This window comes from Alkalihalobacillus bogoriensis ATCC BAA-922 (assembly GCF_000621445.1).
Classification (GTDB): Bacteria; Bacillota; Bacilli; order Bacillales; family Bacillaceae_F; genus Bacillus_AO; species Bacillus_AO bogoriense.
In genome coordinates this window covers 1-115,343 of sequence record NZ_JHYI01000014.1, presented here as the reverse complement: position 1 = coordinate 115,343, position 115,343 = coordinate 1, and the positions used below count along the sequence as shown (strand labels likewise).

Annotated in this window: 97 protein-coding genes, 1 tRNA gene, 1 pseudogene and 1 riboswitch; of the genes and pseudogenes, 31 read left to right on the top strand and 68 right to left on the bottom strand. The window is 36.7% G+C overall.

The window, feature by feature from the left end; genetic code table 11:
• Window positions 1–11: 11 nt before the first annotated feature.
• Both T323_RS0107240 and T323_RS0107235 read right to left on the bottom strand, forming a co-directional pair.
• Window positions 12–1,472 carry an alanine/glycine:cation symporter family protein gene (locus tag T323_RS0107240; RefSeq protein ID WP_026672674.1) on the bottom strand — a complete coding sequence of 487 codons (1,461 nt, stop codon included), beginning with the start codon at window positions 1,470–1,472 and terminating at the stop codon, window positions 12–14.
• A 420-nt stretch (window positions 1,473–1,892) separates the two neighbouring features.
• Window positions 1,893–2,333, bottom strand: a complete 441-nt coding sequence (locus T323_RS0107235; RefSeq protein ID WP_035178024.1) for a MarR family winged helix-turn-helix transcriptional regulator — start codon at window positions 2,331–2,333, stop codon at window positions 1,893–1,895.
• A 167-nt stretch (window positions 2,334–2,500) separates the two neighbouring features.
• Between T323_RS0107235 and T323_RS0107230 the strand changes: the two genes are divergently transcribed.
• The 3 genes from T323_RS0107230 to T323_RS0107220 all read left to right on the top strand — a co-directional run bounded on the left by T323_RS0107230 (window position 2,501) and on the right by T323_RS0107220 (window position 7,366).
• Window positions 2,501–3,529 (top strand): HD-GYP domain-containing protein, encoded by a 1,029-nt coding sequence (locus tag T323_RS0107230; protein ID WP_026672672.1) that lies wholly within the window; start codon window positions 2,501–2,503, stop codon window positions 3,527–3,529.
• A gap of 499 nt (window positions 3,530–4,028) precedes the next feature.
• The gene (locus T323_RS0107225) at window positions 4,029–5,036 is read left to right on the top strand and encodes a 2-oxoacid:acceptor oxidoreductase family protein (RefSeq protein ID WP_026672671.1); all 1,008 of its coding nucleotides are present in this window, start codon (window positions 4,029–4,031) and stop codon (window positions 5,034–5,036) included.
• Between the two features lie 17 nt (window positions 5,037–5,053).
• Window positions 5,054–7,366: a thiamine pyrophosphate-dependent enzyme gene (locus T323_RS0107220; protein ID WP_026672670.1), complete on the top strand. Its 2,313-nt coding sequence runs from the start codon at window positions 5,054–5,056 to the stop codon at window positions 7,364–7,366.
• 285 nt (window positions 7,367–7,651) lie between these two features.
• Here T323_RS0107220 and T323_RS0107215 read toward each other — a convergent pair whose 3' ends face one another.
• On the bottom strand, window positions 7,652–8,548 hold the full coding sequence (locus tag T323_RS0107215) for a glycerophosphodiester phosphodiesterase (protein ID WP_026672669.1): 897 nt from the start codon (window positions 8,546–8,548) through the stop codon (window positions 7,652–7,654).
• 467 nt (window positions 8,549–9,015) lie between these two features.
• On the opposite strand from T323_RS0107215, the gene T323_RS0107210 reads away from it, so the two are divergent.
• Genes T323_RS0107210 through isdG form a run of 4 tightly spaced genes read left to right on the top strand, consistent with a single transcriptional unit; the run spans window position 9,016 to window position 12,087 of the window.
• A complete protein-coding gene (locus T323_RS0107210) occupies window positions 9,016–9,969 on the top strand; it encodes an ABC transporter substrate-binding protein (RefSeq protein WP_026672668.1) in 954 nt (317 codons plus the stop codon).
• A 5-nt stretch (window positions 9,970–9,974) separates the two neighbouring features.
• Window positions 9,975–10,970: a FecCD family ABC transporter permease gene (locus T323_RS0107205; protein ID WP_026672667.1), complete on the top strand. Its 996-nt coding sequence runs from the start codon at window positions 9,975–9,977 to the stop codon at window positions 10,968–10,970.
• The gene (locus T323_RS0107200; protein ID WP_026672666.1) at window positions 10,970–11,764 is read left to right on the top strand and encodes an ABC transporter ATP-binding protein; all 795 of its coding nucleotides are present in this window, start codon (window positions 10,970–10,972) and stop codon (window positions 11,762–11,764) included. Before T323_RS0107205 ends, T323_RS0107200 begins: the two co-directional genes overlap by 1 nt.
• Window positions 11,764–12,087: a heme oxygenase gene (isdG, locus tag T323_RS0107195; RefSeq protein WP_026672665.1), complete on the top strand. Its 324-nt coding sequence runs from the start codon at window positions 11,764–11,766 to the stop codon at window positions 12,085–12,087. Before T323_RS0107200 ends, isdG begins: the two co-directional genes overlap by 1 nt.
• A gap of 71 nt (window positions 12,088–12,158) precedes the next feature.
• On the opposite strand, the gene T323_RS0107190 is transcribed toward isdG, so the two are convergent.
• The 7 genes from T323_RS0107190 to isdC form a co-directional block, all read right to left on the bottom strand.
• Window positions 12,159–12,767, bottom strand: a complete 609-nt coding sequence (locus T323_RS0107190; RefSeq protein ID WP_026672664.1) for a lysozyme inhibitor LprI family protein — start codon at window positions 12,765–12,767, stop codon at window positions 12,159–12,161.
• 579 nt (window positions 12,768–13,346) lie between these two features.
• Window positions 13,347–14,111 carry a class B sortase gene (gene srtB / locus T323_RS0107180; RefSeq protein WP_026672662.1) on the bottom strand — a complete coding sequence of 255 codons (765 nt, stop codon included), beginning with the start codon at window positions 14,109–14,111 and terminating at the stop codon, window positions 13,347–13,349.
• Window positions 14,112–14,139: 28 nt separating this feature from the next.
• Window positions 14,140–14,910, bottom strand: a complete 771-nt coding sequence (locus T323_RS0107175; RefSeq protein WP_026672661.1) for an ABC transporter ATP-binding protein — start codon at window positions 14,908–14,910, stop codon at window positions 14,140–14,142.
• Window positions 14,900–15,883, bottom strand: coding sequence for a FecCD family ABC transporter permease (locus tag T323_RS0107170; RefSeq protein ID WP_026672660.1), 984 nt, complete (start codon window positions 15,881–15,883; stop codon window positions 14,900–14,902). The genes T323_RS0107175 and T323_RS0107170 overlap by 11 nt, the downstream gene beginning before the upstream one ends.
• Before the next feature lie 24 nt (window positions 15,884–15,907).
• Window positions 15,908–16,789, bottom strand: a complete 882-nt coding sequence (gene isdE / locus T323_RS0107165) for a heme ABC transporter substrate-binding protein IsdE (protein ID WP_026672659.1) — start codon at window positions 16,787–16,789, stop codon at window positions 15,908–15,910.
• 78 nt (window positions 16,790–16,867) lie between these two features.
• Window positions 16,868–20,026 (bottom strand): NEAT domain-containing protein, encoded by a 3,159-nt coding sequence (locus tag T323_RS0107160; protein WP_245613699.1) that lies wholly within the window; start codon window positions 20,024–20,026, stop codon window positions 16,868–16,870.
• Window positions 20,027–20,028: 2 nt separating this feature from the next.
• Window positions 20,029–20,709, bottom strand: coding sequence for a heme uptake protein IsdC (isdC, locus tag T323_RS0107155; protein ID WP_026672657.1), 681 nt, complete (start codon window positions 20,707–20,709; stop codon window positions 20,029–20,031).
• A 454-nt stretch (window positions 20,710–21,163) separates the two neighbouring features.
• Between isdC and T323_RS0107150 the strand changes: the two genes are divergently transcribed.
• Window positions 21,164–21,631: a DUF2243 domain-containing protein gene (locus T323_RS0107150; RefSeq protein WP_035178019.1), complete on the top strand. Its 468-nt coding sequence runs from the start codon at window positions 21,164–21,166 to the stop codon at window positions 21,629–21,631.
• Window positions 21,632–21,644: 13 nt separating this feature from the next.
• Window positions 21,645–22,097, top strand: coding sequence for a hypothetical protein (locus T323_RS26245; RefSeq protein ID WP_051556431.1), 453 nt, complete (start codon window positions 21,645–21,647; stop codon window positions 22,095–22,097).
• Between the two features lie 228 nt (window positions 22,098–22,325).
• On the opposite strand, the gene T323_RS0107140 is transcribed toward T323_RS26245, so the two are convergent.
• From T323_RS0107140 to T323_RS0107090, 11 genes are all read right to left on the bottom strand, one after another.
• On the bottom strand, window positions 22,326–23,252 hold the full coding sequence (locus tag T323_RS0107140; protein WP_026672655.1) for an alpha/beta hydrolase: 927 nt from the start codon (window positions 23,250–23,252) through the stop codon (window positions 22,326–22,328).
• Window positions 23,253–23,544: 292 nt separating this feature from the next.
• The gene (locus tag T323_RS26240) at window positions 23,545–24,492 is read right to left on the bottom strand and encodes a metal-dependent hydrolase (protein WP_051556430.1); all 948 of its coding nucleotides are present in this window, start codon (window positions 24,490–24,492) and stop codon (window positions 23,545–23,547) included.
• A 528-nt stretch (window positions 24,493–25,020) separates the two neighbouring features.
• On the bottom strand, window positions 25,021–26,736 hold the full coding sequence (gene cydC, locus T323_RS0107130) for a thiol reductant ABC exporter subunit CydC (RefSeq protein WP_026672654.1): 1,716 nt from the start codon (window positions 26,734–26,736) through the stop codon (window positions 25,021–25,023).
• Window positions 26,733–28,457 carry a thiol reductant ABC exporter subunit CydD gene (gene cydD, locus T323_RS0107125; RefSeq protein ID WP_026672653.1) on the bottom strand — a complete coding sequence of 575 codons (1,725 nt, stop codon included), beginning with the start codon at window positions 28,455–28,457 and terminating at the stop codon, window positions 26,733–26,735. Before cydD ends, cydC begins: the two co-directional genes overlap by 4 nt.
• A gap of 3 nt (window positions 28,458–28,460) precedes the next feature.
• Entirely contained in the window at window positions 28,461–28,562 is a 102-nt protein-coding gene (gene cydS, locus T323_RS29725; RefSeq protein ID WP_373279329.1) for a cytochrome bd oxidase small subunit CydS family protein, read from the bottom strand.
• A 25-nt stretch (window positions 28,563–28,587) separates the two neighbouring features.
• Window positions 28,588–29,604, bottom strand: a complete 1,017-nt coding sequence (locus tag T323_RS0107115) for a cytochrome d ubiquinol oxidase subunit II (protein WP_026672652.1) — start codon at window positions 29,602–29,604, stop codon at window positions 28,588–28,590.
• Window positions 29,601–30,941 (bottom strand): cytochrome ubiquinol oxidase subunit I, encoded by a 1,341-nt coding sequence (locus T323_RS0107110; RefSeq protein ID WP_026672651.1) that lies wholly within the window; start codon window positions 30,939–30,941, stop codon window positions 29,601–29,603. Before T323_RS0107110 ends, T323_RS0107115 begins: the two co-directional genes overlap by 4 nt.
• A 330-nt stretch (window positions 30,942–31,271) precedes the next feature.
• Window positions 31,272–31,889 carry a methyltransferase domain-containing protein gene (locus tag T323_RS0107105; protein ID WP_051556429.1) on the bottom strand — a complete coding sequence of 206 codons (618 nt, stop codon included), beginning with the start codon at window positions 31,887–31,889 and terminating at the stop codon, window positions 31,272–31,274.
• A gap of 11 nt (window positions 31,890–31,900) precedes the next feature.
• Window positions 31,901–32,905, bottom strand: a complete 1,005-nt coding sequence (locus tag T323_RS0107100) for a DUF3231 family protein (RefSeq protein ID WP_169737879.1) — start codon at window positions 32,903–32,905, stop codon at window positions 31,901–31,903.
• 231 nt (window positions 32,906–33,136) lie between these two features.
• The gene (locus tag T323_RS0107095) at window positions 33,137–34,294 is read right to left on the bottom strand and encodes an ABC transporter permease (RefSeq protein WP_026672648.1); all 1,158 of its coding nucleotides are present in this window, start codon (window positions 34,292–34,294) and stop codon (window positions 33,137–33,139) included.
• A complete protein-coding gene (locus tag T323_RS0107090; RefSeq protein WP_026672647.1) occupies window positions 34,284–35,036 on the bottom strand; it encodes an ABC transporter ATP-binding protein in 753 nt (250 codons plus the stop codon). The genes T323_RS0107095 and T323_RS0107090 overlap by 11 nt, the downstream gene beginning before the upstream one ends.
• 211 nt (window positions 35,037–35,247) lie before the next feature.
• Here T323_RS0107090 and T323_RS26235 point away from each other — a divergent pair.
• The 3 genes and pseudogenes from T323_RS26235 (at window position 35,248) to T323_RS29535 (ending at window position 37,085) form a co-directional block, all read left to right on the top strand.
• Window positions 35,248–35,945, top strand: a pseudogene (locus tag T323_RS26235) (LytR/AlgR family response regulator transcription factor).
• Window positions 35,946–35,959: 14 nt separating this feature from the next.
• On the top strand, window positions 35,960–36,934 hold the full coding sequence (locus tag T323_RS0107080; protein WP_245613698.1) for a sensor histidine kinase: 975 nt from the start codon (window positions 35,960–35,962) through the stop codon (window positions 36,932–36,934).
• Between the two features lie 16 nt (window positions 36,935–36,950).
• The gene (locus T323_RS29535; protein ID WP_281175725.1) at window positions 36,951–37,085 is read left to right on the top strand and encodes a hypothetical protein; all 135 of its coding nucleotides are present in this window, start codon (window positions 36,951–36,953) and stop codon (window positions 37,083–37,085) included.
• A gap of 88 nt (window positions 37,086–37,173) precedes the next feature.
• Here the strand turns inward: T323_RS29535 and T323_RS0107070 are convergent, their stop codons facing one another.
• The 10 genes from T323_RS0107070 to T323_RS0107025 all read right to left on the bottom strand — a co-directional run bounded on the left by T323_RS0107070 (window position 37,174) and on the right by T323_RS0107025 (window position 48,221).
• Window positions 37,174–38,382 carry a SpoIIE family protein phosphatase gene (locus T323_RS0107070; protein WP_026672645.1) on the bottom strand — a complete coding sequence of 403 codons (1,209 nt, stop codon included), beginning with the start codon at window positions 38,380–38,382 and terminating at the stop codon, window positions 37,174–37,176.
• 12 nt (window positions 38,383–38,394) lie between these two features.
• Entirely contained in the window at window positions 38,395–39,207 is an 813-nt protein-coding gene (locus T323_RS0107065; RefSeq protein ID WP_026672644.1) for an alpha/beta fold hydrolase, read from the bottom strand.
• Between the two features lie 164 nt (window positions 39,208–39,371).
• The gene (locus tag T323_RS0107060; RefSeq protein WP_026672643.1) at window positions 39,372–39,821 is read right to left on the bottom strand and encodes a YrvL family regulatory protein; all 450 of its coding nucleotides are present in this window, start codon (window positions 39,819–39,821) and stop codon (window positions 39,372–39,374) included.
• A gap of 100 nt (window positions 39,822–39,921) precedes the next feature.
• On the bottom strand, window positions 39,922–41,679 hold the full coding sequence (locus T323_RS27870) for a tetratricopeptide repeat-containing diguanylate cyclase (protein ID WP_051556428.1): 1,758 nt from the start codon (window positions 41,677–41,679) through the stop codon (window positions 39,922–39,924).
• Window positions 41,680–41,761: 82 nt separating this feature from the next.
• The gene (locus tag T323_RS0107050) at window positions 41,762–44,002 is read right to left on the bottom strand and encodes a putative bifunctional diguanylate cyclase/phosphodiesterase (protein WP_051556427.1); all 2,241 of its coding nucleotides are present in this window, start codon (window positions 44,000–44,002) and stop codon (window positions 41,762–41,764) included.
• Window positions 44,003–44,106: 104 nt separating this feature from the next.
• A riboswitch (cyclic di-GMP riboswitch) is annotated at window positions 44,107–44,187 on the bottom strand.
• Window positions 44,188–44,357: 170 nt separating this feature from the next.
• Window positions 44,358–45,038: a zinc metallopeptidase gene (locus tag T323_RS0107045; RefSeq protein WP_026672641.1), complete on the bottom strand. Its 681-nt coding sequence runs from the start codon at window positions 45,036–45,038 to the stop codon at window positions 44,358–44,360.
• 17 nt (window positions 45,039–45,055) lie between these two features.
• Window positions 45,056–45,343 carry a hypothetical protein gene (locus tag T323_RS0107040; protein ID WP_026672640.1) on the bottom strand — a complete coding sequence of 96 codons (288 nt, stop codon included), beginning with the start codon at window positions 45,341–45,343 and terminating at the stop codon, window positions 45,056–45,058.
• On the bottom strand, window positions 45,336–46,082 hold the full coding sequence (truA, locus tag T323_RS0107035) for a tRNA pseudouridine(38-40) synthase TruA (protein WP_026672639.1): 747 nt from the start codon (window positions 46,080–46,082) through the stop codon (window positions 45,336–45,338). Before truA ends, T323_RS0107040 begins: the two co-directional genes overlap by 8 nt.
• A 317-nt stretch (window positions 46,083–46,399) precedes the next feature.
• The gene (locus T323_RS0107030) at window positions 46,400–47,683 is read right to left on the bottom strand and encodes a DUF4179 domain-containing protein (RefSeq protein ID WP_026672638.1); all 1,284 of its coding nucleotides are present in this window, start codon (window positions 47,681–47,683) and stop codon (window positions 46,400–46,402) included.
• The gene (locus T323_RS0107025; protein WP_026672637.1) at window positions 47,676–48,221 is read right to left on the bottom strand and encodes an RNA polymerase sigma factor; all 546 of its coding nucleotides are present in this window, start codon (window positions 48,219–48,221) and stop codon (window positions 47,676–47,678) included. The genes T323_RS0107030 and T323_RS0107025 overlap by 8 nt, the downstream gene beginning before the upstream one ends.
• Window positions 48,222–48,420: 199 nt before the next feature.
• Here T323_RS0107025 and T323_RS0107020 point away from each other — a divergent pair, with 199 nt between their 5' ends.
• A complete protein-coding gene (locus tag T323_RS0107020; RefSeq protein WP_026672636.1) occupies window positions 48,421–49,521 on the top strand; it encodes an aminopeptidase in 1,101 nt (366 codons plus the stop codon).
• Window positions 49,522–49,781: 260 nt separating this feature from the next.
• Here T323_RS0107020 and T323_RS0107015 read toward each other — a convergent pair whose 3' ends face one another.
• From T323_RS0107015 to T323_RS0106995, 5 genes are all read right to left on the bottom strand, one after another.
• On the bottom strand, window positions 49,782–52,460 hold the full coding sequence (locus T323_RS0107015; RefSeq protein WP_026672635.1) for a YhgE/Pip domain-containing protein: 2,679 nt from the start codon (window positions 52,458–52,460) through the stop codon (window positions 49,782–49,784).
• 115 nt (window positions 52,461–52,575) lie between these two features.
• On the bottom strand, window positions 52,576–53,148 hold the full coding sequence (locus T323_RS0107010; RefSeq protein WP_026672634.1) for a TetR/AcrR family transcriptional regulator: 573 nt from the start codon (window positions 53,146–53,148) through the stop codon (window positions 52,576–52,578).
• Between the two features lie 206 nt (window positions 53,149–53,354).
• On the bottom strand, window positions 53,355–54,830 hold the full coding sequence (locus T323_RS0107005) for a protein adenylyltransferase SelO (RefSeq protein WP_026672633.1): 1,476 nt from the start codon (window positions 54,828–54,830) through the stop codon (window positions 53,355–53,357).
• A gap of 197 nt (window positions 54,831–55,027) precedes the next feature.
• The gene (locus T323_RS0107000; RefSeq protein WP_026672632.1) at window positions 55,028–56,725 is read right to left on the bottom strand and encodes a GMC family oxidoreductase N-terminal domain-containing protein; all 1,698 of its coding nucleotides are present in this window, start codon (window positions 56,723–56,725) and stop codon (window positions 55,028–55,030) included.
• Complete coding sequence (locus tag T323_RS0106995) at window positions 56,709–57,350, bottom strand: hypothetical protein (RefSeq protein ID WP_026672631.1); 642 nt, start codon at window positions 57,348–57,350, stop codon at window positions 56,709–56,711. Before T323_RS0106995 ends, T323_RS0107000 begins: the two co-directional genes overlap by 17 nt.
• 45 nt (window positions 57,351–57,395) lie before the next feature.
• On the opposite strand from T323_RS0106995, the gene T323_RS28770 reads away from it, so the two are divergent.
• Window positions 57,396–57,545, top strand: a complete 150-nt coding sequence (locus tag T323_RS28770; RefSeq protein WP_156942414.1) for a hypothetical protein — start codon at window positions 57,396–57,398, stop codon at window positions 57,543–57,545.
• A 29-nt stretch (window positions 57,546–57,574) separates the two neighbouring features.
• Here T323_RS28770 and T323_RS0106985 read toward each other — a convergent pair whose 3' ends face one another.
• From T323_RS0106985 to T323_RS28765, 5 genes are all read right to left on the bottom strand, one after another.
• Window positions 57,575–59,248, bottom strand: a complete 1,674-nt coding sequence (locus T323_RS0106985; RefSeq protein WP_026672630.1) for a glutamine--tRNA ligase/YqeY domain fusion protein — start codon at window positions 59,246–59,248, stop codon at window positions 57,575–57,577.
• Window positions 59,249–59,637: 389 nt separating this feature from the next.
• Window positions 59,638–60,516, bottom strand: a complete 879-nt coding sequence (locus T323_RS0106980) for a radical SAM/SPASM domain-containing protein (protein WP_026672629.1) — start codon at window positions 60,514–60,516, stop codon at window positions 59,638–59,640.
• 166 nt (window positions 60,517–60,682) lie between these two features.
• Window positions 60,683–61,663 (bottom strand): alpha/beta fold hydrolase, encoded by a 981-nt coding sequence (locus tag T323_RS27865; RefSeq protein WP_051556425.1) that lies wholly within the window; start codon window positions 61,661–61,663, stop codon window positions 60,683–60,685.
• Between the two features lie 139 nt (window positions 61,664–61,802).
• The gene (locus T323_RS0106965; protein ID WP_026672628.1) at window positions 61,803–62,009 is read right to left on the bottom strand and encodes a zinc ribbon domain-containing protein; all 207 of its coding nucleotides are present in this window, start codon (window positions 62,007–62,009) and stop codon (window positions 61,803–61,805) included.
• Window positions 62,010–62,098: 89 nt separating this feature from the next.
• Window positions 62,099–62,239 (bottom strand): hypothetical protein, encoded by a 141-nt coding sequence (locus T323_RS28765; protein WP_156942413.1) that lies wholly within the window; start codon window positions 62,237–62,239, stop codon window positions 62,099–62,101.
• A 236-nt stretch (window positions 62,240–62,475) separates the two neighbouring features.
• Between T323_RS28765 and T323_RS0106955 the strand changes: the two genes are divergently transcribed.
• Complete coding sequence (locus tag T323_RS0106955; protein WP_026672627.1) at window positions 62,476–62,751, top strand: hypothetical protein; 276 nt, start codon at window positions 62,476–62,478, stop codon at window positions 62,749–62,751.
• Between the two features lie 45 nt (window positions 62,752–62,796).
• Here T323_RS0106955 and T323_RS0106950 read toward each other — a convergent pair whose 3' ends face one another.
• The gene (locus tag T323_RS0106950; protein ID WP_026672626.1) at window positions 62,797–63,279 is read right to left on the bottom strand and encodes a hypothetical protein; all 483 of its coding nucleotides are present in this window, start codon (window positions 63,277–63,279) and stop codon (window positions 62,797–62,799) included.
• A gap of 164 nt (window positions 63,280–63,443) precedes the next feature.
• Between T323_RS0106950 and T323_RS28760 the strand changes: the two genes are divergently transcribed.
• Window positions 63,444–63,977, top strand: coding sequence for a hypothetical protein (locus T323_RS28760; protein WP_156942412.1), 534 nt, complete (start codon window positions 63,444–63,446; stop codon window positions 63,975–63,977).
• Between the two features lie 63 nt (window positions 63,978–64,040).
• On the opposite strand, the gene T323_RS26220 is transcribed toward T323_RS28760, so the two are convergent.
• Genes T323_RS26220 through T323_RS26210 form a run of 5 tightly spaced genes read right to left on the bottom strand, consistent with a single transcriptional unit; the run spans window position 64,041 to window position 69,921 of the window.
• The gene (locus tag T323_RS26220; RefSeq protein ID WP_051556424.1) at window positions 64,041–64,799 is read right to left on the bottom strand and encodes a hypothetical protein; all 759 of its coding nucleotides are present in this window, start codon (window positions 64,797–64,799) and stop codon (window positions 64,041–64,043) included.
• Between the two features lies 1 nt (window position 64,800).
• Window positions 64,801–68,466, bottom strand: a complete 3,666-nt coding sequence (locus T323_RS0106935; RefSeq protein WP_026672624.1) for a multicopper oxidase domain-containing protein — start codon at window positions 68,464–68,466, stop codon at window positions 64,801–64,803.
• Between the two features lie 22 nt (window positions 68,467–68,488).
• Window positions 68,489–68,773, bottom strand: coding sequence for a hypothetical protein (locus T323_RS0106930; RefSeq protein ID WP_026672623.1), 285 nt, complete (start codon window positions 68,771–68,773; stop codon window positions 68,489–68,491).
• 22 nt (window positions 68,774–68,795) lie between these two features.
• The gene (locus T323_RS26215; protein ID WP_245613697.1) at window positions 68,796–69,143 is read right to left on the bottom strand and encodes a hypothetical protein; all 348 of its coding nucleotides are present in this window, start codon (window positions 69,141–69,143) and stop codon (window positions 68,796–68,798) included.
• Entirely contained in the window at window positions 69,136–69,921 is a 786-nt protein-coding gene (locus T323_RS26210; RefSeq protein ID WP_035178012.1) for a hypothetical protein, read from the bottom strand. The genes T323_RS26215 and T323_RS26210 overlap by 8 nt, the downstream gene beginning before the upstream one ends.
• A 167-nt stretch (window positions 69,922–70,088) precedes the next feature.
• Between T323_RS26210 and T323_RS0106915 the strand changes: the two genes are divergently transcribed.
• Window positions 70,089–70,505: a hypothetical protein gene (locus tag T323_RS0106915; RefSeq protein WP_035178009.1), complete on the top strand. Its 417-nt coding sequence runs from the start codon at window positions 70,089–70,091 to the stop codon at window positions 70,503–70,505.
• Window positions 70,506–70,552: 47 nt separating this feature from the next.
• Window positions 70,553–71,812 carry a copper resistance CopC/CopD family protein gene (locus T323_RS0106910; RefSeq protein ID WP_281175728.1) on the top strand — a complete coding sequence of 420 codons (1,260 nt, stop codon included), beginning with the start codon at window positions 70,553–70,555 and terminating at the stop codon, window positions 71,810–71,812.
• A gap of 101 nt (window positions 71,813–71,913) precedes the next feature.
• On the opposite strand, the gene T323_RS0106905 is transcribed toward T323_RS0106910, so the two are convergent.
• From T323_RS0106905 to T323_RS26205, 6 genes are all read right to left on the bottom strand, one after another.
• Window positions 71,914–72,207 (bottom strand): hypothetical protein, encoded by a 294-nt coding sequence (locus T323_RS0106905; RefSeq protein ID WP_026672619.1) that lies wholly within the window; start codon window positions 72,205–72,207, stop codon window positions 71,914–71,916.
• 150 nt (window positions 72,208–72,357) lie between these two features.
• Window positions 72,358–72,603 carry a hypothetical protein gene (locus T323_RS0106900; protein WP_026672618.1) on the bottom strand — a complete coding sequence of 82 codons (246 nt, stop codon included), beginning with the start codon at window positions 72,601–72,603 and terminating at the stop codon, window positions 72,358–72,360.
• An 84-nt stretch (window positions 72,604–72,687) separates the two neighbouring features.
• Window positions 72,688–72,954 carry a hypothetical protein gene (locus tag T323_RS0106895; protein WP_026672617.1) on the bottom strand — a complete coding sequence of 89 codons (267 nt, stop codon included), beginning with the start codon at window positions 72,952–72,954 and terminating at the stop codon, window positions 72,688–72,690.
• Window positions 72,955–73,118: 164 nt separating this feature from the next.
• On the bottom strand, window positions 73,119–74,594 hold the full coding sequence (locus tag T323_RS0106890) for a methyl-accepting chemotaxis protein (RefSeq protein ID WP_026672616.1): 1,476 nt from the start codon (window positions 74,592–74,594) through the stop codon (window positions 73,119–73,121).
• 92 nt (window positions 74,595–74,686) lie between these two features.
• Window positions 74,687–75,619 carry a DUF5692 family protein gene (locus tag T323_RS0106885; protein ID WP_026672615.1) on the bottom strand — a complete coding sequence of 311 codons (933 nt, stop codon included), beginning with the start codon at window positions 75,617–75,619 and terminating at the stop codon, window positions 74,687–74,689.
• Between the two features lie 344 nt (window positions 75,620–75,963).
• Window positions 75,964–76,947, bottom strand: a complete 984-nt coding sequence (locus T323_RS26205; protein WP_035178006.1) for a DUF5692 family protein — start codon at window positions 76,945–76,947, stop codon at window positions 75,964–75,966.
• 315 nt (window positions 76,948–77,262) lie between these two features.
• Here T323_RS26205 and T323_RS0106875 point away from each other — a divergent pair, with 315 nt between their 5' ends.
• The 3 genes from T323_RS0106875 to T323_RS0106865 all read left to right on the top strand — a co-directional run bounded on the left by T323_RS0106875 (window position 77,263) and on the right by T323_RS0106865 (window position 79,558).
• Entirely contained in the window at window positions 77,263–77,868 is a 606-nt protein-coding gene (locus tag T323_RS0106875) for a TetR/AcrR family transcriptional regulator (protein WP_026672614.1), read from the top strand.
• Window positions 77,869–78,164: 296 nt separating this feature from the next.
• Window positions 78,165–78,911 carry a MerR family transcriptional regulator gene (locus T323_RS0106870; protein ID WP_026672613.1) on the top strand — a complete coding sequence of 249 codons (747 nt, stop codon included), beginning with the start codon at window positions 78,165–78,167 and terminating at the stop codon, window positions 78,909–78,911.
• Window positions 78,908–79,558 (top strand): hypothetical protein, encoded by a 651-nt coding sequence (locus T323_RS0106865; protein ID WP_026672612.1) that lies wholly within the window; start codon window positions 78,908–78,910, stop codon window positions 79,556–79,558. The genes T323_RS0106870 and T323_RS0106865 overlap by 4 nt, the downstream gene beginning before the upstream one ends.
• Before the next feature lie 52 nt (window positions 79,559–79,610).
• Here T323_RS0106865 and T323_RS0106860 read toward each other — a convergent pair whose 3' ends face one another.
• Together T323_RS0106860 and T323_RS26200 are read right to left on the bottom strand one after the other, a co-directional pair.
• Window positions 79,611–81,107 (bottom strand): carboxylesterase/lipase family protein, encoded by a 1,497-nt coding sequence (locus T323_RS0106860; protein ID WP_026672611.1) that lies wholly within the window; start codon window positions 81,105–81,107, stop codon window positions 79,611–79,613.
• A gap of 187 nt (window positions 81,108–81,294) precedes the next feature.
• On the bottom strand, window positions 81,295–82,428 hold the full coding sequence (locus tag T323_RS26200) for a DUF2974 domain-containing protein (RefSeq protein ID WP_051556423.1): 1,134 nt from the start codon (window positions 82,426–82,428) through the stop codon (window positions 81,295–81,297).
• A 236-nt stretch (window positions 82,429–82,664) separates the two neighbouring features.
• On the opposite strand from T323_RS26200, the gene T323_RS0106850 reads away from it, so the two are divergent.
• Together T323_RS0106850 and wecB are read left to right on the top strand one after the other, a co-directional pair.
• A complete protein-coding gene (locus T323_RS0106850; protein ID WP_026672610.1) occupies window positions 82,665–84,167 on the top strand; it encodes a glycosyltransferase family 2 protein in 1,503 nt (500 codons plus the stop codon).
• Between the two features lie 44 nt (window positions 84,168–84,211).
• A complete protein-coding gene (gene wecB / locus T323_RS0106845; RefSeq protein ID WP_035178061.1) occupies window positions 84,212–85,312 on the top strand; it encodes a non-hydrolyzing UDP-N-acetylglucosamine 2-epimerase in 1,101 nt (366 codons plus the stop codon).
• 150 nt (window positions 85,313–85,462) lie between these two features.
• Here wecB and T323_RS27860 read toward each other — a convergent pair whose 3' ends face one another.
• Entirely contained in the window at window positions 85,463–85,924 is a 462-nt protein-coding gene (locus tag T323_RS27860) for a pentapeptide repeat-containing protein (RefSeq protein WP_051556421.1), read from the bottom strand.
• A gap of 236 nt (window positions 85,925–86,160) precedes the next feature.
• On the opposite strand from T323_RS27860, the gene T323_RS0106835 reads away from it, so the two are divergent.
• The gene (locus T323_RS0106835; RefSeq protein ID WP_026672608.1) at window positions 86,161–87,318 is read left to right on the top strand and encodes a serine hydrolase domain-containing protein; all 1,158 of its coding nucleotides are present in this window, start codon (window positions 86,161–86,163) and stop codon (window positions 87,316–87,318) included.
• A gap of 110 nt (window positions 87,319–87,428) precedes the next feature.
• On the opposite strand, the gene xylB is transcribed toward T323_RS0106835, so the two are convergent.
• Window positions 87,429–88,928, bottom strand: coding sequence for a xylulokinase (xylB, locus tag T323_RS0106830; RefSeq protein ID WP_026672607.1), 1,500 nt, complete (start codon window positions 88,926–88,928; stop codon window positions 87,429–87,431).
• Window positions 88,929–89,097: 169 nt separating this feature from the next.
• Here xylB and T323_RS0106825 point away from each other — a divergent pair, with 169 nt between their 5' ends.
• Window positions 89,098–89,706, top strand: a complete 609-nt coding sequence (locus T323_RS0106825) for a YesL family protein (protein ID WP_026672606.1) — start codon at window positions 89,098–89,100, stop codon at window positions 89,704–89,706.
• A gap of 36 nt (window positions 89,707–89,742) precedes the next feature.
• On the opposite strand, the gene T323_RS0106820 is transcribed toward T323_RS0106825, so the two are convergent.
• The 3 genes from T323_RS0106820 to T323_RS0106810 all read right to left on the bottom strand — a co-directional run bounded on the left by T323_RS0106820 (window position 89,743) and on the right by T323_RS0106810 (window position 92,912).
• A complete protein-coding gene (locus T323_RS0106820; RefSeq protein WP_026672605.1) occupies window positions 89,743–90,564 on the bottom strand; it encodes a carbohydrate ABC transporter permease in 822 nt (273 codons plus the stop codon).
• A 14-nt stretch (window positions 90,565–90,578) separates the two neighbouring features.
• Window positions 90,579–91,457 (bottom strand): carbohydrate ABC transporter permease, encoded by an 879-nt coding sequence (locus T323_RS0106815; protein ID WP_026672604.1) that lies wholly within the window; start codon window positions 91,455–91,457, stop codon window positions 90,579–90,581.
• Window positions 91,458–91,583: 126 nt separating this feature from the next.
• Window positions 91,584–92,912, bottom strand: a complete 1,329-nt coding sequence (locus T323_RS0106810; RefSeq protein ID WP_026672603.1) for an extracellular solute-binding protein — start codon at window positions 92,910–92,912, stop codon at window positions 91,584–91,586.
• Between the two features lie 249 nt (window positions 92,913–93,161).
• On the opposite strand from T323_RS0106810, the gene T323_RS0106805 reads away from it, so the two are divergent.
• On the top strand, window positions 93,162–94,349 hold the full coding sequence (locus T323_RS0106805; protein WP_026672602.1) for an ROK family protein: 1,188 nt from the start codon (window positions 93,162–93,164) through the stop codon (window positions 94,347–94,349).
• A gap of 81 nt (window positions 94,350–94,430) precedes the next feature.
• Window positions 94,431–96,038: a glycoside hydrolase family 43 protein gene (locus tag T323_RS0106800; RefSeq protein WP_026672601.1), complete on the top strand. Its 1,608-nt coding sequence runs from the start codon at window positions 94,431–94,433 to the stop codon at window positions 96,036–96,038.
• A gap of 313 nt (window positions 96,039–96,351) precedes the next feature.
• Here T323_RS0106800 and T323_RS0106795 read toward each other — a convergent pair whose 3' ends face one another.
• The 3 genes from T323_RS0106795 to xylA form a co-directional block, all read right to left on the bottom strand.
• Window positions 96,352–97,569: an endo-1,4-beta-xylanase gene (locus T323_RS0106795; RefSeq protein ID WP_026672600.1), complete on the bottom strand. Its 1,218-nt coding sequence runs from the start codon at window positions 97,567–97,569 to the stop codon at window positions 96,352–96,354.
• Window positions 97,570–98,600: 1,031 nt separating this feature from the next.
• Entirely contained in the window at window positions 98,601–100,607 is a 2,007-nt protein-coding gene (tkt, locus tag T323_RS0106790) for a transketolase (protein ID WP_026672599.1), read from the bottom strand.
• A gap of 105 nt (window positions 100,608–100,712) precedes the next feature.
• Window positions 100,713–102,038 carry a xylose isomerase gene (gene xylA / locus T323_RS0106785; protein ID WP_026672598.1) on the bottom strand — a complete coding sequence of 442 codons (1,326 nt, stop codon included), beginning with the start codon at window positions 102,036–102,038 and terminating at the stop codon, window positions 100,713–100,715.
• Window positions 102,039–102,260: 222 nt separating this feature from the next.
• Here xylA and T323_RS0106780 point away from each other — a divergent pair, with 222 nt between their 5' ends.
• Entirely contained in the window at window positions 102,261–103,769 is a 1,509-nt protein-coding gene (locus T323_RS0106780) for a methyl-accepting chemotaxis protein (protein ID WP_026672597.1), read from the top strand.
• Between the two features lie 622 nt (window positions 103,770–104,391).
• Here T323_RS0106780 and T323_RS0106775 read toward each other — a convergent pair.
• Entirely contained in the window at window positions 104,392–104,934 is a 543-nt protein-coding gene (locus T323_RS0106775; protein WP_026672596.1) for a DUF7010 family protein, read from the bottom strand.
• A gap of 260 nt (window positions 104,935–105,194) precedes the next feature.
• On the opposite strand from T323_RS0106775, the gene T323_RS0106770 reads away from it, so the two are divergent.
• Window positions 105,195–105,791 (top strand): MSMEG_1061 family FMN-dependent PPOX-type flavoprotein, encoded by a 597-nt coding sequence (locus T323_RS0106770; protein WP_026672595.1) that lies wholly within the window; start codon window positions 105,195–105,197, stop codon window positions 105,789–105,791.
• A gap of 59 nt (window positions 105,792–105,850) precedes the next feature.
• Here the strand turns inward: T323_RS0106770 and T323_RS26190 are convergent, their stop codons facing one another.
• Entirely contained in the window at window positions 105,851–106,411 is a 561-nt protein-coding gene (locus tag T323_RS26190) for a class I SAM-dependent methyltransferase (RefSeq protein ID WP_051556420.1), read from the bottom strand.
• 129 nt (window positions 106,412–106,540) lie between these two features.
• Here T323_RS26190 and T323_RS0106760 point away from each other — a divergent pair.
• Window positions 106,541–106,615, top strand: a tRNA-Asn gene (locus T323_RS0106760).
• 247 nt (window positions 106,616–106,862) lie between these two features.
• Window positions 106,863–109,643 (top strand): immunoglobulin-like domain-containing protein, encoded by a 2,781-nt coding sequence (locus T323_RS27855; protein ID WP_026672594.1) that lies wholly within the window; start codon window positions 106,863–106,865, stop codon window positions 109,641–109,643.
• A 221-nt stretch (window positions 109,644–109,864) separates the two neighbouring features.
• Here the strand turns inward: T323_RS27855 and T323_RS29530 are convergent, their stop codons facing one another.
• The 3 genes from T323_RS29530 to T323_RS0106735 form a co-directional block, all read right to left on the bottom strand.
• On the bottom strand, window positions 109,865–109,999 hold the full coding sequence (locus tag T323_RS29530; protein ID WP_281175729.1) for a hypothetical protein: 135 nt from the start codon (window positions 109,997–109,999) through the stop codon (window positions 109,865–109,867).
• 847 nt (window positions 110,000–110,846) lie between these two features.
• A complete protein-coding gene (locus T323_RS0106740; RefSeq protein ID WP_026672592.1) occupies window positions 110,847–111,584 on the bottom strand; it encodes an NAD(P)-dependent oxidoreductase in 738 nt (245 codons plus the stop codon).
• A 451-nt stretch (window positions 111,585–112,035) separates the two neighbouring features.
• Complete coding sequence (locus tag T323_RS0106735; RefSeq protein WP_026672591.1) at window positions 112,036–114,738, bottom strand: winged helix-turn-helix domain-containing protein; 2,703 nt, start codon at window positions 114,736–114,738, stop codon at window positions 112,036–112,038.
• Window positions 114,739–115,343 lie beyond the last annotated feature (605 nt).

Below are 115,343 nucleotides of genomic sequence, written 5' to 3'. Positions count from 1 at the left end.
ATTAATTTAGATTAAGCAGATTCATCTTTTTTCTTTTGTTCTTCTTCCCAGAACGTTGCATTTTTAATGCCTAGTTTAACTGGATCAAATGTAGGGTCTAACCCTTGCTTCTTCTGTTGCTCGTAATCTTTTAACACACGTAATGCTGGTTTTGCTAAGATTAAAATCGCAATTAAATTTAACCATACCATTAAACCTAAACCGACTTCCCCTAGTGCCCAAGCTAGATCAGCTTCACGAACAGCTCCTTGGAATACCGCAACAAGTAAAACAATTTTTAAGACAAACATTGCAATTTTGTTGAAGCTTGCATTTTTAAATAAATAAGCGACATTTGTTTCAGCCATATAATAATATGCCATAATTGTAGTGAAAGCAAAGAAGAATAAAGCAAGTGCAATAAATGCAGGACCGAATCCAGGGAATACTGTATCAATCGCTGCTTGTGTGTAGAGTGGACCTGCATCAACATTCGCTAAATATTGGTAAATGAATGTTCCTTCGCCAGAAGGGTCAACGACATTGTACATACCAGTTAATAAAATCATAAATGCTGTAGCTGTACAAACAAGTAATGTATCCACATAAACAGAAAACGATTGAACTAACCCTTGTTTGGCTGGATGAGAAACTTCTGCTGCTGCTGCTGCATGTGGCCCTGTTCCTTGCCCAGCCTCATTAGAGAATACCCCACGCATGACACCCCACTTAATCGCCATCCCGATGATACCACCTAAGGCAGCATGAACTCCAAACGCACTAGAAACAATTAAAGAAATAACAGCTGGAATTTGCCCAATGTTAACAGCAATAATAATAAGCGCGAAAATCATATAAGCAATCGCCATAAATGGAACAACGACTTGAGCTACGTTCGCAATCCATTTAATACCACCAAAAATAATGACACCAACAATGGAAATAATGATAAGTCCTGTTACCCATGTTGGCGCGTTAAAAGCACCTTCAACAGATGTTGCAATCGCATTAGACTGAATACCAGGCATTAATAAGCTTAATGCTAATACTGTCGCTACAGCAAAAATGACAGCAAACCATTTCCAGCCAATTCCTTTTTCAATATAATAAGCCGGTCCCCCACGATATTGACCATCTTGTTTTTCTTTATATACTTGACCAAGGGCTGACTCAACAAATGCACTTGCTGAACCGATAAAGGCAATGACCCACATCCAGAAGATAGCACCCGGTCCCCCTAGCGCAATCGCTGTCGCTACCCCAGCGATGTTACCAGTTCCTACACGGCCTGATAAAGCTAGTGATAACGCTTGAAATGATGAAATACCCGCTGACGAACTTTTCCCTTTGAAAATAAGCTTAATCATTTCTTTGAAGTGTCTAAGTTGAAGAAAACGCGTTAGAATAGAAAATAAAAGTCCTACGCCTAAACAAAAATAAATCATGACATCGCTCCACAGTAAACCGTTGAGCCAATTTGCGAATTCTAACATATTACCTTTCCCCCTTTTTAAATTTTTTGAATTTATTATATATTCAAATAGCATTATATGTGAAAATATGTAATACTACAAGATTGACTTTTTTTAACATACTCGAAGTAAGGTTATTTGTTCACAGAAACGACATATAAAACATTGGTACATCAACTCCATCAGGACTTATATACTATTTTTATTTAAGAAAGCGTTTTCAATCTGTTTGTTCTGCTTTTTTCCTTCCTATATATATACACCTACTATAGAATAGATATGTCATTGATTAAGAAATAATCCCCCCTTGAACACTTCAGCTGCTTTTTTCTAAGGTAGACGTCGCAAACCATAAACAAAATGAATGGCTCATATCCACTTCCCCGTATATATGCACAAAAAGAAAAAAAACAACAACGACGCTAAATACGCTAGTTGTTGTTATGTTAAATTTCCTTGTATTTTGGTTAACACCCGTAAAAAAGTAGCCAACTCATCTGGTGCAATTCCATCTGATATTTGTTCAACAGTTTTTTGCGCTTGTTGAATTAAACCAATTTGCATTTTTTTCCCTTTTTCCGTTAAATAAATGATTTTCGTTCTCCCATCAACTGGATGAGTTGTTCTTTTTACCAATTCTCTTTTTTCAAGATTGTTTATTAACCTCGATATACATGGGTTATCTTTATGTGTCAGTTCTGCAAGTCGATTTTGCGTTAATCCGTCTTCTTCCCATAAGCGAATCATAATTGCCCATTGTTCATGCGTAACTGGGTAATTTTCATTTTTAAAGTTTGTATTTAACCGGTTCGTAACCAATCGCCCAGTTCTAGCGATTTGATGACCAATAGATTTTTCTAATTTATAATCACGATAGTCCATACTCGTCAACTCTCATTCTTTTCTTCCATCGTACTCGATTCTTATATGACTATTCAAGTCGAATTTTATCATTCTATCATCCTAGTTAAAAAGAGGGATTTATTAAATTTTGTCGAAATATAATTATTATATAGATAATTGTACGCATATTGTAAGGGGGAATTTAGATGGAGCATAGTGAAATTTCATTTGATTTAGTCGGTAGCTCTTTAGGAGAAGATATTTTTTCAGACCAAGGAATTCTGTTGTTAAAAAAAGGAATTACCCTAAATGAAACACATGTTTTACTATTACAAAACTATCGCTTCGGTCAACAAGTTATTGTAGAAAAAAAGGGGTCATCCGTTAAACCAAAAGTCAAGTCTCCAACAAAAGAACCATATGAAAATTGCCTTTCTCTCGTTAAAGACACATTTTCTCATCTGGTACAAATGGACGACTCGAAAGTTCCCCAGTTAATCAAACAATTTAACCATCTTGTTGACATGTCGATGAATGATGTTTCAATTTTAGCTTTAGTACAAACTGAATTCCAAAAACAAGATTACTTATATCAACATAGTATGAATGTTGGTATTTTCGCTGCGATTATTGGGAAAAAACTTGGCTATACAAAAAAAGAGTGTAAATTATTAGCCACAATGGGACTTTTTCACGACATCGGAATGTTACAAGTCAATCCATCTATTTTAGAAAAAAACGAGCCATTATTAGATGAAGAATATACTGAGGTGAAAAAGCATACACAATACGGTCCAGATTTGCTCAGAATGGTAAAAGGGCTTGATGAACTCGTTATAAAAGCGGCAAAATCACATCATGAAAGAGTGGATGGTAGCGGTTACCCATTAGGCAATCATGATAAGAACCCATCCTATTTCATCCAAATTGTTGCCGTTGCAGATTGCTTCAATGCAATGAGTATGAAACAATATGGCCAAAGGAAAACACCTTTTGAAAGTGTATATGAGCTTGTCTCTATGGCTCAAGCAAATCAATTAAATCCTGCTGTTGTCATTCCATTCGTACAATATATTATGCGTCAGCATTTATTTGAAGAAGTGACGTTATCAAATGGACAAAAAGCTGAAATTATTTTCATCCATGATAACGAACCACACCAGCCTTTACTTAAGTTAGACAATGAAGAATATATTGATTTACGAAAAGAGTATTCATTAAAAATATCATATTAATATAACGATAATTCCAGTGTTCAAAACGGGTCATTCCGGTTTGAACACTTTTTTTATAGATTAGAGTATAAAAGTTTTCGTCTAGTAGTGAAGCTTTGAAAGCTCATTCTAGAAGAGCGAAGGCTGTCCACCTTCGTGTTTCACCCCAAGAAGAGCTTTTGGAGTTCACTGTCAAAAGCGGGCAGGGAACCACACTTCACTTGAAACGAAAAGACACTCTCGCGTTTTTCTCTATTTCATTTAAGCTATTTCAACAATACTAACAATAATATTGTCACATAACTTCACGCTGTTACAACACAAAAATAAACTGTACTATATCAATAAACCAGAGACTTTGTGAACAATAAATTCATAATTATATCTTTAAAATTACCATTTACACGCTTTGTTTATTTGTTATAATAACATTTAATAAAAAACTGTTGTATTCAATAAATTACCCTGTTACAATAAAAACACAAAATTTATTGAAAATTCAAAATTAAGGAGGCTTTACATGACAATATTACCTAAAGTAAATGAATTAGGCTTTTTTGAAATCCGTCTCGAGTCTATCGGTGGATTAGGCGCAAACTTAGCCGGTAAAATGCTATCGGAAGACGGAGTTGTTGGTAATGGTTTAAATGGTGTTGGCTTTTCATCTTATGGTTCTGAGAAAAAAGGTTCTCCCGTCAAAGCTCATATTCGCTTTTGTGATCCACATATTAACATTAGAGATAATACCCCGATTGAGCGACCTCATGTCGTTGGCATTTTTCACGATGCTTTATTTAAAACACTACATTGTACAAGTGGAATTTATCCAGACAGCACGGTTCTTGTTAATACACAAAAATCCCCGGACATCTTAAAAAACATTATGTCAATAGAAAGCGGAACGATTGCTGTCATTGATGCTACTGGAATTGCTCTTGAAGAAGGAACAAAGGTGAACACCGCGATGTTAGGCTCCCTATATCGCATATTGGATTTTTTAGATGCTGACTCCATGAGAAATACTATCCGTCGAACATTCGAACATAAATACCCACACCTTGTAGAACCAAATATCCGCACCTTTGATAGAGGCTTTCACGAAGTTCAATTCAAAACATTTGCACCCCAAGAAGCGGTTCAACCAATTCCATTTACACGAGAAGAGCCAAAGCTAGGATACCAAACTCAACCTATTGGCGGAACTGTCATTAACCCTGGTAATAGCATCTTAAAGGATCTAAGCATTTCGCGTGCTGGAATGCTTCCCCATTTTCATGATGATAAGTGTATAAACTGTGCCGCTTGTGATACCGTTTGTCCTGATTTTTGTTTTGTTTGGGAAGAAAAAGAAGATAAACGAGGCAGACCCCAAATGTTTTTAAAAGGCATCGATTATCAATATTGTAAAGGCTGTTTGAAGTGTGTCCACGCCTGTCCTGTGGAGGCGTTATCGAGTGAAAGAGAATATGATGACGGGTTTGCAGAATCAAATCGTGTCCCCCATTTGTTTGACCTCGTGACTAAATAAGGAAAGGTGGAAATACCATGTCCATTGAAATAAATAAAGAAACAATCGAAATTCCAAAAGGTACGGCAGAACAAAGCATTGTCTTTGAATCTGGAAATGAAATGGCGGCATATGCTGCCCATCAAATCAACTATCATGTCATGGGTTATTATCCAATCTCCCCTTCTACTGAAGTTGCCCAATTTTTAGATGGGATGAAAGCAAAAGGAAAACACGATATCGTGTTGATTCCAGCGGACGGAGAACATGGTTCAGCAGGGATTTGTTACGGTGCTTCCACTGGTGGGGGACGAGTGTTTAATGCAACAAGTGCAAATGGCTTTCTTTATATGCTTGAACAATTACCAGTTCAATCCGGTACACGCTTTCCAATGGTATTAAACTTAGTAAACCGTTCTGTTTCAGGCCCATTAAACATCCATGGTGATCACTCTGATTTATATTTTGCCTTAAACACAGGCTGGCCAATATTAATGGCTCGCGATCCACAAATGGTTTACGATATGAACATTATCGCGATTAAGCTTGCTGAAGATCATGATGTACGACTTCCTGTTATCGTATCTTTTGACGGTTATTTTACATCACACCAAAAAAGACGAGTTCAAGTTATTAAAAACAACCAAGATGTTCAAGATTATATCGGGAAACCACCTACTCAGTTTCCTCACGCATTAGACCGTGAAAACCCAGTGACAATTGGTCCGTATATGAATGAACCTGATTATATTAACAACTGTTATCAGCAATCTGAAGCGATGTATAATGCCGAAAGCGTATTTGAACGCCTTTCAGCTGAATACACAACATTAACAGGACGTGAATATCCAGTTGTCGATTTATACCGGATGGAAGATGCAGAAATTTGTGTGTTTATGTTAAATTCTGCTGCTGAAGTTTGTAAAGATGTTGCTGACAAACTCCGACAAAAAGGGATAAAAGCTGGTGTCATTTCACCAAATATGATTCGCCCATTTCCACAAAAGCAAATTGTGAAAGCACTTGAAAATGTAAAAGCCATTACAGTTGGAGACAGAGGCGATTCTTATGGTGCTCACGGTGGAAATATGGCACTTGAAATAAGAGCGGCATTACAAACAGCTGGAAACTCAACAACAAAAGTGATTAATCGCATTTACGGATTAGGAGGGAAAGACTTTTTTGCTGATGATGCAGAACATTTTTTCCAGCTCGCATTAGATGCAGTTGAACAAGACCAAGTCGATAAGCCATTTGATTATTTCGGCCATTCACCCGGAAAACCAGAACATGCACCACAGCGAGTAGTACACCCTATGAAAAAAGAAGACTTAAAGTCAGGTCTAATTAATGTGACAAAAGATGAAGCAACAGGTGAATTAAAAGTAAAAATTCCTCCATTGCGAAATTTAACAAAAAAGCCGAAGCGAATTGCTTCTGGGCATGGAGCTTGTCCTGGCTGTGGGATCTTCTCTGGATTAGAGTTGTTTTTTAAAGGAATTGAAGGCGATATTGTCGCTTTATTCCACACAGGCTGTGCAATGGTTGTTACAACTGGCTACCCGTATAGTGCTCATAAAGCAACATACATTCATAATTTGTTTCAAAATGGTTCTGCGACACTATCTGGTCTTGTTGAAATGTTCCATGAACGGAAACGCCGGGGTGAATTTGAAGAGCTTGGGTTAAGTGATGATTTCACGTTCGTCATGGTCACAGGTGATGGTGGAATGGATATTGGGATGGGACCTGCCATTGGAACTGCCCTCCGTAACCATAAGATGATTATTCTTGAATATGATAATGAAGGTTATATGAATACAGGAAGCCAACTTTCTTATTCTACACCTATGGGACATATGACGAGTACATCAAGTGTCGGTAACTTTCAACAAGGAAAACCGTTTCACCATAAAGATACTGCGCAAATCATGGCGGCAACACATATTCCTTATGTTTTTACAGGAACAGAAGCATTTGATCGAGATTTATTAAAGAAAGCAGCTAAAGCCCAATGGTATGCTCAGAATGAGGGATTAGTGTATGGAAAAATTCTAATTACTTGTCCATTAAACTGGAAATCAAAAGATGAACTCGGCCAGACCATTGTTGAAGCTGCTGTGAACACTTGCTTCTTCCCTCTCTATGAAGTTGAACACGGAATCACAACGATTACGTATGATCCAGAGGCAAAAAAGAAGCGTGTGGATATGAAAGAATGGTTACGTTTAATGGGGAAAACAAAACATATGCTAACAGAGGAAAATAAAGCGTTATTAGAAGTTTTCAATAAAGAAGTGGACCGCCGTTGGAACATGTTAAAAGCGAAACATGAAAGTCCATATTTGTAAACTTTTTTAAGATGATGCTAAAGCGGAACGAGTTATTTTTCGTAACGGTCAACCGTTCCGCTATTTCTTATTTTCATAGGCTTTTCTAATTTTTAATCTTACCGGACATCCGTTCCGTTATTTCATAGAAATCAGATCAAAAACATTGTATTTTCCAGATTTAACGGAATAGAAGTCCGACAGCATTTCGAAATCACTCTTTTTATCTAAAATAGCGGAAAAGATGTCCGCTAAGTTTACAAACACAAAAAAGCTTGTCCACAACTTCGCGGACAAGCTTTTTTGTTATTTTTTGCTTTTATATTCTTTAATCACTTGACGGAATACATCTGGATAATCAGTAAATACCCCTGTTACTCCCCACTCAAGCGCTCTTCTCATTTGCTCTTCGGAATTTAATGTGTATGGGTGAATCGACAAACCATGACTTCTTACTTTTTGAATATAACTTTCATTTGTTCTTGAAAAGTTTGGACCGACTCCGATTGCATATTTTTTAATTTGTTCTAATTCTCTATCTGCTCCAATTCCAGTAGTAGGGAAGCTTAGTAATTGTACTAACGGAATATTAGGGTTCTTTTCATGAATGATAAGTAAGCTTTCTGGGTGAAACGATTGAATAATGACATGGCTAGAACGCCCATTCACACCTGTTAATTTATATTCATCCATAAGTCGTAACAGCTCATCTTCCATTCCAGGATATAGTGTTGGAGACTTTGTTTCAATATAATATTTCGTGCTTTTTCCGAAGTGTTGAAAAATTTCCTCTAACGTCGGTACTTCAAGTCCAACATATTCTTCCTTTGCTTTCCCTGGATTCCTTTGATTAAACCATGATCCAGCATCCAATTTTTTAATTTCTGCTACTGTTTTATCTGCTACACGGCCTGTCCCATTTGTCGTTCGATTGACTGTTGTATCGTGCATGGCGATAAGAACACCATCTTTTGTCATTTGCAAGTCAATTTCAATATAATCTGCTTTCATTTCAATTCCTTTTTCATAAGCGATAATCGTATGCTCTGGTGCATGCCCAGATGCTCCACGGTGAGCGACATTTAAAATCTTTGCATCTGGAGCAGGTTTATTCGAATTTGCCATAACACTTGGAGCTGCAATTTGAGTCAGTAGACCAATACTTAAAAGGGCCACAGCGGTTCTTTTCATCCATTTTTTCATTTTCTTCATCTCCTTTTTGTTTTGTACAAGCTCTACTTTAACGGGAGAATATGAATGTTATTTAGGTTTAATGTAAAAAAACTTTTCAATTACCCAAATATATCTTTATACCTAATCAACCTGTCAACTACTCCTTCCCCTCTCTACTCTAGTACTATGTTATTTTCTTTTTTTGACAACGATTTCAATTCAATACATTTCTTTATAAAAATAAAGATAAAAACGCCTCAAATCCTATATGGAGTCTTTGTAAACTACTTTTCATTTTTAGTCATTGTTTTTACATTGTTTTTAAGCTTTCTGACAAAAAACGGCCTTTAATACCCATACTTGGTAGTATGTGTCGATTATGACTTTTGTATGTATGTTTATGAAAAAAGTGTGAATTATTTATTGACATTAAGAATGAGATTCATTATCATTAAGTTGACATTGATACTCATTATCATTTAGAGAAGGGGATTTTTATGAAAAAGTATCTATTTCTACTAGTTACTCTCTTATTAACAGCTTGTAGCGGCACAGCTGCTAATGTTTCAGATAAAACAGAAAATGATAATATCCAACAAAACTCGCATGAAATTACGATTACTGATTTTGCTGAAAGAACACTTTCCTTTTCTGCACCACCCGAGAGGATTATCGCCTTAAGTAATGGCGATATGGATATTATTTATGCATTAGAATCAGAGCTTGTTGGTCGACCAACTACACGTGGAGTCTTATCTGTTCCTGAAGCAGAATCTGTCGAACAAATCGGCTCTACTCATGAATTTGACTTAGAAAAAGTGACATATTTGCGTCCCGATGTTGTACTCGGCAATTACCCAATGAATCAAAAAGATATAGAAACGATTGCTAGTATTGGCTCACAACTTGTTCTAACCAATGCTAATTCTATCGATGATATTACAAAACAAATTACTTTATATGGGACACTGCTACAGAAACAAGAAAAAGCCGAACAATTAAAGGAAACCATTGAACAAAAGGTAACATCGATTCAAAACAAACCGCTTTCTAATGAAGTTCGGGTGTTATTAGTTTATGGCGCTCCAGGAACATATATGGTCGCTTTACCAAATTCCTTAAGTGGAAATATGTTAGAAACCGTCGGGGCAAAAAATATCGCAGCTGATTTTCCACAGCTGGATCATTATCCCCAATATGCACAATTAAATACAGAACGAATTATTGAAGCCAATCCGCAAGTCGTGTTGCTTATGGTTCATGGTAACCCTGAATCGGTAAAAGAAGGCTTTATTAAAGAAATGCAGCAAAATGCTGCATGGAATAATCTTGATGCGGTTGTTAATAATCAAATTGAAATATTACCAACACATTTATTCGGGACGAACCCTGGCACTCAAGTGACGGAAGCTCTTGATTATCTTTATGAAATTTTACTAGAAGTGGAGTAACCTTAATGAATATTGAAACAAGAAATAAACGAAGAAGGTGGGTACTTATTGTAACCCCTATACTTCTCCTTCTTGTCTGCTTTTATGGCTTAACATATGGTTCTATTCCGATTTCGTTACGAGAGATTTGGCAAGTATTGTTTGGTGAAAGCGACCAAGTCTATCAAACGATAATAATGGACTTACGTCTTCCACGGGTATTAATTGGGTTATTAGTAGGGGCTTGTTTAGCTGCTTCAGGTGCATTATTACAAGGTGTTATGAACAACCCATTAGCCGATCCAGGAATTATTGGAGTTACAGCTGGTGGTGGATTAGCCGCGATTATTACGATGATTTTATTCCCGCAATTCAGTTTGTTATTACCGATTACTGCTTTTTTAGGTGCTTTTCTAACTGCGATGATTATTTACGGTCTTGCTTGGGATAATGGAGCGTCTCCATTAAAAATCATTCTTGCTGGTGTCGCCATGAACTCGCTTTTAGGTGCTGTGACGAGTGGTGTCATGGTCATTTATAGTGACCGTGTTCAAGCTGTGCTTCCATGGTTAGCTGGGGGATTAAATGGGAGAAGCTGGTACCACCTTGAATTTATGGCTCCCTACGCCATCATTGGGTTAGGGTTAAGCTTTTTCACCATAAAATCTATCAACCTATTATTATTAGGAGATGATTCTGCCAAACTACTAGGTCAACGAGTAGAACTACACCGATTTCTGATTATTATTCTAGCTGCGTTTCTTGCAGGTACGGCTGTCAGTGTGGCTGGTTTAATTGGCTTCGTCGGTCTTGTTATTCCTCATGTTATCCGGTTATTAATCGGAGAGGATTATCGGTTTTTATTACCTTTATCAATATTGGCTGGGGCAACGATTGTTGTTTTTGCCGATACGATTGCCCGCTCATGGTTTGATCCAACTGAACTTCCTGTAGGGATTTTATTAGCATGTTTAGGTGCACCATTTTTCTTATATTTATTACGAAAACGGAGGGTCATGTAATGTCAGCCATTTATACAAAAGAAGTTACCACCCACGTTGGCAGGTTTTCTCTCCACGATATTTCTGTCTCATTTGAAGTAGGAAAAATCACTGGCATTATTGGTCCAAATGGTTCTGGAAAATCCACATTACTTAAAGTGCTTACCCGTTTGCTTTCTATTGATAAAGGAGAAGTTCGGCTCAATGAAAAGAAATTACATGAATATAAAGCAAAAGAGTTTGCGACAACATTAGCCATGCTTCCACAATCAAAAGGAGTTCTACCAAACCTTACCGTAAAAGAACTCATTACATACGGTCGCTCTCCACATCAACAGCTTTTTACTTACCGTCTTTCTACAGACGACAAAATCGCCATTGAATGGGCAATGGATGTAACCGGAACTTCAAAACATGCTAACCGTATGTTTCATACTTTATCGGGAGGTGAACAACAAAAAGCTAGAATTGCGATGGCCCTTGCTCAACAAACAAATTTATTATTATTGGATGAACCAACAACATACTTAGATATTTCTCATCAACTTGATGTAATGGAAATGCTTGACCATATTAATCAAAACTATCAAATGACGATAATTATGGTCCTTCATGATTTACAACAAGCCGCAAAGTATTGTCATCATCTCATCACAATGAAAAAAGGAGCCATTGTCACTACCGGTCAACCGAAAGAAATGATTACGGCTCAGTTTTTACAAGATGTCTATGGCATCGAAGCGAAAGTGCAATTTGAAGATGGTTATCCAATTATAATACCAATAAAAACAATAAAAAATGGGAGGAATTCATAATGGTAATTGTAACAAACACTGTAAAAATTCAACCGGGGTTTGCTGAAAAATTAATTGAACGTTTCAATAAGGTTGGAAAAGTAGAAGGAATGGAAGGCTTTTTAGGTCTAGAAGTATTATTAACAGAAAACACAAAAGACTATGATGAGGTCACTATTAGTACGCGTTGGGAAAATAAAGATGCTTTTCACGGTTGGACTCGAAGTGACGCTTTTAAAGAAGCTCATGCTCACCGTGGTGGTCAACCTGAATTTATTATTGAAAACAAAACAACATTTTATGATGTCATGGTTGTACGTCAACCATTAAAAGCCGCTCAATAACATGTTACTACCTGCCATAGTTGCCGTTACAGTTGTAACGGCAACTATGGCTCTATTAAGAAGAGTCAATATTATTGCATATATTTCGCTACTAATTCATAGCACCTTTCTCTTGTTAACGTTGCTTGCGTCGCAATATACTCTAATGTTTCCGTTGAGCCACCTTCGTATTTTAACGATGATTCTTTCGCCGTATTATCTCGGTAAATAATCCACTCTCGTTGCTCTTCCCTTAGCTTATCCATTTCTTCAGGCTTCAGTTGTTCTTTCAACACACCGTAAATTTTATTTAATTCTTCATCCCACTTTCGATATCTCTCTTCTTCTTGCTCTTCCAACTCTGCCATTGTTACGCCAGGTTCTAATTGTCGATCGGCTTCTTCCATTTCATTCAACTTCTTAAGATAGTCACCTTTCTTGTCTTCTTGAGATTCTTTGTCAGAATGAGAAGTAAGCTCTTGTTCAACCTCCTTCGTGTTATCCTGCTCTTGTGAAACGTCTTCTGCTTCTATTTCTGTTTCATCTCGCTCCAAAGTTTCATCTACTATTTTTTGCTCCAAATTACTATTTGCAACTTGAGTATTCGTGTTAGTAGATACATCATCAGAACTGTTACAAGCACATAATACTGTAGAAACTCCAATCAACATTGTCGTAAACACTCTCATCTTTTTTTGCATAATCTAACCTCATCTATTTATTTTTTACTAGATTACATTTCAACTAGCATAGTTAGTTTATCATAATTTCCAAAATTACCATAAGAAAAACGCGGGAGCGGTGTTTCGTTTCAAGCGAAGTGCGGATCCCTGCCCGTTTTGACAGTGAACCCCATGTGCTCTTCTTGAATAAGCTTTCTATGCTTCGCTGCTAGACCAAAATTATTATGCTCACTCATTTGTCTCATTTTTGCGGTCAGAGCAGCCGTTATTTGTGAACATGATACGGGTTTCCGTTTTTTAGCGGCCACAGGAGCACTTATTCACGCAAAAGCCACTCTATTCCTAGCGATATATTATGATTAACTGCTCCTGTGTCCGCCAACGTTCCAAAACGCTAGCCATGTTCACAGATAACGGTTTTCATGGCCGCTCACTTCCCATAAACACCAAGATCACTAACACGATTAATCCGACCCAAGTGTTGAATGATTCACTTGGGTCTTTTCTTGTTTGTCTTGTATAAGCTTTCAAAACTTCACTGCTATGCCAGAATTTTTATGCTCTTTTATATGTCAAAAAAAGAAAAGTCCAATTCCATTATTGAACTGAACTTCTTTCTTTTAATTTCCCATGTACCACTAATCTACCTGTATCGCGATCTAATGTATAATCACAAGTGGATAAAGTAATAATTTGGTCAGTTTCTTCAATCGTAACATCACTTTCAAACAAAGACTTTTCTTTTAGTCTTTCAATAAAAGTCTGATAATCGGCATCACTTTGAAAATCTGTTTCAATATAGTAAAAATCGGTTGTCGTTAAATACGCTGAAAAAACCTCGACATCATAACCTTTATATAACGTATCAAAATAAAAAATCGGGTGACTGTAAAAAAAGTCTTCCTCCAAATACTGGTTGAGCTGAGTAAACATCGAACCGTCCCGCATACGGTGACCGTATAAAATAATATTACGATTATTCATCTCTACGTTATTTCGGTAATCCATAAAAATACTTCCTGCTCTCGTTTCCTCATGTTTAAAGCTCCTGTTTAAATAGTATTCATTGTCTACAGCTCGAACAATCGGGTAATCAATGACCGTGCCATCAACTGTAATCCATCCTACAATATCTTTATTTATTTCAAGAAGAGGTCCAAACTGTGAACGAATGCCATCTGAATCTTCTTCAACAATGGTAGCTTCATAATAAACATCTTGAGCTTCTGCCATCACTTGTCTGTTTTTATAATAATCCCAAAATGTCATGCCAAGCTTATACGAAGAAAATAATAAAATCGATAAAAACAAAAGCGTGCCGAGCCGATGCATCGCTTTTGTTTTTTTCCTTTTTTCATCCATTCATGTTCCCCCCTTCTTCATTTTCTGTTTAAATGCCAATCGGAACAATGTATAATCCTGTTTCGTTTTCTTGTTTAACTAAAACGTCAACATTATATATATCCTTCATTGACGCTGTTGTAATCACTTCACTTGGCTTACCTTGAAGAATGATTTGTCCTTGTTTCATTGCGATAATATGATCACTATATTTAATCGCTTGATTAATATCATGTAGTACCATGACGAGCGTTAATTGGTATACTTGATTTAAGCTTTTCACTAACTCTAATATTTCATATTGATAATATAAATCTAAATACGTTGTTGGTTCATCTAAAAATAAAATTGGCGTTTGTTGCGCTAATGCCATGGCAATCCAGACCCGCTGACGCTCACCACCTGATAACTCTGTTATTTTAACATGTCGCTTAGATTGAAGCTTTGTGCAAATTAATGCCCACTCCACCGCTTTTTTATCTTCCTCGCTTTCTTGGGAAAACATTGATTTATAGGGAAGACGTCCATATGCGGTCAATTTTTCGACTGTCATATCTTCAGGGGCTTCATTTTGTTGGTGAACCACAGCTAATTTTTTCGCAAACTCTTTTGGTTTATATTGACTGATCGCTCGACCGTCAAGAATGACTTCTCCATTTTTCGGGCTATAGTTTCTTGACATTACACCTAATAACGTTGATTTACCAGAACCATTAGGACCAATAATTGTTGTTATTTTCCCTTCCTCAATTTGGCAATTCACATTTTCTAGTTGGTTCATCTTTTGCTCGTACGAGAATGTCACTTGTTTAACTTCCATGGATTTTATCACTCTTTCTAAGCATAAAAATTAAAAATGGTCCGCCAATAATTGCCATTATAATAGATGCTGGAATTTCATTTGGGGCAACAATTGTCCTCCCTAACGTATCTGCTGATAATATTAACAATGCTCCAAGTATTGCTGAAAAAGGAATAAGTCGTTTATGGTCGGTTCCTACAAACTGCCGTGATGTATGAGGTACTAATAAGCCAACAAACGCGATAACTCCCGCGATAGCAGTAGAAACCGCTGCTAACAAGACAGCAACTGCGGAAATAAAAAGTCGGGCTCTTGTTACATGTAATCCTAAGTTTTTTGCGGTTTTCTCTTGTAACGCTAACACATTGCATGCAGAGGCTAGAAATATAGCTAGAATGAGCCCGATCGAGACATACAAGACAATAATTTCAACATCACTCCATGTTTTCATCGTTAATGTCGATGTTGTCGTTTGACTTATACTCGTTACTGAATAACTCCCCCTAAAATTAAATGTTTCACTTAATCCTGAAAATGTCGCATTAATCGCAATTCCAACTAAAATAAGTCGAAGTGGACTTAGTCCTGATTTCCACGACAGGGAATATACTAAAAAGCAAGCTAACGCTCCACCTACAAACGCAAAAAGCGGCATCCAAAAAAATAGCGTTGGAAAAATACTAACAATAAGAATGGAGACAAACCCAGCACCAGATGAAATCCCAATAACACCCGCATCTGCAAGTGGATTTTTCATGACCGCTTGCAATAATACACCAGATACGGCTAGAGCCGCTCCTGTAAAGATGGCGATAATCACCCGTGGCAAACGTAAATCCTTAATTACTTCTACTTTCTCATTCGTTCCAGTTATCATTCCTTGAAAAAATTCAAACACTTTTACTTCAATACTACCCGTTGTAACCGAAAAAATCGTAACCGCTATAAGAAGAATGGTAACCCCCAAAAAGCTAAGTACAGTTTTGTTCATCGTAAACGTCCTTTTCTATATTCATTATTCTAGATATAACATCGTGTACAATTGTTCTAATGCTTCAACAGCAGCTAAATTTCCTGTCGTAGGAAAATAAAGTTCATCAAGATCATACACACGATTATGTTTGACGGCGTCAAAGTGTTTCCATATGTCATTTTTCTTAAACTCTTCATCAAACATTTCTACGACTTCTTCTGGCATTCCATGGGCCGCTCGTAAAATAATGTCAGGATTGGCTTGTTGTAAATATTCGGTATTCGAAGCCAAATATTCTACTTCTTCACCTGTCACGATATTTTCACCGCCGCATAATCTCACTAAATCTCCTATATACGAATGCTCAGTTGCGACTAGATAACTACCAGGCACCCCTAGTAAAATAAGGACGGACGGTTTTTCTTTCCCCTCAATCTCTTGTTGAATCTGCTCCACTTTTTCATCAAACTCTCCATTAATGGCTTTTGCCTGCTCTAACCTGTCATATTTTTCCCCTAATAGTAAAATCGATTGTTGCATATCATCTACACTTTCAAGGTTTAAAAAAGTCGCATCCATTCCTACTCCTGAAAACACGGGTTCTAAATCATATTGTAGCGTTGTCACGGATAACACATCGGTAGGGTGTAGCGATTTCACTCGTTCCATATCTGGACTCATTGGATTTCCGACTTCTGTTACACCTTCATATCTTTTTGGCATTTCTTTATAGCTTGTAGGAATCCCCACTAAATCAAGCTCTAGCGCATCCATAATTTCGGCGACCGCAACCGTCGTAGCAACAATACGAAACTCATCTTTTGTCTCCTCTTGTTCTTTTGCTTCAACTAAGACCTCATCTTCTGGAGAACAGCCTGTTAATATAACAAGAAAAGCAACAGCAGTAAGAAAATATTTTTTCATGATTCAACCCCCAAGAATACTTTCACTAGAATCATAGAGTAAGTCTAGATGCAACAATGCATCTAGACTCAATTGTTTTTATAGTTGACCTAGACGATATTTTCGAATTAAAAACACGGCAGAGCCTGTAAATAACAACAAGTATAAAATGACTTGTGTTAAAATATGGTCTGATGTTTTTGGATTCTTTGATTTTGAAGTTTCTTTTGTTGTCTCGTTATTCGTGTCATCTCCATCTCGATCAAAATCAATTTTATCATCATCATTTGTCGTTCCTGGGTTTGTTCCCTCATTTGATTCTGGGTTAGTCGGTTGAGTTCCTGGTGGTGTAGTTGGCTGTTCCACAACAGGATCATTTCCATCTAATTTTGTAATACTATCCTCATCAAATTGAAACTGAACATAATACTTTCCATCATAGCTGATTTCCGGTATAAGTACCTCTGTATACGCGTAGAACAACGCTGACAAATCTTCTACCGCAAATCGAACAACACGTGTATTTGTCGTGGCATCTGTTGAAACAACTTCGGCATCGACATAATTGTTTTTGTCTAAAACTTGAAATACTTTCACCCATTCACTTCTCAATAACGTTACATCGATTGTTTGTTTACCATTTTCTACTGTTAACACAGCAGGTTTCAACGTATAATCGTCCATAACTGATACTTCATTCGTGTTATTTTTTAACACTGTGTAATCAATTGTATAGCGTCCATCTGCTAACCCTTCTTCTTCACCTGGTCCCGGAGTAGGTGTAGGTTGAGTCGGAGGAGTTGGTGGTGTTGGTGTTGGTCCTGGCGTTGGAGACGGTGTTGGATTTGGTCTTTCCTCTTCTTCTCCGCCATTCACTAGCTCTACACTAGAAGCATCAAATTGAAACTGAACATCATATTTTCCTTCATATTCAATTGGGGACGTGACAGAAACTTCTGTATACGCACCTAATTTGGATTCTAAATCTTGAAGTCCGAAACGAACAACTCTAGTATTCTCTTCGGTATTATGACTTACGACTTCAGCGTCTTGTAGCGTACGATCAACATCTACTTTAAACACTTTAATCCAATCACTTTGTGTTAATGTTAGATCAATGTGCTTGTTGCCATTTTCAACAACTAGTAAAGCAGGTTTTGCTGTATATTGATCCATTACAGAACGTTCATTTGTCCCATCTTTCAATACTGTGAAATCAATCGTATATTGCCCATCTTGAAGTTCTTCATCAACAGGTTGTTCAACGACGGGCGGGTTTTCATTCTCTTGCTCCACTTCTTCAAACACACCATAACTACTAAAATGAGTAACTTCAGCTCGAACTTTGCCATCTTGTTCGTGAATATAAGTCGGCTCAATATACTCAGCTTTTTCTCCTTGTGTATTTACATACATGACTGAAAGTGCATCCCAATTGATTACTTTTTCTTTATTCACTGCGAATTCTAATGTAATCGGTGTTGCTTCAAACGAAGAAATAACCGTATCTCCGATTTTTATAGTGAAGTCATATAATGAGCTTCTTGCGTCATTGAATTGGTGAGCAGTTGAAACATCGACAATATCAAAAATTGCTGTTTCTCCAGAATCTTTCAATAATGAAACTGGAATTTCTGCTTTAATTTCTTTTCCTACTGGAATAGCAATTGTGGCAGCAGAATGTAATTGCGCTAATACTTCGTTTGAAAACTGGAAAGTCGTGTTAGCATGACTATTATTTACTGTATAAACATCATCTTTGAATTGGAAATGCTCTATACTATCCACAACAGCTGTTTTTTTGCCGTCAATTTCCTCTGTTTCTGGTTGTGTAACGGTAATAGATTCCGCATTTTCTGGGTAAAACTCAAAACGGAAATCACGTGTTGCACTGTAATTCCCAACAACCATCGAAACTTTCCCTCGTACTTTTTTTGTTAAATCTTCCACTTCAAACTGAACAACTCTAGTATTCAATTCTTTATTTTGACTTACAACGATCACATCTTTAAATTCGCCTTGGTATTCAACTTGAAGTCCTGTAATCGTTGAACTGCGGTTGATTTCGAATGAAACAATATTTGTACCATTTTCCACTCTCACCGTGGCCGGCTTTGTAAAGTAACTATCAGTTCCAGAAATGGCATCAGTTTCTGCATGAATTGCTTTAAAATCTAATGAATAGAAACCTTCCTCTAATTCTGGTTCTGTTGGCTGTGGCTCTGGCTCGCTTGGTTGTTCTGGTTGTGGATTAGGAAGTTTTTCAGCATCTTCCGGATAAAATTCAAAACGGAAGTCACGTGTTGCACTATAGCTTCCGACAACCATTGAAACTTTTCCTCTAGCTTTTTCCGTTACATCATCGACTTCAAACTGAACGACTCGTGTATTTTTTTCTTCATTTCGGCTCACGACTTGAGCATCTTTAAATTCACCTTGGTGTTCGACTTGTAGTGCTGTAATCGTTAAACTATCGTTAATTTCAAATGAAACGATGTGTTTCCCATTTTCAACATTTAACGTAGCTGGTTTTGTAAAATATCGGTCGGTTGCAGAAATCGCATCTGTTTCTGAATGTATCGCTTTAAACCCTAAAGAATATAAACCATCTTCTAATTCAATTGGATTTTGAGGATGCTCTGGTTCAGTTGGTTGTTCTGGCTCTTGTGGTGTTGGATCTGGTTGTTCTGGTTCACTCGGTTGTTCTGGTTCCTCAGGTGTTGGCTCTGGTTCAGTTGGTTGCTCCGGCTCCTCAGGTGTTGGATCTGGTTGTTCTGGTTCTTGTGGTGTTGGTACATTAATTTCTGTTAATGACGCTGGGTCAAACTTTATTTGAACTGTGTATTTACTGTCATAATTTAAAAAAGGTATAACAACATGTGTGAAAGCATCTAGCTTATTGCTGAGGTTTAGAACTTTAAACCGAACAACACGCTTATCCGCTGCTTCATCTACACTTACAACTTCAGCATCAACAAAGTGACCATTTCGATCTGTTTTAAACTCTTTAATCCAATCACTATTTTTTAATGTCAGATGAATAAAATATTGACCTTCTTCAACAAAAAGAGTTGCTGGTTTTTCAGTGTAACTATCCATCATGGATTTATCATCTGTTTTATCTTTCAAAACCGTAAAGCCTACTGTGTATTCCCCATCTGCCAATGGCTCAGATGATGCTCCTACAGTTGAAGGGACAAGAGTTGCAAAAACAATGAAAAAGATTAATAGACTCGATAACACTTTTTTATACTTCATTTTCACTCTGCCATTTCTCCTTTTTTCAATCTTCTCACTGAAAAGTAAACGACTGAACTAATAAGTAAAACGACATAAATCCAAATCGTTTCCTCTCCAGTTTGTGGGTTCGCAACTTGTTGTCCACTATTGTTTGTATTTGATGAGTCATTGTTTTTGTTAGATGAATTCTCGTTAGCAGAATTATTACCAGAAGTGTTGTTATCCGTATTTCCATTTGATTCTGCTAGACTAATAGTTTTCAATGAATTTGTATCAAATCGAAAACGAACGGTATAATCGTGGTCATAATCAATAGAATCCACTGTTACATGAATTTTTGATTCTAACGGTGTAGAAAGATCATTCACTTTAAATTGAACAACTCTCGTATTGGCCGCAGAATCTTCACTTATGACACTAGTATTAGCAAAACCACCGCCAGATTTCACTTTAAATTCGGTGACCCAATCGCTATGGTTGATTTTCATTTGCATTGTCATTTGCCCATTTTCAACAAATATTTTCGCTGGTTTTTCCCAATAGTCATTCGCCATTGAGACTGAATCATTTTCAGCTTTTAATACCGTGTAGTTAATCGTATATGTACCATCAGCTAAATCAGCTGCATAGGCGAGTGGTGCAAACATTTGGATACACACAAATGAAACGACCAACAATACTATCATTAGACTTTTTTTCATCTTTTTCTTCTGCCTCACTTCCGAAAATAATTATCATTCTCAATTAGTAATAAAAAAAAGAATGTGACAAATTGATATGTACGGAACATGCGATACACGATAATAAGAATCATTCTCATTACAGAGTTAAAAAAAAGAAACTGTTTCTTTTGTGCATGTTGTCACCTTCGTCGACAACAATAATCATTCTCAATTAAAACGATAAAAAAAGAAGTTGTTTCTACTCTATACGGTTCGAACGCATGTTACGACTTAAAAAACCTCCTGCTCTCATTTTCCTGCCATAGCAACACCTCACTGATTCACACTCGTTACATTACAATAGTATATGAAGACTAAAAAACTTGTCAACCAAATTTTTTCATATTTTTTTCACACTTTCGGTTTTTCCATGTATAATCGCCTCTACTTTTGTCTATATTTCTACTAATCTATTCGTCCAAAGGAGAAAATAATGAGTCTATTAATGAAAAAACGTTTCATTACAATTGGTAGTTTTGTTTTAGGTTTTGGATTTCTAGGAGCATTAGATGGGATTGTATTCCACCAAATTTTACAATGGCATAGTGTCATTATGGACACGGACCGAACAAGCCAAATTATTAGTGATGGCATTTTTCACTTAGCCACAACCGTAACGCTTGTTGTCGGTGGAATTTTATTATGGCTAGCGGGGAATCCCAACGATTTAAATAAAGGTGTTCGATTATTGGTCGGTGGGTTTCTCATTGGTGGTGGTACTTTTAATTTAATTGAAGGTTTAATTAATCATCATATTCTCGTTATTCACCGTGTACGCCCTGATGCCGATAATCCGCTCATGTATGATCTCGCTTTTTTAGTTTCCGGGCTTGTCCTGCTAATTATCGGGATTATCGTTCGTAACAGTGGCAAAGAGAAAACGCATTCATTAAACGTTTGATTAGGAGGGCGCGATGTATCGGTTTATTAGTTTTTTAGTGATTACGACATTTGTTTCATCTGTGCTTTATTTTTACAACGAAAGTAGACATCACCACTCTTCGGGTCATCACACTGGCCATGAGGAAATTATCATTCATATTCCTAATGATATAACGCCACCAACAATAACAGGAGAAGTGAAACAAGACGCATCAAATAGTTGGTTATTAAAAATAGAAACAAATCATTTTACGTTCACACCTGAAAAAACAGGTCTCGCTACAGACTCTTTTCATGAAGGTCATGCCCACCTATATATGAATGGTGAACGCATAAATCGTCTTTATGGACCTTATTATAATCTCGGCGATTTACAACCAGGCGTGCACGAAATTAAAGTAACTTTAAATGCAAATAACCATGGGGTGTTCGTCTATCGTAATAATGAAATTGCATTTGTTGAGACCATTGAAGTGTACGACTAAAAGTAAGTTGCTTTCTGCAACTGGGTGTGGCAGTAGGGGTAATCATGGTTGATATTCGATGAAGGACACTTCTTCCGGTTTTTTTACTCGTTTTGTCCTTCATCTCCCTTATGAAGGACACTTCTTCCCGTTTTTTTGCTTGTTTTGTCCTTCATCTCCCTTATGAAGGACACTTCTTCCGGTTTTTCCGCTCGTTTTGTCCTTCATCGAACACCATACCACAAATATTTATGAAAAAACCTTATTTAGCCATGTTAGTGTATCTTTAATGACTTCATCACGGTTTACCTCATTTAATGATTCATGTCTACCGCCTTCATACAATTTATACGAGACGTTTTTTATGCCCGCTTTTTTATATGCATCATATAATCGAATAATGCCTTGACCAAAATCTCCTACTGGGTCTTTGTCTCCTGCAAAAATATAAATTGGCAATTCTTTAGGCACTTCGTGAATGTATTCTTGCTTATGAATTTCCTTTGTCCCCATAAATAAGTCATGATAAAACGAAACGGGAAAAACATTTCCACAGTACGGGTCGTCGATGTATTTTTTAACTTGTTCTTTATCTCGGCTTAACCAATCAAATGGCGTGTCTGCCGGTTCAAATGGACGATTATAACTACCAAATGTCAGCTTGTCGAGTAATTTACCATCTGCTTTTCTACCCTTTAGTGTCATTAAGGTTTTCGCAACTACAATACCTACATTCACTAACCATGGCGGTTTTCCATTTGTACCAGACAAAATGACACCGGCTAAATCACCGCCATATAATTGAATATATCGTTGAGCTAAAAAAGAGCCCATACTATGACTAAACAAAACAACGTCTTGGCCAGGATATTCTTCCTTTGCCAGTTTGACCACCTTTTTTACATCTTCCACCATGTCAAAAAAACCATCATTGTCACTAACATATCCTAACTCTTCCATAGATTTTGCGGACTTTCCATGTCCACGATGATCATGGGCATAGACGACATAACCTTCATCTGAAAGAGCATTCGCAAAGTCGTCATAACGCAAAGCCGTTTCACTCATCCCATGTGAAATACAAACAATTCCTTTTACACTAGTTGTAGGCGTCCATTTATACACTTGAATTAAAATATCGTCTTTATTTTCAAACGTAAACTCTGTTCTTCCCATTGTTAACAACCCCTCTTACTTGCAACTTTTCTGTTTATCTCGTTATTTAACCATTGTACAAGTAAAATGACAACGGTTCCAACTAAATAAAAAAGAAAAACGCGTAGCGTCTTTTCATTTCAAGCGAAGTTCGGAGCCCTGCCCGCTTTAACAGTGAACCCCAAGTGCTTTTCTTGGGGTGAAACACGCAGGTGCGCCGCCTTCGATCTTCTAGAATAAGTCTTCAAAGCTTCACAGCTAGACCAACATCTTCATGCTTTCTTATCTTTTAAAAAAAGTGGAAAGGCAAATCTTACACGCTTTTTGGGGCAGCAATTAATCCATGTTTGACATGACTTCGAGTTAAATTTAAATTTTGGTCTAATTGGATGATGGCAATATACGGTTCATCAACGCGGGATTGAAATCTTAAATCATACCAGTGAACTTCATATCCATCCAATTTTTCAACGATATCCGCATATAAGTATTTTGAGCGATTTAACATATATTCTACAAATGGGTGTTGTTTTGAAGCATTTATGATGATGTTCGCGTGAGGTTGTATTAATGATTTTTTCCATTGGATTGTACCAGTTTTATAAATCCCAAGTGTATAATGACCTTCACCCTTCGCTATCACTTTCCAGGTGAACATAGAGGTTGTTGGAATAAGGTGATACAGTTTGTCGTTATCTATTTTTAGGTTAGATAGCACATTGTGATACATAAAAAATCTTAAGGTAATATAAATCAAGACGAGACTATAAACAACTAAGAAAGTAAAACCTGGGTGGACCCCACTAAACCAACAAACAAATCCAATGAGGTGAAGACTCATAATAAGCGGATCAAAGATGGGGAGAACATCATAGGCAATCCATTTTTGACTGAACGGACGCCCAGCTTGCGTTCCATATATATTACAAATATCCAATAACACATGAACGATAACAGCAAGCAAAGTCCAACCAAAAAGTAGACCTAAACTGACATGAGGAAAAAATGCCGAAACTGCAACAGCAATCACAATTGTCCAAAGTAATAACGCAGGAAGTGAATGACTTGCGCCGCGATGTTGCTTCATATAAGCTTCATTACCTTTATATTTACATACGAAATCAAAATCCGGTGCATTTGACCCAATAACCGTTGCTACTGCAATAGCCATAACCGTTTCTGGCTGGCCAAATACGGTCGAATCTAATTGCGCTAGCCCAGCTAATCCGATTCCAGTCGCCACATGTGTCATCGTATCCATGCTGTACACCTCCACGTTGAAGTCACGTTTCTTTGCCACATATGGATCATAACAATTGATTTTTAACTCTATATGAAGGTAATATTGGATTTTTGCAAATGAATCTTTCTTTATTCATTGTCCACATCAAGTTTCATAAACATTCTTAACATTTTCTTAACCTTAAATCTGAACATATACGTAGACTTCGGCTTGCAAAAGTAAAAGGTGAGCCCACTGTGAAGAAGCACAAGGAGACTCACCTGTCACCCGCTAAAAAGCGGCGTTATTGCTTTAGTTGTAGTTACTTTCTAACGGACATCAGTTCCGTTACTATAACGAAAACGGCACGTTTTGTGATGCTATCGGACATTGGTTCCGTTAACCTAAAGAAACTAGCCAATTTTATAGCTAGTTTCGTCAAATAAAGGAATAGATGTCCATTAGCAAATGAAATTTCGATGATTTTCTCAAAATAACGGAACGTATGTCCGATAAGAAAAAATCCGTCTCTCCCCACGAGTCTACTGATAATTTGCAAACACCTCGTTATGAAAAAACCATACTAGTTTCAATTTGCTTTAACTGAAAGAAATATCCCTTCTTTTGCATGAGCTGTTCAAATGTCCCTTGCTCGATAATTTTCCCTTCATCCATCACAATGATTTCATCCATCATTTCTAGTCCTTGTAAACGGTGACTGACCACAACGACTGTATCATTTTTTGCATATTGAAAAAGTGCATCAAATAATCGCTGCTCGGTCCATCCATCTAATGAAGATGTCGGCTCATCTAATAGCCACAATGGATTTTCCCTTGCAAAGACGCGAGCCATTGCCAATCTTTGCTTTTCGCCACCAGATAAGTTCTCGCCTTTTTCCAGTACTTGATCACTCGCTTTGATATGGGCTAACTCGACTTCATGTAACAATTTTTCCACATCTTCATCTGTTACCGCATTCTCTTCTAACAATAAATTTTCTTTCACCGTGCCATAGAAAAAATGGTTTTCCTGCAAGACAACATTCGTCTTTTCCCAAAGCTTGTCTAGCAAGATACCATGGACTGACTGACCATCTAGTAGTAAATCTCCTTTGTCTGGCGTGTGTAACCCTAATATCATTTGGAGTAATGTCGATTTTCCACAGCCACTCGGCCCTACAATCGCGGTTTTTGTTCCTTGTTTTATCGAAAGGTTAACGCCTCTTAATGTAGGTCGATACTCATTTGGAAACGTAAAGCATACCTCCCTCATGTCAATGGAAGGAGCGCCATTCCATGATGGTGAAATCCGCTGTTGCTCTTGTTTCATACTTTCGTTTGTTACTTCAGCTAATCGTGTTGAAGCCTGTTGACTCTCATCATAGTGAATCGGAAAGACCGACATCGGATTAGCATAATCAAATACAGTTAAACTAACCATCACGAGCATCGCTAAATAAATTCCATCTAACTGATTTACCGATACAGCATACCCTGCTGCGAGTAAAATGAGCCACGTCATCCCTAAAGCAGTTCCCATTGATATCGACTCATTCCTATTTGATTGTCGATTATCTCGCTCTTGGGCGTCAATATACTGGTCGGAAGCCTCGATTAATTGTTGTTCCTGTTTGTGAAGTTGTTGATGAACCTTTAGTTCACGAAACCCTTTGAACCACTCTGTGACTTCTGTAGATAAAATTGCATGTTTTTCTCTAATCTTACTCCCTACTTGTTTTTGTCTTATCGCAAACCACATTGGAATGACAACACCTGTCAAGACTAACCCAATGACGAGTAAAACAACTGTAGATATTGAAAAAAACGTCAAAAACAAAACAGTACTTAAAAATACAAGAGCCATGATGATGGGAGGATAAAGAACGCGTAAAAAGAAGTTTTGCAATGTTTCCACATCACCAACAACTCTCGCTAAAAGATCTCCACTGCGAAACCGTGTCGCAATTTTTGGGGCGATTGTTTCTAATTTCTCATAAAACGCAACACGCAGTTCACTTAACATCGTAAACGTCGCACGATGAGAGTAATATCGTTCCCCGTAACGGCTTGTTGCCCTGATAAAACTCCCAATTTTTACGACTGCCACCATCGAAATTAACACATATAGTGGAGGTTGTAGGGCAGCCGCTGATATTAAATACCCATTAGCGGCAAATAAAGCGACGGCTGTCATCCCTGCTAAAAAACCAAAAACAATCGATAAATACACATCTTTTTTTTCTTTCATCATTATTTTCGATATGTTTAGTAACTGCTTCATTTCTGTTCCCCCTTTTCACGATTAGAAAAGAGCTTTTTATATTCACTACATTGTTCAATTAATTGTTGATGTGTCCCATTTGCGACTAGCCTACCATGTTCTAAGAAAAAAACGTCATCCGCTTGAACAATACTTTGTAGGCGATGAGCAACAGTAATAATCGTTGATGTTTTTGATAACTCATTGATCGCCGCTTGTAGTTTTTGCTCAGTATATAAATCTAACCCTGTTGTCGGCTCATCAAATAAAATAAGAGCAGGCTTTTTTAAAAACGCCCGTGCTAAAGCCACTCGCTGTTTTTCACCACCAGATAGACCTCTTCCACCTTCACCAATTTGCGTTTCATACCCATTTTCAAAGGAGTCAATTAAGGAAGAGATACCTGCTTTAGTTGCTGCTTCTTCGATTTCTGCTTGTGTTGCCTCTACACCTAACGCAATGTTTTCTGCCATCGTGCCTGAAAACAAATACGGGTGCTGGGTAATATAACTAATCTGCTTAAACCATTCTTCTTCACGAACTTCATCGCGGTTTTGTCCATTTACATTGACGCTCCCTTCGTTTGGCTGAAGTAAGCCAGCAATGATATGGAGTAACGTCGTTTTTCCTGAACCACTTTTACCGACGATAGCCACTTGACTATTTGATTTGACTTTCACTGAAATCGGTTGTAACTGAAATCCAGTGTCTCCATAAGAAAAAGAAGTGTCGTGAAGTGCCAACGAAAGTGGTCCTTCTTTCAATGGAAGCTGTCCCCATGTTTTCCGTTGTTCGCTGCTTTGTTGTAATTGCTCCTCTACTTTTTCTGAAGCACCTACACTACTCCGTCCTGCATGAAAGGCACTTCCTAACTCTTTTAACGAAGAGTAAAACTCCGGAACGAGCAATAAAATAAAAAATGCAGCAAAGAAGCTAATTGAATCAAAAACAACTAAGCGTAACCCTAATTCTAATGCCACAAGTCCAATGCTTAACATTGAAATAAACTCCAGCATTAAAGAAGAAGTGAAAGCAATTTTTAAAATATTCATTGTCGAATCACGGAAATCAAGGCTGCTTTGTTTAATCACATTCCGATATTGCTTCGCACGCCCAAATAGCTTCAAGCTCACTAATCCTTGAACGGTATCGAGAAACCGACCAGAAAAAGCAGCTAAACGGTCAAGCTGCTCTTCTGATTTTTTTTGTGTCGCACCACCAATGATAATCATAAAAATCGGAATAAACGGAGCCGTCACTATAATGATAAGGCCCGAATACACATTTTGTGTGAAAATAACAATGAGTATCACAATCGGAACGATAGATGATAAAATTTTTTGCGGTACATATTGTCGGAAAAACGGCCCAATTTCATCAACTGCATCTAACAAAACACTTACTTTTTTACCTGACTGACCATGATATGCTGCGAGTAATGTTTGCTCTGAATACACTTGTAACAGTCGTTTACGAAAATCTTGCTTTACCGTCGCTGCCATCTTTGTTCCAATATCACGATGGTAATAGGAAAGAAGCACGCGAAGAAGCAGAACCGCTAGTAAACAAATAATCAGCCCTATATTTTCCTGCAATGTCCCATTGTATAAAAACAGATCATCGATAATCGATACAATGAAAAAAGCTTGAAGTACAATGACAACACTGATGAAAAACGCAATGCCATATAGTGTATAAAACCTTCTTTTTTGAGCTTTTGCAAGCTTCTGAAGTGATTTCATAGTTTACTCCTCATACTTCGTGCTTTTTGTAGCAACGAAGAAACTAACAACTAATGCAACAGCAACAACAAGGAGTGGTGCGTAAAAAATTAGGAAATTGTGCATCATGTATTCCTCCTTTTAATTGTTGTTATACCTTGCCTTTTTTTATATATGGTTTGTTCATAATAAATAACTTAAACACTAAATACAGAGATGGGATTAGGAGCAACAACCCTAATATGAAGACAATAATGAGCGCATAAGCCATTGTTTCATTTGTAAATCCATCATAAATTGTTAAGTTCGGATAAAGTAAATATGGGTATCTTGAAACACCATAACCATAAAAGGCAATCGCAAACTGCAAGACAACAAAAATAAATGACCAACCATAAGATGCTTTTTTCAATAACCATAAGCTCGTTACAAAACATACGAACGATAACGCAAATACCCACCATAACGAAAGCAACCCTTGGAAATGATCGATATTATGCCATTTCATTTCTATAATAATACCGAGCGCTGTAATGATCGTTGGAAAACTCCAAATCCACGTATATCGACGAAATAGCTTTAATGCTCCTTTATCTTCTGCAACAGAAGAATAGTAAGCTAAGAAACTCGCTGAAATAAACAAAACACTGACAAGACTTAATAAAATAATTGACCAGGCAAATGGACTAGTGAATAAAGCCAAGTAATCTAATTCAATTCGACCTGTCGCTGTTTCTCTGATAAATCCTCCTTGAGACACAATTAACGCCGTTGATAGGGAAGCTGGGATTAACACACCTGTCACACCATACATTAATGTATAGCCAACATGTCCTTTCGTCCCATATGTTCCAAAGGCATAATAGCTTCCACGTAAGGCTAGTAATATAATAGATATACTAATTGGAATTAATAGAACTGTCCCAAAATAATAAGCCGTACTTGGGAAAAAACCAATCATTCCTACAAAGAAGAACACAAGGAACACATTCGTAATCTCCCAAACTGGTGATAAATACCGTTGAATAACAGAATTCACAATATGATGTTTTCCGGTGACAATCGTAGAGGCATTAAAAAATCCTGCTCCAAAATCAATTGAAGCGACAATGACATATCCGAACAGGAATAACCATAATACCGAAATTCCAATCACTTCAACTGTCATTTCGCTTCACTCCTTTGTATTGCATTTATTTTTTCCAGCTCTTTTTCTACTGGGTTATTTTTAAACATTCGAGTTAATACAACACCTGTCCCCACGACTAAAATAAAGTATAAAATCGCAAAGGCAACTAACATAAGTGGTACATGTGGTGAGTCAGTAGCTCCTTCTGCAGTCGTCATAAATCCACGCATAATCCATGGTTGTCGACCGACTTCTGTAAACCACCAGCCTGCTTGAATCGCAACCATCGCTAGTGGACCCGAGGTGACAAGGAGAAAACGGAATATTTTTGATTTGATAACCGACCAATTTCTCCATAGCGCAACCATATAAAACAACGAAAGAACCGTTAACCATACCCCAATGGTCACCATAATATCGAAAAAGTAATGAATGAGATATGGAGGGTGATATTCTTCTGGAATATCGTTTAACCCTGTTACAACCCCTGATGGATGGCTATGAACTAAAATACTTAACGCATAAGGAATTCGAATTGCATATTTCACTTCATTCGTTTCTGTTAATATCCCATAAAGCACTAATGGAGCTTCACCTTCTGTTTCAAAATGCCACTCTGCAGCTGCCAATTTTTCTGGCTGATACTCGGCTAAAAACTTTCCAGATAAATCACCGACAAGCGCTGTCGCTATCGAGAATATCAAAGCCACTTTCATCGTTAACGATAAAGCCTTACGATGATAAACATGATTGTTTCCTCTCCATAAATGAAAAGCAGCTATCGAGGCTAAAATAAATGCTGCTGTCATATAAGCTGACGTTAACACATGCGCCACTTTCGTTGGCATTGCTGGATTAAACATTGCCAATAACGGTTGAATATTTGTTAATTGTCCATCGACTAATGTAAAGCCTTGTGGTGTATTCATGAAGGCATTTACTGATGTAATAAATAAAGCAGACATCGCTGCACCTAAGACAACCGGGATGAGCAATAAAAAATGATGTTTTGGGTTTTTAAATCGATTCCAAGTATATAAATAAATTCCAAGGAAAATCGCTTCAAAGAAAAATGCGAATGTTTCCATAAAAAGTGGTAAGGCGACAAGTTGACCGGCAAATTCCATAAACCTTGGCCATAATAAAGCAAGCTGTAATGCAATTGCCGTCCCTGTAACAACTCCTACTGCCACACTAATAACATACCCTCTTGCCCAACGTTTCGCTAGCAAGAGATAATGTTCATCTCCTCGCTTTAACCCTAACCAGTGGGCAATCGCAATAAATATAGGAACACCGACACCTACTGTTGCAAACACAACATGCACCGATAATGTAAGCATCGTTAAATACCGGCTAAATTCAACAGATTCCATAGTTGACCTCCTCAAGAGCAATACTATTTGCTGACAATATCATTGTACATCTGAAATGTATGTGATCTATATCACAAATAAAACGATTTTGTTACAAAAGATTGAGGATTTCATGACAGTTTGCATTTTGAAGGCTAAAACAAGTCATCAACTTGATGTTGATATCGAGAGGAGTTTGTGTTTTTAACGCTACTACTCTATCCTTTCTGCCTTTAACGGGACGAGTAAGAAAAACATGTTTCAAAAAAAAAATCAATCTGAAAGAAACACTTTCAAGATTGATTTGATGAAGAGGTAATATTCTATTCCCTATTTATTTAAAATACAAACTTATCGTAATTGAAAAATTGAAAACTTTTCATGTTCGTTTTTCTCAATCCATTCCGGAACGATAATTTCCTTTTTTAATTCAAACATCGTATCGTTATCCAAATAATAAAGAAAATCAACTGAACTATAATAAAGAATAAGCTCTACATGACGAGGTTTTTTTTCTACGGACCGTAAAATATTGTTTATCACTTTCATAAAGATTTGCACTGAAAACGGATTAAAGAAATAAAATCGATTTTCGTTTGATGATATTTCATACTCTTCAGCTAACCCACAATGAAAAAATAAATTATCTCCTTTATCGGGATGCTTTTCTAAATAAAGCCTGCGATTATCTAGTGCAGCTTCATATAATTTTTTATTCATCTCTATACCAATTACCGTTGCTTGGAAATTATGGTGAGCTGAAAAACTAAACCGTCCCTTTCCACAACCATAATCAACAATCGTATCTGTTGTATCGATTGAATAGTCGTTCCACAAATACTCCAATGCCCTATATGGAGTTGCTTCATATCGATGATAATGGAGTGAGGAGTAAAACCCTCTTTGGTCCCCACATGTTTCAATATTTAACGCTCTATCAGCCTCAAGTTCCTTCTCCCAATCGTTCATATGCTCTCCTTTTATTTTTTCAATGCTAACTCAGAACGATTTAACGCTTGTGGTGGCCGCTCAAACCATCCATAGCTTATCATTAATTCTATTCCATCTTCTGCATATAACCCTACATTTTTTAATTGATTTACATATTTAGCAGCGATATCACGTCGAACACTCATCGCAATAGAACCACCAATATGAGCTAGTGAAATCGCATTTAATCCAGTTGCTTGAAATAACATTAGTTTATCTGAGAATGGAGGGACTGTCGAGCTTGAAATTTCAGAATCCCACGTCATCGGAACCGGTAATGAACTTCCTTCTAACAAGCCACTTAATGTGTCTAAAATATCTCTTGCTAACTCAATTCCTCGAATATAATACTTACGTAACTTTTCATCTTTTGTTGTTTGAGAAAAACCCATTAACAGTGCTTTTCCATAGACATTATTCGTATAGTTCATAAAAATATGAACAATTTCATCAGCAATAAGTGGTCTCCTCTCTCCTAACCATCCACGTAAAAAGCTTTCTTTTTCAACAAATGTGACTTCTGTTGGCATTTCAATAAATGGCGGGCGAATGTAAATTCCTTTGTTGAGAAGAAGCTGCTTCGCTTCATCTTCAATCGTTGCAGCATCATTTAAATACGATAAGTATAATTTACGAATATCTTCTCTTGCTGCTGAAGAAAAGGCGGCACCGTTTGTTTCTATTCCTGCTTTCCCTAAATTACGAATAAAGTTTAACACAAACGTATCAGAATATAATTTCGGTGCTTGTAAATTCACATCTTTTTCAGAAAAACCAAGTGGAATTGGAAATCCTTCTTCTTTAAACAGGTTTGTTAATTCACTTAAATGTTTTTTCGAATGCTGTAACGCCTTATTGATGACGGCTTTGATTTCCTCGTCTTCTGATGTTTCTACAAAATACGTAAGCATTGGGCCACTCCCACTCTCGACCATATAACTCGACCACAACGCCCCTAGCTCTGCTCCTGTTAATTTCACATGATGTTCTGTCAACAACCTCTACCTCCTGTCTTTTTCGAATATAGTTTTCCAAATGTTACACTAATTTATTTGTATATTTTAAGAAAAACGCGAGAGCGTCTTTTCTTAAAAGCAAAGTGTGGAGCCTTCGCTCTTCTTGAAATAGCTTTCAAAAGCTTCACTGCTATACCAAAATTCCCCTTATTTATATAATAAAAAAGAGAAGTCATCAGCTGCCGCTTTTGACATCTCCTATTCCTATCATTAATTCATAACCCACTTGTCTTTCATGAATAAAATTCTACCTATAACAAACACAATAATCATCAATACGATATTACTCGTAAATGTAAGAATAATATGCTCATAGTTGATGACACCGAAAAGCAGCTCCTTAAACAAGCTAAACAAATTCATGACTGGAATTATAAAGTGATAGTTGGAAAGCTCATTGATTCCCATTCCAGAAATAATCATTACCGGAAACACAGTAACCATCATTATTGGGCTACTATAGCTTTGTGATTCTTTCACTGTTTTGCCAAGTATACTCGTCAACATTAAGAGGGAGGCAATAAACATCGCGTAAACAATGGAAAGGAATATTGCAAAACTAATAATCAAACCCGCATTCCCATCAAAAGAAATAGCTTGCTTTAAATTCTCTGTCAAAAATTGAATTTCCAATGCAACAACCGCTAATGTAATAATACCTGTAATGGCTCCAACCGATGATATCGTCAACCATTTCGCAAATAGCAATGTTAACCGATTCACTGGAGTCATTAAAAGAGCTTCCATCGTTTTCTTTTCTTTTTCACCTGCAAACAAATCTGAAGCAGCTGGACTTGCTCCTACTCCAATCGCTAACGCTAAAATTAACGGAACTAGCATCGCTAGCAACGTAACACCTGGCTTTTCTTCAGCTAACTCCTTTTGATGGACAGTGAACGGCTCGATGACACTTATGTCTGTCCCTTGGGCTTGAAGCCTTTCAGTAATGACCATCTTTTCATAATTACTTAATGCTGCTGTTACTGTACTCATTAACACAGAAGCATTTTGGCTAAACGAATCACCAACGATTGTGATGGAAGCTTCTTTTCCCTCGTTTATATTTGTATTGAAATTTGGTGAAAACAAAACAGCAGCTAACGTTTCACCATCTTGAAGCGCTTGTTCTGGATTATCAGTTTTCACGATTTCAATTAAATCAAAACCTGAAAAAATCGCTTCTTCTTCTGCACTAATCGAAGATGGAACAGCTAACTTATAAGTGTTTCCTTCTCCGTCCGAGAGCATACTTTCATAAAACAATGTTAAACCAGTCATCATTATGATAGGAAGAAATACCGTCAGCAATAAAGTGCGTCGGTCTCGAAAACTATCTAACATTTCCTTTTTGTAAATTTTAAGAAGCATATCCATTGTTCCCCCTTACAAGCTTACTCATAAAAATATAATTTAAATCTTCACTTTCCTCCGCTTTATAAAGCTCCTTAATATCACCATGAAAAACAAGTTCCCCTTTATGCATCATTGCGACAGTATCACATAACATCGAAACTTCCTCCATAATATGGCTTGAAAAAATAATCGTCTTGCCTTCATGACGAAGCTGATGTACTAACTGTCTAAATACATTTGAAGACGTTATATCCAATCCAGTTGTTGGTTCATCGAATAAAATGATTTCAGGGTCATGGATAAGCGTTCTGGCAATGGCTACCTTTTGGCGCATCCCTTTCGAAAATCCACCAACCTTTCGATGTAAGTAATCACCCATGCCAAACATCTTAGCCAATTCATCAATTCGGACTTTAGTTTCATGTTTACTTAACCCGTACAGTGCGGCAAAATACTCTAAATTCTCTCTCGCTGTCAGCCGGTCATATAATCCTGTTTCTCCACCAAACAATACACCTGTTCTCCGTTTTACTTCGTCAGGTTGTTTGACTGTGTCAAAACCATCTACCTTTACCTTCCCTTCTGTTGGTGTTAATAGTGTCGCCACAGTACGAAGTAGCGTTGTTTTCCCCGCCCCATTCTCACCTAACAACCCAACAATTTGACCTTTTTTCACGGTAAAAGATACATGCTTAAGCGCTGTTACATACACTTTTTTATCTTTAAACTGTTTTGTCACTTCATGAATTTCAATCATTTTGTCCACCTCGTCTTTCCTTATCTTGTGATTATCATACATCGATATTAAAAGACGATCTGTAGTTCTGTCGTGAAAAGTCCGTTTTATGTCGTGAAAATGCCAAATTTACTTTTAAAGGTTGTAAAACAGATGAAAATATCGTTATATTGAATTACAAGAGTACTAGAATATTTCGTTAAAACCCAATGAAAATGTGAGGCTGATGACTATGAAAGTAGGGCTTGTCGATGATCGTTTTATCGACTTAGAAAAATTGAACGGAATTGTAGCTAATATCCCTAATTTAAACATTGTGTTTTCAACAGAATCAGCAGAAGAAGCCTATGAACACATTAAAAAACAAGATATCGATTTATTAATGCCGATATAGAAATGCCGAGTTTATCTGGCTATGAACTCGCTGATATTATTCATTCTCATGCTTTAAATATTTCTGTTATTTTTGTTACAGGTAACAGCGGCTATGCTGTTCATGCCTTTGAATTAAATGTTCATGATTACATTATGAAACCTTATTCGAAAGAACGATTAACGAAGTCGATTGAACGGTTGATGGAAAAAGAAAAAACAGTGGATATTCAGGGGCGTCTTTACATTAAACAGAAAAACGAAATACATATTCTACAAAAAAAAGACATTATTTTTATTGAGCGTTCTGGTCGGTCTACAACGATTTACACAAAAAATGGTGCTATTAAAACGTACCAAACATTAAATGAACTCGAAGGAGAATTGAGAGAGCGAGATTTTCTACGGTCACATCGTTCCTTTATTATTAACATCCACTACGTGAAAAACTTTTCACTTTATGCTAAAAACTCTTATATTGTAACGTTCGAAAATATAGAGGAACAAGCAATGATAACTAAAGAAAAAGTCGAATTTTTACAACAACATTATTTTTAAAGGGCGGAAAAATCATGAATCATTTATTATATTGGCTTGTAATGCTCTTGTTTGCAATCGGACATGTTTATAGTATTTTTGCTAGTTTACAGCTTTTCAAAACCTTTTCTTATATATGGCTTGCTGTTTTCCTAATTGTTTTTCTCCTTTCAAAAAAAATGACAGTTCGAACTTCGCTTTTTAAACGAATCGATGCTTTCATCATCACTGTCCAAATCATTCTTCTTTTGTTTTCTTTCATTTTTACTCATGTTTTATATGCGTTAATGGCATTGCTTAGTTTCGTTTTCTTAGAATTATTTCGTCTTCAAATTCAAGAAGAAAATAAAACTCTCCGCACTCACCTAAAAGAGCTCGAACAACAACTAGTCCATAGCAATGAAACGTTTCAACAAATTCGGGGTGAACGCCATGATTTTCTAAAGCATATTTCAGCCGTTCATTTTATGCTCGAAAACAATCAATCAAATGAAGCAAAACAATATTTAGACGAACTAGTGGACGGATATGAAGAAACAAACTTATCGATTAAAGGAGAACGTGGCGTTGTCGCCAGTTTATTACACCAAACATATCGTCAAGCAGCAAAAGCAAATGTTGAGATCGTTTATGATTTTGACGTACCCATTTCTTCTTTACCATTATCAGATAAGAATATAGTAGGACTGATTGGCAATTTATTATCAAATAGTCTTGATGCTAGTATAGAATGGCAAAAACATTATAATAAAAAGGCACTTGTGACCGTTCAATGTTATAAACGTGGTGGACTTTATCTCCTACTCTGTAAAAATTCCACTTTGCCTGTGCCGACACCAATTTTGGATCATCTTTTTGAAACATTTGGAAGAACAACAAAGCCTGGAAACCATGAAGGATTGGGGACAAAGATTATTTCTGATATCGTGAAAGAACATAATGGCTATCTTGATTTTATTTATAAAAACGAAGAGTTCACAGTAAAAATAAAACTACCCGCGATTCGGTAGCGAAAGGATAAAAATTATGAGTTGGTTATGGGCATGGCTCGCCTTTTCTCTTGCAGCAGGAGCATTTTATAATTCTTATGAAGTAAAAAAAGAAAACAAGGAATTAAGAGAAAAAATCGAAAAATTAGAAGAAAAAATATATAAATCATAATAAACGAAGGCAAGCTTTAGACAAAAGAAAACAAAAGATGCTAGAACGATTGTTAAAATTCCCGTTTTTTCACAATCGTTTCAAGCATCTATAAGTCTACAATGATAAAGCATTGGTCATCTTGTTCAAGATTTGTGTCTATCATTTGAAGCTGAGTAACAATGCCTTTCTTTAGATCACTTGTTGGAGACAAATGATAGTCGTCTACGAGTTCAAATATTTTCTTATACGGGATAATGTCCGTTACTCCATCCGTATACAACAATAATCTCCCTCCACTTGTATAAGAAAAAGAACGAGTTTTAAAAATCAATCCCTCCAACATGCCAAGAGGAGGTAGGCTTGAAGAAAGCTCGGTCTGTTGTCCATCACCGTCTAGCCAAATAGCAGAAGGGTGTCCAGCATTAAGGTATTCGATTTGTTGTTTTTTTGTATCAATCCGTAAATATATTCCTGTAACATAATGTGTGCTTTGGACGTCATACTGAAACAGTCGTTGAAGATAACGGTCTAATTCACATAACACAACATCAGGTGTATTGGCTTTTAATATTAACCCTTCAAATAAAGACCTTAAAGACATCGTTATTAATGCCGACGAAACGCCATGTCCCATGACATCAAGAATAATAACCCCATATTGATGCTCATTAATTTGGTAACACCCAAAAATATCACCAGATAACTCGCTAGAAGGCTCATAAAAAGTGGTGATAGCAATTTCGTTAGTTTTAATTTGTGGAGTTAATGATATATGTTGAATTTGTTTTGCTAAATCCAACTCCCTCGTCATCCGTTCTTGGTATTTTTCATTTTGTTTATTCGCTTGCAATAATTCATTTTTCTGGGACTCTACTAATTCGAGTGCTTTTCTTAATTCTTCATTTGCTTTTGCCTTTTCGGCTAAGGCGTGTTCTGCTATTTTTTTTGCTTGTAATATTTCATTCTCATATTCGTTTCGCTTATACATCGGGATAAGAACACATTCGTTCACTTCAGTGCCATTCTCTTTTTTTCGTCGATTTCCATTTATTAAGACTGGAATCTCATCGCCCGCTTTTGAGCGTAATGACAAATAAAGCTCTTCTACTTTTCTCCCTAGCTTCATTAAAGGAAAAAGGTATAACTGGCAAAAGGTTTGTGCTGGTTTATTTAATATTTCATTTATGCTTTTTCCTAACAGTTCTTGGCGATCATACCCGACTAAATCAAGAAGTGTTTGATTCATCGTTTCAATTTTGCCCTCATCTGTAAGCGCCAAATACCCACATGGAGCAAACTCTAATTGCTCATCCATTTCAACACCCCGTCAATTCTCTTGTGTTGTTGCTAAATACTGCTGAATAAATGCCGTTGTCTCTTTCGGGTGGGATAAATGCGGACAATGTCCCGCTCCATCAATGACTTGGAGTTTACTTTTATTAAGATGTTCACACATATAGTAGGCAACATCAAGAGGCGCAATTTTATCGTCTTTGCAATGAAGTATTAATGATGGAACCGTAACTTGTTCTAAGCTTTTTCGATGGTCAGAAAAAAAAGTAACTTCAGCAAACTGACGTGCCACAATAGGATCAGTCGTACAAAAGCTTTCTTCTAATCGACTTGTTAAATGTGGTTGTTCATTGTTTTCCATTACAATCGGTGCAAAAAAGTGGGCCCAACCAATATAATTTTTATCCATCATCTCAAGTATTCCTAATAAGTCTTCACGTGTAAATCCACCTTTATATGTTTCGTCATTTAAATAACATGGCGAAGGCCCAACAAAAACCATTTGATTAAATCGTTTAGGCTCTTTAATGGAAGCAAGCATTCCTATCATGGCGCCAACGGAATGCCCTACAAAAATAACATCTTCGACATGTAAAGCCTCACAAATTTCAATAACGTCTTGGGCATAACCTAATAAAGAGTTGTATTTAAGGCTATCATAAGCTGATATATCTGACTTTCCAGCGCCAACAAAATCAAATAAAACCACTTGGTAATCGGTTTCAAACTCTCGAGCCACTTCTTTCCACATATTTTGGTCACAACCAAAGCCATGCGCAAACATCATCGTTTGCTTTCCCTGTCCCGAAACGTTTACATTGTTTCGGTGTAGAACATCATGTATCATATTTAGCTCCATTCTATAAAAATATGTCATTGACTCACGTTTTTACATAGCTTTTATTATAAAACTTTAGGACTATATCTTCAACTCATCCATCGAGTTTCCGTAGTTATGTTGTACAAATGAGCAGATAAAGGTTGACCACATAAGTCAACCTCTATCTTTTTTCAATTCTTTTTCTGAAATTCCTTATCAACCACTGTTTCAACAATGGCAATCCCTAATGCAACGACTACCTGTGTAACCGTCGTAACAGTAACCGAATGCATCGCATAATGCAACAGTGAAAGAATGGACCAATTAACTAAAAACCGTATAAATAATGTTCCCCATTTAACCAAGCTCTCGTTTGTTTCTCCCCTACGCAACAGTAAAACAAATGAATTAACTACAATATCTCCAGGAATACTAAGTAAAAAATAAAACAAAACAAACAAAAACAAGCCAAATAGTGAACCATACTGAACTCCTAAAATACTAAATAAACCTAATAGACCAAAATAATAAATAGCAAACACCACACCTACTGCTAAACCGACGATTACGATAATAGTGCTTACGACAAGAATTTTTGACCAAAAAGATTCTCTGTTCAAAGGGGTTTTTCTGTTTCCCACCACACTCACCTCTTTCATGTGTAAGAAAAAGGTCACTCATGTAGTATACGTGTGAAACAGAGAAAAGTTTCTTGTTTTCTTTTTGGACAGAATGAACGATTTAATCATTGTTAAAAACGACTTTATTTTTCCCTGTTCTTTTAGCTTCATGCACAAGGCTATCTACTCTCTTAAATACTTCTTCTGCATCATCATTAGATTTAGTTGAAACTCCGACACTAATCGTCGTTTTTAATCCTTCGTAGTCCCAATGTATCGATTCGACGTTTTTTCGAACTCGTTCCACAATGGAAACAGCCTCATGTAGATTTGTTTCTTTAAACACAATTAGAAATTCCTCGCCACCATATCTTCCAACCTCATCATTTTGTCTTATAGAGGTTTGAATCGTTTCGACTACTTTTTTTAGAACCTCATCGCCAACTAAATAACCTAATGAATCGTTTATTAACTTGAAATTATCAATATCAATAAGAGCTACGCCACAATTTTCTCTTTCTGAATTTAAGATTTCAAATATTCGTTTTCGATTATATACACCTGTTAAGCCATCTGTTATCGACTGAATGTATAATTCATTTTTTAATAAATTCACTTTTTTATTTTCCTTGCGCTTTAAAATAAACGCCCGTAACAAGATAACAATTCCAAATACAAATAATACTAAAACTGTTCTTTGCCAAAAGATTTGTTGCTTTTGTGCTTCTTGTAGCATTGTAAGAGTTGAAATACGGTCTGTTAAATCCTTTTCTGTAAAACTTCTCATCTTTGAGGTCACTTCATCTATATTTTTTAAAACATCTGGATTCTCATCCATTTCAGCTATTCCCATAAATAAATCTGCGGCTTGAAGATAGTCATCATTATCATAGTGCGCCTTAGCTAGTAAAAAGTGGATTGTCCTCACTGGATCAAATGCTTTAGGTACATGATTGATACTTTTAATTAGCGCTTCACTTTTTTCATAGCTAGTAACAGCTTTTTGATGTTCTAAAAACTGTTGTTCGATTTGTCCTTTTAAAATATATAAAAGAGCGACCATTCCAGTTTTGTTATAGCGTTTGTCTGCTTGTTTAATGAGTTCAGCTATTTCTATGACGATTTCATCACTATCCTTATTTTCTACTAACTGACTTTTGGTTAATAGAAGAGAGGCTTCTGTCATGATGTTAACATTTATTACCTCTCCACTATCGACCGCTCCAAACAATGTTAACGCTTCTTCATAATATGCTTTTGCGGTTTCAAATTCTTGATAGGAATATGAAATATGCCCCATTATCGTATAATAAATTCCTTGATAGAATTTATTGTCGTGCTCATGTGCTAAAAGCAACATATAATCTAACAGCTCGGCCGCTTTATCGTCATTAGCAATATAATAAAAAGCAAGTGCAATCGTGTTATAGGCAAACATTTCTGTTTCAACATCTTCATTTTGTTCTGCTAATTCTAGTAATTGATTTCCATACTCTACTAGACTTCCACTATCAGCATATACATCATTGAGTAACACCAATTGCTTTAATGTTGCAATGGCTAAGTCGATTTGATTTGTGTCCATGCTACTTGCTAATGCTTCTTCAAAGCTTATATAAGCTTCGTTATAATCATTATTTATAACTTGCACAACACCAGTAATATAATAATACATCCCCGTATTATCTTGTTTTATCTGTTCTTTATGAAGGTTAAAATATTGTATTACTTCTTTATATTCTTCATCTTTAAAGAGTTGTTGTTCGATCTCCTCGATTGTCCACTCTTTTGTAGCAGTTGATTCATAAGATAAAGGAAATAATAGAAAAGTAAAAATGAAAATAACTAGACATTTAAAAGTAAAAATTTGTTTTTTCACAGTCCTCATCCTTTTGTTTTATGACAAAACGATCAATCTATCTTTTTTCAAAATACCAAACTACGAAAACAAGTGGACTTATCTACAGTTGTTCTAAATAAAGTTCAAACTCCTTACTTGAAACAGGTTTTAAAAACAAATAGCCTTGTCCATAACCACAGTTATAATGAGCTAATGCCCTTACTTGTTGCTCCGATTCTACCCCTTCTGCTACAACTTTGAGGTTTAAATTCAGTCCGAGATCTATAATCGTCTTCACCATAGAATCATTCGTTTGACTCAAAAGATCATCGATAAATATTTTATCAATTTTAATCGTATCAATTGGTAGTTCTCTCAAAATGTGCAAGGAAGAGTATCCTTTCCCAAAATCATCAATGGCTGTTTTCACACCCATTTCTTTTAACCCTTTTATGACTTGAAGAGATTCGTCCACATTTTGTAATATACTTTCTGTAATCTCTAGTTCCAAAAAAGTGGGGTGAAGTTTTGTCTCTTCTAACACCACTTTTACTGTGTTGACAAAATTACCTGTTTGAAATTGGCGAACGGACACATTTACCGATACACAAAGAGGAGGGAATCCTTTTTCTTGCCATTGTTTGTTTTGCATACAAGCAGTCTTTAACACCCATTCGCCGATGGCTACTATTTGTCCTGTTTCTTCAGCAATCGGAATGAACTCAAGTGGAGAAATCATTCCTAATACAGGGTGATTCCAACGTAACAATGCTTCCATTCCAACCATTTCTCGGCTGTTTAATTCTACTTTTGGTTGATAAAATAAAGACAGTTCCTTTTTCTCAATCGCTTTATGCAATTCATTTTCTAAGACCATTCGACGTGTCATTTTTTCATTTAGTTGTAAATCAAAAAATTGATAATTGTTTCTCCCTTTGTTTTTAGCCAAATACATCGCCGTGTCCGCTGCTTTTAATAAAGCTTCACTTGACTGGCCATTTTCGGGATACAAACTAATCCCAATACTTGGTGTAATCATCACTTCATGATGTCCTAATGAAAAAGGCTGTTTAAATTCGTTTATAATTGTTTCCGCTAAAGCAATACTTTGTACTTTTGTTGCATCAGTGAGGACGAGAACAAATTCATCCCCACCTAGTCGGTAAACACTCTCTTTGCTCGCAGTTTGTTTTAAACGTTCAGATGCTTTAATTAATAATTGGTCACCAACATCATGTCCTAACGTGTCATTAACGTGTTTAAAACGATCTAAGTCTAATAAAAGAACAGAAACACTAGTATTTAACATCTTCGCCTTTTCAACAAAACAGTCCACTTCGCTTTGAAAACTCGACCTATTTTTTAATTCTGTTAATCCATCATGATAGGCCATATGTCTGTATTGCTTCATTAACACATCATTTTTTTTCATAATGACGAGTTGTCTGCCAATAATCATGGTAAAGACGATGGCTAACCCTATCCCCATTGGAGTTATCATCCACTCTGCTTCAAATATAAAGATAATGACTAGTAAAATACTAATAACATAAGGAAACCATCTTTCTTTTCCTTCGGTATAATCTTCATTAGTAGCAATAGGTGAATTGAGATTTTGTTGAGCAACTAAACCAGCTAAACCCAAAAACAAGAGTGCCATTGTCCAAAATGGGTCAAGCCAACTCCCTATTTGGTAATTTTCAATGAAAATTAAATATCCAGATATAAAGTCTACAATAATTTGAAACAGAAAACCGATATTAATGAGCAATAATGTTTGCCTCTCATTACTATATTTAGATAAAAAGTGAAGGCAAATAATTATGAATAACATGCTTAAACTAAATATCGGATAAGCTAACCCCATCACAGTTAGAAGCATTGAATTCTCAGAAAGAAGAAGAACAGGTGCTATTAAAAAATGAACAACAATCGAAATAGCCACTGTAATAAAAATACATACATTAAACAAATAAGTTTTTATTGCAAAAGTAAAATGAATAATCATTTTGTATACTAAAGCAACTAAAAATATAAGATACGTTATCATCCAACAAAGGGCAGAAGAATCTGGAAAAAGGGATGTATTTGTTTCAATAAAAGATACAAGCCATATGATGTTTCCAATTAAGTAAATGACAATACCTACCCATAAAAGCAACCAAAAATATCGATTTTTGCTTTTGTCTTTGTAAAAAGCAGGAAAAATCCAAAGTAAGCTCATGAATCCTGCTATAATGGGAAACAGAATCGATGCTATCCCTAGCATCAACTCATTTTCAGGAAAAACAATAAGCCAACTATAATAAGTAATAATTATCGATATAATATAAACTAAAGCAGCTTTATTTTTTTGTAACATTTAATCTCACTCCGATCTCGTAGTGGAGTATGAAGGCACTAAAACTTTTATGTGTACAAAAAAGGTTATTTCCAAATGGAAATAACCTTTTTTTAAGTTATTCCTTTGGTAACTCAGCCACCATAGTTTCCCTTAGGCCTGTAGTTTTGCGTCCTTACTTTTCAATAAGTTTGCCTTTTCAGTGAAATTGTATTTTTCATACTTGTAGTTCTATTATATCATTACAAAGATGCGATTAGTAGTAAAATAATACTATATAAAAAGAAAGTGCTAATGGTGCTTTTTACCTTATTTCGGATATTTAAATACACGTAAAAAAGGAAGATGTAACAATAACAGTTACATCTTCCTTTCATTATCGTCGACTTCTAAATATCATGATAAACTTGATTAACTGGAACACCGCCATTGCCGTACTCGCTACATACGTCAATGCAGCAGCATTTAACACTTTACCGATTCCTTTTTCTTCTTGATTTGTGATTAAACCTAGCTGGAGCAATTTTGTTCTTGCTCTTCGACTTGCATCAAATTCGACCGGAAGCGTTACAACCTGGAATAGCACCGCACCAGAAAAGAGCAATATTCCGATTCCAATTAAGTTTGTTAAGTTTAGGAGGAAACCTGCAATAAATAACATCGGTGCTAGCTGAGAACCAAAATTTGCGAGTGGAAACAAACGATGGCGTAATACAAGCATGCCATATTTTGTATCATCTTGAATGGCATGTCCTACTTCATGCGCAGCAACAGCTAAAGCCGAAATGGACGAGCCTTGATAGACACCGTCAGATAAACGGACGGTTTTGGCTGAAGGATCATAGTGATCACTTAGCGTCCCACCTTTTGAAAATTCAACTTTCACATTTGTTAACCCTTCTTGGTCGAGAATATATCTTGCGACGTCAGCACCTGTCATATTCGATGAAGCTCGAACATTGGACCATTGCTGGAAGTTGCCTTTCACTTTTGTTTGTGCCCACATGGCTAAACCTAACGCAAGAAATATAAGGATGTCCATTGGATGAAAGAACATATGAAATTTTTCCTCCTCTACCTATGCTGTGGTCTTCTACAACACTCTGCTTGAACACCGAGCTGTTGTAGCTGCAAAATAATATCGGTAACGTTTTTTCTTCCCAATAACGATTGGGTTTGTGTTTTTGGATTCGTTTCTTCTGATTTTGTTAGGATTCCTTTTTTTATCAAAGCTAACCCCTCTTTCCAACAGCCTGTCCACGATGTATCCTCTTTATTATATTTTTTCAATATGAACTCAATATGAACCGGAAAAGAAAAAAACTCCTCTAATAAAAGAGAAGTTTTCATGTTATCATTCATCGATAAACTCAATTTTTTCTAACAACAATCCGCCAGCTTCAGCCATATATCCCGCTTGATTTCTTTCCTTTGATTGTAAAATTGCTGGGATGCTTTCTGCCTCAACCTCATTTAACCCTACTTTAATCAACGTGCCTACCATTTTTCTAACCATATTATAAAGGAAACCATTTCCATTTACTCTAATGAGAATAAAGCCATCTTCTTCTTGAATATCAATCCCATATACTTCGCGAAACATCGTTTTTTTCTTAGACTTTGCATTTGAAAAAGCTGTGAAATCATGTTCCCCTATAAAGAAGTGAGCTGCTTTTTTTATTTTCGATATATCCAGCTTTTCCTTCACATGCATACTATACTTTCGCATAAAAGGGTGGGGATGATCTTGATTCCAAATTTTATAAATATACGTTTTCTGTTTCGTATGGTAGCGTGCATGAAAACGTTCCGAAACTTCTTCTACGTCGGTAACACTAATGTCTTGAGGTAAATACCGGTTTACATATGCTTTTATTTCTGCCGGAGACGTTTGATAGTTTGTTTTAACATTTGCGACTTGATGTAACGCATGAACACCTGCATCTGTTCGGCTACTTCCAATAATCTCAATCTTTTCTCCGGTCATTTCCGTTAATACTTGCTCGATTTTTCCTTGTATTGTATTTTCATTATTTCCTAATCGCTGCCAGCCTTTATACCGACTTCCATCGTATTGAATGATGAGCTTATAATTTTTCATTTTCTCTTCTCCTTTATTGCTTCTCCCTCTATCATATCAAAAATTACGATACACCATACGTTTATATAAGTTAAAAATCCCTCGATGGCCGTCGAGGGATTTAGGAGGAGTTTTACTACTTTGTTTTCAAATGAAGAAAGTTACCTATGCTTTACCTGCTTATGTCCATTGATGAACGACTGGAGTATACTCACCTCCCGAAGTTGTTTTAGGTAAAAAAAGTTTACCTAAGGAAAAAATAGCATGGTGGTCAGCCTTTTGTCAACAGTAATGTAAAATTATAACAACCTTTTTTAATGCAACGTCGCTTGTTGTTTTTATTTCACTGGGATTTGAATGGTTTCCTTATATTCTTTCACATAATGAATACCTTCTATTTGTAGTGAGAGCGGAGTCATCGTTGTCTCAAAGACAATCGTTCGTTCTTTCCAAATTTGTCCGTCTTCATCTTCTGTTTCGATTTGTTGTTTCGTCGTTAGCACAGGAACGCTAACATCATCCGCTTGCAAATATACACCATCAAGCAATACATTTTCTTCTGTGGCAATTCTCAATTCCACTTTATCGTGAGACTGTATAATATCTTTAATCCATAACTTCTTATTCCCTATGTCAATCGGATCATCGTTAACATTGGCAAGTGTTATTGTTTTATCGACAACTTGATAACCAACAAACTCATGAAGTTTAAGTTCTAATGTTTGACTATCTTTTGGAATGACATCAAACTTCACTTCAATCTCACTTCCAAATAAGGAAGAGGTTATACCGGCACCGATAGCACCGATTTCTTTTCCGTCTGCTTCAAGCTGAATTCCATTAAATCCATACGGAATTCGGTCATAATTTTCAACATTCATTTTCCCGCTTACAGTCGTCATTGTTGGCGTAGCTACAATGGAATCAAATGTAATCGTACCTTTATCGACTTTTACTTTTTTGTTAATTGAACGTTTAAATATCGTTTGTAATGCTTCATTTGGGTTATACGGAAATGTTATCGTGCCCTCATTTGTCTCAATGTAACCACCTTTATCGGAGTAATGCAAAGTTAATTTTTTCGCAAACGGACTTACCGCTTCAAAATCCATTACTCCTTTTATTTCTGTTTCGTCATCACTTAATAATGACGTTCCGCTAATTACCGTTGAGTCTGTTAAAAATCCTGTGATTTTATATGGGTGAAAATGAGGGTGTCCCATCTCATCAAGGCCATTTTCATTCATTAATGTATAGTACATGACAAGACGATTTGCATCCGATATAATGCCATCAATTGTGAAAGTCGTGCCGTCTTGTAGTTCTATTTTTTTATCAATCACTTGCCCTAATTCCTCATCATTTAATTGTTTCAATGTTGTCGTTTCAACTTCTTCAAACCCTAATATTTTTTTACTATAATAGGCAACTGCATTGAAATTATAGCCAAAAAGAATGGTGAAAATAAAAATAATAGAAGCAGCTTTCCATACTATTGAGCGGTTTCGTTTTTTCTTATTCCCTTCGAGTGTTTTTCTTAACTGGGCTTCAAAATGTTCTGGCGCTTTTAATTGTTGAATGTTTTTTCGCTCGTATTCAAGGTCCTTTTCAATATTATTCACCGTTCTCACCTCCATAAAAACTTCTGAGCTTTTTTAACCCTTGAAAGACCCTTGACTTTACAGTACCAACTGAAACATTTGTTAACTGTGCAATCGTTTCATAATCCAAATCGAGGAAATACTTTAATTTAATCGCTTCAGCTTGATCTTCGTTCACGTGTTGAAGCAATTGCAAAATATCCAAATGTTCATCAGTAGATTGATATGGGTTTAAACTCGGTGTATTTGCTACTTGCTCTTCTGTATACTGTTGCCAGTCTTCTACAAGTACTACTTTCTTTCGTCTCCGTAATAGTGAGCGACAGCTATTTACTAATATCGTCTTACTCCAGCTGTAAAACCGCTCTTCTTTTTTCAGTTGATTGATTTTTTCAAAAACAATGACCGTCATCTCTTCGATGGCATCCATGGCGTCATACTGATTCCCCATATACGTATAAGCTAGTTTATAATAATCATCTTTTTGTTCCATTATGAGTTGAAGTAATGCTTCTTTATTTCCTTTTTTCGCTTTCTTCACTAGTCGTGTCACATTCATGGTTTCACCTCTCTTACTAATAAGAGTTTCTACCCTCTCAAAAAGTTCATTACGTTTTCATTTTTTTAAACGAATTTTATCAAGAACAAATAATGCTCCTTCTTTCCTGCTTCCTATTTTTTCAAAAATGCCTTATATTCATTACTATAATCATAGTTTTCAGCTGAAAGCTACGGGAAAATATTTGGAGGTCTATACTATGTCCATACAATTGCAACAACTCGCGCAAACCGTTGTCACCTATTCCATTAACGTTCAACCTGGAGAAAATGTGTATATTCACGCACTCGATTTAAAAGACACAGATGTGTTACTACCGTTTATCGAACAAATTTATAAAGCAGGTGGTCATGTTTTTATTGATATCTCAAACTATCAGTTAAATCGAAAAATGATGCTACTTGGCTCTGAAGAACAATTTACGCTTGATGCTAAATTCAAACTAGAGAAAGTAAAAGAAATGGATGCGATTATTTTTTTATTAGGGGAAGATAATGTTTCTGAATATGCAGATATTCCTGCTGAAAAAAGAAATCGTTTTCGCCAAGCATACAAAGCAGTTAGTGATGAAGAAGTAAAAAAGAAATGGGTCGTCTTTAACTATCCAACAAAAGCGTATGCCCAGCTTGCCGGGATGAGTACAGAGGCATATACGAATTTTGTGTATGAAACATGCACAGCAGACTATAGCAAATTATCAAAAGCGATGAATGCGCTTGTTGAATTAATGGAGAAGACAGACAACGTTCGTATCGTAGCACCAAACACTGATTTACAATTTTCCATTAAAGGAATACCAGCGATAAAGTGTGATGGAAAAGTGAATTTACCCGATGGTGAAGTCTTCACAGCTCCTATTAAAGATTCTGTTAACGGTACGATATCCTTTAATACGAAAGCGATGTATAGTGGCCAAACGTTTGATAATATTCAACTTTCATTTAAAGACGGAAAAGTAATTGATTGCACAAACGATCAAAGGTTAATAGACTTATTAGATAGTGATGAAGGTTCACGTTATTTAGGGGAATTTGCAATTGGATTAAATCCACATATTAATAACATCATGAACGATATCGGCTTTGATGAGAAAATCAACGGTAGTGTTCATTTTGCCTTAGGCGAAGCTTATGAAGATGCTAATAATGGGAATAAATCAAGTATTCATTGGGATATAGTTTTATTATTAAAACCTGAATTTGGCGGTGGCGAAATTTATTTTGACGACAGACTCATTAGTAAAAATGGACGCTTTGTCGTTGAGGAACTGTTAGGATTAAATCCTGAAGCACTACGGTAAAAAGGATGCTCAATTGAATGAATTGAGCATCTGACTCTATATTGACAATTCTTACGGACATCTGTTCCGCTATTTTAACAATATATCCTATTTTGTTTATGCTATCGGACATTAGTTCCGTTACATTACAAATTCTGAAGACTTTTGTCGCTGTTTTGAACGAATAACGGAACATATGCCCGAACAAAAAGTAAAAAGCTCAAATTTTAAGGGATTAGCGGAATAGATGTCCGTTAACGTCAGCTATAGGGCTTTCACCTCTACTCAACTAACCGACTCGACTTCGACTTTTCATATGTCTCTTGAATCCTTGCTGCTAATAGAGGCTTCAATAAACAGCCAACGATTATTGCAAGCACCCAAAAGCAAGCAAGAGCGAAAAGATTTCTCCAAACAAGCGCAGGAATAATCCCCCCAACCGCTTCACGTAACAAGTTAATCGCATATGCGAATGGCATAAAAGGATGAATAATTTGATAAAACGGTGGAGCTACTTCAATTGGAAACGTTCCTCCCCCACTCGATAATTGAAGAACTAGGAGAACTATCGCCAATGCCTTTCCAATATTCCCTAATATGGAGGCAAGAGTGTACACAATGGTCATAAATACAATGGCGATCACAATGGAAAAGACAATTAATAAAAACGGATGTGCGGCGTAAATACCGAGTATTGTTAAATTCCCAACACTTACACAAAGCCCTTGTAACATTCCGACGATGAGAAATAAAATCATTCGACCAAAATAGATTTGACGTAACGTATAATGCTCTCGAATATCTGCTTTATGAAGATTCGTACTAATTAAATTTGATAGCAATAATGCTCCTACCCAAAGACTTAGTGTCGTATAAAAAGGAACATTGGCGGACCCATAATTCGGAATAGGAAATAACTCATCTTCTATTAAATCAACTGGACTTGAAAAAAATTCACTTTCTTCATCTAAATCATTTCGAAGTGCTGTAATGATTTGATTAATACGGTCATCTTTTTCGATTTCTCGAATTCTATCGGCAGCATCACCAATGTTTTCTTCCATTTCAGGCAATTGCTTTCGACTAAAATCCGCTAGTTCTTTGATAGAACTCTGGAATACAGGGACATTCTTTTCCACTATGTTCGCTAATTTAGCATAATTTTTCTCGATACGAGGAACATCTTCTTTTAATAAATCTGACACTTGGTTAATATGACCTTCAAGAACCGGTAAATCATTTTTGACAAACATGCTTAATGACTCAATGACACCAATAACAACGGGGATATCCTGTTCTATTCTTTCTGTCATTTCAGTTATCTTCTTCTCAATTTCTGGAAAATCGTGTAGTAGCTCTTGAATCGTTTCTTCTCCAGCTATTGTTATTTTTTCTGCGTGTAATAATACGGTTTCTAAATTTTGAAGTTGTTGATGTGCATCTTCGACTGATAGTTGAGATATTGATAAATTTGCTTGTGCTTGTTCAACCACCCTTTCTATCGTTTGAACTCCGTCATTTGTCAAAGTCATATAAAGTTCATTCGAACGTTTCTCTATTTGCTTCACCTTATCTTGAGCTTGTGTAAGCCGGTCTGTTCCTATTGGTTCACCTGATTCCATTCGAGCAAGAATCAATGCGACGTCATGTTGAGCACGAACAAGAACATCTTGCATTCGTGTTAAACCTTCAATGACTGTAACTAACCCTTCATCATTTGTTAATTCATATAATTTTGTATACATCTCAATGGCGCTTTCTATAGCGCTGATATGGGATTGTAACTCCTCGTTTAGTCGACGTAAAGCTTCGATAGCCTCTTCTGCTTTTTCTTCGTCTTCTAACAATGTAAGTGTCTGTTCAAGTGATGATGCAGTTTGATTGATAAATAATAGTTGTTGGGCTAATGTGTCGACAACTGGGGTCGCCACACTACTTACCTCATTTGCAAACGTATCAAGGGCCTCCATGTAATCTTGGATGAGTGTAGATCGCTGTTCAACGTCTGGTAAGCTGTCTAGTATAGCTGTAATTGTTTCTTGGGCGAGACTTGTTTTCTCTAATGCCTCTTCCAACGAACTTGATATTTGCGTGAAATGTTCATTAATTTGATTTAGCTCTCCAACAGCTTGCTCAATTTCAGGAATGGCTTCATCTAATTGAAGGATTCCGTCACCAATTCTATTTATTCGTGGAAACTGTTGCTCAAGCTTGTATATATGTTCGGCTCCATCATAAATTTGGGGAAATACATCTTCAAGTGCTAATAATTGTTCCACACTTTTTTCAACTTGCTCCCAATCTTCATCAAGAGCAATAACCCATTGGCCGAATTCATTCACTTCAGGAAGTCGTTCTTCTAAAGAATAAACGATTTGTTTCATTTTCCGAAACGTAGGCAGCTCTTCTTCAAGCTTTACTCCAAGCTTGTCAAACTCTTGAAAAATCACTTTTGATGTTTCCACTCTGAATTGGTCATTGATTTCTTTCACAATGGTTGATGCTCCAGCTGATGTCATTTTCGGCGCAATAGCATTGACCTTTTCATTAACTTCATACAACACTTCCGCTTGAACAGGAGTTCCTTCTAAAACTTGAACTAAGTCATGAGAAAAAGTTTCATTGATGTAAATACTTGCATAGTAATCTCCATATCGAACTCCTTTTTCTGCCACTTCTCTAGACACAAATGTCCAGCCTAAGTTTTCATTTTCTGAAAGATTTTCAATAAGTTCTTCTCCGATATTAATATATGTGTCATCTATTTCTGCTCCGATGTCTTCGTTCACTACAGCAACCGCAACTCCTTGTGTGTTGGCATAAGGATCCCAAGCGGCCCCTAAATTAAACCATGCATACAAGGAAGGTAAAATCGCTAACCCAATCAGCAATATACCGACGAGTGGGACTCGTTTAATATTTAGAAGATCTTGCTTGAAAATACTCCAGATGTTTTTCATTTTTCCCTCCAGTTTTAAATCATGACATCTCTTTTACACTATATCGTTTAAAGGAGTAATTATAACTGATTTAGTTTTTTGGTCATAATAATAGTAAAAAAGAAAGACTAACTCTTTATGTCGCTAGTCCATCCATAAAATACATTTCTATTAATCTTGCTACTTCTTCTTTAGGAAGCGGTTCATGCCGTTCTTTCCAATCATTCACTAAGTTAATATACATTTTAAACATAAGGAAAGCCGTAATTTTCGGGTTGCATTCCTTCAGTTCTCCTTTTTCAATCGCTTTAATAATACTTGTTTCAATAAAATCACATATTTCTACTTCTAGCGATTGCAGTGCATCGACAACGGCTGGCGTTCCAATTTCTTTTACTTCTTGAAAGAGCTTAATTGTTAATTCGTGTTTTTCACGGAACGCAACAACTCCTCCTAATGCTGCACTAAAGTTATTTATAAAAGACGCTGTAGGGTCGATGGATTGTGTTGCCACGTCTCTCATTTGCCTACCAATATCTTCAATGATTGCTTTTAACAGCTCTTCTTTTGTAGAGAAATACGTATATATCGTTCCTTTTCCAACTTTCGCTATTTTCGCCACTTGATCCATTGTCGTTGCTTTATAACCAAAAAGCGAAAACGATTTTGTTGCTGCTTCTACTATCCATTTCTTTTTCTCATTTTCCATATTCTTTCTCCCTCAGTCGACCAAAAAACTAAAATAGTCATTTCATCTTATAAAGGTAACATAAAAAGAAAATTCACGCAATCCATTATAGAATCTTTCTTCCCTTCTACAAAAACATACCAAGCATGACCGGTGAGCCTTCTCGTGCTATGAACGATGAGGTCTCACCTATGCTTCTGCAGTAGTTTACGTTCATCTCTCCGTTACTACGTACCACAGTATGTTCGATATGGTTGACTTGAATTTGGCGGTAATGTACAAAATTTATCTTCTACTTTCTCATATTCGTATGGTTGTAAAAGAACATCTAATAGCCTCTCCATCACGCTATAGTCATCTTCTTCCACTGCGGCTTCAAGTGCTTCCTCAACACGATAATTTCGGGGAATGACAGCTGGGTTTGATTGCTTCATCGTTTGAATTACTACTTCTTTAGCTTCTCCTTGACTGTCTAATCGGTCTTGCCACTTTTTATACCATTGTAAAAAAGAGTCAGACTCTGAAAACGCAAGGTCCTCTTTTTTATCCAATGTGAGAGTGCGAAACGTATTTGTAAAATCGGCTTCGTGTTGTTGCATCATCGTAAGCAGCTGCTCGATTAGGTGCTTATCCTCTTTTTCCTTAGTGATGATGCCAAGTTTCTTTCTCATCCCTTCAAGCCAGTACTCTTCATAACTATCCATGTATGTCGAGATTTCCTCTTGTGCAATCTTTACAGCTTCTTCTTCATTTTCATGGATCAACGGCAATAGGGTTTCAGCAAACCTTGCTAAATTCCAGCCACCGATAAAGGGCTGATTACCGTATGCATATCGCCCTTGTCTATCGATTGAACTAAAAACCGTCTCAGGATGATACGTATCCATAAAGGCGCAAGGACCATAATCAATGGTTTCCCCGCAAATCGTCATATTATCGGTATTCATCACACCATGAATAAATCCAACATTCTGCCATTTTGCTATTAAGGCCGCCTGGCGTTTTATCACTTCACGAAGAAATAATACATATCGGTTGTCAGCCGCAATGTCGATAGTCGGATAATGACGTTGTATCGTATAATCAGCTAACCTTTGCAATTCTTCGTGAGTACCCCATTTCGCTGCATACTGAAACGTTCCTACTCTAATATGACTGGCGGCAACACGAGTTAAAATGGCACCGGGCAGCTCAGTCTCACGGTATACAGGTTCACCTGTTGTCACAACCGCTAAACTTCGGGTTGTTGGGATTCCGAGAGCATACATGGCTTCACTAATAATATATTCACGTAACATAGGGCCAAGTGCAGCTCGACCGTCGCCGCCACGGGAATAAGGTGTTCGCCCAGAGCCTTTTAATTGAATATCAAAACGCTTCCCTTGTGGTGTTAGTTGTTCACCGAGCAAAATAGCCCGTCCATCTCCTAGCATTGTAAAATGCCCAAATTGATGCCCAGCATAAGCTTGGGCTAATGGTTCCGCTTGTTCGGGAGTTTGGTTTCCAGCAAAAACCTCAAGCGCTTCTTGGCTTTGTAATGCTTCTTCCCTTAAACCTAGTGATTCAGCCAAAGTTGAATTAAGCTTGATTAATGCTGGTGATTGAACCGAACTTGGCCCTAACTTGGAATAAAACGTCTTTGGAAGCTTGGCATAACTATTGTCTAAGTTCCAACCGACTTGATTTGATTGATTATTTGGCATTGTAACTCCTTCTTTACCTTATTTTTTATTCATTTTTCAATCTTGTTTTATTGTTTACTCCCATTATTGAATTATCCTTCTACCTTGTTGTGTTTCTCTGTTGTCTAATCCTTACGTTTATCATAACAAACTTCAATCAAAATCCAAGAAAATGAACTTTGGCGCGGTTAATTTTCATTAACTCGCGCCATTCATCATTAAAAATATTTTTCCACCATCAGTTCTATTGTCCGTGTCGTTAAAGCTTGTGTTGTTAGCGTTGGATTCACTCCACCTATTGAATTAAAATGAACGCTATTATCAGCAATAAATAACCGTTTCACTTGGTATGCTTCACATGTCGAATCAACGACATATCCCATTCTCATTGTACTTTCCAAATGGATATATAAATTTGGTGGTAAGTCACTTCGATGAATTGATTTTGCCCCCGCTTGTTCTAACATTGTCATTCCTATTTTGACGAGTTCATTTCGCTTCCACTCATCTCGTTTACTTGGTGTATACTTCACAATTGGAACTTGACCATGCTCATCTTTTATATGAAGGTCTAGCTCCACCCTGTTATTATATTGAACCTCATCTCCTGTAATAATAAGCAAAGATAAGGAATTACGATAATCATTCATTGCCTCTTTTAATTCGGTTCCAACCAACCTTCCCTTTTTATCTGTTGATTGCTCACTATGGAATTTTTTATAACCCGCTTGGCTAAAGCCATATAACATTTGAGCAGACAATCCTGGACTTTCTCCTAAGTTTTCAATCATACCTAATCCAGGATAATCTAACCTCGCTCCTGAAGTATGACCGATAAAAGGATAAACCGAAGGCGTTCCGAGAATTTTTATAAGCTGCTGTTCATCAAATGTCCCGGTAACTGCATCCATATAATGATTTGTTAACCCTCTGCCAACCCAATGATTAAAAGGTAAATCAGAATTCAACCAAAGCCGTGGTGTTTCCACACAGCCAGCAGCCATAATGACAATTTTTGCTTGAACTTCTTCGGTCTCTCCAGTCCATGTATCTCGATATTGCACACCGAATGCTTGCTCCTCCCCGTTAGGCAACTTTTCTGTTAATACTTTTGTCGCAAATGCATTCGGTCTGAACGTAACATTTCCTGTTTTCATCGCTAACGGCACATAACTTACATTTGTGGAACGTTTCGCAGCTTTTTCTACAGAAGGACCGTATGGGCAGCCTTGCCCACAATGCCCACTTAACGTACAGCCTTCCATATGACTTATCTCTTCTAATGAATAATTTTCATCCATTAAACGTTCATTTGGAGGCAAAATTGCGTTCGGTTGCGGTCGATAACCAACTTCTGTCACGTCTAAAGTAGGAATTAACGAAAAGCCCGCCTTTTCCGCCCCATAATAAAACAATTGTTCTTTCGATGTTGTCGGGGCAAATTCCACTGGTAATATTGCTTCTACTTTTTCATAATAAGGAATAAGCTCCTCATAGCGAATCGGCCAATGATTATTAATACTAGCAGGATAAGCTCTTGGACTATTCCCATAATAATGAAGTGTCGTCCCCCCGATTCCAGCTACTTGCCATAATAAGGCTTGATCAGGAATATTCCGATACCATGGTGATCGTCTGCGGTCAGCTGGCCCCCACCGTAATTTACCAGTAACTGGATCGTTCATATCCTGTTCCCGCCTTGTTAAGTGGCTTCTATATAAATTGACATCTAAGTCATCGGGATCACAACTCGTTTCTGCCCCGCGTTCTGAATTAGGATAAGGCCATTTTTTATTCCCATACCAAGGGCCAGCATCAAGAACAATCGTCTTTATACCCAACTCTCCTAGTTCTTTTGCCGCAACAGCACCTCCACCACCAGACCCAATAATAATAACATCATAATGATGACTCATCATTTGCCTCCGTTCTCCCCATCTTCAACAAAAAGCCTCGAAAATCACGGTACCCATATGAAACACCAGGATATTGAGCTTCCATCCAACCGATTGGGAAATATTGTAGTTGTCTTACTTGTGGTGGTTCATCTCTTGTTTTTCCATATGCAGCCCACTCTGAATAAAACCCTAACATCGTTAACCGGTTCAATGCATCAGCCATATACTGAACAAGGCCCGCATTATTATGGTAAGGGTTCGGCAAAAGATACAGGTCAATTTCAATATTTTCTAATAAGGACAATGTTCGGATTCGGTCTTTTTTCGAAAGGGTAGCAAACAGTCCTTGATTCTTAGCTTGAATTTCATTAGACAGATGAGGTAAACATGAAGCGGCGATATCTAACATTAACGCCGTTGGATATGAAAGAGGAATTCGCGTTTGAAACAGTTGTTGCTGGACCGTAATATAGTGATCCAATGCAAACATAACATATTCATGTATTAGTAAATCTGACGCTCGATATGATTGAGGTTGCCCTCCTGTTATTTTTGAGTCTAGTCTTGTAATGGGAAGAATAGCGTCGACGAGCGCTTTAAACGTCATTTCCGTATATACTTTTTCCGTCACACTTCCAGTCATCTGTCCCTTCACCACCTTTTTGTACTTTATTAGGAAGCGTATTATTTGATTGGCAAAAATATGTATTGGACAATCTTAATTGCAGAAAAAGAGACAAAAAAAAGCATCAACAATTCTAAAAGAGTTGTTGATGCTTTTTTCTTTAAAAGAGATAAGAAAGATAAAAATTTTAGTGTAGTAGTGAAGCTTTGCTAGAAGAGAGAAAAGACGCTCCTGCTTTTTTCTTATAGTTTAAATGAACTTTTTAATGAAACAATTAAATTAAACACAATGTTATCCTCTGATGTTTCTTTTGGATCTACATTAAAATATCCGTGTCTAAAAAATTGAAACTTTTCTTGTGGTTTAACATCCTTCATGTTTGGTTCCACAAACCCTTTTAACACTTGTAGGGAGTTTGGATTCACTTGGTCTAAGAATGTTTTTTCCACTTCAGCTTCTGTCTCTTCTTCGACTTCAGCCGGGGCTTCGCTTAAAATGAGCGGTTCATATAAACGAAATTCTGCCGGAACTGCTTGTGTTGCTTCAACCCAATGCAATGTCCCTTTCACTTTACGACCGGTAAAGCCTGTTCCACTTTTTGTTTCCGGGTCATACGTACAATGGATTTCGACGACATTTCCATCTTCATCTTTAATCACATCTTCACACTTAATAAAATAAGCATGTTTTAACCTCACTTCATTTCCAGGAAAAAGTCGGAAATATTTTTTCGGTGGATCTTCCATAAAGTCTTCTTGCTCAATATATATTTCTTTAGAAAACGGAATTTGTCTCGTTCCCATTTCAGGATTTTCCGGATTAATTTCAGCATCAAGCATTTCTACTTGCCCTTCCGGATAGTTAGTAATGACGACTTTTAACGGGCGTAACACTCCCATTGTACGCGGTGCACTCATTTTTAAGTCTTCACGCACAAAATGATCTAACATTTGAGAGTCAACCGTACCTGAGCCTTTAGATACTCCTGTTTCTCGAACAAAAGCACGAATCGCTTCTGGCGTGTATCCTCTGCGACGCAACCCTGAAATTGTTGGCATTCGGGGGTCGTCCCATCCATCGACAAAACCTTCATCCACAAGTTGCTTTAACTTCCGCTTACTCATGACCGCATTCGTAATATTTAGGCGCCCAAATTCAATTTGTTGTGGTTTGCTCGACATCTCACATTGTTCAACAATCCAATTATACAATGGACGTTGGTCTTCAAATTCGGTAGTACAAATCGAATGAGTGACATCCTCTATTGCATCCTCAATCGGATGTGCAAAAGAGTACATTGGATAAATACACCACTCGTCTCCTGTGTTATGGTGTGTGGCATGTGAAATACGGTAAATAACAGGATCACGCATATTAATATTAGGGGAATTCATATCAATTTTTGCACGCAATACTTTTTCACCATTTCCAAACTCACCTTTACGCATGCGCTCAAACAAATCTAGGTTTTCTTCAACCGTACGATTTCGATATGGGCTATCTTTCCCTGGTTCTGTTAATGTTCCTCGGTATGCACGTATTTCTTCTTGGGACAGGTCATCAACATATGCTTTTCCTTTTTTTATGAGAAGGACCGCTCTTTCATACATCTCTTGGAAATAATTTGATGCGTAAAATAACCCGTCCCATTTATAACCAAGCCATTCCACATCTTCTTTAATGGCATTGACATATTCTACATCTTCCTTTAGCGGGTTTGTGTCATCAAAACGTAAATTTGTTTTTCCATTAAACTCATCCGCTAAGTCAAAATTAATGACAATTGACTTCGCATGCCCAATATGTAAATATCCGTTCGGTTCTGGCGGAAAACGTGTGATGACATGGTTCCGTTTTCCCGATTCTAAATCTTCTTTTATAATATTTCGGATAAAATTTGAAGAATTATGCTCCAACCTTTTTTCACCCTTTCCTTTTCTTCTTTCGTGCATGAAATTTCCATTATACACTATATAATAGTCAATATTGTAACACAAGTCCTCGTATGCGCAAATTAAATCAGGTTTTACGAGGTTTGTTTCTCCACTTTCAATCAGTATGGACGAATCGGCAATTTTCAATCGTTCAAATTACCGTTTCTTTTTTTCTAACGGACATCAGTTCCGCTAAATTGGCCAAGTCCTCGATTTTTAAAAAGCTATCGGACATCTATTCCGCTATTCCACTAATTCGTTGGAATTCACTCATATATCATGAAATAGTGGAACGTATGTCCGATACGATTAAAAAAGACCGATATTCTGCTATTTAACGGAACAGGTGTCCGAACGGGTCATAAGTACAGCTATTTGCCAAACCGCTTTCGATACCCACATTTTCGACAAAGCTCTTCCACAGCAACTCGTTGTGAAAATCCATCAACGATTGTTTTCGCTCTGTCGCCTTCTATAATATCTGAAAAGGAAGATTGATTGATATTGCCTAGATTAATCACGCCTTCTCCATCTAAGCAGCAAGGAATAACGGTTCCGTTTGCTAAAATGCCGGCTTGATTTCGCAAGCCATAACAAAACCCTTTCCCATCATCCTCCTCTTCATGTAAGGCAGGCCATTTAAATTCGATATCTTGATTAATGTAAATTCGATCCGCAATTTTCACGCCACTACCTGGTACTACTTTTTCTTCTATTTTATATGGAAGATCAAATTCCGTTTCGATCAACTCTAATATTTTTCGGTTTTGTTGTTTGATGACATTTGTCGTATTGTCTGGAGTCAAATTCCATAAACGGAGTGAGAAAATAGTATTTGATTGGCTTGTCACTTCTTTTATAAAGGAAAGAATTGAGTTGACATATCCTTCTTTATCCTTTGACCCGGCATGTCCATCAAAACTGTGCAAAGAAAAATTCATTTGGCGTAGAGCAGGCTTATTCAACAATTTATGTTTGTTTTTTTCAATTAATGTGCCATTTGTTGTAATGTTCACTTTAAAACCTTTTTCATGGCTTATATCTAAAAGCTGATCAATTTTCGGATGGAGAAGCGGCTCTCCTTTTACATGCAAATAAATATAGTCTGTATATGGTTTAATTTCATCTAAACGTTTTGAGAAATCTGCTACTGATAAAAATTGCTTTTGTCGTTCTGTTGGTGGACAAAAGCTACAGGCAAGATTACAAACACTTGTAATCTCTAAATAAAATTTCTTGAATTTTTTCAACCTATTTTCCTCGCTTCTCGTTCTTTAAATGGTGTTGTCTTTATTAGAGCATACTTCACCCGACTTGAAAACAACATGTTCCTTCCATTGTCACTCTTTTTATTATAGCTACTTCCTTAACAAAAGAAAAAGGACCCTTTTCAATAGGTCCCATAACTCCATATCCTTACTCTTTAAAAGACGAAAGCATTTCCATAATCACGTCAATGACAACATCAGGTTTATCAAGGTGAATATAATGGTCTGCGCCTTCCACTAACATTTCTTTTCCGTTATTCGATAACGATGCCACTTCTTTTTGCATGCTTTTCCACTCAGGATAGTCTTCATAATCAACGTATAAAACAGAAAGAGGCAGATCACCGAAACCATCCTTTTGTGCATTTTTTACTTGTTCCACTGAAGTTGTCATCATGAAAGTAAGTTCACTCATTTGATCAGCATTATAATAATCTTGATAAAACATGGCAATGGATGCTTTATCTTGTAAAAAATGCTCATGCAGAGGAAGCATATCGACTTCTTCTAGTACTCGTCCTACCCCGACTTCTTTTAAAAATCGGAAAATGTACAATTCTGCTTTTGAAAAGCCACCTTCCATATTTACATTCGATGAATCAACTAATACGATTCCTGCGACATCTTCTTTATATTTATCAGCAAATATTTGGGCAGAAAATCCCCCAAACGAGTGACCAACTAATAAAAATGGACCTTCTTCCCCTGTTACTTCAAGAAGTTTTTGCAAATCATCAGCAATTTGTTCAGCCGTTCGGTCATTATGCGCTAAATCACTCCACCCATACCCTGCTCTATCATAAGAAATGACTCTTGTGTACTTCGCTAGCTCTGCTTGAAGTACTTCCCAATCTTTCGATGCAGACGGTGTTCCCATCCCTGATTCGAACACCACGGTTGGAAGACCATCTGCATCTCCTGTCGCCAACAGATGCAACCGATAATTACCGATATCAACCAGTTCACCGACAGGAGGATAGTTATCAACTTCGACAGCAGTTGCAATTTGCTGATAAGCAAACCCAATTAACAATAAAATTACAAACCCAAACCCTGTCCATTTCAACATACGTAACATAAACTTTGAAACCGACCGTTCTTTTCCTTGTATTTGAATTGGCTTTTGCATGTTATCACCCTTTGGATATATTTACCACTATTATACATCGAGTATTATACTTCTTTTATTATTTTTTTGTTAAAATTTTCTATAAACAATAGTATACAAAAAAAGCATGTCTTTTCATAGACATACTTTTTTCTGCTCCTCATCCACCAAAGAAAAAATCAATAACGTTGGATGTTGTTGATGATTGTTTATTATAAAGTTCTGAATATCCACAATTTGTACAATATACAACAAGAAATTTATTATGCTGAACATCAAACATTTTTGAAAGTCCTGTTCCTGTTGTTGCAATTTCCTTCGTTTCCGCTCTAGTACAACCACACTTAATACAACCGCGTTTTTCCATATCGGTCACACCTTTCTAATTTTTTCTAAAGCGTTTAAAAAGACGAGCTTTCTTAATCAACTTGATAAGAATCGCTCCAATCAACGTGATTACAAAAAAGAAACAACAAAATAAATTGGATGAAAAGTAACTCCAAACGCCACTTCATTCTGTAAATAAGCAAGTGTGCTGACAACAAAGACAAAATGTACGATAACAGAAAAGATAGCACCTTGTACCAAAACCTTCACAACAAATGGCCTCTTCCTAATTTTTCCTTATTATACACTAGATTTTTTTATATGTAATTAAATAAATAGCCTATAATAATTTCCGCTTATATCTATTGTTACTAGACATATAGACTAGAAAAAATATATTCCTGAATATATGTACTATCGTCCATACACTTTTTACTACAGAACATATAGTATAGTAGTTCTCTTAGTATAGAGAAACTATTTTGATGTTAGAAAGGAGAGTTAAAATGTCTAGTAATTTAGGGCTTGAAAACTTATTGAAGGATCTTCTTGATAAAAAAGACAAGAAGGATGACCGTGGCGTGGAGGACATTCTCAAAAAGCTTCCTCCTAATTATCCAATTGGTGGCGTTTTTGTGAAGGGACAATTAATTATCGTAACTTTCTTTTCAAACGTTTGTGACGGTCTTGCCTACTTTTTAGATGAAGAAGGTCAAGTTCTTGTTTTAGAAGTAGATAAAATCACTGGTATTGCTTTCGGTGAAACAGAACTACCAGAATAAATTTTCTTATGTAAAGCAGGGAAGCGTTCTTTTTCCCTGCTTTCTTTAACATTCTATCCCATCTCTCCCCCAATACACTCCATCAATTTTATCCATACTCAAAGATTTAATATTGTCTTCTTCAGAGAAATGCGCAATATCACCTTGTTCGTTTATATTTAAAAATCGTGTAACTGGAACAAGAACCCCGTTTAGTAGGACTTCCTGAACTGGATAATTAGGAGGTAATGTTTTAAATAATTCATGAAAAGGGCTTTTTTTACTCGAATGCTTTTCTAGCTTTCCCTTTAATTCAGCAATTGTCTTTTCCTGGTTTTCATATGCATCTATTAATAATTGAACGAATTCAATCTCCGATAACGTTTTTTCTCGTTTTGTTTTCCCCAATTTTTGTACTTCTTGTTCGAAATGCTTTAATATATTCGGGGCATTTTTCCGATTGGATTTGTTCTTTCCTGAATAATACATTTTTTGATTTCCTGTTTTTTCATCAAAAATGTTTCGTAAATATGGTGTGGAAGATGTCATGATTTTCTCCTTTCTATTTTCTTTTATTCTCTTCATTGTAAGTCGTTATGAAAATAAGATATTTTTGGGTCAAAAATAGAGTAACTGGTAGTTTACTGTACCTTTCAAAATCATTTCCATTACATACGATAAAGTAAATCAAAGGGAAAGAGGTGAATCAAAATATGAGCCACGGATTTGAATGCCATTCATGTGGTAGATTCCGTCATGATTTTTTCTCTCGTTGTCATTGCGGGTTTGATTTCCGTCATCACCATCATCACCATCGTGACTGTCGAAGTTTATGTGATTGCAAACGACCTTGTCACCACCACAGAGACCATCATTGTTGTGATTCCCATCGATGTCATGGGCATCACAGCTTTAGACACGACCGCATCTGTGATGACAGATTTAATGTTCGTCTAAGAGGATTAGATGGTGGGTTAGCCTTTAGATTACGCCAGCTAGTAGGCTGTGTTGTTAAGCTTGAAGTGGAATGTGGAGACGAGTGCAATCGATTTAAAGGCATTATTTGTCACGTCGGTCGCGATTTTGTTGAAATTGAAAAAATTGACGATGGTCGTAAACGAAAAAAAGATTGTCATTGTAAGAGCCGATGTAAATGCAAATCCCATAAAGATAATTTCCTAATTGTACCACTTCATGAAATTAAAGTCGTCAAAGTAGACGATGATAAAAAATTCCATCATCATTAAAAGCATAGAGTGTGTGCGCCACATTTGCAGGGAGCACACACTCTTTCCCTACATGTTCTTTGCTTATTTTTTACGTTTTTTTATTTTTAACAAAGTAATCTCCTCGACCGGTACAGCCTTTTGCCTTCTCCCTTGACGAAATATTACCTCGTGAGGCTCCATTCCTATTAATCTACCGATAAACACTCTCTTCTTTGTTTTGACCCTCACTATTCTTTTTTCGAAAAAACAAAGAAATGTTTTTAAATCGATTCCAAAAAAGATTTGAATCAATTCTGGTGATTTGGCAACTGTAGCCCCAAAATCTAACGTAATAGCTCTACGCAAGCATGGGTCTATTCCAATTAACTCTTGCTTTTCGTGGACATCACATAGTTCAGTCGGGCTTTTAATCGAACATACATCTTCTAAACGAATAATTTTGAGGTAGTTCTCATCCTCTAGTAAAACAAAGTCTCTTCCTACAAGGGAAACAATCCCACGAACAAGTAAAGATCTTCTTTGATTTTCTTTTGATACTTCTACTTTAATGACTTTCCCTTTTAAACCTTCAAAAGCTGTACGCAACCGTTCTTGCTCAAGCACACCTTCTTCTTCATTTCCTCTAGTTAGAGCAAGACTTAATAACAATTCATTTGCCTCACTAATTTTTCTTTCTAGCTCTTCTAATTCTTCTTGTGGTAAGCACGTATTCGGTGAAGGGAATTTCGGTGTTCGTATTCTTTCTGGACAACATTCTTCCGGGATACAAAAATCATCAGGAGCATCGGCTGGTACGACAGGGGGACAACGAAATTCATCACATTCATGGTCATGACTCATTCTACTCCACCTCCTCTACCATGCATAAGCAGCCTGTAATAGGTGGGAGGTATGGTTGCAGTTTCTCATGGACCCGAATAATTCCCCACATTCCTAATTCAATATCCCAACGAATATTACCAGAACGATACATATAATCACCAGGAAAATTATAAAGTCCTCCAGCTCCACCTACTAAGCGAGCATCTAATTTGTGACCGATAATATTTTGACCTTCCACCGAGCGAAATTTAGAATCGACATCTTCACGGTCTCTTCGCCAGTAATGACCATGGATATGAAACGTATGCGTACGTCTTCGTTCGGCAGGTACGACCAACCTTACAGTAGTCGGTTCACCTGGATACGCTTCAAAAACAGGGGTGGCCGGATCACCAAAAGTAAATGAACTTGCCCAATCTTGAATTGTGAACTGTTCCGTATAGCGATTAATTAATCGTTCTGTACGATAGTTAAAACCACGTGAACCTTGGTCGTACGTATCAAATTCGTCTGGGTCTGTTTCTTCAATTAGTCCGTCTGGCGGATCAACAATGAGCTGTCCTTTCTTATCTAATAGCCTTACACCATCATGCATAAGCAACACAAACTCACGAGTATCTGGAAGTAACGGGTTTTTAATAATAACACTTGTGCCCGAATTCACTGGCTTTAATGTGATAGGGTCTAAATACACTGACCCTTTTGGTTCGGCAATGAATGCACCAAAGGCGCCGTGATGACGATGATTTCTTATATCCGCCATATCCCAAAGATTACATGCACCATATGGCTTATCTACATACCAACGATAGGTGATGATTTCTCCTGGCCCTACGGTTTGGTCTGGATTAAAGCCAACTGTTTCCCCACTCGAAGTTCGAATGTCAAAATCAATTAATTGCGGGTGTAGTGAAATCCGAGGAGACGGGGGATAAAATGCTGGTACTTTCACTTCCGGGTAACGATGTACACCGTCTTCTACATGAAATAAGGCTGGATCGAGTTTATTTTCCAACGTGATTTCTACACATTCGTCGACATTTGCTCTTATAACTAACGGTTCCGGATTCACCTTACCTGATAAAATATCATCGACATCTTCTTTTAAAGCAAAAACAATGCCATAAGGGTCGTGGTCCCCATATTTGTTGTATTCGATGCATGTTTGAAGGGCCACAACATGATATTTCCTCACAACGGCTCCGTCAGGACATATACATCCATCATCACAAGCTAGTTCTGGAGGCATACCCGTTACTTCTGGGAAAACACCACCATCAATAGGGGGTAATGGTCGGTCTGGCAACGGGATTAAATTAGGAACCTCTTTATCATACGCTCGTAATATGCCCCATGTTCCAATCCAAAGATCTTCTACATCTTCAAATGCCCATAAATAATCTCCTGGACGAGGGATAAAGGTTTCAAACGTAAAAGACTCTGATATTCCAAGGTGTTCCTGATTTTTTTCATTAGAATCGACATCCCGACGTGCCTCATTCCAACGAAGGCCATGCGCATTAAAGCTATGACTTTCCTCGTGTGCACCTTGTAGCACCCGGAACCGAATGGGGTCACCGGAATACGCTTGAAGCAGTGGTGTTATTGGATCTCCATGAACAGTGGAACTGAATGAATACGCCGGATCACAATGTTTACCTAACCGAAACTGCAATGGCTCATTCTTATAATTCACCCCAAATATACCAGGGTCATCTTGTGAACCAGGAAAAGGTGGCGGTTCAATTGGACATTTATCTTTATCAAACAAAAGCGCAAAATCATGAATGAACAACGTGTAATCTCGATAATCCGGAATAAGTGGATTTGTGACTGTTACTTGTGTACCATGGTCCACTTCTTCTCCCGTGCATGAATCAAACACACACGAAAACCTCGGAAGAATATTAATCGATCCGAACAACCCATGCTGTTGATGAACAGAGGCAAATAAATGGTCGTGGAAAAATGTTGCTTTAAGCTCAACATCGGCATACCATTCATAACGAATTGTTTCACCTGGAAGAACACTACTATCATAATTCCATCCTACATTCGCAGCATCTGAAACAAGAACATCAAATTTTACAAAATGAACATGCATTCCAGCCTCATATGTTCGTGTCACTAATTGAAAAGCATCACCATCTAACACATTCGGAAGTTTATTCGTAAAATTAATTCGAATACACGTACCCGCTTCTGCTTGTAACACAAGAGGTTCTGGCTCTTTCTTTCCTGATAACACCGCTTCTACATCTTCATCTAATACGTAAATCCGTCCTTTTGGGTCATGCCAGCCTTCACGATTATATATGATTGGTAGTTCAATCGCAGATACGTTAAATTCTTTAGTAACTGGGTTTCCAATACAAGAATCAACAAAGACCGCACCTGGTCTTGCATTAGGAACAGCCGCATTTTCTTCGAGTACCGTCATTTCTCTTCCACCAATGATTCCTAGTGGTGGTCTTGGTGCTTTACACCCTACTTTACCAGGAATAAAGTTTGGAAAACCCGGTCTCTCTAATGTTGGCTTAGGCGGACATGGTCGGTCAGGTAAAGGTTGTAACGGTTTAATAGGAACACCATTTGGATAACATTGACTCCCATCTTGCAACGTATCAAATATCCGATTAATGTTCCACATTCCATCTTCAAAGTGAGGGTATAAATGACAGTGGATGATCACATCTCCTATTGCACCGTGCAAACTTCCTAATCCATAAAACGGTTCGATTGTATAATGATTTTGTGGACTAATAGCCTGTGAGTCTTTTGTGAAAGAATCGACATCTTCTGGGTCGAACAACCATTGGTGAACATGATAATGGAACACGTGTGTTTCTTTTACACCACCGTGAACAAGACGAATTTTTACTGGATCACCTACATATCCTCTAAATATAGGTGTTGCAGGATCACCAAACACCCATGAATCATGATGCACTTCTTCAGAGTCACAATCAGGACAAACTACACCTTCATCAATTAAGCGGAAACGGTTCGCAAGAGGCTCTGAACGATAATTTATTGCATGAACCGATTCTGCCGGCTGTCCTGTCATCGGATTTATTCGTTCGTTTCCGGTTAAATCATCGTTTTCTGGTTCATCGTGAAAAAAATACCCATATTCTCGAAATGAAGGTAATATAGGATGATGAATATCAGCTATGGCACCACTATGAATGGGCCCACCTGTCACTGGATCCGTCCATGTTGAACCTTTATATTGAACAAAGATAGCGCCAAATAGTCCATGAATATTCGTTCCTAAATTTTCTCCATCAATTGGGTTTGCTACATCAGAAAAATAATATATCCCTTCTTTATGAACTTTGAGACAATAAACAATTTCTCCACCTGGTAATACCGTTGTATCTGGATTAAATCCAACATTTGCTCCGTCTGAAGTTTTCACATCATAATCTGCTTCTTGAAAATGCATCGAGGAAGGTGTCTTTAATTGATTTTCAAATAATATTTCGACGTCATCGCCAACATTGGCTCGAATTGCTAAAGGTTGGACTAGCTCAACTGGTGTAAATGGATTTTTCTTCACAAGTTCTCTAACTAACTCTTCGTTTTCTTTTAATACATACATTCGGCCATCTGGGTCGTGATCGCCAAAGTTGTTGTACACAATCCGAATTGGAATGGCAACAACATGGTATCTTCTTAGCATCGTTATTCTTCTCCTTCTGTTATTAGAATGTTGGAATGATAGGCCATCCATCGCCTCTTTCAACATAAAAGACATGAATCGTATCAATATGGATTTCCCAAATACGATTTTCCAATTGTTCGATATGGGTTGTGTCTACATCAAGAATTAACTGATCACCAATGACATCAATGATGATTCCAATATACATAAACGGAAATTGAGGCACTAAAATAAAAACACGGTTTCCGATATTTTCTCTAAAATGGTCGGCTAATGCTTCTGTACGATTGTCATGTTGAATTTGTTCAAAATTGGGAGTTGTCATGAAAAACTCTCCTTTCCAAAATTTAAGTTAACGGAATGACCGTTCTAGGATCAAACCTTGTTACACCTACTATTCTCTCTATTGGAAAACTGAGTGGAGTAGGGAATTCGTAAAAAGGGGCATTCGGCATTTTAATAATGACATTTGTCAATGTGATAAAACCAAATGTCACTTCAATGATTCTACCTGTAAAAATAGGCCGAAACGTTTGACCTAAAATATTGAGTTGATGACTTTCAAGTACGATAAGGACATCTTCATCTACAAGGTCTCGTATTAATAGTGGATCACACTTCGCTATGGCCTTCTCTTCTTCAAGAGGAGTAATCGTCACTTTTTTTTCATGCTGTTCCTTTGATTCTCTATCCATTGTTATCCTCCTTACGAATATGGCTCTTACTTCTAAAAAATCCCATTAACATCGTTGATAGCCGGATTGTTTTTAATACCTTGATTTCTGAAAGTGGTATTTGCCCCCTTCGTTTTAGTTCAACAATGCCATCTTTTGACTGAACAATCTTTCCGGAATACGTCGTGTCTTGTGTAATGACCTTGACATTTGTTCCTTTCCACGTTTGTAAGTTCGTTTCTAACGTTTCTTCAAAAAACTGCTGAAGTAATACGTCTTTACTTATAACCGTCTCACTAAATCGCGTGATCAATTTATTCCGTAACTCCTCATCATACGCAAAATGCTGATGGGTTGATGACACTTCTGGTAATCCGTATGGTACATTCGCAGATTCAATGTTTGAGTAGGGCAACCATATTCGGTCTTTTAAAGTTGTTAAAGTCACAAAATCTCTGCCTATCGTGTTCACTTTCCCAACGATATGAATTGGATTGTTTGGGTCCGAATGAATAAAAACTTCGACTTGTTGGTTCCGCTTATGTTTAAAAAATTTTCTAAGAATCAATTCTTTTTTTTTGTTCGGTAATGCTTTGCTTAACTGGAATAAATTCGAACGGTGAATATGTTGTTGAACAAGCTTTAATTCTTCAGCAGGTAAATCACTACCGGGTGAGGAAAGACCTTCACCATTTTTTAAACGAACCAAGTTTTCCGAACTTTCATTGACTCTCTCTTTATTCCTTTGCTCCCACAACTTTTCTACGTATTCATCCAATCTGATATCGGATTGTTTCATCCATTTATCTCCCTCCCCTTCACTTCTTACTAACTAAACATATGCCCGATTGTATTTTTTAGGAATTAAATTGAAAAATTTGGGCATAGGGATAACCTGTTTTTTTGTTGGAAAAATATCCTTCTAAATGACCTGTTATGTCATATTTTATAACTGGAGGTGTTTTCATGATTGGAACAATCTTATGGGTTTTGTTTTATGTAAACTTCGTCTTTGCTGGACTAACATACCAATATTTATTCAAGAAGCGTAAATTAATTGGATATCATTTAGGAATGAATGTAGCGATGACTCCTACTGGCATTATCTCTATTGCATCGGGATTAATTTTGATTTACCACTTTCCTTTCCAATTTACAGAGATGACAATACTTACAACGATTATCGGAATCGCAATAGGGGTATTGTTCGGTTCATTAGTTGAATATCAAACTGTGATTATGGGGGTAACAAGTGGCGTGATGAGTGGAATAATGGCTCCTATGATTGGGGATATGGCTCAGCATAGTCTTATTCTCATTGGCTTTACTCAATCTCTCGTCTTTATACTGTTGGGGATGCTTTGTTATTCTATGAAGGTGTAAAAATTTCAATGACTTTTCGTTTATGAGGTGAGGCTTTGGGTAAGAGGATGTTTTTACTCGTTTTCTTTTTTCTTTTTTTCACGGCTTTCATTCCTAGTCATGTTTCATCCCAACCAATACTTGAGGAGACCTTTCCTAGTCCTAATTCCGTCCTCAAGGAACCATTAGATAATATTTCTCTCACTTTTTCTGAACCTATTCGCTTGGAGTCCAGTTCTATACAACTTTTCACAGAAAAAGGGGATAGTGTCTTAGGGGAATTGGTATGTACAGAGCTGACCAAGCTTGTACTTTTTGTTCCCAATTTAGATGAGGGGAAATACAAAGTTCAATGGGAAGTCACATTTTATAATGAGCATACTATGAATGGTTCGCATCATTTTTCAATTCAATCTACAACCGAACAAGTGTCACAGCAAGTCCCTAGCCAGAGTAGCCTTTCCGTTATTAAAATAGTTGAATTGTTCGCATTTGTAGTACTAATTGGTTTATATTTTTTTATACATTGGCTTGTAGATAAAAATACATCTCCACTACTCCTACACCCGTTCAGCAAAAAAATCGAGGTATCGATTTACAGCTTTATTTTCTTTCTTTATTTTGTCACAAGTTTTCAAGTTTTCATTCCTCATTTAACAATTGATTCTTGGTTAACCTTTGTCCCTATGCTTCGACCATTGTTTGTTGCTGGATTTTTATTTTTCATTATCCGTAACTTTCACAAATCATTTGCTCTTATAATGGTCATACTGTTACTCTTCACATTTTCACTTACTAGCCATTCCTTTTCTGTTAACCAAACCCTATCCCATAGTGTCCATTTAGGGGCAGCTTCCGTTTGGGTAGGTGGATTGCTTTCCTTGCTCGTTTATTCCTTTACTCGTGAACAATCTTATGTTCGAATGCAACTCATTCATAAATGCATCCAGCGGTTTTTCATTGTTTCTTTCATTCTTTTTGTTGTTGTCATCTTCTCCGGCTTAATCATGAGCTTCACTTATATTGAAAGCGTGAATTTGCTTACTACAACTCCCTATGGAAAATGGCTGTTAGCAAAGCTAATTGTAACCGTGATGATATTACTCATCACTTGTTTTCACAGATTCGTATGGGTTCCATTATTACGAGACTCAGTCAACTTTCCAGATAAACATAATCATTTACGAAAGCTACTGTTTCTACTACGAATTGAGTTCGTTTTTTTACTTATCCTCGTTATCCTTTCAGGCTTCCTCTCCACTACGAGTACTCCAGATAAAATGGAACTTGACTGGAACGAGCATGAACATCGACATCACAATCATTAAGGGCAATCCGAATATTCTACATTTTCAGCTTATACCTAAGCGGATCTATCATCATTCTAAAAAGAAGGGCACTTAACAATGTGCCCTTCTTGAAGTTTTACTTAATAACGGAATTTTTTTCTATCATCCTCAATAGCAACGGCATCTGCATCAGCAAATGCTTTATTGCGGTTTTTCGCAAATGATTCTGCATCTACTGTTACATTTACTACCGCATTTCCGCTATTTTCAATAACCGCGTTCGCCTTATTCACATTTACGTTTTGGTCTTTTAAGAAGTTTTCATTTTGACTTTTTGCTCTGCTATCGCTAGCACTTAATACAAAGTTTTCATTCTCTGCATTTGTGTCAATCATATCCACATCATCAACAAAGCGCTCTCTAAATTTGCTCATTGTCTCCCCTCCTTTCTTTACTTTTACTATATGAAACAAAAATGATACTGTGTAGACAAGTTACTGAATACACTTGCCTCAATTTTACTAGTGACTTTATTAAATAGAACTAATGCCCTTTTTTACTAGACTCAAACGATTTCAGTTCTTCTATTTCTTATTTCTTAACCTTAACCGATTTATAGGTTTTTTCTTCTCCACAGCTGCTTTAGTGTTAGGCTCTTTTGCTACTTTTTTCATTTCAGTTACCATCTCGTCATACTGTTCTTTATTTATTCGTCCATCTATATACATAAAACAAAGAAATGCATAAGCTAAAGCAGAAGTTTCCACAATTACTGTGACATCAACATCAGAGTTCCCACTTTTGTTTACATTCGATTCACTTGAATACAACTGATTTCACCTCTTTTCCTCGTATAATAAGAAAGGACACTATTAAGTGCCCTTTCCAACATATTTTAATAGGAACAGAAAATATTAACGGTCTTTCGCAATAGCATCTGCATCAGCAAATGCTTTATTACGGTTTTTCGCAAATGACTCTGCATCAACTGCTACATCCACAGTCGCATTTCCACTTCCCTCAATAATCGCATTTGCTTTATTCGTATTAAAGTTCTTGTCTTTCAGGAAGTTTTCGTTTTGACTTTTTGCTCTACTATCGCTGTCACTTAATACAAAATTTTGGTTTTCAGCGTTCGTGTTAATTGCATCTACATCATCATGTCTTCTTTTGTGTGTCATTCTTCTCCCTCCTTTCTACACTACACTTTATGTCATATCTTTTTATTTTGTATAGACAAGATTCCGAATGCATTTGCCTTAATTTCCTTTATAATCTGCTTTTTTAGATAAAAAAGGCATGAATCTACTTTTACTAGACTCATGCCCTACATTAAAAACCTATTCTATTTTTGAACTAATTGCTTTAACTGTTCTGTCACTTCATTCATTTCTTTAACCTTCTCATTAACTGTGCTGATTTTATGGTTATTATCTTCCACACTCGCAAACACTTCTTGTACTGATGCGTGTAACTGTTCGGACACACTTGAAACGGAATTGACTTCATCAACAACTTTTTCAGACGACTGGCCTAATGATTCAACTTGTTTGTCTACTTCTGTAGAAAGCGTTTGTAGCTGAAGTACATTTTGTTCAATGTTATGAAAGGCCGAATCCGTTTCTTCTGTTAACTGCTTACTAAGCTTAAATGTATCTCCACTTTCTTGTACTCGTGTTGTGGCTGATTTGGCTTTTTCTTGAATTAACGATAATATTGTTCCGATTTCATGTGTGGATTGAATCGAATGTTCTGCTAATTTACGAACTTCTTGTGCCACAACAGCAAATCCTTTTCCACTCTCACCAGCACGAGCGGCTTCAATAGCGGCATTTAAGGCAAGCAAATTCGTTTGATCAGCAATTTCTGAAATCGTATTTACAATTTCACCGACTTTTGAAGTCGAACTATTTAATTCACCCATCTCTTCTACCGATATTTGAAGAGTTTCATTTACGGTTTGAATCGTATCATGTAATTGTTTCACTTTTTCTGATCCATTGGCAACAACTTCACTCGTGCTGCTCGCATTTTCTTTCATTGTTTTCGCTTTAACAGATATTCCATCGATCTCTTGGTCAACCGAATGTAATGATTCACTCATCTCAGATGCACTTTGCGCTTGACTCCCAACTCCACCAGCAATTTCATTAAATGTAGCTGCTAATTCTTTCGAATATGTGGCAGAAGACTCCGAATGATCCGATAGTTGTAAAGTCAGTTCTTCCAACATTGATACGGTTTCTCTTACCTTTACGATAATCCCTTCCATTTGTTCATTTGAAGTAACAGCTTCGTCTGCGAGCACTTCGACATCTTTTTGGATGTTTTGTCCGATTCTACATTGTGCAATTAGAAACGTTGTCATTAATATAAATAAAATATTAAAAGATGCCAAATGAACATTCGTATAACCAACAATTGTTTGTTCCCCAAAGTTTAAGGCAAAGTAATTTGTAATGAATAAACCAAATACACCAGATACGATAACATAACGGAAATTATGATATAAAGAAATAATGATAATGCTGTAATAAGCTAGTAAATACGTCGTGATGGCAGGACGGTTTTCTAGCATAAATACTGTCATCAACGCTAAGCTTATAATTAAAATATATGGGATCCAATTCACATTTTTGTTTAATTTATGCATCGTAAATACGATTAATACAGTAACGACACCAAATGCTGTACCAATGATATTCGTAATAAGCGGCAAGCCCCCAGCGAATAAGATAATCGCTGTTAACACTACAGATAGAATGTATAACTTTATTAATAACCAGTTTCTAGCTTCAAATGAATAGTCTTTCGTTTTCATATTATCCTCCTGATGATGTGATATATTTTAAAATAATTTATAAATTAAGCATAGAGAATTCTCTCTATGCCTTTCATTTGCTTATACTACTGTTACGAAGCTTCTGTTGTTTCTCTAGTTGCATTTGCTAGTTTATACTCATTTGTGCCTGCAAAAATTTCATCTTTTAATGGATGTAAGCGATATTTCACAATACGATAAACTTGCCATACTGCAAGCCCCACATTTAAAGCTAAACTAATAATCGCCAATGTCCAGTTTGCAGCTGGATTATAACTGACACTTACATTAAATATACTGCCTACAGCAAAGAAATAAGGGAATGTCATGACCCACATCATCCAAAACGACAACGTTTGTGCTCGATTTTGCATCCACGTTCCTTTTGCCCAGAAAAAGGCTGGTATGACCGCTGCCATATTTAATGCAAGACCAGAATAAAACGCATTTCCAGGAGCACAAGAATATACATACGATATATTCCAAACCGCATAGGCTACGATGAACAGGCGAGTTTGGTCTGGCCAGATCATATCTTTACGCTTTCCACGTGTTGCGTAAATTCCAACCCAACCACAAATAAGTAGAAGATTTAATAAGCCCGCAAGACCATTAATATAATTCCAACCACCTGATATATACTGCATACCGTCTACAATACCATTAAAACCAATAATCCCTACTTGAAGTTCTCGAGCAATCGCTTCTACAATGTTAAGAGCTAAAATAGCTGGAACAAGAATAAGATACCACTTATGCTTTATATGGTAATTCGTAAACCTAATCACCATATAAATAAGACATCCTGCTAGAGCAGAATATACTTTAACCCAATGAAACCAAGATGTGACGTCACTAGCATCATGAAAAATCCAAATCGGGGTTAAAATAACAGGTAATACGATAAAAAAAGCAATACTCGCCCATTTACTTGCACGTACAAGTTCATTTAAACCAATAAGAAGACTTAAAACTACTAACCATATCATTGCGTTATACCAAGGAATAGCTTCAAAAAAGAACAATAAGCGGGCCCCTTTCCTATTTAAATTTCATAACATACCGAAGCATTCATGTTTCTCACGCTCATTATCGAAATTTCTCCATATCTACTTGATAGAATTGTTTCGACCTTCGAAACATAACAATTGTTCGGTTTGTCCACATCAATATATTAACAAATCAACAATTTATTATCAATAGAATTAGTGATATTTGAACTAGTTCGATAGTAAGGTAAATAATAGCAGTAAGTTTTTGACTTTTTCGTTACAAAACCGTTCACATTAGTTTCTTTCCATCTTTTTTTAACGATAAAAAAATTGTCCCTACGTCAAATTATAAATGACATAAGGACAATATAACTAAATTAGCTTTTCCCTTCAGATCCTGTGTATCCTAGGGCTTTATGTTCGATGGAAGAATGGTCAACTTCATTATGACGGAAGGCGTTTACTAGTTTATATTCCTTAGTATCCGTCCATATTTCATCTGTTAACGGATTTAAACGGTTCTTCACGATTCGATATACTTGCCATACTGCTAAAGTGACATTTAAAGCTAAGCTTAGTAAAGCCAATGTCCAGTTCGCGGCCGGATTATAACTGACACTTACATTAAATGTACTTCCTATGGCAAAGAAATACGGGAAGGTCATGACCCACATCATCCAAAACGATAATGTTTGGGCACGATTTTGCATCCACGTTCCTTTTGCCCATAATAACGCAGGAACTGTCGCTGCAATATTTAATGCGACTCCCGAATAAAAGGCATTACCCGGTGCACAAGCATATACATATGCGATATTCCAAACACCGTAGGCAACGATCCATAGCCGCGTTTGGTCCGGCCATATCATATCTTTTTTCTTCCCACTTGTTGCAAAAATCCCAAACCAGCCACAAATCAATAGAAGATTTAAAATCCCTGCCACACCATTAACATAGTTCCAACCACCTGAGATATATTGCATGCCATCAACCATACCTTCAAAACCTAAAATTCCGACTTGAAACTCTCGAATGACAGCTTCTAAAATATTGATGGCTAATATCGCTGGGACTAAAGTGAGATACCATTTATGCTTCTTGTGGTAGTTTGTATATCGAATGACCATATAGATAATACTACCAGCAAGAGCTGAGTATACTTTGACCCAATGGAACCACGACAATGCATCACTTGCACCTTTCAAAAACCAGATTGGAGTAAGGATGATAGGTAAAACAATAAAGATCGTAATACTAGCCCATTTACTCCCACGGACGAGCTCATTTAAACCAATAAGAATACCAAAAACAACGAACCACATTATCACATTGTACCAAGGGATTGCTTCAAAGAAGAACATGACAGACACTCCTCTCTCTTGCAAATTTTTAGGTTATATTTTAAGAAAAGCTCACCTAAACAATATTAAATTTTCGTTATTGGATGGAAAAAAGCGTATGATTGGTCAGTGATGAAAAGCAATTGAACCGGGTTTTTTTATTATGCTAGAAACATAACGAACGTTCGGTTTGTTCTTGTGAATATCGTAACAAACTAATATTCATTCGTCAATCCTATTAAGGAAATATGAACTAGATTGTTGGATAGATTAGTCAAATTTTTGAACTTTATGATATCATTAGACTATCGAATGAGTTCTAGGAGGCATTATCTGATGCACAATGATGGAAAAAAGAAAATAATTAACGCCGCTAGACATATTATTAGTGAACACGGCATACAGGGAGCTACAATCCGCACCATTGCTGAAGAAGCAGGGTTAAGTACAGGCGCAATCTATCATTATTACAGCTCAAAAGAAGCCATACTCTATGATGTAATGGACGAAGGGTTGAGCGCAACCCAGAGGATTGCAACTTTATCTCTAACAGGAAATAAAGAACTAGAGGAAATCGTAATAGAAATCTATACAAGCTTGAAAGAGCGCCTCCAAAAAACAGAAGAAAATCGATTACAGTTTTATTTAGCTCATGAAGCAATGGTTGGAAATAATGAAATCCAATCTAAATTCAAAGAGAAATACAATGATTGGGTAAGTCGTCTCGAAGACATATTTGTTAGTACATACGGAGCAAAACCAGGCCGGCTAACCCGTGCAACCGCAGCGTGGATTATGGCTGCGATTGATGGCATGATGCTACAAACTCTTCTTCAAACCGAAGTTTCCGAAATCGAGGACATCATGAAAGTTGTAGAATATCTATTACATGATGGTATTCCGCACTTTTATCAAGTTCTTGCTGAAAAAGAAGAAAGCTAGTTCGATGAACACTATTACGGACATATAATCCGCAATTTAACTAAAAACAGACTGTTTATTCATTCTTACGGACATCTGTTCCGTTACTTTGACCGATTCAGTGAATAAATAACGGAACGTATGTCCGAACCACATCGTAAATCACGAGTTTTTAATGAAGTAGCGGAAAAAATGTCCGATACGTATTTTCATACATCCCCTTCCTCATTCCATATCATTTTACATATCCCTCTTGATCCTGACGTTACGTCATTTTGTATAATAAAAATAGATTGATGATGACAGGAGGCACTACGATGATTTCAATTAAAGACGTGGCCAAAAAAACAGGGGTCACGGTTCGAACATTGCGACATTACGATCATATTGGTTTATTAAAGCCCTCTGGGAAAACAGAAGGTGGTCATCGTTTATATGGTGAAAATGAATTAAAACGGTTACAAGCGATTCAATTTTTAAAAATATTGCGGTTTAGCTTGCAAGAAATAGAGGAACTGTTAGATGACAATAAAGATAATTGGTACAAAGACCTGCAAAATCAATTGCAGTATTGTTTAAAAGAAAAAGAGAAGCTTGAACATATGGAGTCGATATTACGAGGATTGATGAACGAGTTTACAATGAAAGGCGAAACTGACCTTGTTCATGTTCAACAGCTCATTCGATTGTATGAAGATAATTCCGATTACAAGGAGCAATTTCTAAACGAACGATTTAATGAAAAAGAACAAGAACTTCTCGACCTTTTACCAAATGTCAATCGTGGTGATGCAGATACGATTGAGTGGATTTCATTATATGCGCAACTTAAACTTCATATGAGTAAAGGTGTGACCGCTGTTGAAGTTCAGTCGATTATTCGACGAATGTTAGAAAAAGAAAAAGAGACATTCGGTCAAAATCCTGAATTTGCCGAGAAAATTTGGGATGTGCGAAAGTCACAGGAAGATTCAGCAAAGGCAGGCTTTTATCCGGTGGAGCCAGAAGTAATTGAATTTATTGAAGCGGCGACAAACTTTTATTTGAAGGAGAACAAAGAATGAGTTTCCTATTAGACTATCAATGGGCCATTTTTATTGGAGCCGAAATCCTTTCGCTCGCTTGCCTGCTTTTATTTGGAGTATACCGTTACTTTTTAGAAAAGCGAAAACAAAGTCTACTTTTTATCTTCGCTTTTCTTGGGTTACTAGTCATCGAGAGCGTACTAGGACTCATTGTCTTTTTGCATACTGGCGAATTTTCTACTTTCTTACTCGTCATTATTATCTTTGTCCTCTATGCTTGCACGTTCGGAATAGTTGATTTCATCCGACTTGATCGCTGGATGCGACAGAAAATTGGTCGATTTCGTAAGGTTGAATTATTAACAGACAAAGATTATGACATCATCGAACGGAATAAGGATCCTCGTTATATTGCGAAAAAGTATCGAATAAGCGCGACGATTCACCTCTTCGTTTTTGTCATTGGTCAAGCGATTTTATGGTCAATCGGTACAGATAATTTCCAAGAATTAAGCTCTTATCTTACTGACTTATCTTGGGTCGAAGCAGGAACAGCTGAACAATCTCCGTACGGAAGTGACACCATGTATTATATCGGTATGATATGGAGTCTTGTTTTTGTTGTAGACTTTCTGTATTCAATGTCATATACGTTATTTCCTAGTCATCAAAAGGAAAAAGGATAAGCTAAAGGAGTGTTTCCCTTCGCTTATCCTTTATTTCGTTAGGAACAATACGTCATCCCATTTTCATTAACATCGCTGCTTGCTCCCATAGTAAGCGCTCTTTTTTGTTAGGATCATAAGCAACAATGCTTTTTTCATTAAAGAGCATCGTTGCCCGTTGTTCAAGGTCGTATGTTGGCCACTCCGGCATTGCTTCGGAATTTGGATTGCCATCATAAGCAAAGGCAATCCACCTGTGATGCATATCGTTTGCTAACGTTTGTCGGTTCGGATTAGTGCCTGTAAAGTTTTCGACAGTAGGCTTATTGAGCGTATTCCATACGAACGGGATGTCTAAAGCATGGGTAGCTTTTAAGATTCCATTAAATATTGGTGTTTCCCAGTCAAATCGGTACATCCAAATAGAAGATCCTTGTTTCACTTGGATTTCTGCTAGTTTTTGTGCAGGAGATGTAAAAACACTCATCGTTAAAAGTTGATTAAATAGGTCTTGAGATAGTTGACCATTTTCAGCCAAATATTGAGAAATAAACGGCACTAATGGCCCGAAAACTTTCTCGAAATTCGCCTTAATTTTCTCCTCATCTGCTTCTTTCCATTCAGGATCAAATGCACTAAAGAGATTGTATTCATCTTTATTTGTACCAATTAAGATTGGGATATCTTTTGCTGCACCTTCAGCAAGTGCTTCTTCGGGATGTTTGGGAAGTGAAATGCCATCTATGACTGGCCCTAGACTCATAAACGGGAGATGAGTTGATGCTCGAATTAATTGTTCGGCTGGGATGTGTTGTATCTTTGAAAGGTTTGATGTTTCTATATTTAACGCTGTTACAAGCTGACTTGCTATTTTTGAAGCATGATCAACTGAATGAACATTTGCTGCTGCACCACTTTGTAATATGGCTTTATGAAATAACCCTTTTGCAGAAGGAAATGCCAGTAACACACCGATACTCATTGCTCCTGCCGATTCCCCAAATACGTTCACATTGCTCGGATCACCTCCAAACATAGCGATGTTTTCTTGAACCCATTCAAGGGCAGCAACCTGGTCCAACAGTCCACAATTTCCAGACGTTGCATAGTCAGCGCCAGCTATCTCACCTAAGTGAAGAAACCCTAGGATACCGAGACGGTAATTCAACGTAACGACGACAACATCACCGTTTTTGGCAAAGGATGCACCATCATAATACTTGCCGGAACCTGAACCAGCAACAAAAGCACCACCATGAATCCATACCATCACTGGTCTTCTTTTGTCATCTGCTCCAGGTGACCATACATTTAAGTAAAGACAGTCTTCACTTTGAGTAGATGAATCGTTCCCTAAAAAGTTCATTACCTCTAAGTCTGGTTGGGGAGCTATCGGAGAAAATGATGTTGCATCTCGAATTCCACTCCAAGGTTCTGGTTTTTCCGGAGCTTGAAATCGAAGTGACTCAAGTGGTGGTTTGGCATAAGGAATCCCTTTCCAAGCAAAGACGCCTTCCTCCTTTACTCCTTGCAATTTACCGTAAGCGCTTTCAACAATTCTGTCAGACATATACGATACCCCTTTCAACCTATAATAAAAGACTCTTTATTAACTTACGATAGTATTCTAGGGAATGGAATAAATCTCCTTTTTAAATATACAAAACAACAACTTTACATTTTTCTTTATTAGCACGCCCTGAAAAAAGAGTAAGGTGAGACCGACAAGTACACAAACACAAGGAGTCTCACCACGATTACCGTTTCCCTTCTTCTTTTTCTTTTGCTGCCATTTTTGCTTCTCTATATACTCGTTTCCCTTCTTCAAAAAGTAACGTAAATGTTCTTGTTAATATGTCTTTATTTTCTGGTGACATATGTTTTAATACTTTAATCATCTCCGTCACCTTTTTCCATTTTTGCTGTGATAAATCATCAAAGCTATTTACATTTGTTTGATGGAACACATAAAACATCGCATCAACAAACCGTTCCCTTTGCTCTTTATCCATTTTGTTTAGCCACGCTTTTAATGTCACATCTAATAGTTGGCTTTCTTTGGCAACCTGCTCAACAACAATAAACTGCTTGCCTACTACTTCCCACGAAAGAGCATCATGTTGTAAAAAACCGACTTGACTACTTTTGACAACACTATATTCTTCCTCATGTTCAAGAAGCATTCCGACAATGGAGGACTGTGGAAGAATCGTTTTTATCCGCGGGAGCATGTTTTGGTATTCTTTGCTTTGCGTTATCTTTCTTTCAAAACCAGGACCGTCATTATTATACACTTGAATAATTCTAGACTGAATTGACGGGGAACAATGAATTGCCGCGTAAACAGATAGATTCCCTCCTTTTGAATGACCACCAATCCTTAGCTGTCTTTCAGAATCTCGCACTGTCTCTTCTAAATAATGGAAAGCCTCTATTTGGGATGGGATCGGTGTCATAAACGTCATCGTAAAGTTCTCTTTCCAGCCAATAATCGTATTGTCTGTTCCGCGATAAGCAACATAAATCGTCCCGTCTTCTAACAAAATGTGAATCGCAGAAAACTGTTTTTGCTCATAAATATCAACAACATTCACGTACTTTGCTAATTTAGCATTAGCAAAACGACGACATTGACCCATTTTTTTCAGTAATGGTAAAGAGATTCGAACTAAGTAGCCAAAGTCTTTTATGTCTTCATCAGAATGTAAAGAAAAATAACGGTCCGATACTTCTTTAATTGTAATGCTTTCATTACTTTCCATTGAAGGTACAATTTCTTCAAAATTGATATAAGCCATTTGGGACAAGACAAGATTATCAACTTCATTAAACGGAGATTGCTCCATTGATAAATCTCCACGCCAATCTAAATAATCAATGATATTCGCCATCATATCCCCTACTTTTTTCTCTAATAACCAACAATTAACACACTCAACTTTTAAAATCAAGCTTACGAATTTCGATTTATTTGCCTAGAAACTACGTTTAACTCCTATGCTTCTCAACCTTTTTTGTAGTTAAAAAAGAATGGATACCGGGTGTTTGACGTGACCAGAACTAACAAACTCAATATATTGTATTATCTGCCTTTTAATACGGTCTAATTTAAGAAAGGATGAGACACATGAAAGTTGGGGTTGTTCTACCTGTCTATCACCAAAAACCCGCTTATTTATATGAATGTTTACAAGCAATGGATAAACAAACGTATACCAATTTCAAACTCGTGATTGTTATTGACGGGGCGAATCAACAAACCGTAAATGCAACATATAGAGCCGCAAAGCAATTGCGTTGTTCTCATAAAATCATTCATCGCAAGGAGAATAAAGGAATTGCTTATTCGTTAAATGAAGGATTTAGCCATTTAAAGGATTGTCCTTATTTAACTTGGATTTCTAGTGATAATCGCCAACACCCACAATTTTTAAACCGTTTAGTCAAAGCGATGGAAAATGCGCCTTCTAATACCGCACTAGTCTATTCTCTATACTGGCCAATTAATGAGCAAGGAAAACGGCTGGAACCGTTGGACGGTTGGTTTGCTTCAATGAAAAAGCTAATGAATAGAGGAAAAGAGGAAATATTATCGACTTGCTTTGTCGGCGCATCTTTCTTATTTACTAGAACAGCCTTTGAACAAGCCGGTGGCTATGATCCGAAATATGGTGTCGTCTCAGATTATGAGTTTTGGGTTCGCTTGAAAGACTATGGGGAGTTTAAATTTTTGGCAATGCCACTTATGGAATACCGATTAAATGGTGAACATTCATTAACAACGTTAACTCCGAGAGAAGAGTTATATTTACAAAGCATGAAAGCAAGTCTTGATTACCGCAAGAAAAACAATATGATTCCAGTCGTTACCGTCATTATTACGGCTCATAACCATGAACACTATATTGAGCAATGTGTCGAAAGTGTCCTATCTCAAACCTTCCCTCATTTTAATATTGTGTTACTTGATGTTGGCTCCACAGATGCAACTTTAAACAAAATTCACAATTGGCATGATAATCGCATCATTCCGATTCATATTGAAAAAAGAATGAAACCTGAAGCTTTAAATATTGGCTTACAATATGCGCTTGGACAATATGTGCTTGAACTTGATGGTGATGATTGGCTTGACCCACAAACACTTGAAATCATGGTTAATGAGATGGCCACTCAACCTGAAGATGTAGGGTTAGTCTATGCGAATCGGAAACTATGGTATGACACAGAAAATGGGCTAAAAGAAGGACCTGTTGTTCCAGGAATTCCTTATGCAAATAAATATGAAGTCTTATCTACAATGCAAACCCATTGTCCACGACTGTTTAGAAAAAATGCATTAGAAGCTGTTAATGGCTGGGAGACAGCGATTCGAGGTGAAACACTGGATGTTGATGATTATTTCATGTTTCTCAAACTAGCTGAAAAGTATAAACTTCATTGGATCAATGCGGCGTTGTACCACCAAAGAAGACATCAATCAAACTTAACTATTCAAAAAAAAGACCAGTTAAAACATCAATTTCAACTTATCGTTTTTGAAATGCTAGAACGGTGGGGGAATGAATTTACACCTCAATTTGAAGAGTCTGATGGTATTATTACAAAAGTAAATTTAATAAGAAACTAATGCTCCTTACAAAAAATATCCAAGTAGGTGATAAATTGAAAATCATGACGATATTCGGTACGAGACCAGAAGGCATCAAATTCGCTCCAGTTATTCAAGCTCTTCAACGAGCAAACGAATTCGAATGTGTCACTGTAAATACTGGTCAACACCGTGAAATATTAGATGAAGTACTCGATTTGTTTTCGATTAAACCGCATTATAATTTGGCTTTGATGAAACCAAATCAACCACTTGAACAATTAACGGCCCATATGATTGTTCAAGTTAGTGAAGTGTTAAAACAAGAAAAACCAGATATCGTACTCGTGTTAGGCGATACGTTAACAACATTTGTAGGGGCTTATACAGCCTTCCTCAACCATATTCCAATTGGTCATATCGAAGCTGGGCTTAGAACGAATACGATTTATTCACCATTTCCAGAAGAAATGTACCGGCAAGTCGTCACAAAGCTATCCACTTATCATTTTGCTCCAACAGAGAAAAACAAACAAAATTTACTTGTTGAAGGAGTACCGGAAGAAAAAATTGCTGTTGTCGGAAATTCAGTGATTGATGCTTTGATAAATGTCACGTCTAGACCATACCAATTCCCAGAAGCCTTGCAATCCATTTTCGATAAAAAACAAAAAATTATTTTATTAACAACACACCGACGTGAAAACTTTGCTCAATTAAAAGGAATCTATGCAGCTATTAATCAACTAATGAATAAACATCCTGATATCGACATTCTCTTCCCTGTTCATCCAAACCCAAATGTTAGAAAACAAGTATCTGAACATTTACTCACGAATGAGCGAATTCATTTAATTGCTCCTCTTGCTTATGAAAGTTTTTGCCATGTCATGAAAAAAGCATATTTAGTCATAACAGATTCAGGCGGTATACAAGAAGAAGCCCCTGCTTTAAATATTCCTGTTTTAGTAGCAAGAGAAAGCACCGAGCGTCCAGAAGGGGTTGAAGCTGGAACGTTAAAAATTGTTGGTACTGATGAAACAACGATTACAGAAGCGGTAACGACCTTATTACAAGATGAAAAAGAGTATAAAAAAATGGCTCATTCCACTAATCCGTATGGAGACGGCACAACAGCGCAACAAATTGTTGATTATTTGAGATTGCATATAATTGAATCGTAAAAAAATATCTACGTAATGGCACTGCTAGATGCGGTGCTATATACATACTTTATTTAATTCCTTCCCAATTTGTTAAAGCTATTTTAAATACTCCATGTAGTATTTCAGTATTTATTTTTTGTACTGTTTAAAGCCGTTTGATAATCTCCATTATTTATCTAATAAATCTTTAATTAATACACCATTTATTCTTAACCCATCTATATTACAGTTTTCTATATTTACTTTAGATAAGTTACAATTCTCAAAATTAGCAGTTGATATATCACAATTCTTAAAAGTAACAGGTTCCGCATTAACCCAACCTTTACATCCTGGTAAGCCAGAAAAATCGCTTTTATTTGCTGGACGTATTATATTTTCAAAAACTGTGCCACCCCATTGCATTGAATCAACTTTCACATTTGAAAAGAAAATATGTTTTAATTCTGTACCAACAAAATTGACATCCGTAAATTTTGAAAATCTTAAATCCACTCCAAACCATTTCGACTCTTTAAGCGTTATATGACGTACAACCTCATTCCTGCGGTCTTCTAATTCAATCTCAGGATATTCTGGTTTTTCTTCGAACTCTACCCCATTTTTATCAAGCCAAACTTTTTTACTCATACTATTCACCAACCCTTTTAATAACAAGTCTGAAGAAAATCAAATATAAGTGTTCTTCTCTAAAAAAATCTAGACTTTTAACAAAATTCCCGTTATTTCAATATTCCCGCTTTATAGAAGGATTCTTTATAAGCATCGTTAACACAAAAAGGAAATACGAAACCTTAGTCGAAAAGAGTAAAGAGGATATAAACTCCCCATTCAATGTAATCGCTCTCTTATAGGAGGAATAAAATTTGGAATCTTTACAAAAACTTCATCCATTATTAAAAACATTTGTAGAAAATGGTCCAGCGGGAAATTCATTGGCAGTCATGCATCAAGGAAAAACCGTATTTAAAGATTACGTAGGTTTTGCTGACATAGTGACAAAGAAGCCAATTAGCGAAGATACGATTTTCAGAATCTACTCTATGACGAAAGTTGTCACTTGTTCAGCTGCTTTACTGTTATATGAACGTGGCTTATTTTTGCTTAATGATCCTCTTGAGGACTATTTACCAGAATTCAAAAATCCGCAAGTTTACCGTGAAGAACAAGGGGAAATGGTAGTTTCTCCAGCAACAAGATCGATAACTATTAAAGATTTGTTTATGATGACATCGGGATTAACATATCCTGGAGATGGAAATCCAACCGAACGACATGTTGCGAAAGCGCTAGAAGAAATGACCGAGAAACAAAGGAAAACTTCGACAGCACGGGACTTATCCAAACTGCTTGCTTCTATTCCGTTAGCATTCGATCCAGGAACGAAGTGGCATTATGGGTTTAGTCATGATGTCCTTGGCGCATTAATTGAAGTCGTCTCCGGTAAGAAGCTTAGTGAATTTTTTGATGAAGAAATCTTTCAACCGCTTGGAATGGAAGATACGTTTTTTAAGATCCCTGAACATAAAAGACATCGCCTTGCTTCCATTTATAATCGTGAAGAAGACGGAACATTAACTAAAGAGGAAACGATGGACGAACAATTCCATCCAAGTGCAACATTTGAAGCAGGTGGAGCCGGATTGTTATCGACGTTAGGAGATTACAGTCGCTTTGCCCATATGCTCGCAAACGGTGGCGAATGGAACGGTACCCGTATTATCGGCTCTAAGACGATCCAATTAATGGCCACCAACCATTTGACAGATATCCAAAAACCTTCATACCATTGGGATTATTTACGAGGGTATGGTTATGGTTTAGGTGTAAGAACGATGGTCGATCCAGCTGAAGGAGGGATTAATGGTTCGATTGGGGAATTTGGATGGTCAGGTTTAGCAGGAACATGGGTACTCATTGACCCTAAAGAACAGCTATCCGCTGTATATATGCAGCAAATGCTACCGAACTTTGAAGCGATTCATCAGCCGAGATTACGTGCTGTCATATACGGCGCACTTTAAAGAAATTATTCGTTAATCGTTGTTATCATTCGTTAGACTAGACCAAATTAAAAAATAAGGGTTATCACAAAGGCTCAGTGCCTTTCGTGATAACCCTCTTGATATGATCTTTATTTTCGGAACGGAACTAGCTTTTCGTTCAGCTCTTTTGTTTGTACATACACTTCTTTGTACAATTTGTATATTTCATTATACCGAGAGACATTTTCTTCGTTTGGAAGAAACTCTTTATCTACTTTTAAGAATGTGGCTGCACATTCTGGTAAAGATCCAAACCAGCCAGAACCATATGCCGCTAGCATAGCTGCTCCCATTCCTGGACCTTGTTCACTCGATAACTTTACAATTTTCGCGTTAAAAATATCGGCTTGCATTTGAAGCCATGCTTCATTTTTTGCCCCGCCACCGATCGAAACAACGGTATCAATTTGCTTTCCATGGTTACGGAAAATTTCAATGGATTCATGCAAAGAGAATGTGATCCCTTCAAGTACTGCGCGAACAAAATCATCACGTGTATGTGAACTATCCATCCCGATGAAGCTTCCTCGGATGGTTGAATCAACATGCGGTGTTCGTTCTCCTACGATATATGGTGTGAACAACAGCCCATTTGCACCTGGTGGAATATTACTGACATTAGTTAAAAGCTCTGTAAATTCTTCATCTTTAGCAAAAACACCTTTAAACCAACTTAAACTATACCCCGCTGCTAACGTTACACCCATTGTATAAAAAGCATTTGGTGCACCATGATTAAAATAATGTACAGTTCCTTTAAAATCTTTATCTTCACTAGACTCGTATGATAAAATGACACCTGATGTACCAATGCTAGCTAATGTTTTTCCTTCTTCTAAAATACCAGAACCTATCGCTCCGCATGCATTATCAGCTCCACCAGCAAATACTTTTGTTGCACTAGATAACCCCGTTTGTTCTGCTACTGCTGGAAGGATCGTACCCACTTCATCATGAGAACCAACTAATGGCGGGCAAAAATTCACATCAAGTTGGAATTGCTCACAAATTTCCTTGCTCCATTCTTTTTTAGAAACATTCAATAATAATGTTCCTGCAGCGTCCGAGTAGTCCATATGGAGCTTTCCTGTCAATTTAAGACGAACATAATCCTTTGGCAACACAAATGTTTTCGCTTTAGAAAAAATCATTGGTTCATGTTTTTGCACCCACAAAATTTTTGGTAACGTAAATCCTTCTAGTGCCGGGTTTTTTGTTAATTCAAGCAAACGCTCTTCCCCAACTTTTTCATAAATGTCTCTACATTCCGCTGTTGTCCGTGTATCGTTCCATAAAATTGCATGACGTAACGGTTCATGATTTTCGTCTAACAACACAAGCCCATGCATTTGTCCTGAGAAACTCATTCCTTCAATATCATTTATGTCTCCATCAAAAGCTGCAGTAATCTCCTGTAAACCCTTCACAGTTTGTGTTACCCAATCGTCTGGATTTTGTTCACTGTACCCTGTTTTTTCTTGGATAAGTGGATAGTCTTTTGATACTTCCTTAACGACATCGCCTTCTTGATTCACTAGTAATATTTTCACTGCACTTGTACCCAAATCTACACCGATGACATATTTCATTTTATCCTCTCCGATCTTCGCTTTTACTAGTACTGCCTGAACATTTAAATCAAGTAAGCAGTTCACTTTAATAGTTCATTCATTAGACAAACAAAGTTTTAAATTACTATAATATTTACGTTATGATCCTTTATAATAGTAAATGAATGTCCAAATCAGGAGGTACACTATGAGTCGCGCGCTTTATCAAATTTTAGAATGGATCACACGCTTCGCCTATATAAACGTCTTATGGGTTTTATTCACATTAGCTGGTGGAATACTCTTTGGGTTATTCCCTGCTACAATCGCCATGTTTTCTTTAGTAAGACAATGGCTAAGAGGCAATTCAGATTCGCCTGTATTAAAATCCTTCTGGCAGTACTATAAAAGTGAATTTTTCAAAAGTAACTTTTTAGGTTTATTTATTTACGGTATTTCCTTTATATTCATTTTCAACATTTTCTTCCTGTACGCAAACATGGGAGAACTGCTCACTTGGACGACTGCACCTTTATTAGCTGGAATGTTACTATTTATCATGTTGCTCTTTTACCTTTTTCCAACTTATGTCCATTTTGATTTATCGATTGCCCAAACCTTTAAAAATGCCCTTCTCATGATGTTCGTAAGTCCGGTTCATACCGTGTTTATCTTTGTTAGTTTACTGGCATTTTATTTCATTGTTTATGTTATTCCTGCTTTAGGTTTCGTATTTGGTGCAAGCTTTTATTGTTTTATTACAGTTTGGTTTTCACTAGATGTCTTTAAAAGAATTGCCGAAAAGAAAACTAGATAATGACTCACCTGTCTTTTTTTAAAGGCAGGTGTTTTTTTATCCTTTTACAGCACTAGAAGAAATCCCTTCGACAATCTTATTACTAAAGAACAAGAATGCAAGTAAAATCGGCAATACACTAATAATAAGAGTTGCTCCAATTGCGCCCCAATCCGTCATATACTGACCAACGAAATTTTGAATTCCTACTGTTAATGTTTTATATTTGTCAGAGCTAATAAACGTATTAACGAAAACAAACTCATTCCAATTATAAATCATATTAATAATCGCTGTCGTTGATAAAATCGGTGCTGAAATGGGTAAAATGATTCGGAAAAATAAGCGATGTAGTGATGCACCATCAATAATGGCTGCTTCTTCAATTTCTCTTGGAAGCGTTGTGTAAAACCCTAGTAAAATCATCATCGTAATTGGTAGATTATACGCTGTATATGTGATAACAATCGACCATGGATTATTAATCATGTTTACATTTAAAAACATACTAAAAAGCGGAATTAATGATGAATGAATCGGGATCATAAGACCAACCATAAATAATCCTAATACTAGTTTACTAAGCTTCCATTTCATTCTCGTAATAACAAACACTGCCATACTACCGATTAATAATGTAAGTAAAATAGAAACACCTGTAATCCAAACACTATTAAAAAAGTATCCGCCAATCCCGCCTTCCCAAACTGCTAAATAGTTTTCCCATTTAATTTGTTCAGGCAATGCAAACGGGGAACCTGCAAAAATTTCACGATTGTCTTTTAAGGAGAAAAGAAACAGCCAGACAATAGGGAAAATTTGAAATACCGCAACAACGCCCAAAGCTAAATAAAGAAAAAAGTAACCTATACGCCCCATTACAAAAACCTCCCTTAGTATTGAATCTCTTCTTTTTCTGCTGTTACTTTACGAATCACCACTGTTACTACCAATGTAATAATAAGTAACATGAAACCAACAGCACTTCCGTAGCCAAAGTTATTTGTTCCAAATGCTAGCTTATACATGTATGAAGCCATAACTTCACTTGCTCCGTTTGGTCCGCCACCAGTCATAACATAAATTAAATCAAAATATTTAAGTGAACCAACAATAGCAAGAACAACGGTTACTTTTACAACCCCCATAATAAGTGGCAATTTAATTCTGTACGCAATTTGAATTGGTGAAGCTCCATCAATTCTAGCCGCTTCCATAATCGATTCTGGAATTCCTTTTAGTGCGGCATAGTAAATTAAAATGTAAAAACCTGCATATTGCCATAAAATTGGAATGAAAATTGAGAAAAGAACAATATTCGGATCAGCAAGCCATAACGGTGGATTCGTTACACCAAACCAGCCTAGTACAGTATTTAACATCCCATTTGAAGGATTGTAAATTTTAATCCAAAGCTGTGCAATCGCCACTGAAGACAAAAGCATAGGAATTAAGTAAACTTTTCTTAAAAGATCGGATCCTTTAATATTAGAAGCAAGGATCATCGAAACAGCTAAGTAAATAATAAGACTTAATGTTGAAAAAACTGCTAATAAAGAAGAGTGCCATGCACTTTGCCAAAACTTAGCATCTTGTACGACTCGAACATAATTATCTAATCCAATAAACTGCATTGCTCCAATTCCATCCCATTTCATAAGGCCATAGTACCCTGTTAATAGTAAAGGGATGAAGATGAGGATACTTACTAATATTAATGCAGGAAGAATATATAAAGCGATAAACCATTTATTCGACATTACCTTATCCATACTGTTAACCCCCTTGATCTGAATTTGAAAAGGACTATCCAACGTGGGAATCGTCCTTTTCATTTATTACAGGAGCTCTTCTTTATGTTGTATTCTCTTGTAAACTAGCAGATACCTCTGTAAAGATTACTCATTTGAAAGAGCTTCTTCTTGTTGCTTAGCAAAATCTTCAGGTGTAATTTGCAATCCGAATAAAGATTGGATTAAATCTAGATGAACTTGTGCTGCCGCAGAACTCATTTGTACATCAGCATATAATGTTAAGTTCGTTGCATCATTTAAATCTTGTAATACTTCAACATACACATCTGGTAAATCTAAGTTTTCTCCATCTACCGTTGTTGCAGGAAGAACACCTGCCTCAGAAACTGCTCTTGTACCCCACTCTTCAACGAAATAAGCTGCAAATTGCTTTGCTTCTTCTTTCACATCAGAATTTTCAGCAACAAACAAGCCAACTCCAGGTCCACCTACAAAACTATTGTGGTCTCCTGAACCATCAACTGTTGGAAACTTAAAGTAGCCAACACTATCTCTGAACTCCTGTGGAACGCTTTCATTTGTTGTGTAGTTAGGTAAGTCCCAAGTTGCAATCATGTACATTGCAGACTGCTCATTCATAAACATGCTTTTTGCTTCTTCATCAGCAAGACCATTGAATCCGCTTGCAAATGCATCATTTTCTACCATTTCTTGAATCTTCGCTGCTGCTTCTACTAATGCTGGATCTTCGAATGAACCTGTACGATTAATCGCATTTGTTAATACATCAGAGCCACCAATTCTGTCAGCAAAGTACATATACCACATTGAACCAGTCCAGCTATCTCTGTTTCCTAATGCAATTGGTGTTACGTTATTTTCATTTAATGTTGCAATGACTTGCTCGAACTCTTCATACGTTTGTGGAGCTTCAAGTCCATACTCGTCAAAAATCGCTTTATTATAGTAAACATACACTGTATTTAACTCTAATGGTAATCCGTAACTCTTTCCATCTTTTTCATAAGCTTCTAGAGTTCCAGCTACAAACTCTTCTCGTAAACCATTGTCTAATACATCATCTAATGGTGCAAACATATTACCAGAAACGAATGGATCAAGGTAACCTGCAGCCCAAGTCATCCCTACATCTGGAAGTTGATTAGAAGATGCAAGAACGGTAATTTGATCTTTATACTGCTCGTTACTTAATACTTGCATATCAATTTTGATGTTCTCGTTGTCTGCTTCAAAGTCAGCAATAATTTCATTTACAATTCTGTGATGCTCTGCTGAACTTCCTTGTGGCCATAAGTGCATAAATTCAACTGTAGCCGTTTCTCCTGAGCTAGTACCATTATTTTCAGTAGCTTGCTCTCCTCCTGTATCATCACCAGAACCAGAACATCCAGTAGCAATTAAAGCACCTGCTACTAATGCAAACAATGATGTAATCGCTTTCCTTTTCTTCATTACGATACCCCCTTAGTATGATTAAACATGTTAGCTGTTTGTTTTGCTAACTTAATATAAATGGTATCATTAAAAACATCGTTTGTCTAGTGGATAAACTAAGTGCATTTTAATTTTTTAAATGCTATAATAGATTTGTGAGGAAGCGTTTCCAACATTTCATGTTATGTTATGATGCTGTTATGGAAGGTTTTTCTATTTAATCACTTTATTGACTTGATATAAAAACTAAAAGGAAGCGTGAAGAATATGAAAATAACACAAACATTTAATCAACATGTTGTGAAGCAAAAAAACAAATCATTAGTGCTTCATACAATTAAAGAAACATACCCCGTATCACGAGCAGACCTTGCCAATACAACAGGACTAAATAAAGGGACAGTTTCATCATTAGTAAATGAACTATTAGAGGAACAATTAATTCTTGAATCAGGCCCAGGAATATCGAGTGGTGGAAGAAGACCAGTCATGTTGCTCTTTAATCAATCAGCCGGCTACTCAATCGGAATTGACATCGGGGTTAATTATATCCTAGCGATTCTCACAGATTTACAAGGGGGCATTTGTGATGAAAGATTAATTAAAGTCAAGGACCTTACTCTCTCTCAAACGATTGATATTTTATTTAGTGTCATTGATGAATTAATGCTTCATGTTCCAACGAGCCCTTATGGTGTTGTCGGAATTGGCGTAGGGGTTCCTGGTACCGTCTCACGCTCCGGAAAAATACTGTTAGCTCCTAACTTAAATTGGAAAGACATTGATTTAAAAGAAGTGATTGAGTCACAATATAACATTCCTGTAAAAATAGTTAATGAAGCAAACGCAGGGGCTCATGGCGAAAAAAGATTTGGAGCTGGTCAACCTTTTAATAATATCGTCTATATTAGTGGAGGGATTGGAATTGGGGTCGGTCTCATCTTAAACGGTAAGTTATACAAAGGACATAACGGACTTTCTGGTGAGCTTGGCCACATGACGATTAATATGAATGGACCTCTATGCAACTGCGGCAACAAAGGATGTTGGGAGCTTTATGCCTCAGAAAATGCATTAATTAAAATGGCGCTGACACAAGAAATTTTCACAGAAAATGATGAGGACCTTTCTCTCGAAAAGCTCGTTAAGCTCGCTGAAGAAGGAGATGAGAAAACGATTTCATTAATTGAATCGTTAAGTGAATTTTTAGCCATTGGAATGAACAACATTATTAATACCTTTAACCCTGAACAAATTATTATTGGAAATCGTCTCGTTGCACTGCAACCGTGGATAGAAAATGCATTAAAAGAAAAACTAGCAAAGAATGTTCTAGCTGCCCATCAAAAAGATTTTCAATTGCATTTTTCAAAATTAGAAAAGCGCTCATCTGCCCTTGGTGTAGCTGCATTTTCAACAGAAAAATTTCTAAAAACGAATTTAGAAGAAATTTAAAAGGGGTGATGCTTTAATCCAAACAAAACTGTTCATTACCAAAAGTGTTATCAAAAAATATTCATGTTGAGGTGAAGAAAATTGGTAAAAATTCAAAACCCTATTCTATCAGGTTTTAACCCAGATCCAAGTATTTGTCGAGCTGGAGAAGATTATTATATTGCTGTTTCTACATTTGAGTGGTTCCCTGGCGTTGGAATCTATCATTCTAAAGATTTAAAAAATTGGCGTCTTGTCTCAAGACCACTCAATCGTCTTAGTCAATTAAATATGATGGGAAATCCTGATTCAGGTGGAATTTGGGCTCCTGCTCTTTCTTATAGCGACGGGAAATTTTGGCTCATTTATACAGATGTCAAAGTAACAGAAGGGCAGTGGAAAGATAGCCATAATTATCTAGTCACATGCGACACGATTGACGGTGAATGGTCTGAACCTATCTATATGAATAGCTCTGGATTTGACCCTTCGCTTTTCCATCATGAAGACGGAAAGAAATACTTTGTGAACATGGTTTGGGATCACCGCCATACTCACCATAATTTTTATGGCATTGTTCTTCAAGAGTACAGCGTAGAAGAAAAGAAACTGGTTGGAAAAAAGGAGATTATTTTTAAAGGAACAGATATTAAACTAACTGAAGCTCCTCATTTATATAAAATTAATGACTACTATTATTTATTAACCGCTGAAGGTGGAACAAAATACGACCACCAAGCAACGATTGCTCGCTCAAAAAATTTATGGGGACCTTATGAAGTACATCCAGAAAATCCGTTAATTACATCGTTCCCATATCCAAGAAACCCACTGCAAAAAGCGGGTCATGCATCCATTGTCCAAACACATACCGATGAATGGTTCCTAGTTCATTTAACAGGACGACCACTCCCTCGTGATGGTCAAGCTTTATTAGACCCTCGTGGCTTTTGTCCACTAGGAAGAGAAACAGCCATCCAACGACTCGAATGGAAAAATGATTGGCCTTATGTTGTCGGTGGAAACCAACCGGCTCTAGAAATTGAAGGTCCAGCGATTGACGAAGTAAAATGGGAAGCAGACTATCCTGAAAAAGATGATTTTGATTTAGAAACATTAAACCTTCATTTTCAAACGTTACGTATTCCGCTTGGAGAAAATATCGTTTCGTTAAAAGAACGACCAGGACATTTGCGAATACACGGCAGAGAATCTTTAACATCTAAGTTTACCCAAGCCTATGTAGCAAGACGTTGGCAGCATTTTTCATTCACTGCAGAAACAAAAGTGGCCTTTTCGCCTGATACTTTCCAACAAGCTGCAGGTCTTGTAAACTATTACAACACACAAAACTGGACGGCTCTTCAAATTACATGGAATGAAGAAAAAGGAAGAGTACTTGATATTACTACAAATGATAATTTTACGTTTGACCAACCAATTAAAGGCAACGAGATTATCATTCCTGATGATGTAGAGTATGTGTTCCTTCGTGTTGATGTAAACGTACAAACATACCGTTATTCTTATTCATTTGATGGTACAAACTGGACTGAAATTCCAATTGATTTTTATTCATATAAGCTATCTGATGACTATATTCAAGGTGGCGGCTTCTTCACTGGTGCATTCGTTGGCATGCACTGTCAAGATACATCTGGTGCAAGCTTACCAGCAGATTTTGATTATTTCGTTTATAAGGAAAAATAAAGCCAGAATTTGTAGGCTGTCGAGATTGAAATGTCTCGACAGCCTTTTTTAATGAAACAAGGCGTTTTCTTACCGACATCTGTTCCGCTACTTTAATGAAACACTCTGATTTGTGAATGCTATCGGACGTCTGTTCCGTTAAATTAGAAAAACAAGCTGGTTTTGTCGCTGTTATGGTGACATAACGGAATACATGTCCGATAAAAATAGAAAACTCCTCTTTTATCAATAACTAGCCGAATACATGTCCGTTAGGGTAAACGCTGGTGCACAATCAAAAAGAGCTTCGCTCATATGAGCGAAGCTTCTTCTATTAATCGATAATTCTCCAAAACGCTGGTTTAACGCGGTAGTTCGGGTCAAATACAAACGGTGCATCCTTCCCAACACCATCATTATATTCTCTTGCTCTGTCATCTAACCATGTATGATTATCGGCGATTCCCCAGAATGTCACACTACTTAAATCAGCTCCAAGCTCCTCGTATAATTCAAATAATTGGTCATAGCGATCAGCTTGGGCTTCAAAGCGCTCTTGCGGAATGGCATCATATGTTGGGAATGCTGGACGTGGCGGCCATCCATACAAACTAACATCTAACTCTGTCACTTGATTATCAAGTCCTAAGTCAGCGAACATTTCCATTGATGTTCGAATTTCATCAATCGATGGCCAATCAATTTGAATATGTGCTTGATGTCCAACTCCATCGATTGGTACTCCATCAGCGAGTAAGTCTTGGACTAGATTATATAAGTGATCACGCTTAGGTGTCACTTCCGTATTGTAGTCGTTAATAAATAATTTCGCGTCTTCACCTGCATACTTTCGGGCTGTTTCAAACGCAACTCGAATGTATTCGTCCCCTGTAATTTGGTACCAAACTGATTCACGTAATCCTCTTTCATTTGGTGTTCCATCGTCAACAACTTCATTGACAACATCCCAAGCAGTCACATCGTCTTTATAGCGTTCTACTACTGTTTTAATATGTGTTTCAAGGCGCTCTAATAAAAGGTCTTTATTCGCCTGTCTTTTAGCTTCATTCGTTTCTTCTACCATTGGATTGCCTTCTTCATCTAAGAAAAACCAATCAGGTACTTGGTTATGCCAAACAAGTGTATGGAAACGTAAGTTCATATTATTTTTTCTAGCAAACTCAACAATCGCATCTGCCCCGTCCCAAGTAAACACACCTTCTTCAGGTTGTAACGAAATGGGCTTCATTGCATTTTCTGCAACGATACTATTGTAATGATGCTTTAATACTTTCCCCTGTCTTCCATTCAGTTGGTGCGGCTCAACCGCTGCCCCAATATCAAAAGATTCTTCATATCGGTCTGCTAGAGAAGCTACTTGCCAAGCAAAAGGTTGGACATTACCATTTCCTTTTTCGCCTTCTTTAAAAATGCCTCCCTTTGGTGGTCCAGCTTGACCATTTCCTTGAGCAAATACACTGCTCGCTCCACCAGTGAGTAATAGTGATAAAGCTAGTCCTGCAATGAAGGGTTTTCTTAACGTTTTTAGCATGTGATAATCTCCTTTTTTAGTAGAATTTTTGTAAAACTACGAGAATATCTGACAAACCTCCTTTCCAATGGGTTATGTTCTAGCTTCTTGGTGTAAAGGCTTTCATATGTAAGTAAGCTAGATTTGAATTCGCTTTCATTATAACAACCTTAACTTAGTTTATCTAGTAAACAAACAAACTTTTCTGAAAATGAATACTAGGTATTAATTATATAGAACCAACAACTGGAAAAGGTTTTCCTAGTCATTTGTCTAAAGTCCTAGTAAAGTCTTTTAAAAAAAGTGAGATCATTGTCCTATGAAATGATTACTAGTGGCTACATCGTGTAGAAAGTGTGTCAAATCATTTTCGCGGTCAGAGCAGCCGTTTTTTAGCGACCACAGGAGCGCTTATCAACAAAAAAGCATCTCTATTCCTCGCGATATATTATGATTAACTGCTCCAGCGTCCACCAACATTCCAAAACACTAGCGATGTTCACAGATAACGGATTTCATGGCCGCTTAATTACGATAATCAACACCACTAACTCATTCTAAGAATACATAAGCGCAATGTTATCCACAGGTCGACTATTTTATATGCTAAGCATAAGAAAAACACGGGAGCTTCTTTTCTTTTTAAGCGAAGTGCGGAGCCCTGCCCGCTTTTGAAAGTGAACCCCAAGTGTTCTTCTTGGGGTGAAACGCGCAGGTGCGCAGCCTTCGCTCTTCTTGAATAAGCTTTCAAAACCTCACTGCTAGACCCAAACTTCTATACTTTCTTACCTTTTTAAAAAAAACACCCTCTTCTAGAGAGGGTGTCGATTATGCCATGTGCTCCTTCGTTACGGACATCCATTCCGCTATTTTACGAAATAGACGCCTTTTCTCAGTTCTTACGGACATACGTTCCGCTATTTGAGTAAAAAGAGCAAGAAAACCATGTTATTTTTCAATGTAACGGAACAAATGTCCTTTAGCATTTAAAAAATCAAATTTTTATTAATATAGCGGAATAGATGTCCGTTAGATTAAGTCATTCAAACATCTTACTTCCCTAACAACTGTTTCATTTTCGACACAACATTATCAACAGTGAAACCGTACTCGCGTAAAATTTTGCTTGCAGGCGCTGATGCACCGAACGTATCGATCGTAATCATATCCCCATGATCACCTACATATTTCTCCCAGCCAAGAGATGAGCCCATTTCTAATGCTATACGAGCTTTGACTTGTGGAGGAATCACACTTTGCTTATATTCTAGTGATTGTTGTTCAAAACGCTCCCAGCTCGGCATACTTACTACAGAAACATGAATTCCTTCTTTCGCTAATGCCGCCTGTGCTTCGACCGCTAATTGAACTTCTGAACCTGACGCCAATAAAATACCTTCTAGTTGACCTGTTGCTTCTGAAATGACATATGCTCCTTGGTTAACACCTTCATATGCTACATCAACGGATGCTGAATTCGTCATTAAATCTTGACGACTTAATACAAGTAATGTTGGTCGGTCAGAACTCTCGACCGCCACTTTCCATGCTGCCACTGTTTCATTACCATCGGCTGGACGAATGACATTTAATCCAGGCATAGCTCGAAATGATGCAAGCTGTTCTACTGGTTCATGAGTTGGACCGTCTTCACCGACTGCCACACTATCATGTGTAAACACAAAAGTTACTGGTAATTTCATTAAAGCCGATAATCGAACGGCCGGACGTAAATAATCGGAAAAGACAAAAAATGTTGCACCAAATGGTTTAACACCACCGTGTAAAGCCATTCCATTGACCATTGCACCCATCGCAAATTCTCGAACACCAAACCAAACGTTTCGACCAGAATAATCGAATCGACTAAAATTCGCTTCGCTCTTTAGCAATGTTTTATTAGATGAAGCTAAATCGGCTGATCCTCCAAAAAGTGTTGGAATGTTTTTGGCAAATGCATTAAGAGCATCTCCTCCAGCAGAACGAGTCGCCACTTTGTCGATACCCTTTTCATAGTTTGGAAGATTTGCATCCCAACCTACTGGCAATTCTCCGCTTATTGCCTTCTGTAGTTGAACGCCCAGTTCAGGAAACTCAGTTTTGTATGCTGCCAACAGTTCGTTCCATTGTTCTTCTAGCTTTCCTCCAGTTTCCTTCACTTCGTTAAACAGCTCTTTCACCTCTGTTGGAACATGAAAATCTTCATACTCCCATCCATATGTTTCTTTCGTTAGCTTAATTTCATCGGCTCCAAGTGGTGCACCGTGTGAAGCAGATTTCCCACTTTTGTTCGGTGAGCCATACCCAATCGTCGTTTTCACTTCGATTAAAGTCGGGCGCTCATCGTTTTTTGCAAGCTCAATCGCTTTATTTATTTCCTCAAGATCATTTCCAGCTTCTACACGAATATAATGCCAACCATACGCTTTAAATCGCTCTTCTACACTTTCTGAAAATGAAAGATGTAAGTCGCCATCAAGGGAAATATCATTTGAATCATAAAGTACAATTAATCGACCGAGCTGTAAGTGACCTGCAAGAGAAGCTGCTTCAGCCGAAACTCCTTCCATTAAGTCCCCGTCGCCACAAATACTATATGTAAAATGGTCCACTACCGGATAATTTTCACGATTAAATGTCGCTGCTAAGTGTCGTTCAGTCATAGCCATCCCGACAGCCATCGCAAACCCTTGTCCAAGTGGTCCTGTCGTAGCATCTACACCTGGAGTATGACCAAATTCTGGGTGACCTGGTGTATTGCTGCCCCATTGACGGAACTGTTTCAGGTCATCAAGTGTCACATCATACCCTGATAAATGAAGAATGCTATAAAGTAGCATTGATCCGTGTCCCGCCGATAAAACAAAACGGTCACGGTTAAACCAGTTTGGATTTGCTGGGTTATGTTTCATTTGTTCCGCATAAAGAGAAAATGCCATTGGTGCCGCTCCCATTGGAAGTCCTGGGTGACCTGAATTCGCTTTTTCAATACTATCAATTGATAGTGTTCGAATCGTATTAATCGCTAACTGTTTGTTTACTGCTTGTGTCGTTGACATAAAAAACCACTCCTTTAATAATTTCTATGTATGATTTATACGTATAAATTTACCTTGGAAAAAAGCACTGAAGACGATTGCGAATTCAGTGCTTTTTCGAGTGAACTATTTTCCTGCAAAAGTTTCTAAAAGGTACTTGTTAATTGTTGCTTTTAGAAGCTCTTGTCTACCAGATTTATTTGTAACTTCAGTTAAGCTTAGGGCATGTTTCTCTAGTTTGTGGAAGTCTGTTTTTCCTTCCACAATATCAAGACCAATTCCTGATGTATAACTGCTATATCGGTCCGCAATGAAGTCCTCTAATACTTTATCTTCAATTAAACGTTGTGCTACTTTTGTTCCAATAGCAAATGCATCCATACCAGCAATATGTGCGTGGAATAAATCATCTGTATCGAATGAACCACGTCTTACTTTCGCATCAAAGTTTAAGCCACCTGTACCTAAACCATCGTTTTTAATAATTTCATACATTGCAAGTGTCGTAGAATAAAGGTCAGTTGGGAATTCATCTGTATCCCATCCAAGTAGTGTGTCTCCTTGGTTAGCATCCACTGATCCTAACATACCATTGATACGTGCTGTACGAAGTTCGTGCTCAAATGTGTGTCCAGCTAGTGTAGCATGGTTGGCTTCAATGTTGAACTTGAAGACATCTTGTAAATCATATTTTTGTAAAAAGGCTAGTCCAGTTGCTACATCAAAGTCATATTGATGTTTTGTTGGCTCTTTTGGTTTTGGTTCAATTAAAAATTGTGCATCAAAACCAATTTCTTTTGCATAGTCTTTTGCCATATGGAAGAAACGAGCAAGGTTATCTAACTCTAAACCCATATCCGTATTTAAAAGAGTTTCATATCCTTCACGACCACCCCAGAATACATAGTTCTCTGAGCCTAGTTCTTTTCCTACTTCTAACCCTTTTTTCACTTTTGCTGCTGCATATGCAAATACGTCTGCGTTTGGTGCAGTTGCTGCCCCATGCATCCAACGAGGATGTGTAAACATATTCGCCGTGTTCCATAATAATTTCACTTTGCTTGTTTTCATGTATTCTTTAATCATTGCAACAATAACATCAATGTTATTTAATGTTTCACTTAGTGATTCTGCTTCAGGAGCTACATCGATATCATGGAAACAGAAATATGGAACATTTAATTTTTCAAAAAATTCGAATGATGCTTCAACACGAGCTTTCGCTAAATCCATTCCTGACAAGTGATTGTATGGACGTACTGCAGTACCTGCACCAAATGGATCATTTCCTTCGCCTGTAAACGTGTGCCAATATGAAACAGCAAAACGAAGAAACTCCTCCATTGATTGCCCATTTATTTTTTCTTCTGGATTGTAATATTTAAACGCAAATGGGTTTGTCGAGCTAGAACCTTCAAACTTAATTTGATTAACATTATTAAAATAACTCATTGTTCAATCCCCCAGTTCATAATGTATGGTAGAAACCGTTTTCATGTATTGATTATATCACCACTCACTTAGTTTGTCTATTGGATGTACAAAGTTTTTTTAGAATGTTTTATGGAAAGTTGAATAGATTAGAAAACGTTTTTGAGTAACTGAATAATTTACCATTGATAATATAGGACTATAGGACTATAATGTTTTTATCTATGTTTAGGAGGAAATGATATGCCAACTGAGATTGAAACAGAAACCAAAGAAATAGGAATATCAAAAATCGCAACAGAATATGAACGCTTCAGCTCAAAAATACTTTCTTTCGCGGTTCCAGGACTACTTAGTTCGTGTATTCCAATTGTTCTAGTCTTGAGTATTTTTAAAATGGTACCGTTTAGTACTTTTCTATTTGTTTGTGCTGTCGTCCCAGTATTAATTGGGATGCTTTATTTCACATACAAAAAATTTCACAAGTTAACTTCTGGTAAATATCTATTATCTGCACTTTCCTTTTTTATTATTTTTGTTTTTGTGTGGTTTATCCCTTCATATGAGATTTGGGCTGCGATCCCGTTGTATATTATAATATCGCTTTTGTACTTAAACTCTAACGTTATCATTTGGGCTACCTTTTACTCCTACATCGTCTACACGATTCACCTATTATTTAACCCTTATTTTGAAAAGATATTGATTATGGACCATATTGTAATCTACATTGTTCTCACTATGATCGGTATTGCTTGTTATTGTATAACCCTAATGGGGAAAAGAATGCTAGCTGACGTGCAGAAAAATGAAATGAAAGTAAAAAAACTATTACAAGAAATTACAAGTTCAGTTCATCAAATCGAAAGATTTGGGAAGGATTTAAATCAAAATGTAGAAGAAACAACGACAATTTCAAAAGAAATTTCTGTAGGATATAATGAGATTTCAAAGGGCATTGAGTTACAAGCTACAGCGATTGTTGATATTAATGATAAAATTTCAACAACAAATGATTTTATTACAGGAGTATCTAGTCATTCCAATGAATTACAACAATTATCAACATCGACATCTGATGTCACCGAAAAAGCGAATAAAATCGTAAAAACTTTAGTTTCTAGCTTAGAAGAAGTGTCTCATACTCAAAAAGAAACCGATGAATTAATGAAATCACTTGAAAGTAAAAATGAACGCATTCGCGGGATTTCTGGGGCGATTGAAGAGATTGCGACGCAAACGAACCTTCTTGCATTAAATGCAGCAATAGAAGCTGCTAGAGCAGGAGAACAAGGTAAAAGCTTTGCCGTAGTAGCAGAAGAAGTAAGAAAGCTAGCAGGAAACGCTGGTAGTTCGGCCAATGAAATTGCAGATATATTAGTAGACATCCAGAAACAAACACAAGCCGTTTCCTCCCAAATCAGTGAAGGAAAAAAAGCAGTAGAAACAACACAAGAAACTGCACAATCATCTAATGTGTATTTTGAACTCATCAATAAAAATATGACAGATTTATTAAATAAAGCTAGTGATATTCAAAAAATGCTCCATGATTTGGAGGGTACATCCCTTTCAATTGGACAAGAAATTGGAAATATATCAGGCATTACACAACAATCTTCTGCTTCTATTGAAGAGATGACTGCATCATTAGACATACAAACAGAAAGAATAACGGCAATTAGTCGCAACTTCAATGACCTTGAAAGTATGATTGGAAGTTTAACCGAACTAACACAAAAAACAAAATAATAAAGAAAAACGCGGGAGCGTTTTTTCTTTCAAGCGAAGTGCGGAGCCCTGCCCGCTTTTAACAGTGAACCCCAAGTGCTCTTCTTGGGGTGAAACGCGCAGGTGAGCAGCCTTCGCTCTTCTAGAATAAGCTTTCAAAGCTTCATTGCTACATCAAAATTATTATGCTCCCTCATTTGTCTCATTTTCGCGGTCACAGCAGCCGTTATTTGTGAACATGATACGGGTTTCCGTTTTTTAGCGGCCACAGGAGCGCTTATTCACGCAAAAGCAACTCTATTCTTAGCGATATATGATGATTAACGGCTCCTGTGTCCACCAACGCTAGCAATGTTCACAGATAACAGTTTTCATGGCCGCTTACTTGCGATAAACCTAAACCCGACCCAAGTGTTGAATGATTCACTTGGGTCTTTTCTTACTGTCTCATAGTACTCCAAGTCCCTAATTCAGTCTAAGGATTTATTAGAGAAATGTTATACATAAGTCGACTGTTTATAGCTTCCTTCTAAAATAAGCTTTCAAAACTTTACAACTGCTACACCAAAATTTATATACTCCCTCATTAAATGTTAAAAAAGTGTCCATCCTATGATGAACACCGTAAAAAGTCTCGTTATTTTTAATTTGATTTATTCTTATAATCAAACCTAAGCCAAATGATTGCTACTACAAGAAGGATTACCAATGTCAATGGGATTACCCATAAATTTTCTCCATTTAAATATAACCCTAAAAACATGATTACAACTGACATAATAGGTGCCATAATATAAAAAGGTCTAGCATTATAAAACCAGCCGTAAGGAAAAAAGTGAGCACCCGTAATAATGGCAAAAAATATAATCGCATCGTCTGGGCTTTTTATTATAGCCCAGAAAAGAATCGGAAAATAAATAATTTGAGCGAGATTCAAATAAGAACCGAGGCTACCAAAAGGGTTATTTTTCATCTTCCAATCCGCTTTAATAAGCGTTGATATGGCAATCGCTAACGGGAACATTAATCCTGTTGAAAATAACATAAATATATTTTTCTGCTGTATTTCTAATTGCTGAAAAAATATAATAGTTATGATGGACCAAATCACAACAGCAGCTAATAAAAATCCAATCCCATTTTTTCCTTTTATAGAAAGTTCATTTCTTATTTTATTTAGTTCCATTTTTTTCCCCCCTTGATTTTTAAATATTATGTATGTTAAATAATTTTATTAATGACCATTCAACTTATCGTAAAAATACGATAGAAAAAAATTCTTTACTATTACACTACCATACTTTTACATGAATGTGGTAAATTAATAAAAAAAAGGAAATAATGTTCACCCCTAAATACTTGTTTTTTCTTTAATACAAGTTTCCTTTATTAAAACAAATGATGGACAACTTATAATAAATGTAATAGAAAGCGAGGATTATACATATGAAACTACTTGATTTTTCACAAGCAGCTGTGAGGACAAAAGAAGAACTTACAGCGTTAATTGGCACTCCTCACGAACTCGTTATCAAAAAAACAGTTTCCATCTTAGACGAGAATTGCAAAAGGTTCATATCACTATCTCCACTCCTCTTCCTCTCCACTTGTAGTGCTGACGGAAAATGTGATGTCTCACCCCGTGGAGACTTTCCTAGTTCAATTCAAATACTAAATGAAAAACAGCTCATCATTCCGGATCGCCCTGGAAACAAACGATTAGATTCGATTCACAATATGTTATCTAATCCTCATGTCGGATTATTGTTCGTCATTCCTGGTATGGAGGAAGTTCTTCGTATAAATGGAAAAGCCACAATTATTAAAGATGAAACGATGTTGAATGACATATGGGATCAAACACAGGCACCAAAACTAGGTATCGGCGTTGATGTTGAAGAGTGCTTTATCCATTGCCCTAGAGCGCTTAAATCCTCTAAAGTTTGGGATAGTAACTCATGGCGTGATAAATCTGAATTACCTTCTAGTACAGAAATGTTTCATGCACATTTGAAGCTCAATGGTGTTGAACTTAAAAAATAACGACACTAAAAAGCACTGAGGCCATGAATTGCCCAGTGCTTTTATTCGTTATCATTACGTTATTTTATCGCTTCATATACTCTCATAGGTGGGATATTTCGGAATACATAGCGATCTTGAACAGAGGAAAAATGTTCATGTAAATGGTCTTTTAAATGCCCGTCTCTTTGAAAGAATGTTTGATAAGGGAGAAATTTCCCTCCTTGTTTTAATACGGAATGGGTTTGCTTGACTATGTTCCTTCTTACTTCATTGTTCATTAAAGTGAATGGAATACCGGACAATATGTAATCCGCTTGTTCTCCATACCCTTCCATAATATCGTGCACTCGTTCTGCACTCGCATGATGGATGTGTATTCTTTCATCTTGAACATTATTTTTTAAATAGTCAACAAAGTTTTCGTTTAGCTCAATTGTGATTATAACGGAATCGCTAGACATCTGTTCTAATAAGTAATTTGTAAATACCCCTGTTGCTGGTCCATACTCAATAATAACAACCCTGTTTTCAAATGACATTTTACTACACACTTCTTTTACGCCTTGTTTAGAAGTCGGTGTGACTGATGCGATGTTAGGATCTTTAATAAAGTTTTTAATATATTCTTTTGTGCTCATCATAATCTCCTTATGTGTTTGACTAACAAGTGTTGTTTTTATTTTTTCTTTAATTTCCAAAAACATACTATAAAGAAAAATCGTTTAATGTATATTTGCTTTCTTTTCGGTTATAGTAATAATAAATGTTCCACAGTAGCTCAGTGGTAGAGCTATCGGCTGTTAACCGATCGGTCGTAGGTTCGAGTCCTACCTGTGGAGCCATTTTTTTGCATGCATTTCATTTCCTCTTTATCTAATTTCAGACCATTTTTTCCCTAAACTTTCTCCATACTCGTTAATTTTCATATAGTATTAGAGACAATCCGTATATTCCTTCTGTTTATTAAAAGTGAATGTAATGTAAAGTCATTTTACAAAAACTTAACGTCATTCTATTCGTGTTTACATTTACTAGTCATATATAATGGAAGATGTGTGTTTTATAAAACTTCATACTAGGAGGGCAATAATGTTTACGAAAAGAAAAAAGAGAGTCAGTGGGTTATCTATCTTTTTAGCCAGTATTCTATTTTTCTCACAGCTTTTTACTGGATTCAATTTACCTGTTTCTGCATTTTCAGTAACCGTAGAAAATCAAACTGTTACACTTGTAGAATGGGATTTTAATTCAGAAAGTCCAGTTGCAACAGGTGGGATAAATAAAAATGCTAACGAAGAATTTACTTTAGTCGGTGCCAACGTTACTGGTTATGTCGCTGGGTTTGGTTCAGGATCAAGAGCGATAAACTCAAATAGTTGGAATTCTACTAATGAAAGTTATTGGTTAGCTACGTTTTCAACAGAAGGCTTTGAAAATATTAAACTATCTTCTAAACAATACGGGTCTAATACTGGACCTAAAGATTTCACGCTAGAGTATAGTCTAGATGGGCAAAGTTGGACTGATGTTCCCAATACAAATATTGAAGTAGGAAACAACTGGACAAACGGTGTCTTATCTAACGTTTCTCTTCCACTAGCTGTAAATGATGAAGACACTATTTATGTAAGGTGGCTCAATACGTCGAATGTGTCAGTTCAAGGTGGCACGATTGGGAACACAGGAACAAATCGAATCGATGATGTAGTCATTTCAGGTACAGCTCTTACCGAAGATGTTGATCCAGGTGAGGATATTCAAACGATTGCCGAAGCTCGTACTATGTCAGGACAAGAAGTGACTGTCCTTGGCGTGGCCAATATTGCCCAAGGGTTATTACAAAATGGCAGATTTTCATTATTTCTCCAAGATGAAGAAGCTGGTATTCAACTATTTAACTTCAATACCTCTCCTTTTCCTGAAGTAAAAGAAGGAGATCTAGTGAAAGCGACTGGTATCGTTGGTGAACATTCTGGTGTTACACAATTACAAGTGTCATCCGTTGAAGTCGTAAATCATAATCAAGAAATTCCTGTAAAAAATATTTCCTTAACTACTTATATGGATAGTTCTTTAGCTGAATCCTATGAAGGACAGCTTGTGCGTTTTGAAGGGTTTATAAGAAATATTAACGATTATTTTAATGGTGGCGTCTCCATTTCCATTATTAATGATGATTTTGATGCTGTCGATATTCGAGTGTGGGAAAGTACAGGCATTGATTTATCACAGCTAGAAGAAAATACATGGTATGAAGTAACAGCGATTTCAAGTCAATTCAATTCAACTTATCAAGTATTACCTAGAAGCAATGATGATTTTGTAAAATTAGCCGAGCAAAAACCAGCTCCTACTACATTAAATCGCGAATACAAAGCAAAAGTTGCTCACGTGACAGATGGAGATACGATTCGGCTAGCTACACCGATTCTTGGAGCGACAAACGTCCGTTTTTTAAATATGGATACACCTGAAACATATCATACCGTTCAAAATGAGCTAGACGAGAACCAAATGCGTCATGGCAAAAATGCAACAGCTTATATGCAAACGATGTTGCAAGACGGCGACACTGTCATCTTAAAATTAGGAGAAGAGCCGTTAGATAGTTACGGGCGGTTGTTAGCTGAAGTATATACAGAGGATGGCGTGAACACGAATTTAGAAATGGTAAGAGCAGGCTATGCTTCTACGTATTTCATTTACCCTTTTGAAGATGAGAAAGTAGAAAAATATTCAGTAGCTGCAAAATATGCAAGAGAAAATCAAAAAGGAATTTATAACCCAGAAGACCCGTTATTAGAAATGCCGTTCGTGTTCCGTGCTAGAGAGCGTGGCGATAATGGCTTATCCCGTTATGTTGGAAATTTCAAAACAAAAGAATATGTCGCACCTGACCATTATGCTTTAGTTGAACCTGAGTACCGTGTATTTTTCTCAAAACAACAAGCTGAAGCATTAGGCTATAGACCGTTTGAAATGTCTGATCAAGAAGCAATCGATATGGACAAAAATGCATTAGGCGTTGGTTTTCAAGGTACAGAAACCGCTAGCACGGTTGTTTCTGATGTAACATTAGAAACAACAGGCTCATACGGTTCAACGATTACATGGAAATCAAGCAACGAAGATGTTATATCCAAGAGCGGAAAAGTAACAAATCCAAAATATGATTCAACTGAAGTTACATTAACAGCTACACTTGTTAAAGGGAACCTTACCGTAACAAAAGAGTTTCACCTCGTTGTGCTACCTGCAATTGTTGAGCTTGTTAGCTGGAACTTTGACCAGGAATCAACGATAGCTACTGGTGGTATCACCGATAATAAAAACAGTGAAATTACAACCGTTGGTTCCACAATAACAGGCTATGTTGCTGGTTTTGGCAGCAACTCCAGAGCAGTGAATGCAAACGGATGGCAAGATGGAGAAAGCTATTGGTTAGTAAAACTAACAACACTAGGCTATAAAAACATAACACTTTCTTCCAGGCAATTCGGGTCGAATACCGGTCCAAAAGACTTCCAAGTTGAATACAGTATTGACGGTGTAGACTGGTCAGTGATTCCTGGAAGTGAACTAACGATCGCAAACAACTGGAATTCTGGTGTTCTTACGAATATAGCTTTACCAAAAGAAGCAGAAAATCAAGAAAACGTGTTCGTGAGATGGATAAATACTTCTACTGTTTCCATTAACGGTGGAACAATCGGTTCGGGTGGAACAAACCGAATTGATAATATTGTGTTTACAGGAAATGAAGGACTGTTTGAGGAAGAAAGGCAAGCTTGCTTCCCTGGGAAAGGGAAAATGAAAGGGAAAGATAATTTTCCTGGAAAAGGAAAAGGGTTAGCTCGTTTTTGTAATTAATAATGTTGTCATTCAACCGTAAATAGCAGAAGAACACGGTAGTTCGTCAAAGTTGACGGACTACCGTTTATTACTGATATCATTATTTTTCTACATATCCATTAGAAAACAGTACTCCACGTATGGTTTGATAGAGTGCTGGTACTGCTTCTTGTAATTATTCGTTTTTTGCAGGAACTTCTCTCTATTCAAGAAATGTTCCAAATTGAGAAGAAACAACTTTATTTATCTGTTTGTTTTTGCTTCTTTTTCAAATACTCTGCACGTAATTTTTCAAGTTGCTGCTTTTTATCAGTTTTAGCAGGTTTCTGTTTTTCATGATACTTTGTTACAGCTTGCTTACCTTTCGTATCCAATTGATATTTCCCCACTTTGTTCACCTACTTTTCTTGTCTTTAAAGAGAATTGGTTCAATAAATATAATATACCTTATTTTACTAAAGTAAACCTTCTATGTTTCTTTTATGTTCCTTTATTTAGAATTTATCAACGCGACTGTCTCCATTGATTGAGTAGTAATGACAGATAAAATGGTGTAGTGGCAATTACTTTTAATCCAATTAGTTCCCCACCCAAAATATGTGCAGGATTAATGAATAGTATCGTTGTATATTAAAAATAAAAAAACATCATAGCCATTTTATCCATAGCTATAATGTTTAATGGTTTATGTCCTTACTATCTCTAGCATTATGAATAATTCGTACTACTTCAACTAAATTGTCTTTAACACCATAAATTATTCTATAATTTGTTAAGATTTTTTCTCTTATTTATTCATTTTTCTTTTCCTTAACTTTATCATGAGAAACAACTTTTCCTGTATCTTATTCTTGAATACCTTTATCCATTTTTAATCTTACATAAAGCTCCCTCATGATATCTTCAAGGGTTGCTGTATCAGGTAGGTCCTTAATCAACTTTATTACTTCTTCTTTTGTACTCATATAATCGTACCTCCCTTTCAAGGTTATCGTTATCAACATTATAAAACAAATCTATCTAATAACATTACACATTTACAACGGACATAAATAACGTGGCTGCATCAATTTCCCACAGTCATTCCACCTAATGGAGAAAAGATAAGTATTTAGTCTAATACGAAAAAAGACCACACTAAAAGAGTGGTCGCATAATATTATTTTTTATTAAAACTATCGTTGTACTGCAAAGCAAATGGTTCTATTCCATTGTTGAATTTTACGGGTCGCTTCTAGTTACCATTTGATTATACACCACGGGAGTTTTAAACAGCCATTCATTCCATGTTTTATCTTTTGTCACTAGTTCAGCCATAAAATGACTTACATTAATTCTGCTAGTTTTACCCGCATTGAATATTGGACTTCTTACAGGAGACTCGCAAACTTTGTATGAGCTTTCTTCTTGTTGATTGATTAATGTATCAGGTCGTACTATTACCCATTCTAAATTTTTTGCCTTTTTATCAATTTCGGTAATCAAATAATTTGCAGCCTTGACGTTATCCCGATGAGGTGGGAGCAAAAAATCCAATAAAGAAAAGATTATTTTTTCTCCAGTAGAATTTACCTCTCCCGATAAAAAATTTGTATAAGCTGTTGTCCCCATAAGTATGAGCTTTACTTTTCTGTTTGCCTTGTTTTTAACTGTCTCACTTATTCTTTTAATTGCATCAAATACTAAATAACGAGGTTTACCAAATATCCCTTTAAGCGTCATATTATGACCAAGACACGAGATAATGACATTGCATTCACTAATAAGGTCATACATCTCAAGATCATTTAGTTCGTTGATATTCCCCTTTACGATTTCTACTGATGGACATTCTTCTATCTCTTTGGAGAGAACTGCACTATTTCTAATGAGAATCCGAGTATTAATTTTTCTTTTCATTAATTGTTTGACAACTAGCGTACCGGTAGCACCGCTTGCTCCAAGAACTAGTACTCTCATATTCTACCTCGTTTCCATTAGATTTAATTATACGACTGATAGTACCCTCTTACTATTGCAAGAAATAACTCATCAAAAGCTAATATACATATGAATATAGAACCTAACATACCCATACCGATAACCATCTGGGATAAGCCTAATTTTGATATTCACTTCCTCATTAATTAAAAAATTGTACGATAAAACCAACGAACTTAAAGTCTCTTTCAAATTTCTTTTTACTTAATAATAATGATTTTAATTTTAACTAGCGACGTACATAAGACGATTTTTTAATAAGTAACCATCCAAGACAAACAGCTACTCTTTGTTTAATAATTTATCAAGTTACGTCACATATCACTACATACTTAAGTATTAATAAAAGTACTATTAAAAATTTCACTAAATATAAATAAAGAAACTTCTTTTTTAAAATCAAACAAGGTACCGATAGAAACATCTTTATTTATAATAACCCCAACTCACGAGCTTTCCCAACCGCTTCCGTTCTTCTTTTCACTTGGAGTTTCCCGAAAATATTTTGATTATATCCCTTTACTGTACTTACTGCTAAAAATAGCCTTTCACCAATTTCATGATTAGAGAGGCCTGCAGCAATTAGCTTTAATACTTCTAGTTCACGGTCACTCAATGGTTCCGTCAATCCATGGGATAGATTAGACATTGATGCTTCTATTGCTCTTTGCAATCTGTACACAAAATTTGGCTTTGATTCATAAACTATTCGTTCAGATAATAATCGATATAGAGGCAGCCCTTCATCCACAAAAACTTGAAAAAAGCCCTCTGGCTCTGCTATTACAATTGCTTTTTTAAGGCTTATCATTGCTGACTCGACATCATCACTAGCCTCATAAGCAAGCGCCTGTAACATAAGAACCTCCACTATACTTCCTACTCTTTTCTCTCTCTTAGCTTCTATTAGTAAGGACCCTAATAATTCAACTGCTTCGTTTAAGAATTTTTCATGTCTATATTGTCTAAAGGACGCAATTTTAATTCTGGCCAAGGTAATATATTTAAACTCTTGAAGATAGCAATGTTCTTTTTCTAAATCTTGGCTATTCTCCCTTATGCATTGCTCTGCCTGATAGATGCTACCCTTTTTTACTAGCGTCTTAGCCTTTAATGCATATAGTGGCTGTATGTCGGATAAAGGACTCATTATATAGTGCTTTTTTGCTTCGTCAAAAGAATCAAGCGCTTTGTCCAGTTCACCACGACTCTCCCATAACCTCCCCTGTTGAACATACCAATGATACCGCCAATTTGGTAAGGCTCGTTTCCCCCCCTCCTCGAGGCTCTGTTGAAGATAATGTTCAGCTTCATCTATATTACCCATCATAAGCTTCAATTTACTTAATCCTAAGTAATGGCTTGCTGTAGTAAGTTTAATTATTCCCGTGCTCTTAATGGAAGTCTGCCATCCTTTCTCATATAACCTCATTGCCTCGTAAAGCTTACCTTGTTCTACCTTAATATCTGCTAAAACAACTACCAACAGCGAACGAGACATAGTGCTATTTGTTATCGTAGTATATGCAGCCTCAAGTTCCCCCTTAGCCCATCTTGCTAAGCCTAACAATACTTGAATAATGCCTTCCCTTGCATTATTTTCGGGAATGAAGTCTAATCCTTCTTGTGCATACTTTATTGCTGCTTCCATCTCCCCCTGAACTAACGCATAGTATGTACGTGCAGAGGCAATTGTAGCAGGTAGAATACTGTATTCATGATGATCAAAAACAACAATATCCTTTCGTTCCTCATCCTTTATTTGATCAGATGATATGTTTTCCAAACACGTTTCCGCATCTAGAAGCCTTTGTTCAACTTCCTCCATTTCACCTGTATCAAGAAGGGCCCAGGCGTATCCGACACTAAGGACTGGCCTGTTTTTAATTATTTCATCAGGCAGCGTTTTTACCCAACTAAGCCAGGTGGCTGCCTGCAGGTTCTTGTCCATACTTGACCAAGATAACTCTATTAAGGTAGAAGCTCTTTCATAATCCTTCGCAGCCAATGCATGGTGAACAGCTTCACTCGTCAGTCCATTGCTTTCAAACCACTGACTGGCACGAATGTGTAGTGTAGCAACACCTCCGCCTTCTATAGAAGCATTTTTAGAATGAGCTTTTACTAGCTTTTTTCTAAGAAAATCTGAGAAGAGATGATGATAGCGATACCACCTCTGCTCATCATCCAAAGGAACAACAAATAAATTTACCTTTTGAAGATATTCTAGATTTTCCTGCCCCGAAGTACTAGAGTCTAGAAAAATTGCGTCACACAATGAGCCACATAAACGCTCTAGTATGGAGGTTTGCAATAAGAATGATTGTATCTTCGGATTAAGCTGTTTTAGAACTTCTTCTAAAAGATAATCGGTTATAAAATAGTGGTTACCACTAAAGGATTCAATGAACTCTCCAATATCCTTTTGACCTTTTATTGATATAGCAGCCAACTGTAACCCTGCAATCCATCCTTCAGTACGAGCATCCAATATAGAAATATACTTTTCAGCCAAGTTTAAACTCATTACCCCATTCAGAAACTCTGCTGCCTCTGAATACGTAAATCGTAAATCCTTGGCACGTATTTCTATTAATTGATTTTGAGCCCTAAGACTTGCAATGGGCAAAGGCGGTTCCTCACGGGTTGTCATAACTAAATGCATATTGGCTGGCATATGGTTGAGTATATAAATAATAGAATCATTCACCACTGTATTTTCGATGACATGATAATCGTCAAGGATAAGCATGAATTCTTCAGGAATAGTTGCTATTTCATTAATTAATAATGTTAAAACTAATTCGATTCCCACCGTTTTCATGTTTTGAAGTGCTTCCGAAAACTCTTCAAATAAGCCCACCTTAAGTGTTCTTAATGATGCCACTAAATAGGTCATAAATTGTGTTATGTCATTATCCTTTTCATCTAAAGAAAACCACGCTACAGGAACTTTATTATTCGTGAGCCACTCTGTCACGAGAGTTGTTTTCCCAAAACCAGCAGGTGAAGTTATGAGGGAAAGTTTTCTATTTAAACCTTCATCCATCAATTCAAACAATCTAGGACGTAGTACCAACTTTGTTAGATTATGTGGGATATTAAGCTTAGTATTTAAAATGGGAGTAGTCATACCTTTCCTCTTTTCATATGATATTCTATCCCGCTAGATACTAGTGATATGAAACCCTATTCTTTATTCTCGATTAACAATCCTGCATTATTTCGTTCTTTTTGGCAAACTTCCTTCTGTAATTGTGATTTACCTAAAAACGCCTCACATATCTAATCTGAAAATCATATATCGAACAGTCAAGGAACCCCTCAAAAAAACTAGCCTATATCTTCTAGACATGCAAAAATAAAACCGAACCCCATTGGGCTCAGTTCATCATTTTTTCTGTGCATTTAAAATAAACTCTTCCGAAAATCCTTCCCAAAACCCGCATTCCACCGTTCGCTGTCATAATAAAGTTTTCCGAAAATCACCGATTTCCACTCATTTCTCACTCAAAAACAAGCGTTTTTTTCCGCACTTTTCACTCATTTTTTCACTCTTTTTCTCAAGTTAAAATAAAGTTTTCCGAAAGGGAAAACGTAAAAAGGCAAGTCCCACAAGGGATTGCCCTGATTTTTTACGAAAACTTCCCTCTTCCTTTTTAACGAAAATCGGAAATGTTTATTATTTTTCGGAAGAGAGAATTAGTGGGTCACATAGTAGAGATAAGGAGTTAGGTC

What these genes read in the sequence shown, in the direction of transcription:
- T323_RS0107240 (WP_026672674.1), bottom strand. Translation starts at nt 1,472, where the DNA reads ATGTTAGAATTCGCAAATTGGCTCAACGGTTTACTGTGGAGCGATGTC.
- T323_RS0107235 (WP_035178024.1), bottom strand. Translation starts at nt 2,333, where the DNA reads ATGGACTATCGTGATTATAAATTAGAAAAATCTATTGGTCATCAAATC.
- T323_RS0107230 (WP_026672672.1), top strand. Translation starts at nt 2,501, where the DNA reads ATGGAGCATAGTGAAATTTCATTTGATTTAGTCGGTAGCTCTTTAGGA.
- T323_RS0107225 (WP_026672671.1), top strand. Translation starts at nt 4,029, where the DNA reads ATGACAATATTACCTAAAGTAAATGAATTAGGCTTTTTTGAAATCCGT.
- T323_RS0107220 (WP_026672670.1), top strand. Translation starts at nt 5,054, where the DNA reads ATGTCCATTGAAATAAATAAAGAAACAATCGAAATTCCAAAAGGTACG.
- T323_RS0107215 (WP_026672669.1), bottom strand. Translation starts at nt 8,548, where the DNA reads ATGAAAAAATGGATGAAAAGAACCGCTGTGGCCCTTTTAAGTATTGGT.
- T323_RS0107210 (WP_026672668.1), top strand. Translation starts at nt 9,016, where the DNA reads ATGAAAAAGTATCTATTTCTACTAGTTACTCTCTTATTAACAGCTTGT.
- T323_RS0107205 (WP_026672667.1), top strand. Translation starts at nt 9,975, where the DNA reads ATGAATATTGAAACAAGAAATAAACGAAGAAGGTGGGTACTTATTGTA.
- T323_RS0107200 (WP_026672666.1), top strand. Translation starts at nt 10,970, where the DNA reads ATGTCAGCCATTTATACAAAAGAAGTTACCACCCACGTTGGCAGGTTT.
- isdG (WP_026672665.1), top strand. Translation starts at nt 11,764, where the DNA reads ATGGTAATTGTAACAAACACTGTAAAAATTCAACCGGGGTTTGCTGAA.
- T323_RS0107190 (WP_026672664.1), bottom strand. Translation starts at nt 12,767, where the DNA reads ATGCAAAAAAAGATGAGAGTGTTTACGACAATGTTGATTGGAGTTTCT.
- srtB (WP_026672662.1), bottom strand. Translation starts at nt 14,111, where the DNA reads ATGGATGAAAAAAGGAAAAAAACAAAAGCGATGCATCGGCTCGGCACG.
- T323_RS0107175 (WP_026672661.1), bottom strand. Translation starts at nt 14,910, where the DNA reads ATGGAAGTTAAACAAGTGACATTCTCGTACGAGCAAAAGATGAACCAA.
- T323_RS0107170 (WP_026672660.1), bottom strand. Translation starts at nt 15,883, where the DNA reads ATGAACAAAACTGTACTTAGCTTTTTGGGGGTTACCATTCTTCTTATA.
- isdE (WP_026672659.1), bottom strand. Translation starts at nt 16,789, where the DNA reads ATGAAAAAATATTTTCTTACTGCTGTTGCTTTTCTTGTTATATTAACA.
- T323_RS0107160 (WP_245613699.1), bottom strand. Translation starts at nt 20,026, where the DNA reads ATGAAGTATAAAAAAGTGTTATCGAGTCTATTAATCTTTTTCATTGTT.
- isdC (WP_026672657.1), bottom strand. Translation starts at nt 20,709, where the DNA reads ATGAAAAAAAGTCTAATGATAGTATTGTTGGTCGTTTCATTTGTGTGT.
- T323_RS0107150 (WP_035178019.1), top strand. Translation starts at nt 21,164, where the DNA reads ATGAGTCTATTAATGAAAAAACGTTTCATTACAATTGGTAGTTTTGTT.
- T323_RS26245 (WP_051556431.1), top strand. Translation starts at nt 21,645, where the DNA reads ATGTATCGGTTTATTAGTTTTTTAGTGATTACGACATTTGTTTCATCT.
- T323_RS0107140 (WP_026672655.1), bottom strand. Translation starts at nt 23,252, where the DNA reads ATGGGAAGAACAGAGTTTACGTTTGAAAATAAAGACGATATTTTAATT.
- T323_RS26240 (WP_051556430.1), bottom strand. Translation starts at nt 24,492, where the DNA reads ATGGATACGATGACACATGTGGCGACTGGAATCGGATTAGCTGGGCTA.
- cydC (WP_026672654.1), bottom strand. Translation starts at nt 26,736, where the DNA reads ATGAAGCAGTTACTAAACATATCGAAAATAATGATGAAAGAAAAAAAA.
- cydD (WP_026672653.1), bottom strand. Translation starts at nt 28,457, where the DNA reads ATGAAATCACTTCAGAAGCTTGCAAAAGCTCAAAAAAGAAGGTTTTAT.
- cydS (WP_373279329.1), bottom strand. Translation starts at nt 28,562, where the DNA reads ATGCACAATTTCCTAATTTTTTACGCACCACTCCTTGTTGTTGCTGTT.
- T323_RS0107115 (WP_026672652.1), bottom strand. Translation starts at nt 29,604, where the DNA reads ATGACAGTTGAAGTGATTGGAATTTCGGTATTATGGTTATTCCTGTTC.
- T323_RS0107110 (WP_026672651.1), bottom strand. Translation starts at nt 30,941, where the DNA reads ATGGAATCTGTTGAATTTAGCCGGTATTTAACGATGCTTACATTATCG.
- T323_RS0107105 (WP_051556429.1), bottom strand. Translation starts at nt 31,889, where the DNA reads ATGAACGATTGGGAGAAGGAACTTGAGGCTGATAGAGCGTTAAATATT.
- T323_RS0107095 (WP_026672648.1), bottom strand. Translation starts at nt 34,294, where the DNA reads ATGCTTCTTAAAATTTACAAAAAGGAAATGTTAGATAGTTTTCGAGAC.
- T323_RS0107090 (WP_026672647.1), bottom strand. Translation starts at nt 35,036, where the DNA reads ATGATTGAAATTCATGAAGTGACAAAACAGTTTAAAGATAAAAAAGTG.
- T323_RS0107080 (WP_245613698.1), top strand. Translation starts at nt 35,960, where the DNA reads ATGAATCATTTATTATATTGGCTTGTAATGCTCTTGTTTGCAATCGGA.
- T323_RS29535 (WP_281175725.1), top strand. Translation starts at nt 36,951, where the DNA reads ATGAGTTGGTTATGGGCATGGCTCGCCTTTTCTCTTGCAGCAGGAGCA.
- T323_RS0107070 (WP_026672645.1), bottom strand. Translation starts at nt 38,382, where the DNA reads ATGGATGAGCAATTAGAGTTTGCTCCATGTGGGTATTTGGCGCTTACA.
- T323_RS0107065 (WP_026672644.1), bottom strand. Translation starts at nt 39,207, where the DNA reads ATGATACATGATGTTCTACACCGAAACAATGTAAACGTTTCGGGACAG.
- T323_RS0107050 (WP_051556427.1), bottom strand. Translation starts at nt 44,002, where the DNA reads ATGTTACAAAAAAATAAAGCTGCTTTAGTTTATATTATATCGATAATT.
- T323_RS0107045 (WP_026672641.1), bottom strand. Translation starts at nt 45,038, where the DNA reads ATGTTCTTTCATCCAATGGACATCCTTATATTTCTTGCGTTAGGTTTA.
- T323_RS0107040 (WP_026672640.1), bottom strand. Translation starts at nt 45,343, where the DNA reads ATGAATGATAACATGAAAACTTCTCTTTTATTAGAGGAGTTTTTTTCT.
- truA (WP_026672639.1), bottom strand. Translation starts at nt 46,082, where the DNA reads ATGAAAAATTATAAGCTCATCATTCAATACGATGGAAGTCGGTATAAA.
- T323_RS0107025 (WP_026672637.1), bottom strand. Translation starts at nt 48,221, where the DNA reads ATGAATGTGACACGACTAGTGAAGAAAGCGAAAAAAGGAAATAAAGAA.
- T323_RS0107020 (WP_026672636.1), top strand. Translation starts at nt 48,421, where the DNA reads ATGTCCATACAATTGCAACAACTCGCGCAAACCGTTGTCACCTATTCC.
- T323_RS0107015 (WP_026672635.1), bottom strand. Translation starts at nt 52,460, where the DNA reads ATGAAAAACATCTGGAGTATTTTCAAGCAAGATCTTCTAAATATTAAA.
- T323_RS0107010 (WP_026672634.1), bottom strand. Translation starts at nt 53,148, where the DNA reads ATGGAAAATGAGAAAAAGAAATGGATAGTAGAAGCAGCAACAAAATCG.
- T323_RS0107005 (WP_026672633.1), bottom strand. Translation starts at nt 54,830, where the DNA reads ATGCCAAATAATCAATCAAATCAAGTCGGTTGGAACTTAGACAATAGT.
- T323_RS0107000 (WP_026672632.1), bottom strand. Translation starts at nt 56,725, where the DNA reads ATGAGTCATCATTATGATGTTATTATTATTGGGTCTGGTGGTGGAGGT.
- T323_RS0106995 (WP_026672631.1), bottom strand. Translation starts at nt 57,350, where the DNA reads ATGACTGGAAGTGTGACGGAAAAAGTATATACGGAAATGACGTTTAAA.
- T323_RS27865 (WP_051556425.1), bottom strand. Translation starts at nt 61,663, where the DNA reads ATGCAAAAGCCAATTCAAATACAAGGAAAAGAACGGTCGGTTTCAAAG.
- T323_RS0106965 (WP_026672628.1), bottom strand. Translation starts at nt 62,009, where the DNA reads ATGGAAAAACGCGGTTGTATTAAGTGTGGTTGTACTAGAGCGGAAACG.
- T323_RS0106955 (WP_026672627.1), top strand. Translation starts at nt 62,476, where the DNA reads ATGTCTAGTAATTTAGGGCTTGAAAACTTATTGAAGGATCTTCTTGAT.
- T323_RS0106950 (WP_026672626.1), bottom strand. Translation starts at nt 63,279, where the DNA reads ATGACATCTTCCACACCATATTTACGAAACATTTTTGATGAAAAAACA.
- T323_RS28760 (WP_156942412.1), top strand. Translation starts at nt 63,444, where the DNA reads ATGAGCCACGGATTTGAATGCCATTCATGTGGTAGATTCCGTCATGAT.
- T323_RS26220 (WP_051556424.1), bottom strand. Translation starts at nt 64,799, where the DNA reads ATGAGTCATGACCATGAATGTGATGAATTTCGTTGTCCCCCTGTCGTA.
- T323_RS0106935 (WP_026672624.1), bottom strand. Translation starts at nt 68,466, where the DNA reads ATGCTAAGAAGATACCATGTTGTTGCCATTCCAATTCGGATTGTGTAC.
- T323_RS0106930 (WP_026672623.1), bottom strand. Translation starts at nt 68,773, where the DNA reads ATGACAACTCCCAATTTTGAACAAATTCAACATGACAATCGTACAGAA.
- T323_RS26215 (WP_245613697.1), bottom strand. Translation starts at nt 69,143, where the DNA reads ATGGATAGAGAATCAAAGGAACAGCATGAAAAAAAAGTGACGATTACT.
- T323_RS26210 (WP_035178012.1), bottom strand. Translation starts at nt 69,921, where the DNA reads ATGAAACAATCCGATATCAGATTGGATGAATACGTAGAAAAGTTGTGG.
- T323_RS0106915 (WP_035178009.1), top strand. Translation starts at nt 70,089, where the DNA reads ATGATTGGAACAATCTTATGGGTTTTGTTTTATGTAAACTTCGTCTTT.
- T323_RS0106910 (WP_281175728.1), top strand. Translation starts at nt 70,553, where the DNA reads ATGTTTTTACTCGTTTTCTTTTTTCTTTTTTTCACGGCTTTCATTCCT.
- T323_RS0106905 (WP_026672619.1), bottom strand. Translation starts at nt 72,207, where the DNA reads ATGAGCAAATTTAGAGAGCGCTTTGTTGATGATGTGGATATGATTGAC.
- T323_RS0106895 (WP_026672617.1), bottom strand. Translation starts at nt 72,954, where the DNA reads ATGACACACAAAAGAAGACATGATGATGTAGATGCAATTAACACGAAC.
- T323_RS0106890 (WP_026672616.1), bottom strand. Translation starts at nt 74,594, where the DNA reads ATGAAAACGAAAGACTATTCATTTGAAGCTAGAAACTGGTTATTAATA.
- T323_RS26205 (WP_035178006.1), bottom strand. Translation starts at nt 76,947, where the DNA reads ATGTTCTTCTTTGAAGCAATCCCTTGGTACAATGTGATAATGTGGTTC.
- T323_RS0106875 (WP_026672614.1), top strand. Translation starts at nt 77,263, where the DNA reads ATGCACAATGATGGAAAAAAGAAAATAATTAACGCCGCTAGACATATT.
- T323_RS0106870 (WP_026672613.1), top strand. Translation starts at nt 78,165, where the DNA reads ATGATTTCAATTAAAGACGTGGCCAAAAAAACAGGGGTCACGGTTCGA.
- T323_RS0106865 (WP_026672612.1), top strand. Translation starts at nt 78,908, where the DNA reads ATGAGTTTCCTATTAGACTATCAATGGGCCATTTTTATTGGAGCCGAA.
- T323_RS0106860 (WP_026672611.1), bottom strand. Translation starts at nt 81,107, where the DNA reads ATGTCTGACAGAATTGTTGAAAGCGCTTACGGTAAATTGCAAGGAGTA.
- T323_RS26200 (WP_051556423.1), bottom strand. Translation starts at nt 82,428, where the DNA reads ATGGCGAATATCATTGATTATTTAGATTGGCGTGGAGATTTATCAATG.
- T323_RS0106850 (WP_026672610.1), top strand. Translation starts at nt 82,665, where the DNA reads ATGAAAGTTGGGGTTGTTCTACCTGTCTATCACCAAAAACCCGCTTAT.
- wecB (WP_035178061.1), top strand. Translation starts at nt 84,212, where the DNA reads ATGACGATATTCGGTACGAGACCAGAAGGCATCAAATTCGCTCCAGTT.
- T323_RS27860 (WP_051556421.1), bottom strand. Translation starts at nt 85,924, where the DNA reads ATGAGTAAAAAAGTTTGGCTTGATAAAAATGGGGTAGAGTTCGAAGAA.
- xylB (WP_026672607.1), bottom strand. Translation starts at nt 88,928, where the DNA reads ATGAAATATGTCATCGGTGTAGATTTGGGTACAAGTGCAGTGAAAATA.
- T323_RS0106825 (WP_026672606.1), top strand. Translation starts at nt 89,098, where the DNA reads ATGAGTCGCGCGCTTTATCAAATTTTAGAATGGATCACACGCTTCGCC.
- T323_RS0106820 (WP_026672605.1), bottom strand. Translation starts at nt 90,564, where the DNA reads ATGGGGCGTATAGGTTACTTTTTTCTTTATTTAGCTTTGGGCGTTGTT.
- T323_RS0106815 (WP_026672604.1), bottom strand. Translation starts at nt 91,457, where the DNA reads ATGGATAAGGTAATGTCGAATAAATGGTTTATCGCTTTATATATTCTT.
- T323_RS0106810 (WP_026672603.1), bottom strand. Translation starts at nt 92,912, where the DNA reads ATGAAGAAAAGGAAAGCGATTACATCATTGTTTGCATTAGTAGCAGGT.
- T323_RS0106805 (WP_026672602.1), top strand. Translation starts at nt 93,162, where the DNA reads ATGAAAATAACACAAACATTTAATCAACATGTTGTGAAGCAAAAAAAC.
- T323_RS0106795 (WP_026672600.1), bottom strand. Translation starts at nt 97,569, where the DNA reads ATGCTAAAAACGTTAAGAAAACCCTTCATTGCAGGACTAGCTTTATCA.
- tkt (WP_026672599.1), bottom strand. Translation starts at nt 100,607, where the DNA reads ATGTCAACGACACAAGCAGTAAACAAACAGTTAGCGATTAATACGATT.
- xylA (WP_026672598.1), bottom strand. Translation starts at nt 102,038, where the DNA reads ATGAGTTATTTTAATAATGTTAATCAAATTAAGTTTGAAGGTTCTAGC.
- T323_RS0106780 (WP_026672597.1), top strand. Translation starts at nt 102,261, where the DNA reads ATGCCAACTGAGATTGAAACAGAAACCAAAGAAATAGGAATATCAAAA.
- T323_RS0106775 (WP_026672596.1), bottom strand. Translation starts at nt 104,934, where the DNA reads ATGGAACTAAATAAAATAAGAAATGAACTTTCTATAAAAGGAAAAAAT.
- T323_RS0106770 (WP_026672595.1), top strand. Translation starts at nt 105,195, where the DNA reads ATGAAACTACTTGATTTTTCACAAGCAGCTGTGAGGACAAAAGAAGAA.
- T323_RS26190 (WP_051556420.1), bottom strand. Translation starts at nt 106,411, where the DNA reads ATGAGCACAAAAGAATATATTAAAAACTTTATTAAAGATCCTAACATC.
- T323_RS27855 (WP_026672594.1), top strand. Translation starts at nt 106,863, where the DNA reads ATGTTTACGAAAAGAAAAAAGAGAGTCAGTGGGTTATCTATCTTTTTA.
- T323_RS0106740 (WP_026672592.1), bottom strand. Translation starts at nt 111,584, where the DNA reads ATGAGAGTACTAGTTCTTGGAGCAAGCGGTGCTACCGGTACGCTAGTT.
- T323_RS0106735 (WP_026672591.1), bottom strand. Translation starts at nt 114,738, where the DNA reads ATGACTACTCCCATTTTAAATACTAAGCTTAATATCCCACATAATCTA.